Annotated in this window: 105 protein-coding genes, 3 tRNA genes, 5 pseudogenes and 1 riboswitch (1 of these 114 cut by a window edge); of the genes and pseudogenes, 67 read left to right on the plus strand and 46 right to left on the minus strand. The window is 61.5% G+C overall.

All coding sequences use genetic code 11. The annotated features are described in order from the left end of the window. A pseudogene (locus RLEG4DRAFT_RS47335) lies at nt 1-212 on the plus strand (IS110 family transposase); the annotation flags it as partial. A 309-nt stretch (nt 213-521) separates the two neighbouring features. Here RLEG4DRAFT_RS47335 and RLEG4DRAFT_RS35335 read toward each other — a convergent pair. Then, nucleotides 522-1,055: a GcrA family cell cycle regulator gene (locus tag RLEG4DRAFT_RS35335; RefSeq protein WP_003584044.1), complete on the minus strand. Its 534-nt coding sequence runs from the start codon at nt 1,053-1,055 to the stop codon at nt 522-524. 425 nt (nt 1,056-1,480) lie between these two features. Here RLEG4DRAFT_RS35335 and RLEG4DRAFT_RS35340 point away from each other — a divergent pair, with 425 nt between their 5' ends. The 3 genes from RLEG4DRAFT_RS35340 to RLEG4DRAFT_RS35350 all read left to right on the plus strand — a co-directional run bounded on the left by RLEG4DRAFT_RS35340 (nt 1,481) and on the right by RLEG4DRAFT_RS35350 (nt 4,715). Next, nucleotides 1,481-2,680 carry an aspartate aminotransferase family protein gene (locus tag RLEG4DRAFT_RS35340; protein WP_003584045.1) on the plus strand — a complete coding sequence of 400 codons (1,200 nt, stop codon included), beginning with the start codon at nt 1,481-1,483 and terminating at the stop codon, nt 2,678-2,680. Between the two features lie 38 nt (nt 2,681-2,718). Continuing rightward, nucleotides 2,719-3,633: an ornithine carbamoyltransferase gene (gene argF / locus RLEG4DRAFT_RS35345; RefSeq protein WP_003570603.1), complete on the plus strand. Its 915-nt coding sequence runs from the start codon at nt 2,719-2,721 to the stop codon at nt 3,631-3,633. 89 nt (nt 3,634-3,722) lie between these two features. Next, nucleotides 3,723-4,715 (plus strand): Hsp33 family molecular chaperone, encoded by a 993-nt coding sequence (locus RLEG4DRAFT_RS35350; protein WP_003584046.1) that lies wholly within the window; start codon nt 3,723-3,725, stop codon nt 4,713-4,715. Nucleotides 4,716-4,895: 180 nt separating this feature from the next. Here the strand turns inward: RLEG4DRAFT_RS35350 and apaG are convergent, their stop codons facing one another. Together apaG and RLEG4DRAFT_RS35360 are read right to left on the minus strand one after the other, a co-directional pair. Then, nucleotides 4,896-5,288 carry a Co2+/Mg2+ efflux protein ApaG gene (apaG, locus tag RLEG4DRAFT_RS35355; protein WP_003570600.1) on the minus strand — a complete coding sequence of 131 codons (393 nt, stop codon included), beginning with the start codon at nt 5,286-5,288 and terminating at the stop codon, nt 4,896-4,898. 224 nt (nt 5,289-5,512) lie between these two features. Beyond that, nucleotides 5,513-6,697: an O-succinylhomoserine sulfhydrylase gene (locus RLEG4DRAFT_RS35360; RefSeq protein ID WP_003584048.1), complete on the minus strand. Its 1,185-nt coding sequence runs from the start codon at nt 6,695-6,697 to the stop codon at nt 5,513-5,515. A 42-nt stretch (nt 6,698-6,739) separates the two neighbouring features. After that, nucleotides 6,740-6,818: riboswitch (SAM riboswitch) on the minus strand. Between the two features lie 74 nt (nt 6,819-6,892). Here RLEG4DRAFT_RS35360 and RLEG4DRAFT_RS35365 point away from each other — a divergent pair. After that, the gene (locus RLEG4DRAFT_RS35365; protein ID WP_003584050.1) at nt 6,893-7,987 is read left to right on the plus strand and encodes a 2'-deoxycytidine 5'-triphosphate deaminase; all 1,095 of its coding nucleotides are present in this window, start codon (nt 6,893-6,895) and stop codon (nt 7,985-7,987) included. Between the two features lie 59 nt (nt 7,988-8,046). Then, nucleotides 8,047-8,120, plus strand: a tRNA-Gly gene (locus RLEG4DRAFT_RS35370). Nucleotides 8,121-8,149: 29 nt separating this feature from the next. On the opposite strand, the gene RLEG4DRAFT_RS35375 is transcribed toward RLEG4DRAFT_RS35370, so the two are convergent. Further along, nucleotides 8,150-8,737 (minus strand): TetR/AcrR family transcriptional regulator, encoded by a 588-nt coding sequence (locus tag RLEG4DRAFT_RS35375; RefSeq protein WP_003584051.1) that lies wholly within the window; start codon nt 8,735-8,737, stop codon nt 8,150-8,152. Between the two features lie 98 nt (nt 8,738-8,835). On the opposite strand from RLEG4DRAFT_RS35375, the gene RLEG4DRAFT_RS35380 reads away from it, so the two are divergent. The 7 genes from RLEG4DRAFT_RS35380 to RLEG4DRAFT_RS35405 all read left to right on the plus strand — a co-directional run bounded on the left by RLEG4DRAFT_RS35380 (nt 8,836) and on the right by RLEG4DRAFT_RS35405 (nt 16,026). Continuing rightward, the gene (locus RLEG4DRAFT_RS35380; protein WP_003584053.1) at nt 8,836-9,951 is read left to right on the plus strand and encodes an efflux RND transporter periplasmic adaptor subunit; all 1,116 of its coding nucleotides are present in this window, start codon (nt 8,836-8,838) and stop codon (nt 9,949-9,951) included. Then, nucleotides 9,951-13,061, plus strand: coding sequence for an efflux RND transporter permease subunit (locus tag RLEG4DRAFT_RS35385; RefSeq protein ID WP_003584055.1), 3,111 nt, complete (start codon nt 9,951-9,953; stop codon nt 13,059-13,061). The genes RLEG4DRAFT_RS35380 and RLEG4DRAFT_RS35385 overlap by 1 nt, the downstream gene beginning before the upstream one ends. An 18-nt stretch (nt 13,062-13,079) precedes the next feature. Continuing rightward, nucleotides 13,080-13,358 (plus strand): TetR/AcrR family transcriptional regulator, encoded by a 279-nt coding sequence (locus RLEG4DRAFT_RS64525; protein WP_432416825.1) that lies wholly within the window; start codon nt 13,080-13,082, stop codon nt 13,356-13,358. Nucleotides 13,359-13,390: 32 nt separating this feature from the next. Then, entirely contained in the window at nt 13,391-13,723 is a 333-nt protein-coding gene (locus RLEG4DRAFT_RS64530; RefSeq protein ID WP_432416826.1) for a hypothetical protein, read from the plus strand. 71 nt (nt 13,724-13,794) lie between these two features. Beyond that, entirely contained in the window at nt 13,795-14,277 is a 483-nt protein-coding gene (locus tag RLEG4DRAFT_RS35395; RefSeq protein ID WP_003584059.1) for a MarR family winged helix-turn-helix transcriptional regulator, read from the plus strand. Then, nucleotides 14,274-15,017 (plus strand): NADPH-dependent F420 reductase, encoded by a 744-nt coding sequence (locus RLEG4DRAFT_RS35400; protein WP_003584061.1) that lies wholly within the window; start codon nt 14,274-14,276, stop codon nt 15,015-15,017. Before RLEG4DRAFT_RS35395 ends, RLEG4DRAFT_RS35400 begins: the two co-directional genes overlap by 4 nt. 187 nt (nt 15,018-15,204) lie before the next feature. Beyond that, a complete protein-coding gene (locus tag RLEG4DRAFT_RS35405) occupies nt 15,205-16,026 on the plus strand; it encodes an oxidoreductase (protein ID WP_003584063.1) in 822 nt (273 codons plus the stop codon). Between the two features lie 114 nt (nt 16,027-16,140). Here RLEG4DRAFT_RS35405 and RLEG4DRAFT_RS35410 read toward each other — a convergent pair whose 3' ends face one another. Next, complete coding sequence (locus tag RLEG4DRAFT_RS35410) at nt 16,141-16,419, minus strand: hypothetical protein (protein ID WP_003584065.1); 279 nt, start codon at nt 16,417-16,419, stop codon at nt 16,141-16,143. A 358-nt stretch (nt 16,420-16,777) separates the two neighbouring features. Here RLEG4DRAFT_RS35410 and RLEG4DRAFT_RS35415 point away from each other — a divergent pair. Continuing rightward, nucleotides 16,778-17,156, plus strand: a pseudogene (locus RLEG4DRAFT_RS35415) (VOC family protein). A gap of 237 nt (nt 17,157-17,393) precedes the next feature. On the opposite strand, the gene RLEG4DRAFT_RS35420 reads toward RLEG4DRAFT_RS35415, so the two are convergent. Then, the gene (locus RLEG4DRAFT_RS35420) at nt 17,394-19,388 is read right to left on the minus strand and encodes a methyl-accepting chemotaxis protein (RefSeq protein ID WP_003584068.1); all 1,995 of its coding nucleotides are present in this window, start codon (nt 19,386-19,388) and stop codon (nt 17,394-17,396) included. 609 nt (nt 19,389-19,997) lie between these two features. Here RLEG4DRAFT_RS35420 and RLEG4DRAFT_RS35425 point away from each other — a divergent pair. Then, nucleotides 19,998-20,873 carry a transporter substrate-binding domain-containing protein gene (locus tag RLEG4DRAFT_RS35425; protein WP_037095021.1) on the plus strand — a complete coding sequence of 292 codons (876 nt, stop codon included), beginning with the start codon at nt 19,998-20,000 and terminating at the stop codon, nt 20,871-20,873. A 67-nt stretch (nt 20,874-20,940) separates the two neighbouring features. Here the strand turns inward: RLEG4DRAFT_RS35425 and RLEG4DRAFT_RS35430 are convergent, their stop codons facing one another. The 5 genes from RLEG4DRAFT_RS35430 to RLEG4DRAFT_RS35450 form a co-directional block, all read right to left on the minus strand. Further along, nucleotides 20,941-21,354 (minus strand): tellurite resistance TerB family protein, encoded by a 414-nt coding sequence (locus RLEG4DRAFT_RS35430; protein ID WP_003570543.1) that lies wholly within the window; start codon nt 21,352-21,354, stop codon nt 20,941-20,943. A gap of 82 nt (nt 21,355-21,436) precedes the next feature. Further along, a complete protein-coding gene (locus RLEG4DRAFT_RS35435; protein WP_003584071.1) occupies nt 21,437-22,144 on the minus strand; it encodes a thermonuclease family protein in 708 nt (235 codons plus the stop codon). 11 nt (nt 22,145-22,155) lie between these two features. Continuing rightward, nucleotides 22,156-22,830 carry a S24 family peptidase gene (locus RLEG4DRAFT_RS35440; protein WP_003584073.1) on the minus strand — a complete coding sequence of 225 codons (675 nt, stop codon included), beginning with the start codon at nt 22,828-22,830 and terminating at the stop codon, nt 22,156-22,158. Nucleotides 22,831-22,932: 102 nt separating this feature from the next. Next, nucleotides 22,933-23,580 (minus strand): response regulator, encoded by a 648-nt coding sequence (locus tag RLEG4DRAFT_RS35445; RefSeq protein ID WP_003584075.1) that lies wholly within the window; start codon nt 23,578-23,580, stop codon nt 22,933-22,935. 90 nt (nt 23,581-23,670) lie between these two features. Beyond that, the gene (locus RLEG4DRAFT_RS35450) at nt 23,671-24,069 is read right to left on the minus strand and encodes a hypothetical protein (protein ID WP_037095023.1); all 399 of its coding nucleotides are present in this window, start codon (nt 24,067-24,069) and stop codon (nt 23,671-23,673) included. Between the two features lie 118 nt (nt 24,070-24,187). Between RLEG4DRAFT_RS35450 and RLEG4DRAFT_RS35455 the strand changes: the two genes are divergently transcribed. Together RLEG4DRAFT_RS35455 and RLEG4DRAFT_RS35460 are read left to right on the plus strand one after the other, a co-directional pair. Beyond that, nucleotides 24,188-24,541, plus strand: a complete 354-nt coding sequence (locus RLEG4DRAFT_RS35455) for a DUF952 domain-containing protein (protein WP_003584078.1) — start codon at nt 24,188-24,190, stop codon at nt 24,539-24,541. Then, entirely contained in the window at nt 24,538-25,626 is a 1,089-nt protein-coding gene (locus RLEG4DRAFT_RS35460) for a quinone-dependent dihydroorotate dehydrogenase (RefSeq protein WP_003584080.1), read from the plus strand. The genes RLEG4DRAFT_RS35455 and RLEG4DRAFT_RS35460 overlap by 4 nt, the downstream gene beginning before the upstream one ends. Here the strand turns inward: RLEG4DRAFT_RS35460 and RLEG4DRAFT_RS35465 are convergent. The 3 genes from RLEG4DRAFT_RS35465 to RLEG4DRAFT_RS35475 all read right to left on the minus strand — a co-directional run bounded on the left by RLEG4DRAFT_RS35465 (nt 25,602) and on the right by RLEG4DRAFT_RS35475 (nt 27,796). Further along, on the minus strand, nt 25,602-26,948 hold the full coding sequence (locus RLEG4DRAFT_RS35465; RefSeq protein ID WP_003584081.1) for an MATE family efflux transporter: 1,347 nt from the start codon (nt 26,946-26,948) through the stop codon (nt 25,602-25,604). The two genes, RLEG4DRAFT_RS35460 and RLEG4DRAFT_RS35465, sit on opposite strands and share 25 nt — an antisense overlap. Nucleotides 26,949-27,030: 82 nt before the next feature. After that, nucleotides 27,031-27,528: a CAP domain-containing protein gene (locus tag RLEG4DRAFT_RS35470; RefSeq protein WP_003584083.1), complete on the minus strand. Its 498-nt coding sequence runs from the start codon at nt 27,526-27,528 to the stop codon at nt 27,031-27,033. 1 nt (nt 27,529) lies between these two features. Then, nucleotides 27,530-27,796, minus strand: coding sequence for a DUF6460 domain-containing protein (locus RLEG4DRAFT_RS35475; protein ID WP_003584085.1), 267 nt, complete (start codon nt 27,794-27,796; stop codon nt 27,530-27,532). A 175-nt stretch (nt 27,797-27,971) separates the two neighbouring features. Here RLEG4DRAFT_RS35475 and RLEG4DRAFT_RS35480 point away from each other — a divergent pair, with 175 nt between their 5' ends. From RLEG4DRAFT_RS35480 to RLEG4DRAFT_RS41075, 3 genes are all read left to right on the plus strand, one after another. Continuing rightward, nucleotides 27,972-28,904 carry a class I SAM-dependent DNA methyltransferase gene (locus RLEG4DRAFT_RS35480; RefSeq protein WP_003584087.1) on the plus strand — a complete coding sequence of 311 codons (933 nt, stop codon included), beginning with the start codon at nt 27,972-27,974 and terminating at the stop codon, nt 28,902-28,904. Nucleotides 28,905-29,110: 206 nt separating this feature from the next. Beyond that, nucleotides 29,111-29,746 carry a YitT family protein gene (locus RLEG4DRAFT_RS35485; protein WP_003584089.1) on the plus strand — a complete coding sequence of 212 codons (636 nt, stop codon included), beginning with the start codon at nt 29,111-29,113 and terminating at the stop codon, nt 29,744-29,746. 98 nt (nt 29,747-29,844) lie between these two features. Beyond that, the gene (locus tag RLEG4DRAFT_RS41075) at nt 29,845-30,006 is read left to right on the plus strand and encodes a hypothetical protein (RefSeq protein ID WP_171898209.1); all 162 of its coding nucleotides are present in this window, start codon (nt 29,845-29,847) and stop codon (nt 30,004-30,006) included. A 68-nt stretch (nt 30,007-30,074) separates the two neighbouring features. On the opposite strand, the gene RLEG4DRAFT_RS35490 is transcribed toward RLEG4DRAFT_RS41075, so the two are convergent. Further along, a complete protein-coding gene (locus RLEG4DRAFT_RS35490; protein WP_003584093.1) occupies nt 30,075-30,536 on the minus strand; it encodes a carboxymuconolactone decarboxylase family protein in 462 nt (153 codons plus the stop codon). A 22-nt stretch (nt 30,537-30,558) separates the two neighbouring features. Next, complete coding sequence (locus RLEG4DRAFT_RS35495) at nt 30,559-31,059, minus strand: RrF2 family transcriptional regulator (protein WP_003584095.1); 501 nt, start codon at nt 31,057-31,059, stop codon at nt 30,559-30,561. A gap of 132 nt (nt 31,060-31,191) precedes the next feature. Here RLEG4DRAFT_RS35495 and RLEG4DRAFT_RS35500 point away from each other — a divergent pair, with 132 nt between their 5' ends. The 3 genes from RLEG4DRAFT_RS35500 to pdeM are packed head-to-tail and all read left to right on the plus strand — an operon-like array spanning nt 31,192 to nt 35,148. Beyond that, nucleotides 31,192-31,824, plus strand: coding sequence for a YitT family protein (locus RLEG4DRAFT_RS35500; protein ID WP_003584096.1), 633 nt, complete (start codon nt 31,192-31,194; stop codon nt 31,822-31,824). A gap of 47 nt (nt 31,825-31,871) precedes the next feature. Then, on the plus strand, nt 31,872-34,397 hold the full coding sequence (locus RLEG4DRAFT_RS35505; protein WP_003584099.1) for a ligase-associated DNA damage response DEXH box helicase: 2,526 nt from the start codon (nt 31,872-31,874) through the stop codon (nt 34,395-34,397). A gap of 25 nt (nt 34,398-34,422) precedes the next feature. After that, nucleotides 34,423-35,148 carry a ligase-associated DNA damage response endonuclease PdeM gene (gene pdeM / locus RLEG4DRAFT_RS35510; RefSeq protein ID WP_003584102.1) on the plus strand — a complete coding sequence of 242 codons (726 nt, stop codon included), beginning with the start codon at nt 34,423-34,425 and terminating at the stop codon, nt 35,146-35,148. A 42-nt stretch (nt 35,149-35,190) separates the two neighbouring features. On the opposite strand, the gene RLEG4DRAFT_RS35515 is transcribed toward pdeM, so the two are convergent. The 9 genes and pseudogenes from RLEG4DRAFT_RS35515 to RLEG4DRAFT_RS35555 form a co-directional block, all read right to left on the minus strand. After that, on the minus strand, nt 35,191-35,772 hold the full coding sequence (locus tag RLEG4DRAFT_RS35515; protein ID WP_003584104.1) for a transglycosylase SLT domain-containing protein: 582 nt from the start codon (nt 35,770-35,772) through the stop codon (nt 35,191-35,193). 28 nt (nt 35,773-35,800) lie between these two features. Continuing rightward, the gene (locus RLEG4DRAFT_RS35520; protein ID WP_003584105.1) at nt 35,801-36,787 is read right to left on the minus strand and encodes an alpha/beta hydrolase family protein; all 987 of its coding nucleotides are present in this window, start codon (nt 36,785-36,787) and stop codon (nt 35,801-35,803) included. A gap of 106 nt (nt 36,788-36,893) precedes the next feature. Continuing rightward, nucleotides 36,894-37,452: pseudogene (locus RLEG4DRAFT_RS35525) on the minus strand (dihydrofolate reductase family protein). A gap of 181 nt (nt 37,453-37,633) precedes the next feature. After that, a complete protein-coding gene (locus tag RLEG4DRAFT_RS35530) occupies nt 37,634-38,434 on the minus strand; it encodes a TIGR02186 family protein (protein ID WP_003584107.1) in 801 nt (266 codons plus the stop codon). Continuing rightward, nucleotides 38,434-39,357, minus strand: coding sequence for a sulfite exporter TauE/SafE family protein (locus RLEG4DRAFT_RS35535; protein WP_003584108.1), 924 nt, complete (start codon nt 39,355-39,357; stop codon nt 38,434-38,436). The genes RLEG4DRAFT_RS35530 and RLEG4DRAFT_RS35535 overlap by 1 nt, the downstream gene beginning before the upstream one ends. A 247-nt stretch (nt 39,358-39,604) precedes the next feature. Further along, on the minus strand, nt 39,605-43,375 hold the full coding sequence (locus RLEG4DRAFT_RS35540; protein WP_003584109.1) for a peptidoglycan-binding protein: 3,771 nt from the start codon (nt 43,373-43,375) through the stop codon (nt 39,605-39,607). 329 nt (nt 43,376-43,704) lie between these two features. Next, a complete protein-coding gene (locus tag RLEG4DRAFT_RS35545; protein ID WP_003584110.1) occupies nt 43,705-44,070 on the minus strand; it encodes a VOC family protein in 366 nt (121 codons plus the stop codon). A gap of 85 nt (nt 44,071-44,155) precedes the next feature. Beyond that, nucleotides 44,156-44,857, minus strand: a complete 702-nt coding sequence (locus RLEG4DRAFT_RS35550; RefSeq protein ID WP_003584111.1) for an SDR family NAD(P)-dependent oxidoreductase — start codon at nt 44,855-44,857, stop codon at nt 44,156-44,158. Nucleotides 44,858-44,928: 71 nt separating this feature from the next. Then, entirely contained in the window at nt 44,929-45,612 is a 684-nt protein-coding gene (locus RLEG4DRAFT_RS35555; RefSeq protein WP_003584112.1) for a DNA-3-methyladenine glycosylase I, read from the minus strand. Nucleotides 45,613-45,850: 238 nt separating this feature from the next. Between RLEG4DRAFT_RS35555 and RLEG4DRAFT_RS35560 the strand changes: the two genes are divergently transcribed. From RLEG4DRAFT_RS35560 to RLEG4DRAFT_RS35580, 5 genes are all read left to right on the plus strand, one after another. After that, entirely contained in the window at nt 45,851-47,647 is a 1,797-nt protein-coding gene (locus tag RLEG4DRAFT_RS35560; RefSeq protein ID WP_003584113.1) for an acyl-CoA dehydrogenase C-terminal domain-containing protein, read from the plus strand. A 98-nt stretch (nt 47,648-47,745) separates the two neighbouring features. Continuing rightward, nucleotides 47,746-48,954 carry an acetyl-CoA C-acetyltransferase gene (locus RLEG4DRAFT_RS35565; RefSeq protein WP_003584114.1) on the plus strand — a complete coding sequence of 403 codons (1,209 nt, stop codon included), beginning with the start codon at nt 47,746-47,748 and terminating at the stop codon, nt 48,952-48,954. 2 nt (nt 48,955-48,956) lie between these two features. Further along, nucleotides 48,957-49,340 carry a cupin domain-containing protein gene (locus RLEG4DRAFT_RS35570; RefSeq protein ID WP_003584115.1) on the plus strand — a complete coding sequence of 128 codons (384 nt, stop codon included), beginning with the start codon at nt 48,957-48,959 and terminating at the stop codon, nt 49,338-49,340. A gap of 15 nt (nt 49,341-49,355) precedes the next feature. Next, the gene (locus RLEG4DRAFT_RS35575; RefSeq protein ID WP_003584116.1) at nt 49,356-51,569 is read left to right on the plus strand and encodes a 3-hydroxyacyl-CoA dehydrogenase NAD-binding domain-containing protein; all 2,214 of its coding nucleotides are present in this window, start codon (nt 49,356-49,358) and stop codon (nt 51,567-51,569) included. 322 nt (nt 51,570-51,891) lie between these two features. Further along, nucleotides 51,892-52,101 (plus strand): cold-shock protein, encoded by a 210-nt coding sequence (locus RLEG4DRAFT_RS35580; protein WP_003545273.1) that lies wholly within the window; start codon nt 51,892-51,894, stop codon nt 52,099-52,101. A gap of 169 nt (nt 52,102-52,270) precedes the next feature. Here the strand turns inward: RLEG4DRAFT_RS35580 and RLEG4DRAFT_RS35585 are convergent, their stop codons facing one another. Then, nucleotides 52,271-52,714 (minus strand): MarR family winged helix-turn-helix transcriptional regulator, encoded by a 444-nt coding sequence (locus tag RLEG4DRAFT_RS35585; RefSeq protein ID WP_003584119.1) that lies wholly within the window; start codon nt 52,712-52,714, stop codon nt 52,271-52,273. 115 nt (nt 52,715-52,829) lie between these two features. Between RLEG4DRAFT_RS35585 and RLEG4DRAFT_RS35590 the strand changes: the two genes are divergently transcribed. Together RLEG4DRAFT_RS35590 and RLEG4DRAFT_RS35595 are read left to right on the plus strand one after the other, a co-directional pair. Further along, the gene (locus RLEG4DRAFT_RS35590; protein ID WP_003584120.1) at nt 52,830-53,234 is read left to right on the plus strand and encodes a GFA family protein; all 405 of its coding nucleotides are present in this window, start codon (nt 52,830-52,832) and stop codon (nt 53,232-53,234) included. 118 nt (nt 53,235-53,352) lie between these two features. Continuing rightward, complete coding sequence (locus RLEG4DRAFT_RS35595) at nt 53,353-53,796, plus strand: YybH family protein (RefSeq protein WP_003584121.1); 444 nt, start codon at nt 53,353-53,355, stop codon at nt 53,794-53,796. A 15-nt stretch (nt 53,797-53,811) separates the two neighbouring features. Here RLEG4DRAFT_RS35595 and RLEG4DRAFT_RS35600 read toward each other — a convergent pair whose 3' ends face one another. Next, nucleotides 53,812-55,014: an MFS transporter gene (locus RLEG4DRAFT_RS35600; RefSeq protein WP_003584122.1), complete on the minus strand. Its 1,203-nt coding sequence runs from the start codon at nt 55,012-55,014 to the stop codon at nt 53,812-53,814. A 131-nt stretch (nt 55,015-55,145) separates the two neighbouring features. Between RLEG4DRAFT_RS35600 and RLEG4DRAFT_RS35605 the strand changes: the two genes are divergently transcribed. Further along, nucleotides 55,146-55,703, plus strand: a complete 558-nt coding sequence (locus tag RLEG4DRAFT_RS35605; protein WP_003584123.1) for a TetR/AcrR family transcriptional regulator — start codon at nt 55,146-55,148, stop codon at nt 55,701-55,703. A 9-nt stretch (nt 55,704-55,712) separates the two neighbouring features. Here RLEG4DRAFT_RS35605 and RLEG4DRAFT_RS35610 read toward each other — a convergent pair whose 3' ends face one another. Then, nucleotides 55,713-59,216 (minus strand): PAS domain-containing hybrid sensor histidine kinase/response regulator, encoded by a 3,504-nt coding sequence (locus tag RLEG4DRAFT_RS35610; RefSeq protein ID WP_003584125.1) that lies wholly within the window; start codon nt 59,214-59,216, stop codon nt 55,713-55,715. Between the two features lie 320 nt (nt 59,217-59,536). On the opposite strand from RLEG4DRAFT_RS35610, the gene mscL reads away from it, so the two are divergent. From mscL to RLEG4DRAFT_RS35635, 5 genes are all read left to right on the plus strand, one after another. Further along, entirely contained in the window at nt 59,537-59,974 is a 438-nt protein-coding gene (mscL, locus tag RLEG4DRAFT_RS35615; RefSeq protein ID WP_003584126.1) for a large conductance mechanosensitive channel protein MscL, read from the plus strand. A 121-nt stretch (nt 59,975-60,095) separates the two neighbouring features. Next, complete coding sequence (locus RLEG4DRAFT_RS35620) at nt 60,096-61,262, plus strand: pyridoxal phosphate-dependent aminotransferase (RefSeq protein WP_003584128.1); 1,167 nt, start codon at nt 60,096-60,098, stop codon at nt 61,260-61,262. Between the two features lie 192 nt (nt 61,263-61,454). Then, the gene (galE, locus tag RLEG4DRAFT_RS35625) at nt 61,455-62,489 is read left to right on the plus strand and encodes a UDP-glucose 4-epimerase GalE (RefSeq protein ID WP_003584130.1); all 1,035 of its coding nucleotides are present in this window, start codon (nt 61,455-61,457) and stop codon (nt 62,487-62,489) included. 109 nt (nt 62,490-62,598) lie between these two features. After that, on the plus strand, nt 62,599-64,560 hold the full coding sequence (locus tag RLEG4DRAFT_RS35630) for a putative bifunctional diguanylate cyclase/phosphodiesterase (RefSeq protein WP_003584133.1): 1,962 nt from the start codon (nt 62,599-62,601) through the stop codon (nt 64,558-64,560). Nucleotides 64,561-64,638: 78 nt separating this feature from the next. After that, nucleotides 64,639-65,682, plus strand: coding sequence for an enoyl-CoA hydratase/isomerase family protein (locus tag RLEG4DRAFT_RS35635; protein WP_003584134.1), 1,044 nt, complete (start codon nt 64,639-64,641; stop codon nt 65,680-65,682). Nucleotides 65,683-65,792: 110 nt separating this feature from the next. Here RLEG4DRAFT_RS35635 and RLEG4DRAFT_RS35640 read toward each other — a convergent pair whose 3' ends face one another. Both RLEG4DRAFT_RS35640 and RLEG4DRAFT_RS35645 read right to left on the minus strand, forming a co-directional pair. Further along, complete coding sequence (locus RLEG4DRAFT_RS35640; protein ID WP_003584135.1) at nt 65,793-67,853, minus strand: ATP-dependent helicase; 2,061 nt, start codon at nt 67,851-67,853, stop codon at nt 65,793-65,795. A gap of 204 nt (nt 67,854-68,057) precedes the next feature. Next, the gene (locus RLEG4DRAFT_RS35645; protein ID WP_003584136.1) at nt 68,058-68,339 is read right to left on the minus strand and encodes a hypothetical protein; all 282 of its coding nucleotides are present in this window, start codon (nt 68,337-68,339) and stop codon (nt 68,058-68,060) included. A gap of 120 nt (nt 68,340-68,459) precedes the next feature. On the opposite strand from RLEG4DRAFT_RS35645, the gene RLEG4DRAFT_RS35650 reads away from it, so the two are divergent. Together RLEG4DRAFT_RS35650 and RLEG4DRAFT_RS35655 are read left to right on the plus strand one after the other, a co-directional pair. Then, nucleotides 68,460-68,720: a BON domain-containing protein gene (locus tag RLEG4DRAFT_RS35650; RefSeq protein WP_003584138.1), complete on the plus strand. Its 261-nt coding sequence runs from the start codon at nt 68,460-68,462 to the stop codon at nt 68,718-68,720. Nucleotides 68,721-68,777: 57 nt separating this feature from the next. Beyond that, nucleotides 68,778-69,038 carry a hypothetical protein gene (locus RLEG4DRAFT_RS35655; RefSeq protein WP_003584139.1) on the plus strand — a complete coding sequence of 87 codons (261 nt, stop codon included), beginning with the start codon at nt 68,778-68,780 and terminating at the stop codon, nt 69,036-69,038. Between the two features lie 266 nt (nt 69,039-69,304). On the opposite strand, the gene RLEG4DRAFT_RS35660 is transcribed toward RLEG4DRAFT_RS35655, so the two are convergent. Continuing rightward, on the minus strand, nt 69,305-69,547 hold the full coding sequence (locus RLEG4DRAFT_RS35660) for a DUF982 domain-containing protein (protein ID WP_003584141.1): 243 nt from the start codon (nt 69,545-69,547) through the stop codon (nt 69,305-69,307). Between the two features lie 898 nt (nt 69,548-70,445). After that, nucleotides 70,446-70,520: transfer RNA gene (locus RLEG4DRAFT_RS35665), tRNA-Thr, on the minus strand. 153 nt (nt 70,521-70,673) lie between these two features. Between RLEG4DRAFT_RS35665 and RLEG4DRAFT_RS35670 the strand changes: the two genes are divergently transcribed. The 11 genes from RLEG4DRAFT_RS35670 to RLEG4DRAFT_RS35720 all read left to right on the plus strand — a co-directional run bounded on the left by RLEG4DRAFT_RS35670 (nt 70,674) and on the right by RLEG4DRAFT_RS35720 (nt 77,594). Beyond that, a complete protein-coding gene (locus RLEG4DRAFT_RS35670) occupies nt 70,674-70,868 on the plus strand; it encodes a hypothetical protein (RefSeq protein ID WP_010069185.1) in 195 nt (64 codons plus the stop codon). 92 nt (nt 70,869-70,960) lie between these two features. Then, nucleotides 70,961-72,253: a UDP-N-acetylglucosamine 1-carboxyvinyltransferase gene (gene murA, locus RLEG4DRAFT_RS35675; protein ID WP_003570461.1), complete on the plus strand. Its 1,293-nt coding sequence runs from the start codon at nt 70,961-70,963 to the stop codon at nt 72,251-72,253. A 97-nt stretch (nt 72,254-72,350) separates the two neighbouring features. Next, complete coding sequence (locus RLEG4DRAFT_RS35680) at nt 72,351-72,782, plus strand: DUF2948 family protein (protein ID WP_003584146.1); 432 nt, start codon at nt 72,351-72,353, stop codon at nt 72,780-72,782. Between the two features lie 52 nt (nt 72,783-72,834). Further along, a complete protein-coding gene (gene hisD, locus RLEG4DRAFT_RS35685; protein WP_003584148.1) occupies nt 72,835-74,133 on the plus strand; it encodes a histidinol dehydrogenase in 1,299 nt (432 codons plus the stop codon). A gap of 4 nt (nt 74,134-74,137) precedes the next feature. After that, complete coding sequence (locus tag RLEG4DRAFT_RS35690) at nt 74,138-74,611, plus strand: UPF0262 family protein (RefSeq protein WP_003584149.1); 474 nt, start codon at nt 74,138-74,140, stop codon at nt 74,609-74,611. Beyond that, the gene (locus RLEG4DRAFT_RS35695) at nt 74,608-75,093 is read left to right on the plus strand and encodes a low molecular weight phosphatase family protein (RefSeq protein ID WP_171898261.1); all 486 of its coding nucleotides are present in this window, start codon (nt 74,608-74,610) and stop codon (nt 75,091-75,093) included. Before RLEG4DRAFT_RS35690 ends, RLEG4DRAFT_RS35695 begins: the two co-directional genes overlap by 4 nt. A gap of 123 nt (nt 75,094-75,216) precedes the next feature. Then, a complete protein-coding gene (gene infA, locus RLEG4DRAFT_RS35700) occupies nt 75,217-75,435 on the plus strand; it encodes a translation initiation factor IF-1 (RefSeq protein WP_003545338.1) in 219 nt (72 codons plus the stop codon). Between the two features lie 58 nt (nt 75,436-75,493). Continuing rightward, nucleotides 75,494-76,114 carry a Maf-like protein gene (locus RLEG4DRAFT_RS35705; protein ID WP_003570453.1) on the plus strand — a complete coding sequence of 207 codons (621 nt, stop codon included), beginning with the start codon at nt 75,494-75,496 and terminating at the stop codon, nt 76,112-76,114. An 85-nt stretch (nt 76,115-76,199) separates the two neighbouring features. Next, the gene (gene yacG, locus RLEG4DRAFT_RS35710; RefSeq protein ID WP_003584153.1) at nt 76,200-76,409 is read left to right on the plus strand and encodes a DNA gyrase inhibitor YacG; all 210 of its coding nucleotides are present in this window, start codon (nt 76,200-76,202) and stop codon (nt 76,407-76,409) included. 237 nt (nt 76,410-76,646) lie between these two features. Beyond that, a tRNA-Phe gene (locus RLEG4DRAFT_RS35715) sits at nt 76,647-76,722 on the plus strand. Between the two features lie 623 nt (nt 76,723-77,345). After that, on the plus strand, nt 77,346-77,594 hold the full coding sequence (locus tag RLEG4DRAFT_RS35720) for a hypothetical protein (protein WP_003584154.1): 249 nt from the start codon (nt 77,346-77,348) through the stop codon (nt 77,592-77,594). 608 nt (nt 77,595-78,202) lie between these two features. On the opposite strand, the gene RLEG4DRAFT_RS35725 is transcribed toward RLEG4DRAFT_RS35720, so the two are convergent. Next, nucleotides 78,203-78,409 (minus strand): hypothetical protein, encoded by a 207-nt coding sequence (locus RLEG4DRAFT_RS35725; RefSeq protein ID WP_037094541.1) that lies wholly within the window; start codon nt 78,407-78,409, stop codon nt 78,203-78,205. A 249-nt stretch (nt 78,410-78,658) separates the two neighbouring features. Here RLEG4DRAFT_RS35725 and RLEG4DRAFT_RS35730 point away from each other — a divergent pair, with 249 nt between their 5' ends. Next, nucleotides 78,659-79,765, plus strand: coding sequence for a restriction endonuclease (locus RLEG4DRAFT_RS35730; protein WP_003584156.1), 1,107 nt, complete (start codon nt 78,659-78,661; stop codon nt 79,763-79,765). Between the two features lie 340 nt (nt 79,766-80,105). Here RLEG4DRAFT_RS35730 and RLEG4DRAFT_RS35735 read toward each other — a convergent pair whose 3' ends face one another. The 5 genes from RLEG4DRAFT_RS35735 to RLEG4DRAFT_RS35755 form a co-directional block, all read right to left on the minus strand. Continuing rightward, the gene (locus tag RLEG4DRAFT_RS35735) at nt 80,106-81,368 is read right to left on the minus strand and encodes an MgtC/SapB family protein (protein WP_037094545.1); all 1,263 of its coding nucleotides are present in this window, start codon (nt 81,366-81,368) and stop codon (nt 80,106-80,108) included. 219 nt (nt 81,369-81,587) lie between these two features. Beyond that, nucleotides 81,588-81,884 (minus strand): transposase, encoded by a 297-nt coding sequence (locus RLEG4DRAFT_RS35740; RefSeq protein WP_125869677.1) that lies wholly within the window; start codon nt 81,882-81,884, stop codon nt 81,588-81,590. Next, entirely contained in the window at nt 81,874-83,313 is a 1,440-nt protein-coding gene (locus RLEG4DRAFT_RS35745; RefSeq protein ID WP_003584160.1) for an HlyD family type I secretion periplasmic adaptor subunit, read from the minus strand. The genes RLEG4DRAFT_RS35740 and RLEG4DRAFT_RS35745 overlap by 11 nt, the downstream gene beginning before the upstream one ends. 14 nt (nt 83,314-83,327) lie before the next feature. Then, nucleotides 83,328-85,043 (minus strand): type I secretion system permease/ATPase, encoded by a 1,716-nt coding sequence (locus tag RLEG4DRAFT_RS35750; RefSeq protein ID WP_003584162.1) that lies wholly within the window; start codon nt 85,041-85,043, stop codon nt 83,328-83,330. A gap of 90 nt (nt 85,044-85,133) precedes the next feature. Continuing rightward, on the minus strand, nt 85,134-85,709 hold the full coding sequence (locus RLEG4DRAFT_RS35755; RefSeq protein ID WP_003584165.1) for a hypothetical protein: 576 nt from the start codon (nt 85,707-85,709) through the stop codon (nt 85,134-85,136). Between the two features lie 475 nt (nt 85,710-86,184). Here RLEG4DRAFT_RS35755 and RLEG4DRAFT_RS35760 point away from each other — a divergent pair, with 475 nt between their 5' ends. The 3 genes from RLEG4DRAFT_RS35760 (at nt 86,185) to RLEG4DRAFT_RS35770 (ending at nt 89,147) form a co-directional block, all read left to right on the plus strand. Next, nucleotides 86,185-87,273 carry a hypothetical protein gene (locus RLEG4DRAFT_RS35760; RefSeq protein ID WP_003584166.1) on the plus strand — a complete coding sequence of 363 codons (1,089 nt, stop codon included), beginning with the start codon at nt 86,185-86,187 and terminating at the stop codon, nt 87,271-87,273. 720 nt (nt 87,274-87,993) lie between these two features. Continuing rightward, a complete protein-coding gene (locus RLEG4DRAFT_RS35765; RefSeq protein WP_037095026.1) occupies nt 87,994-88,767 on the plus strand; it encodes a response regulator transcription factor in 774 nt (257 codons plus the stop codon). A gap of 158 nt (nt 88,768-88,925) precedes the next feature. Further along, a complete protein-coding gene (locus RLEG4DRAFT_RS35770) occupies nt 88,926-89,147 on the plus strand; it encodes a hypothetical protein (protein ID WP_003584170.1) in 222 nt (73 codons plus the stop codon). A 47-nt stretch (nt 89,148-89,194) separates the two neighbouring features. On the opposite strand, the gene RLEG4DRAFT_RS35775 is transcribed toward RLEG4DRAFT_RS35770, so the two are convergent. From RLEG4DRAFT_RS35775 to RLEG4DRAFT_RS35800, 6 genes are all read right to left on the minus strand, one after another. Further along, nucleotides 89,195-89,920 (minus strand): SDR family oxidoreductase, encoded by a 726-nt coding sequence (locus RLEG4DRAFT_RS35775; RefSeq protein ID WP_003584171.1) that lies wholly within the window; start codon nt 89,918-89,920, stop codon nt 89,195-89,197. Between the two features lie 11 nt (nt 89,921-89,931). Beyond that, nucleotides 89,932-90,993: an ABC transporter ATP-binding protein gene (locus RLEG4DRAFT_RS35780; protein ID WP_003584174.1), complete on the minus strand. Its 1,062-nt coding sequence runs from the start codon at nt 90,991-90,993 to the stop codon at nt 89,932-89,934. Nucleotides 90,994-91,047: 54 nt separating this feature from the next. Next, nucleotides 91,048-91,254: a DUF2160 family membrane protein gene (locus tag RLEG4DRAFT_RS35785; RefSeq protein WP_003584176.1), complete on the minus strand. Its 207-nt coding sequence runs from the start codon at nt 91,252-91,254 to the stop codon at nt 91,048-91,050. A gap of 4 nt (nt 91,255-91,258) precedes the next feature. Next, the gene (locus RLEG4DRAFT_RS35790; RefSeq protein ID WP_003584177.1) at nt 91,259-92,095 is read right to left on the minus strand and encodes a carbohydrate ABC transporter permease; all 837 of its coding nucleotides are present in this window, start codon (nt 92,093-92,095) and stop codon (nt 91,259-91,261) included. 4 nt (nt 92,096-92,099) lie between these two features. Continuing rightward, nucleotides 92,100-92,975: a carbohydrate ABC transporter permease gene (locus RLEG4DRAFT_RS35795; RefSeq protein WP_003584178.1), complete on the minus strand. Its 876-nt coding sequence runs from the start codon at nt 92,973-92,975 to the stop codon at nt 92,100-92,102. Between the two features lie 95 nt (nt 92,976-93,070). Beyond that, the gene (locus RLEG4DRAFT_RS35800) at nt 93,071-94,504 is read right to left on the minus strand and encodes an extracellular solute-binding protein (RefSeq protein ID WP_003584179.1); all 1,434 of its coding nucleotides are present in this window, start codon (nt 94,502-94,504) and stop codon (nt 93,071-93,073) included. Nucleotides 94,505-94,801: 297 nt separating this feature from the next. Here RLEG4DRAFT_RS35800 and RLEG4DRAFT_RS35805 point away from each other — a divergent pair, with 297 nt between their 5' ends. The 12 genes and pseudogenes from RLEG4DRAFT_RS35805 to RLEG4DRAFT_RS35855 all read left to right on the plus strand — a co-directional run bounded on the left by RLEG4DRAFT_RS35805 (nt 94,802) and on the right by RLEG4DRAFT_RS35855 (nt 106,006). Beyond that, complete coding sequence (locus tag RLEG4DRAFT_RS35805) at nt 94,802-95,686, plus strand: sugar phosphate isomerase/epimerase family protein (RefSeq protein WP_003584180.1); 885 nt, start codon at nt 94,802-94,804, stop codon at nt 95,684-95,686. Nucleotides 95,687-95,747: 61 nt separating this feature from the next. After that, a complete protein-coding gene (locus RLEG4DRAFT_RS35810; RefSeq protein ID WP_003584181.1) occupies nt 95,748-96,962 on the plus strand; it encodes an ROK family transcriptional regulator in 1,215 nt (404 codons plus the stop codon). 30 nt (nt 96,963-96,992) lie between these two features. Continuing rightward, a complete protein-coding gene (locus tag RLEG4DRAFT_RS35815) occupies nt 96,993-97,970 on the plus strand; it encodes a tagatose kinase (RefSeq protein WP_003584182.1) in 978 nt (325 codons plus the stop codon). Beyond that, on the plus strand, nt 97,970-99,265 hold the full coding sequence (locus RLEG4DRAFT_RS35820) for a D-tagatose-bisphosphate aldolase, class II, non-catalytic subunit (RefSeq protein WP_003584183.1): 1,296 nt from the start codon (nt 97,970-97,972) through the stop codon (nt 99,263-99,265). Before RLEG4DRAFT_RS35815 ends, RLEG4DRAFT_RS35820 begins: the two co-directional genes overlap by 1 nt. A gap of 12 nt (nt 99,266-99,277) precedes the next feature. Then, nucleotides 99,278-100,003 carry an SDR family oxidoreductase gene (locus RLEG4DRAFT_RS35825; protein ID WP_003584184.1) on the plus strand — a complete coding sequence of 242 codons (726 nt, stop codon included), beginning with the start codon at nt 99,278-99,280 and terminating at the stop codon, nt 100,001-100,003. 11 nt (nt 100,004-100,014) lie between these two features. Then, on the plus strand, nt 100,015-100,788 hold the full coding sequence (locus RLEG4DRAFT_RS35830; RefSeq protein WP_003584185.1) for an SDR family NAD(P)-dependent oxidoreductase: 774 nt from the start codon (nt 100,015-100,017) through the stop codon (nt 100,786-100,788). 97 nt (nt 100,789-100,885) lie between these two features. Next, nucleotides 100,886-101,710 carry a class I fructose-bisphosphate aldolase gene (locus RLEG4DRAFT_RS35835; protein ID WP_003584186.1) on the plus strand — a complete coding sequence of 275 codons (825 nt, stop codon included), beginning with the start codon at nt 100,886-100,888 and terminating at the stop codon, nt 101,708-101,710. Between the two features lie 24 nt (nt 101,711-101,734). Then, on the plus strand, nt 101,735-102,889 hold the full coding sequence (locus tag RLEG4DRAFT_RS35840; protein WP_003584187.1) for a Gfo/Idh/MocA family protein: 1,155 nt from the start codon (nt 101,735-101,737) through the stop codon (nt 102,887-102,889). Next, nucleotides 102,889-102,969, plus strand: a pseudogene (locus RLEG4DRAFT_RS47345) (D-lyxose/D-mannose family sugar isomerase); the annotation flags it as partial. The gene RLEG4DRAFT_RS35840 and the pseudogene RLEG4DRAFT_RS47345, both read left to right, overlap by 1 nt. Beyond that, on the plus strand, nt 102,969-104,033 hold the full coding sequence (locus RLEG4DRAFT_RS35845; protein ID WP_003584188.1) for a carbohydrate kinase family protein: 1,065 nt from the start codon (nt 102,969-102,971) through the stop codon (nt 104,031-104,033). The pseudogene RLEG4DRAFT_RS47345 and the gene RLEG4DRAFT_RS35845, both read left to right, overlap by 1 nt. A 67-nt stretch (nt 104,034-104,100) precedes the next feature. Next, nucleotides 104,101-104,889 (plus strand): L-iditol 2-dehydrogenase, encoded by a 789-nt coding sequence (locus tag RLEG4DRAFT_RS35850; RefSeq protein ID WP_003584189.1) that lies wholly within the window; start codon nt 104,101-104,103, stop codon nt 104,887-104,889. A 106-nt stretch (nt 104,890-104,995) separates the two neighbouring features. Further along, the gene (locus RLEG4DRAFT_RS35855) at nt 104,996-106,006 is read left to right on the plus strand and encodes a zinc-dependent alcohol dehydrogenase family protein (protein ID WP_003584191.1); all 1,011 of its coding nucleotides are present in this window, start codon (nt 104,996-104,998) and stop codon (nt 106,004-106,006) included. Between the two features lie 40 nt (nt 106,007-106,046). Here the strand turns inward: RLEG4DRAFT_RS35855 and RLEG4DRAFT_RS35860 are convergent, their stop codons facing one another. Next, the gene (locus RLEG4DRAFT_RS35860) at nt 106,047-107,066 is read right to left on the minus strand and encodes a LacI family DNA-binding transcriptional regulator (protein ID WP_003584192.1); all 1,020 of its coding nucleotides are present in this window, start codon (nt 107,064-107,066) and stop codon (nt 106,047-106,049) included. Nucleotides 107,067-107,203: 137 nt separating this feature from the next. Here RLEG4DRAFT_RS35860 and RLEG4DRAFT_RS35865 point away from each other — a divergent pair. Next, nucleotides 107,204-107,841: pseudogene (locus tag RLEG4DRAFT_RS35865) on the plus strand (esterase/lipase family protein). Nucleotides 107,842-107,917: 76 nt separating this feature from the next. On the opposite strand, the gene RLEG4DRAFT_RS35870 reads toward RLEG4DRAFT_RS35865, so the two are convergent. Continuing rightward, nucleotides 107,918-109,762 (minus strand): acyltransferase family protein, encoded by a 1,845-nt coding sequence (locus tag RLEG4DRAFT_RS35870; RefSeq protein WP_003584197.1) that lies wholly within the window; start codon nt 109,760-109,762, stop codon nt 107,918-107,920. Between the two features lie 536 nt (nt 109,763-110,298). On the opposite strand from RLEG4DRAFT_RS35870, the gene RLEG4DRAFT_RS35875 reads away from it, so the two are divergent. Next, nucleotides 110,299-110,770, plus strand: the 5' portion of a protein-coding gene (locus RLEG4DRAFT_RS35875; RefSeq protein ID WP_003584199.1) for a right-handed parallel beta-helix repeat-containing protein. Its footprint extends 674 nt past the window's final position; 472 of the gene's 1,146 nt are visible here — the first part of the coding sequence; its start codon is at nt 110,299-110,301; its stop codon lies off the right edge, out of view.

The following is a 110,770-nucleotide window of genomic DNA, read 5'->3' on the forward strand; positions in this document are numbered from 1 at the left end:
TTCGCGCCGGCAGGCCCGCACCCCGGCGTGCACTCTACATGGCCGCCTTGTCGGCTTGTCGCTACAATCCCGCTCTTGCTCGTTTCGCAGACACACTCAAAGCCACAGGAAAACCACCCAAGGTGATCCTAGTCGCCGTCATGCGCAAACTTCTCGTTCTCGCTAACTGCCTCTTAGCTCAGGACCGCCTCTGGACCCCAAATCCGCCTTGACAACCAACACAGATTCTCATCCGGCTGCCGCCACCTTCTCCCCGTAAACGGGGCGAAGGGGATATGCCGTAGCCTCTCCGTCCCCTCACACCCTTTTATATGGCGCGTCCCTTCCTGCTCGTGGGGCCGCCAGGGAGACGTACCCAAAGCAGCGTGGAGATGGACGAAGCCGGTGCGGCATGTCCCTTCGCCCCGCGTGCGGGGAGAAGGTGGCGGCAGCCGGATGAGGGGCCGGTCCCGACGATCTCTACCCACAAAAAAACGGGCCGCTCGGCCCGTTTTCGCATTTCCAGGGATGATGTCGCCCGCTCAGCTCGCCCGGGCTGCCGCCCGGCGGCGTTCATTGATCGGCTGGTAGGCAAGTTTCTGATGGTAGCCGCAATAGGGCGAATTGTCGGGGGATTCGCAGCCGCAGAAATGGAAGTCATCCTTCAGCGGATCGCCGACCGGCCACTTGCAGGTGCGTTCGGTCAGTTCCGTCAGCCCGAGGCGGCGCGAGATCGGCACGACCACGTTGCCCTTCGGCACGTATTCCATTTCCTCGACCGTTTCGATCTCGATCTCTTCCTTCAGCATCGTTGCGCCCTGCTGGCGGGTAACGGTGCGGGTGGTGATCCGCGAGGCGTAATTCGGTGCGCGCGGCGCCGATGTATTGCGTTTCGGCGTGCGCGCCGTGGCGGCGGTGCCGCCGGCCTTGGCGCGGCCCGGAAGGCTCAGCCTGTGTACTTTGCCGATAACAGCGTTTCTGCTGACACCGCCAAGTTGCGCCGCGATCTGGCTGGCGCTCAGTCCTTCGGCCCAAAGCTTCTTGAGTTTCTCGACCCGCTCGTCTGTCCAGTTCATGCCCTGTCTCCACCTTTTGCGTTGGTGATGGCAGAATCCCTCACCGTTGTCCCGGACGTGTCCGAAACAAGAAACGCTTGATCAATTTTGGTGACTAGTTCCGCCGCATGCAGTCTAGTAATTGAACTTTAACCTAGTGTGAGGCTGACTCCCTGACAAGAGTCGCGGGAATCCGGATGAATCGAATTCGTAGTTTTCCCCAACTTGCTGCCCCTGCGTGGCATTTCTGCAATATTGCCTGTTGAAGGTCTGAGATGCCGCTGTACAAGCTTGCTGCATCCGCTAAGGGCGCAGTTTTGTTGACATTGCAGCGCGAAAAGGAAATAGTACCGCTCGCCGCCGCAAGGCGGCATTTTTGATTTTTCGGGCCTGGTTTTCTTAGCCGGAGTCCTGAGCTTGAACAACGCTGACCGGGAGACCGCGCCATGGCCGAAGCCGCGCCGCTTTATGACACCTATTCTCGTGCCCCGCTGCGGTTCGAGCGAGGCGAGGGCGTGTGGCTGATCACCGAAGGCGGCGAGCGTTATCTCGATTTCGGCGCCGGCGTCGCCGTCACCTCCGTCGGCCATAGCAACCCACATGTGGTCGCAGCGCTGAAGGAGCAGGCCGACAAGGTCTGGCACCTCTCCAACATCTATGAGATCCCCGGCCAGGAGCGCCTGGCCAAGCGGCTCACGGACGCCACCTTCGCCGACAAGGTGTTCTTCACCAATTCAGGCGCCGAGGCGCTCGAATGCGCGATCAAGACGGCGCGCCGCTATCAGTTTTCCAAGGGCCATCCCGAGCGCTTCCATATCATCACCTTCGAAGGCGCCTTCCACGGACGGACGCTGGCGACGATCGCCGCCGGCGGCCAGGAAAAATATCTCGAAGGTTTCGGCCCCAAGGCGCCGGGTTTCGACCAGGTGGCGTTCGGCGATATCGACGCGGTCCGCGCCGCGATCACCGAGGCGACGGCTGCTATCCTCATCGAGCCGGTACAGGGCGAGGGCGGTGTGCGTCCTGCCACTCCCGAGTTCATGAAGGCGTTGCGCCAGCTCTGCGACGAACACGGCCTGCTGCTGATCCTCGACGAGGTCCAGACCGGGGTCGGGCGCACCGGCAGGCTCTTTGCCCATGAATGGTCGGGCGTCACCCCTGATATCATGGCGGTTGCCAAGGGCATAGGCGGCGGTTTCCCGCTCGGCGCCTGCCTTGCCACATCAGAGGCCGCCTCCGGCATGAAGGCCGGCACGCACGGTTCGACCTATGGCGGCAATCCGCTCGCCATGGCCGTCGGCAGCGCCGTGCTCGACATTATTCTCGCCGATGGCTTCCTCCAGCAGGTGCGCGACGTCGCACTCGTCTTCCGCCAGGGGCTGGCCTCGCTGAAGGATCGTTATCCCGATGTGATCGAGGATATCAGAGGCGAGGGGCTGCTGCTTGGCATCAAGGCGGCGGTTCCCTCTGCCGACCTGTTGCAGGCGATCCGCGCTGCGCATCTGCTCGGCGTGCCCGCCGGCGACAACGTCATCCGCCTTCTTCCGCCGCTCGTCGTCACCGCCGAGGAAGCCCGCGAGGGCCTTGCCCGCATCGAGCGCGCTGCCGAAAGCATCCGCGCCTCCAAGGTCAAGAAAACGGCTTGAAAGGATTGCCGCCTCCGGGCGGCACGACAGGTAAGAACATGGCTCCTAAACATTTCCTCGATCTCTCGGCGGTCACATCAGCCGATCTCAGAACCATCATGAACGATGCGCTCGCCCGCAAGCAGGCCTTCAAGGCCGGCAAGGGCGACAAGCCGCTCGCTGGCAAGATGCTGGCGATGATCTTCGAGAAGCCGTCGACGCGCACCCGCGTCTCCTTCGACGTCGGCATGCGCCAGCTCGGCGGCGAAACGCTGTTCCTGTCCGGCACCGAGATGCAGCTCGGCCGCGCCGAGACGATCGGCGACACCGCCAAGGTGCTGTCGCGTTATGTCGATGCGATCATGATCCGCACCACCGAGCATTCCAGGCTCAAGGAGCTTGCCGAGCATGCGACCGTGCCTGTGATCAATGCGCTGACCGATGACACCCATCCCTGCCAGATCATGGCCGATATCATGACCTTCGAGGAGCACCGCGGCCCGATCAAGGGCAAGACCATCGCCTGGACCGGCGACGGCAACAATGTGCTGCATTCGCTGGTCGAGGGGGCCGCCCGCTTCGGCTACCGCATGAACATGGCCGTCCCCCTTGGCTCGGAGCCCAAGGATCACTATCTGAACTGGGCCCGCAATGAGGGCGCCGAAATCATGCTCTGCCATGATGCCGACCGTGCGGTCGAAGGCGTCGATTGCGTGGTGACCGATACCTGGGTCTCCATGAATCAGGAACATCGGGCCCGGGGTCACAATGTCTTCCAGCCTTACCAGGTCAACGCGGCCTTGATGGCCAAGGCCGGCAGTGATGCATTGTTCATGCATTGCCTGCCCGCTCATCGCGGTGAGGAAGTGACGGATGAGGTGATCGACGGTCCGCAATCCGTGGTCTTCGATGAAGCGGAAAACCGTCTTCATGCGCAGAAGTCGATTCTTGCTTGGTGCCTGGGCGCGATCTGAACCATAATCGGATGCCGCGAGTCTTAGACCCGCGGCCGCGCGAGCGAAGGGCACGCTGACCCATCGCTCCGAAAACTAGGAGTAAAGCCATGGCAGAAGCTGCAGCCGCCCTCGGCCAGTTCGATTTCGCCGGCGATGACCATGTCGTCCCTTTTCAGGTGGAGGGTCTGGATGTGCGCGGCCGCGCCGTCCAGCTCGGCCCGATGCTCGATGCCATCCTCGAGCGCCATCATTATCCCGCCCCGGTCGCCCGGCTGCTGGCCGAAGTCGTCGTCCTGACGGTGCTGCTCGGCACCTCGCTGAAGTTCGACGGCAAGTTCACGGTGCAGACCAAGGGCGATGGCCCGGTCGATCTACTCGTCGCCGATTTCTCGACGCCGGAAAATGTCCGCGCCTATGCCCGTTTCGACCAGGCGCTGCTCAACAAGGCGGTTGCATCAGGCGAGACCGAGCCGGAGCAACTGCTCGGCCGGGGCGTGCTCGCTTTCACCATCGACCAGGGCAAGTTCGGCCAACCCTACCAGGGCATCGTCGAGCTCGACGGCACCACGCTCGAGGAGATCGCCGGCGTCTATTTCCGCCAGTCGGAGCAGATCCCGACGCGCGTGCGGCTGGCTGCGGCCGAACTCTTCGATCGTGACGATGCCGGCAAGCCGCGCCATCGCTGGCGGGCAGGCGGCCTCGTCGCCCAGTTCCTGCCGGAAGCGCCGGAGCGGATGCGCCGGCCCGATCTCCACGGCGGCGACGGCGACACCGGCAGCCGCCCGCATGGCGAGGACGATGCCTGGCTCGAAGCCCGTTCGCTGGTCGAGACCATCGACGCCGATGAACTCACCGACCCGCTTGTCGGCACCGAACGGCTGCTGTTTCGCCTGTTCCACGAGCGGGGCGTGCGCGTCTACGAACCGCGGGCGGTTTTCGACCGCTGCAGCTGTTCGCGCGACAAGATCAAGGGCGTGCTGAAAGGCTTCACCGCCGAGGAGATCGAAGCCAGCCAGGAGAATGGCGAGATATCAGTCACCTGCGAATTCTGCTCGACCACCTACCGCTTCGAGCCGGTCGAGCTTCAACCGGCCGAATAGCTCCCGGCGGCGCGCCGAAAACTGCCCCTCACCCTAACCCTCTCCCCGTAAAAACGGGGCGAGGGGACGTGCCAAACGCAATGTTTAGATGGAATAAGCCGGTGCGGCATATCCCCTTCGCCCCGCAAGCGGGGAGAAGGTGCCGGCAGGCGGATGAGGGGCAGGTATCGAGGCTACGCCTCAGTTCAACACCCGCAGCAGCCCCGGTGAATCCAGCGAGAAGGCCGGGATGTCGACATCGAACATCTCGCCTTCGTCCGTTTCCATCTGGTAATGGCCGAACATCAGCCCTGAGGGCGTGTCGAGCGGGCAGCCGGAGGAATATTCGTAGGTGTCGCCGGGGCTGAGCCGCGGCTGTTCGCCGACGACGCCCGGACCGGTCACCTCATCCACCTGGCCGTTCTGGTCGGTGATGTTCCAGTAGCGGTTGACCAGGCGAACGGCGACGCCGGAATTGTTGCTGATGACAATCCGGTAACCCCAGACATAGCGATCGTCTTCCGGATCGGATTGCTCCTCCAGATAAAACGGTTCGACGACGACTTCGATCTCTCTCGTGAGGGCGCGATACATGCCTTGCACCTTAGTCAAGATATGTTACCCGTATCTTATAAAGAGGCCCTGTCCGTCAAGAAACGGAACGTTGATCAGCGATGAAACAGCTATGATCGAAGGGTTTTCGATCGTTAAGCCTAATTGTCAGTGTTAATTTTACTTCGGAACGCCGGCGCGGGCGAACTTGTTCCCTGACCGGCAGTGGCCGAACCGCAAATGAGCCCGGCCACTATTCTCTGCTGTCAGGCCGAAACCTTGGCAAGCGCCTTGGCGAAATCCTCGATCAGGTCGTCGGTATCCTCGATGCCGGCCGAAAGGCGGACCGTGCCCGGCGAGATGCCGAGTTCGGCGCGCGCCTCGTCCGTCAGGTTTTTGTGCGTCGTCGTCGCCGGATGGGTGATCAGGCTCTTGCTGTCGCCGAGATTGTTGGAAATCTTGACGATATCGAGCGCGTTCTGCAGCGCAAAGGCCGCGTCCTTGCCTCCCTTCAGCTCGAAGGCGACCAGCGTCGAGCCGCCGGTCATCTGCTTGGCGACGATATCGGCCTGCGGATGGTCCTTGCGGCCGGGATAGATCACCTTGGCGACCTTGTTCTGTTCGGCCAGGAAGTCGGCGATCTTCGCCGCATTCTCGGTCTGCTGGCGCACACGCAGCGGCAGCGTCTCGATGCCCTTCAGCAGCGTCCAGGCATTGAACGGCGACATGGCCGGGCCGGTATGGCGGAAATAGTCGTGCAGGTTCTCGTCGATCCACTCCTTGTCGGCCAGCACGACGCCGCCGAGGCAGCGACCCTGGCCGTCAATGTGCTTGGTGGCGGAATAGACGACGATATGGGCGCCGAGTTCCAACGGCTTCTGGAAGAGCGGCGTGGCAAAGACGTTGTCGACGACGACCTTGGCGCCGACCTGGTTGGCGAGCTTGGCGACGCCTGCGATATCGACCACCTCGAGCGTCGGGTTGGTCGGGCTTTCCAGGAAGAACACCTTGGTGTTCGGCCGGATCGCCTTTTCCCAGTTGGCGAGATCGCGTCCGTCGACCAGCGTGCATTCGATGCCGTATTTCGGCGCCAGGGTTTCGACGACCCAGCGGCAGGAGCCGAAGAGGGCACGCGCAGCAACGATATGGTCGCCCGCCTTGACCTGGCAGAGGATCGCAGCAGAGACGGCCGCCATGCCGGAGGCGGTGGCGCGGGCGTCTTCCGCACCTTCAAGCATGCACATGCGTTTTTCGAACATGTCGTTGGTGGGGCTGCCGTAGCGGGCGTAGATGTAGCCGTCCGTCTCGCCCTTGAAGCGGGCTTCGGCCGCTTCCGACGTCTCGTAGACGAAGCCCTGCGTGAGATAGATTGCCTCGGACGTTTCGCCATACTGCGAACGCAAGGTTCCGCCGTGGACGAGTTGGGTTGCCGGGCGCCAGATCTTGCTCATGCCATCACCTTCACATAACAAAAAAACCGGCCGCAAAAGCAGACCGGTTTCAACCCGGTCTTTTTAGCCACTTGTTTAACGTGGCTGCAAGCCGACCGGCCAAATCACCACGGGATAATTCTGCAATACTGCTGTTAGCTGCTTGCGTCAATTCCCCGAGTTTGGTTTTGTCGGCGGCAAAATGATGGATGGGGCATGATGGCTCGTGAAACGGGAATTCTGGCGGACCGCGCGATCTCGGCGCTGTTTGAAACGGGGCGTCTGCTCTCCGAGCGGGAGCTGGACCGCGACCAGATCCAGCCGGCAAGCCTCGATCTCCGCCTGGGCGCCAAGGCCTTTCGCGTGCGTGCCAGCTTCATGCCGGGGCCTTCGCATCTGGTGTCGGATAAGCTCGACCGGCTGAGCCTGCATGTGATCGACCTCTCGGAAGGGGCGGTGCTCGAAACCGGCTGCGTCTATATCGTGCCGCTGATGGAGAGCTTGGCGCTGCCGGCCGACATGTCGGCCTCGGCCAACCCGAAGAGCTCGACCGGCCGGCTCGATATTTTCACCCGCGTCATCACCGATTACGCCCAGGAGTTCGACAAGATCCCATCCGGTTATTCCGGCCCGCTCTATCTCGAAATCAGCCCGCGCACCTTCCCGATCGTCGTGCGCCGCGGCTCGCGCCTGTCGCAGATCCGCTTCCGCACCGGCCATGCCCTGCTCAGTGAGCCGGAGCTGCTGAAGCTGCATGAAAGCGAGACGCTGGTGGCGAGCAAACTGCCGAACGTCTCCGGCGGCGGCATCGCGCTGTCGATCGATCTCGCCGGCGATGAAGACGGCCTGATCGGCTATCGCGGCAAACACCACACCGCCGTCGTCGATGTCGACAAGAAGGACCAGCACGACATCTTCGATTTCTGGGAACCGCTCTATAGCCGCGGCCGCAACGAGCTGATCCTCGATCCCGACGAATTCTATATTCTGGTCTCGCGCGAAGCTGTGCATGTGCCGCCGGATTATGCCGCCGAGATGACCCCGTTCGATCCGCTGGTCGGCGAGTTCCGCGTCCACTATGCCGGCTTCTTCGATCCGGGCTTCGGCCACGCCCCGGCCGGCGGCCGCGGCAGCCGCGCCGTGCTCGAAGTGCGCAGCCACGAAGTCCCCTTCATCCTCGAAGACGGCCAGATCGTCGGCCGCCTGGTCTACGAACACATGCAGGAAAAACCCGCCAGCCTCTACGGCTCCGGCCTCGGCTCCAACTACCAGGCCCAGGGCCTGAAACTCTCGAAGCACTTCCGTATCTGAGGCGCAGCGCACGGGGCGACTTGACAGCGCCCCCCATCTGTTGGAAATCTCAGCGCATCGCGGGTGTAGCTCAATGGTAGAGCAGCAGCTTCCCAAGCTGAATACGAGGGTTCGATTCCCTTCACCCGCTCCAGCTGCTTCACTCCCTTACAAACTGAGATCTCATTCCGCTTCGGTGGAGGTCGCAATGCGCTTGACCGCATCAGTCGCGGTTTCGAGCACGCGTTCCGACATGCCTTGGTCAGTCATGATGCGAGAGATGGTTACGGCGCCCACCATCAGCGACAGGATGACCATGGCTTTGTCATGGGGTTTCGAGCCATCCGGCGCTGGGATCAATTCGTCGAGAATCTGAAGATGAGCTTCGATGCCACTCTGGAATGGAGCGCGCACCTCTTCGCTCAGACGTGCCGCGTCGGACCCGAGCGCCGCCAAAGGGCAACCATCGCCTTTCTCCTCCCGGTGGCCCGGAGAAAGATAGAGGTCGACAACCGCTTCAAGCGGATCGGGACTTCCAGCGGCAACCCTTGACCATCGGCGGACCGCGCTCTCCATGGCTCGCCCGGATGCGAGCGCCACAAGATCGTCCTTCGATTCGAACTGCTTGTAGAACCCGCCTTGAGTGAGGCCGGCACCTTTCATCAGATCCTTCAGCCCGATGCCGTCGAAGCCATGCTCCCGGAAGAGGCGGCTTGCGACATTGATCACCGTTTCACGATTGGCCTCGGCTTGAGCGCGACTGACTCTCATAGCGATCTCCAATTAGATTTCATTTGACATCTATACGACAAATAGAGTTAGATCGCAATCTAAATAAATAGCTGCGCCCGTCAAGAAGGGTTACTGACATGAACCGCAAAATTCTCCTCGCCTCGTTCGGCCTTCTGGCGGCCGCCGGCGCCACGACGTTCGTCTTTGCCGCCAAGTCTTCGGACGCAAGCGCGCCGGCCGCCGATCCCCGATCAGCAACGCCCTTCGTCAAGTTGGTGGAAGCAAAGAGGCCGGAGAGCGCCGAACGCAGCTTCACCGGCACCATCGCCGCTCGGGTGCAAAGCAATCTTGGTTTTCGTGTGCCCGGCAAGATCGTGCAGCGCTATGTGGACGTCGGTGTGCAGGTCAAGGCCGGTCAGCCGCTGATGCGCATCGACGAGACCGATCTGCGCCTCGCACTGACGGCGAAACGAAACGCCGTCGCTGCGGCTGAGGCTGTGCTGACCCAGGCGCAAGCAGATGAGAGACGTTACGCCGCTTTGGTGAAAAACGGATTGGCCGCGACGCCGCAGCGCTACGAGCAAGCCAAGGCAGCGCTTGACACCGCGACTGCGCAGCTTGCCGCGGCGCAAGCGGACGCCAAGGTCGCGGAAAACGAGGCCGCCTATTCCGTCCTCGTTGCCGACACCGATGGAACGGTCGTCGAAACGCTCGGCGAGCCGGGGCAAGTGGTGACGGCGGGCCAAACCGTGGTCCGGCTCGCACAGGCGGGCCCGCGTGAAGCGCTGGTCTGGATGCCGGAATTCCTCAGGCCGCAGCTCGGCGAGACGGCCGATGCCAGCATCTACGGAAACGAAAGCCGGCAGGACAAGGCGCGGCTTCGGCAGATCTCCGACGCCGCCGATCCGCAAACCCGCACCTATGAGGCGCGCTGGGTGCTGGATGGCGCCGCAGCGTCGGCGCCGCTGGGGGCGACGGTGACGATCAGGATTTCCAGCAACAGCGGCCAATCGCATGCCGCGGTGCCAGTCGGCGCCGTATTGGACGATGGCAGCCGAACAGGCGTCTGGGTCTTCGACGAGAAATCTTCGACCGTCCACTTCCGGCAGGTGAAAATAGAGCAGCTGGGTGAGGAGGTCGCATTGGTTTCCAGCGTCAATGCAGGCGAGCCGGTCGTCGCTCTCGGCGCCCATCTGCTGCAGGACGGCGCCAGCGTGCGCACCAAGGCGGAACAGACAGAGGCGGCAAACTGATGAACTTCAATCTCTCCGCGCTCGCCGTTCGCGAGCGGGCCGTCACCCTGTTCTTCATCGTTCTGCTGGCCGCCGCCGGCGCCTATGCATTCGTCAAGCTTGGGCGCGCCGAGGACCCCTCCTTCACCATCAAGACCCTGACCGTGACATCCGTGTGGCCGGGCGCGACAGCGCGCGAAATGCAGGATCTGGTCGCCGAGCCGCTTGAAAAACGCCTCCAGGAACTCACCTGGTACGATCGTGTCGAAACGACAACGCGGCCAGGCTACGCCTTTTTGACCGTCACCTTGAAGGACAGTACGCCGGCAACGGCAGTCGAGGAGGAATTCTATCAGGCCCGGAAGAAGCTTGGAGACGAGGCCCGCAACCTGCCGCGGGGCGTGCTCGGTCCCTTTGTCAACGACGAGTATTCCGATGTCAGCTTCGGTCTTTATGCGCTGAAGGCCAAGGGCATGCCGATGCGCGAGCTGGTGCGCCAGGCGGAGGTGATCCGCCAGGATCTTCTGCATGTGCCTGGAGTCAAGAAGATCAACATCCTCGGAGAGCGGCCCGAACAAATCTTTGTCGAATTCTCCTATGTCAAGCTGGCCACCCTCGGCATTTCGGCACAGGACGTCGCGGCCGCCTTGCAGCGGCAAAACACCGTCACGCCGGCCGGATCGATCGATACGCGCGGCCCGCAGGTCTTCATTCGCTTCGATGGCGCCTATGACAGCCTCCAGGCGATCGCCGACACGCCGATCGCTGCGGCCGGGCGCACCTTGAAGCTCTCGGATTTTGCCGAAGTGCGGCGCGGTTATGAAGATCCGGCCACCTATCTCATTCGCCATGACGGCGAGCCCGCCATCATGCTTGCCGCGGTGATGCAACAGGGCTGGAACGGTCTGGACCTCGGCAAGGCGCTGGAAGAGAGATCCGCAGCGATCGCAAAGACCTTGCCGCTCGGCATGACGCTCGCCAAGGTCAGCGACCAGGCAGTCAACATCGAGGAAGCCGTCGGCGAGTTCATGCTGAAATTCGCCATGGCGCTCGGCGTCGTGTTGTTCGTCAGCCTCGTCAGCCTCGGTTGGCGCGTCGGCATCGTCGTGGCTCTGGCCGTTCCGCTCACACTTGCCGTCGTCTTCCTCATCATGCTGGAAACCGGCCGGTTCTTCGATCGCATCACGCTTGGTGCACTCATCCTGGCGCTCGGCCTTCTGGTCGACGACGCCATCATCGCCATCGAGGTGATGGTGGTGAAGATGGAAGAGGGCATGGATCGCATCAAGGCGGCCGCCTATGCCTGGAGCCATACCGCGGCCCCGATGCTGTCGGGCACACTCGTGACGATCATCGGTTTGATGCCGGTCGGCTTTGCCAGGTCAACCGCCGGCGAATATGCCGGCAACATCTTCTGGGTGGTGGGCTTTGCCCTGATCGTGTCCTGGATTGTCGCGGTGATCTTCACGCCCTATCTCGGGGTCAAGATGCTGCCGGCGATCAAGCCGGTCGAAGGTGGCCATCACGCCATCTACAACACCCCCAATTACCGGCGCCTGCGAGGGATTATCGAATTTACCGTGCGCCACAAGTTCGTCACATGTGCGGTGGTTGCCATCGCCATGGGGATCTCCGTGGTCGGCATGGGTGCGGTGAAAAAGCAGTTCTTCCCGACGTCGGACCGCCCCGAGGTCCTCGTCGAAGTTCGCATGCCCGAAGGCACGAGTATCGAGACGACGACGGCAACGGTCGAGAAGCTCGAAGGGTGGTTGCAGAAGCAGCCGGAGGCGAAGACCGTCACCAGCTATGTCGGTCAGGGCGCTCCCCGCTTCTTCTTTGCCATGGCGCCGGAATTGCCGGATCCGTCTTTCGCCAAGATCGTCGTGCTGACCCCTGACGCTCATACACGCGAGGACTTGAAGCTTCGGCTCCGCGCGGCCATTTCGGACGGCCTCACCCCTGAAGCCTATGTCCGCGTCACCCAGCTCGTCTTCGGTCCTTACACGCCGTTTCCGGTCGAGTTCCGGATCACCGGCCCGGATCCGGAGCAACTGTACCAGATTTCCGACAAAGCCCTCGCTATCATGAAGAGCGTGCCGGACGTGCGCCAGGCAAACCGTGATTGGGGCAACCGCACGCCCGTGCTGCGTTTCGTTCCCGACCAGGATCGGCTGAACCTGATCGGCCTGTCGCCGGCCGAGGCAGCCCAGCAGATGCAGTTGCTGCTGAGCGGAATTCCGAGTACCGAAGTTCGCGAAAATATCCGCAACGTGCCTGTCGTTGCACGCAGTGCCGGCGGCAACCGGCTTGATCCCTCACGATTGGCAGACTTCTCGCTGATGAGCCGGGATGGGCGGCAGGTCCCGCTCGATCAGATCGGCCACTCGGAAATCCGCTTTGAAGAACCGATCCTGAAACGCCGCGATCGAACGCCGGTCATTACGATCCGGTCCGATATCAACGAAGCGACACAGCCGCCGGAGGTCTCAGAGCAGGTCATGAAGGCGCTTCAGCCGCTGATTGCCTCGCTTCCCGTGGGATATCGGATTGAGATGGGCGGAAACATCGAGGAATCACTCAAGGCCAACAACGCCCTCGTCAAGATCTTCCCGGCGATGGTTGCCGCCATGCTGATCGTTATCGTGCTGCAGGTCCGTAGCCTGTCGACGATGACCATGGTCATGCTGACGGGGCCGCTCGGTCTTGCCGGGGCGGTTCCGGTCTTGCTGCTCTTCGACAAGCCTTTCGGCTTCAATGCCATTCTCGGATTGATCGGGCTGGCTGGAATCCTGATGCGCAACACCCTGATCCTGACGGAACAGATCAAGGAGAATAAGGCAGCCGGTCTCGACGATTATCACGCCGTCATCGAGGCGACGGTTCAGCGGACACGTCCGGTCATTCTGACCGCCCTTGCGGCCGTGCTTGCCTTCATACCTCTGACGCACTCGGTGTTCTGGGGGTCGATGGCCTACACGCTCATCGGTGGTACGGCAGTCGGCACAGTGATGATCCTGCTCTTCCTTCCCGCTCTCTACGCCACCTGGTTCCGCATCAAGCCGACGAAAAATGAAGATCATGAAAATCACCCGAAGGACGTGGAGTTACCGACGGCAATGGCTGCCGAGTGATGTTTTCCGGAGGCGGTCATGACTTTTGCGGATCCGATAGCAACTGACCTCGAGCAGTCGCGGACGCGGATACTCGAGGTGGCGGAAAGGTATTTTCGGCGGATCGGCTATCATAAGACGTCGGTCGCCGACATCGCCGCCGAACTCGGCATGAGCCGCGCCAATATCTATCGCTTCCCTCGAGGACGGCGATCAACAGCTCCGTCTGCGGGCTGGTGGTCAAAGAGGTTGCTGACATCGCTCTGGCGATCGCACGAACCGATGCGCCGACGAGCAAAAAGCTGGCGGATCTCTTGACCGCCATTCATGGGCACAGCGCGAGAAGGCTGGTGGAGGACAGACCCATGCACGAGTTGCTCGTCGCCGCCGCGGATGGAAGTTGGGCAACCATCAACGCCCATAATGAGCAGATCCTGGCAATCCTCAAAGCGCTTGTCCGCGAGGGTGTGCAGACAGGCGAGTTCAAGGTTGAAGACGCCGACGAAGCCGCGCGCGGCATCATCACCGCCTTCCTGCCGTTCTTCCATCCGGTTCTGGTCGAGCAGCGCGTTCAGGAGGGTGAGGCCACCGCAGTCAGCGTCCATGCCCAAATCCGCTTCATCCTGACAGCGCTCGGCACATCAGACCGCACGACGTCACCGAAAGAGATCAGCGTAATTTAGCGCTGCCGACCTTGCTCTTTCCGATAATGCCATTATCTAGCGCACTAGATAAAAGCACACTAGATGAAGCCATGTCGAACAACGAGATCACATCCCGCCGCGCGGTCGGCACCCAACTTTCGTTTGCGCTCTATGGCGCCGCCAATAGGATGGCGCGCCTTCACAAGCCATTTTTGCAGCCGCTCGGCCTGACTTTCCCGCAATACCTGGTGATGCTTGAACTTTATGGCGGTACGCCCCGCGCCGTTGGAGAGTTGGGTTTAAAGCTCGATATGGACACCGGAACGATCACGCCGCTGCTGAAGCGTCTGGAATCGGCCGGCATGGTGACCCGGACGCGCGATCGCCATGACGAGCGGCGGGTGCTCATCCATCTGACCAAAGCCGGTGAATCCCTGCGCGAGGAACTTTGGGCCGTCACCGACAAGATCAAAACCGCCTGCCAGCTCACGGACGAGGGGCTGGCCGATCTGCGCGACACGCTGCACGCATTCGCTCGCCCCGCCGCGATTGAGCCGGGCGTTCTTCCACATCAGAGAAAGGTCATTCCATGAAGATCGGGATCATCGGCGCTGGAAATATCGGCGCGACGCTGGCGAGAAAATTCGCCGCCAGCGGCCATGAGGTCAAGCTCGCCAACTCAAAGGGACCGGACACGATCCGCGAACTTGCCGGCGATATCGGAGCGGCCGCCGTTTCGAAGGAAGAAGCCGTCCGGGGCGTCGAGGTGGTGGTACTTTCAATCCCATTCGCAAGCTATCGCGACCTCGGTGGGCTCTTCAATGACGTGCCCAAAGAGGTCGTGGTGATCGATACGTCAAACTATTATCCGTTTCGCGACGGTGCGATCGCGGACCTCGATGGCGGGATTCCCGAAAGCGTTTGGGTGAGCGGGCAAATCGGCCGACCCGTCGTCAAGGCGTGGAATGCCGTCCTGGCGGCAACGCTCTCGGAGAAGGGGCGGCCTGACGGCACGGATGGACGCATCGCCATTCCGGTGGCCGGCGATGCTCCGGAAGCCAAGGCGATTGCCATGGCGCTGGTGGAAGTCACCGGTTTCGATGCGGTGGATGCTGGCGGGCTGTTGGAGTCTTGGCGCCAACAGCCCGGAACTCCCGCCTATTGCACGGAACTTGCAGCGACCGAGCTGAAGGAGGCGCTGCGATCGGCGGATCGATCCCAGGCAGCCAATAATCGCGACTCCCTGATCAAGGAGTTCATGGCAACAGGCGGAAGTCTGACCCATGGCGAGATGGTCGCTCGCAACCGTGCCCGGACTGCCATCACCCAATAGGCGCTCATACCTCGGGTCACTTCAGGCAGCTGGTTCGCGCGTATGCGATTTTCGGGCAAAAATCTCCGCAGAACAAAAACCGCTTGATTTTATATTTCGATTGACATCTAAGCTTGAATTAGATGTCAATCGTCATCTTACATGACGTCTGTGAAGATCAACGACTCGCCCAATCCGAGGAACATGCATGTCCAAAAATAAGGTTGTAGTGATCACCGGAGCCTCCTCCGGAATAGGCGAAGCTTCAGCGCGCCTCCTTGCACAAAATGGTTTTCAGGTCTTCGGCGGCGCCCGCGATCCGAAGCGTGCCAATCCGATTTCCGGCGTGCGCTTCGGCACTGTCGACGTCACCGATGACGCTTCGGTCTCGAACTTTGTCGAATGGGCTCTCGCCGAAGCGGGTAAAATCGATATCCTCATCAATAATGCCGGCGTTTCGCTGGTTGGCCCTGTCGAGAACACCTCGATTGCCGAAGCACACACGGTGTTCGATACGAACGTGTTCGGCCCATTGCGCATGATCCGTGCCGTTCTACCCTCCATGCGAGCCGCCCGCAGCGGCCTGATCATCAATGTCAGCTCGGTGCTGGGCTTTCTGCCGGCGCCATTCATGGGATTATATGCGAGCAGCAAACATGCGCTGGAAGGACTGTCCGAGTCTCTCGACCATGAGATTCGCGAATTCAACGTGCGCGTGGTGCTCCTTGAACCCACCTTCACGAACACGAAACTCGATGTAAACGCAGCGCAAACCGAGATCCCCCTGGGGGTCTATGCGACGCAGGCTGACGCGACCATCAAAGCGGTACAGGCTCAGATCAGAACCGCGCCGTCGCCGCAGGCAGTAGCAGAGAAAATCCTGGCGGCAATCAATGGTCCATACCGCATGCGTCAACCGGCCGGCGGCCAGGCGACGCTGCTGAGCCGGTTACGCAGGTTTATGCCGGCAAGCGCAGTCGATAGCAGTCTGCGCAAGACATTCGGCTTCGCAAAACGCCGCCCGTCCTAAGTTTGCCGAAGCTTCCAGACGTCGTCGGTTTCAACGGCATCGTTTCTGCGAACCTCGTGTCGGCGCACCGCAGAGCATCACCCGACGACGTCATCTGCCTCCGTCGAGCAAAGCCTAATCCCCAAAGAACCGGATCGGTTTATATCGGCGGTGCGCGATGATCAGGCTTCTGTCGGGCTGGATGATGTAGGTTTCCTCGACCTGCTGGCCGTACTGGTCGATGAAATCATGCGGGAAGCTGGAGCCGGGCGGGGATTTGGTGAGCTTGCTGCGCGGCTGGCCGTTATAGGTGATGCTGCCCGGGATCGGTTCGAGGCCCGGGCCCTCATAGGTGACGGTGGTACACCCGGTTAGAACCAGGGTGCCGATGAGGCCGATGACTGCAGGTTTCATACAAATCCCCTCCCGATGCGCCGAAGGATGTGATCTTACTCCCGACCGGGCGGTGCTCACCAGATCAAACGGCAGATCCGCCTTCAATCCTTCGGGAAGGGTCGGCTGGAGCGGCGTGATCGATTCAACCATCCATTGCCGAAACCGGCGCTGTTTGCTAGATCGGCGGGGTCGAAAAAGGCAGGATCGGTTGAGGTAAGCCCGGTCCCTTCCGTTGGAGCGTCAGCGCTCTCAAGAAGCTCTGCTCCGTGCCACGGCACGAGAACCCGCGACGTGATCCGCATGGAGATGCGGGATCCCGGCGGTGTGCGGAGACGGCAACAAGGCAGTCCCGGGATTTTTTTGAACGGAGACTGTCATGCGCCTGAACCATCTCGATTTTCACGTACCCGATATTGCTGCAACAGTGGATTTCTTCATCCGCCATTTCGGTCTGAGGCTGAAGGATATGCGCGGCAACAACGGCCTTGCGAATCGAGGACGATACCGGCCTCGAAATCGTCCTCAGCCACGCCATCGCAAAATTCGGCACCGCCGACCAGGTGGAGATTGGACGCCAGACCTATCATCTCGGCTTCATCCTGCCCGAGAGGGCGGATGTCGATCGGGTTTACGCCGAGCTTGCTGCCGTCGATGCGGCACTCTCCGGTCCGCCGGCCGCCATGCGCGGCGGCTGGCTGTTTTATTGCACGGCGCCCGGAAATATCCTCGTCGAGATTGGCTGGCGGCCGGGTTAGAGGGGGCGCAGGGGGAAAGCAACCTTCGGTTTGCGCCGGGTCGGACCGGTACCTGCCCCTCACCCTAACCCTCTCCCCGTAAAAACGGGGCGAGGGGACGTGCCACGCGGGAGGTTGGCGAGGGACGGAGAGGTCGCGGCCATCCCCCTTCGCCCCGCAAGCGGGGAGAAGGTGCCGGCAGGCGGATGAGGGGCAGGCGGCGAATGCTGGAGCGATATAAAGCTTGCCTCAATCGCCTCAGAATTCCGTCCAATCACCATCCTGGCTTTTCGGAGTGTTGCTGCCGGCGCCGAAGGCGTTGGCGATTTTTTGGCCGAGGGCGCGGGCTGGCGAAGCGGTCGGACGGGCAGCCCCTTCCTTGGCGACGCGGATCGGGGCTGCCCTGGCTGCCGGGCGCGCGGCGGCGCGCGGTGCGGCGGTCGCAATCGGGGCGCTGGCGGTGAAGCCGCCGGTGCCTGTCAGGCGGAACTGGCCGAGCAGGTTGTTCAGCGCTGCCGCTTCCATGGCGAGGCTGTGGCTGGCGGCTGTCGATTGCTCGACCATCGCCGCGTTCTGCTGGGTGCCCTGGTCCATGGTGTTGACGGCGGTGTTGATCTCCTGCAGCCCGATCGACTGTTCGCGCGAGGCTTCGGCGATGGCGTGGACGTGCTGGTTGATTTCCTGCACCTCCTGGACGATGGAATCGAGCGCCTTGCCGGTCTCGCCGACCAGCGAGACGCCGGTCTGCACATGCGTGCCGGAATTGGTGATCAGATCCTTGATTTCCTTTGCCGCCTTGGCGGAACGCTGGGCAAGCTCGCGCACTTCCTGGGCGACGACGGCAAAACCCTTGCCGGCTTCACCGGCGCGGGCGGCTTCGACGCCGGCATTCAGCGCCAGAAGGTTGGTCTGGAAGGCGATGTCGTCGATGACGCCGATGATGTTGGAGATCTCGCCCGAGGACTTTTCGATCTGCTGCATGGCGGACACCGCCTTGCGGACGATCTCGCCCGATTTTTCGGCGCCGAGGCGCGTGCGGGCGACGAGCTGGCTCGCCTCCTCGGCGCGCTTGGCGGCGTCGCGCACCGTCGTGGTAATTTCTTCGAGGGCTGCTGCCGTCTGTTCGACGGAGGCCGACTGCTGTTCCGTCCGCTGGGAAAGCTCGTCTGCGGAGGAACGGATCTCGTTGGCGCCGGCGCCGATTGCCCGGGCGTTGGCGCCGACCGTATGCAGGGTTTCGTTGAGCCTCTCGACCGAGTTGTTGAAATCCTTACGCAGCGCATCGAGATGGGCGACAAAAGGCTGGTCGATATGCGAGGCGAGATCGCCTGCAGCAAGGCGGCGCAGGCCGTCGCCGAGCGCCTGAACTGCGCCTTCGAGTTCGGATGCTTCGCGGGCCCTTTGCGCCTCGCGTTCGCGGCGCTCGCCGTCGTTGACATCGCGGTCGGCTTCGGCGCGCGCTTCGATCCGCGCACGCTCGATCGCGTTGTCGCGGAAGATCGAGACCGCCTTTGCCATCTGGCCGACTTCGTCGCCGCGGTCGAGCCCGCTGACATCGCTGTCGGTATCGCCTTCGGCAAGCCGCGTCATGCGCAGGTTGAGCCTCGCCATCGGGCCGGCAATGCCCATCTGCGCCACAACCACGCTGAAGCCGACGGCGAGCAGAACGGCGATGCCGATCAGCACCAGACAGGAGACGATGCGGCCGTTGACCGAAGCAGACAGCGCGTCGCCGCCGTCGTTGAGCATCGTCATCATCGCATCGTTGTTGGCAATCATCTTCGGCGTCAGCGCATCGAGCTTGGCATTGATGACGGCAACATTCGCCAGTGCGCCGGCGCTGTCCTTGGCCTTGCTCTGTTCGATGATCTTGTTCGCCAGGCTTTCGATCTCATCGATGCCGGCCTGGACGTCGTCGACTGCGGCCTTGCGGCTCGGCACCAGCACGAGCGCCTGCTTCATCCGGTCGCGGGCCTGCGGCAGCTTGCTCGGTATGGCGAGCGCCGTTTGGAATGCCGGCGTATCGGCCTTCATGTCGGCAAGCAGGGTGACCTGCAGCACCGAGGCCACCACCGATGCGCTGGCACGCGCGCTCAGCATCGAGGCCTGTGCTTCATGATCGATGAAGGCGCTGTAGGCGGCGTCGGCCCGGCGGAACTCGGTAATGACATAGACCAGCCCGGCCATCGTGATCAGCCCCAGCAGCGCCACGACCGATATGATTTTCGTGCGGATTTTCAGATGCTTCAACATGGAAATGTCACCCGGTTCTGTGAAATCAATTGTTGCAAACAGAGCGCTGCGTCAGTGTCGCAGCTCAGCGATTATGGGGGAGTGACGCATGCATCATGCAATCGGCCGGCGGGTCCGTGTCGTCGCAGCAAATAAAAGGCGATATTCTTTAATTCCGCGCTAACGGCGAGGCGCAGACACATCGATAATTTTGGGGATGCAGGAGGTTCAAGAGGGCCCATCGTGAGGTGACCCGTAAGGGGTGTCGGAGGGACGCAAGGAGCGATGCTGGAGCGTGTCCTTCGAGGCTCCGGCCTTTCGCCTACGCGCCTCAGGATGAGGGCTGTCGGAGGGTGCCGCAGCCGATAGCGAGCGTTGGAGGATGCGGCGACCGCCATAGCAGCTGTCGGCGGAGGTTGGCGCCAACGCTCAAGAGAGCCTCATCCTGAGGCGCCCCGTAAGGGGCCTCGAAGGACGGGGCGGGCGTGCCGGCGTTGATGGATGAGGGCGCGTTGAGTGCCCGGCTACAAGGGCGATGAGTTCGCAACCGCCCTCCGCTCCCAAACATATTCCCCGCCGGGCATGACTCTGTTACATCTCGCCGACACGGCAACCCGAGACCGGATCATGGTGATTGAATCCAAGCTGGCATCCCCGACTCTCAAGGGGTTTTTCGCGTTCGGGCTGTTTCTCCAAGCGCTGTTTTCCGCTTTTGCCGCATCCGCCCAGCAGGCAGCGCCCTCGCTGCCGCTGCTCTTCGATGCCCGCGAACGTCTGGCGAGACCCGATCTCTCTTCGCTGGTTCGCCTGCGTTTTCTGACCTCGGTCGATTTCCCGCCGTTCAATTTCACCGATCAGAACGGCAAGCTTTCCGGTTTTAACGTCGACCTCGCCCGCGAAATCTGCAGCGAGCTGGAGATCTCAGACAAGTGCCAGATCCAGGCGATGCCTTTCGCCGATTTGAAGGATGCGCTCGCCGCCTCGCAAGGTGACGCGGTCATCGCCGGTCTTGCCGTGACGCCGGAGCTGCGTCGGCAGTTCACATTTTCCCGACCGTATCTGATGCTGCCGGCCCGCTTCGCGCGCAATCTCACCGTTCCGCTCGACGGCAAAACGGCGGCCGCCCTTTCCGGCCACTCGGTCGGCGTTGTCAAAGGCACGGTGCATGAGGCGATGCTGGCCGCCTTCTTCCCCGCGATCAAGGCTCAGGCCTTCGACACCAAGGATGCCCTGCTTGCAGCGCTCAAGGAGCGCAAGGTCGATGCCGCCTTTGCCGATGCGCTGCAGCTGTCCTTCTGGGTGTCCTCGCCGGCCTCGGCCAAATGCTGCGCGCTGTTCGACGGCCCCTATCTCTCCGAGCAATTCCTCGGGGAGGGCATGACGATCATGCTGCGGCAGAAGGACAGCGTGCTGACATCGGCCATCGACCACGCGCTCGCCACCCTGTCGCGCAACGGCCGTCTCCAGGAAATCTATCTGCGCTATTTTCCCTACGGGCTTTATTGATGCATGTCGCCCAAAACTGTGCAGCGGTTTTGGGATAACGACATGCATAAAACAAAGAGTTTCAAGCTTATCCCTTGCGGAAACGGGCAATGGCGCTGCGCTCGATCGCCGCGCAGGTGAGCTTGTCGAGGCCGAGCCGGTCGCGCAGCAGGCTGAGCAGCCTGAGTTCCTCGGCCTTCACAGAGAGATCGGCGGAAGCGACTTCGACGGCCAGCGCATAGGCCGTGTCGTAGAGTTTTGCCGGCAGGGTGTCGCGCACGGTTTCGAGAACGACGTCGAGGCCTTCGGGCCCGGCCAGCAGCGAGGCGCAGTCGCGCGCCACCGAAATCAGCTTGTCGTCGTCGAAATCCCGGAAAACAGGCAGGAAGCCGATCAGTTGTCCGATCCTTTCCATCTCCCGGTCGTTCATCGTGCTGTCGACGGCGGAGGCCATCACCATCACGTAGATCAGCGCATCATGGGCGGAAAGCGGCTTGTTCATCTCTGATTCCTTTTTCGATCAGCCCAGAGTGGGAATTGGCAGTCGGCATTACAAGGGATCGGCTCCCTGTCAAGGCCGCCGCTTATCTCAGGCGCGGGTCGTCGCCATAAAGGCCTTTTCCAGCCTGCCTGGCCTTCTCGGCGGCCCATGCAAGCGGCGAACCCGCCGCTGCCTCAGCCCAGCCGTTTTCGACAAGCCACGCGCCGAGATCTTGCGTGCCGAGCCGGCAGGCGGTCGTCACCGTTTCCTTCCATTCGGCCGTCTCGAGATCGCAGGCGATGCTGCGGTTGCGCAACAGCTGGCGCAGCGCCGTCTTCGCCAGCATGCCGCAGGGCCATTGCCGGCCCGTCGGCCCGCATATCTTGTCGGCCGGCGTCGGCACGATACCGGCAAGCTGAAGCCTGCGCTCGCCGAAGGACAGCATGCCGGCATTTTCGACCGCCGGCCGCGCGAGCTCCATCGGCTTTTTCGCGGCCGGTTTTGCCGCTGAGTCGGCCGACGTCGCTTGCTGGGCAATATCGGCGGGTTTGGGCGCCGCGCTCTCGGTTGCCGCTGGGGAGGGCGGTGCCGCCGGCGCCGCCGAGCGGGCGATCATTTCGGCCCGGTCGTCCGAGATCGCCGCCGGTTCGCCGGCCTCCGGCGTGGCATCAGCCGTTCCGGGCGCGGTTGTCTCGGTGGAGACCGTCTCGTCGCCGGCCGCGCCGCCCCGCAGCCTTGTTTCGCCCGCCATCAGCAGGCTGGCCACCACCGCCATCCCTGTGAGACCTGTGAAGATGGCGGCAGGGCGCATGGAATATCTTCCTATTGACTGGCCCAGATGATACGGGCGATCCAATCGACATCGGAAAGTTCGAGGGTGCGGTTGGGATGTTCGGAATTGAGCGACATCAGCTCGATCGACCGCGGGCTTTGGCGCAGCAACACCTTGGCCATCACCTCGCCCTCGTTTGTGCGCACGACGACCCGGTCGTTGCGGCGCACCTGCGCCCCCGGCTCGACGATCAGCACGTCGCCGTCGCGGTAAAGCGGCATCATGCTCTCGCCCTGTACCTCCAGCGCATAGACGGCTGATGTCGACGGGGCCGCCGGAAAATCCACCACGTCCCAGCCCTGGCCGGCCGGAAAGCCGCCATCGTCGAAGAAGCCGCCGGCGCCGGCTTGGGCGAAGCCGAGTAGCGGAATCGAGCTGCCCTGCCGCGGAACCGCTGCTTCCTGCTGCTTGGTCCGCTGTTCTGAAAGCTCGGCGCCCGGCCGCAGGAAGGCAAGAAACTGTTCGATGCTCGCCCCGGTCGCGTCGAGCACCTTGGCGATCGATTCCGTCGAGGGCCAGCGCAGCCGCCCGTCGGCGGATAGGCGTTTCGACTTGTTGAAGGAGGTGGGGTCGAGCCCGGCGCGCCGCGCAAGACCGGATGGCGTCAGCGCGTGCCGTTCGGCAAGCCTGTCGATCGCTCCCCAGATCTGGTCGTGTGACAGCATAGGCGCCCGATTCCATGCGCGGCTCATCCGCGCGGAATATTAACCGACCGGGCCGCCCGAGTAAAGCTAAAGGAGGAATAAAATCCTGTTATCGCAGGCGTTTCAGGCGACCATCGCCATGTTGATCTTGCCGAGCTGGATGACTGCCTGCGTCCGGCTGTCGACATCCAGTTTCAACAGGATCGCCGAGACATGCGCCTTGATCGTCGCCTCGGAGACGCCGAGTTCGTAGGCGATCTGCTTGTTCAGCAGCCCTTCGCCGAGCATGGTCAGCACCCGGCTCTGCTGCGGCGTCAGCGTATGCAGGCGGTGGATCAGGTCGGCGACATCGGGATCCTGCTCCTGGCCGTCGCGGTAGTTTTCCGGCGTGGCGATATCGCCGGCAAGCACCGTCTGGATGCTGCGGCGAATGTCGTCGATGCCGGCGGATTTAGAAATGAAGCCGGAAGCGCCGAGTTCCAACGCCCGGCGGATTGTCGTCGCGTCATCGGTTGCCGAGACGATGATGATCGGCAGGCTGGCAAATTCGGAGCGCAGCGCCATCAGGCCGGAAAAACCGCTGACGCCGGGCATGGCGAGGTCGAGCAGCATCAGGTCGGCATCCGCATGGGCGCCGGCCGCCTTGCGTGCGGCCGCGAAATCGCCGGCCTCGACGATCGCCTGCCGGCCTTCCATGCCGATGACGGCCTGGCGCAGCGCGTCCCGAAACAGCGGATGATCGTCCGCAATGATGATGGTCTGTTCCCGCATCGAAAACTCCCTCCCAAGAGCTCGATCATCCCCGCATGTAACGCTATCCCACCGCGTTGCATGCCCGCTTTCTGAAATGACTATATCAGATCAGGTCTTCTGCGGAAGGCGATTGGCGTTTTCCTCGGCCTGGAACTCCTTCACCATCCCCATGAAACTCTTCATCATCTTCTCCATGATGCTGATCGAGCGGTCGACTTCGGCATCGCTCGGCAATGCGCGCTGGGCGAGCCCGCCCTGTTCCAGCTTCGTCACCCGCTCGGAAAGCCGGTCGAGTTCGTCCTCATAGGCTGCCCGCTCGTCGGCGGCCATCCGGCATACGAGGGCACCGTCCTTGTCCTGGCAGATCGACATCGCCCCGGTCTGCCGGTCGAGCCGGACGAAATGGTCGCCGCTCTTTTCCAGCTGGAACCGGCTCGCATCGGCCTCGGCTGCGGCGGCGCCAAGCGGCAGGAGTAGAACGCCAAGTGTGAGAACCAAAAACTTCATCATCTCATCCTCCGGAATTTGTTTCTGCCGATCCCGTTTTTAACTGCCGGGGCGTGGACATCGCCGCCTCTTTCCGGCAAAGCCCTGATGACCGAGGACCAGCAATCGCGAGCCCATGATGAGCGTGACACCGACCCTTTACAAGATCGTGACGGAAACGCTCTGGCAGCAAGCCAGACAAGCCGGTGTTTTTGATGGCGCCGGCATCGATCTCAAGGACGGCTTCATCCATTTTTCGACGGCAGACCAGGTGAAGCAGACCGCCGCCCTGCATTTTGCCGGCCAGTCCGGCCTGCTGCTGATTGCCGTTAATGGCAGCGGCTTCGGTGATAAGCTGATCTTCGAACCCTCGCGCGGCGGCGATCTCTTTCCGCATCTCTATGCCGATCTGCCGCTTGCCGCCGTGCTCTGGGAAGCGCCGCTGCCGCTCGACCAAGGCGGTGCCCATATCTTCCCGGAGCTGCAGCCATGATCGATCCTTTCAAGCGCATCGCCCGCAAGGGTCTCTTCCTGTTCGATCCGGAAACGGCGCACGGCATGTCGATCGCCGCGCTGAAATCCGGCCTCGTGCCTGCCTGCCAGATCACCCCGGATCCGCGCCTTCGCCAGACCGTCGCCGGCCTTATCTTCGAAAACCCGCTCGGCATGGCGGCGGGTTATGACAAGAATGCCGAGGTGCCGGAGGCGCTGCTGAAGCTCGGCTTCGGCTTTACCGAGATCGGCACGGTGACGCCGAAGCCGCAATCCGGCAATCCGCGCCCGCGCATCTTCCGCCTGGTCGAGGATGAAGGCGTCATCAATCGCCTCGGCTTCAACAATGAAGGCCATGACGCCGCTTATGTCAGACTTGCCGCGCTGACCGGCGGTGGCATGATCGGCGTCAATATCGGCGCCAACAAGGATAGCGAAGATCGCATCGCCGACTATGTCGCCGGTATCCGCCGTTTTTATTCCGTCGCACGCTATTTCACCGCCAATATTTCCTCGCCGAACACGCCCGGCCTGCGCGATCTGCAGGCGCGCGAAAGCCTTGCGGCGCTGCTTTCGGCCGTGCTGGCGGCGCGCGACGAGATGGCGGAGACATCCGGCCGCAGGGTCCCGGTTTTGCTGAAGATCGCCCCTGACCTGACCGAGGAAGGCATGGACGATATCGCCGCCGAGGCGCTGTCGCATGAGCTGGACGGTCTGATCGTCTCCAACACCACGCTGTCGCGCGAGGGGCTCAAGGATCAGCGCCAGGCCAAGGAGGCGGGCGGCCTCTCCGGCGTACCGCTGTTCGAAAAGTCGACGGCGGTGCTCGCCAGGATGCGCAAGCGCGTCGGCCCTGATTTGCCGATCATCGGCGTCGGCGGCGTCTCCTCGGCCGAAACCGCACTGGAGAAGATCAGGGCGGGCGCCGATCTCGTCCAGCTCTATTCCTGCATGGTCTATGAAGGCCCTGGTCTGGCCGGCGATATCGTCCGCGGCCTCTCCAAACTCTTGGACCGTGAAAAGGTCAGATCGATCCGCGAGCTGCGCGATAGCAGGCTCGATTACTGGGCGGCGCGAAAAGTCTGATCGGCCCGCGGCTTGACCAGCATCACCAGAAAGAAACCGCGAAACAGCAGGAAGGCATTCATCGCGAGCCACAGGCCGTGATTGCCGAAGAGCGGCACGAAGATGGCGAGCATCAAGAGATAGCCGGCAAAGGATATCAGCATCCGGTTGCGCATATCGACGGACCATGTCGCGCCGATGAAGACGCCATCCATCAGGAAGGCGAGCGCCCCGGTCAGTCCGGTCACCGCCGCCCAGGGAAGATAGGTTTCGGCCGCATGCTGCACCTCGGGCGACGTCGTCAGCACGGAGATCAGCCAGGGGCCGGCGAGAAAGAAGAAGGCCGAAGCGATTGCCGCCAGTCCGAATGACCACAAGGTCGTCAGCTTCAGCCCGCGGTCGAAGGCCGGCCGGTAATGCGCGCCGATCGCCCGGCCCGTGATCTGCTCTGCGGCATTGGCCAGCCCGTCGAGATAATAGCCTGACAGCAGGAAGAAATTCATCAGCACGGCATTGGCGGCCATCGTCACTGCACCGAAGCCGGTGCCGATCCGCGTCATGATGGTGAAGGCGCCAATCAGCACGAAGGTGCGGATCAGGATGTCGCGGTTGAGCGCGAAAAGCTCGGCCAGCCGGTGCCGGGAAAAGATCTCCGGCCATCCCGGCCGCTCGGCCTTGTGAAAGCCGCTGAGCACGATGAAAAGTCCGGCGATCGCCCCGACCGCCTCACCGGCCATGGTTGCCCATGCGACCCCGGCCACGCCCCAGCCGAGCGACAGGCCGAGATAGATGGAAAGCAGGATGTTGACGCCGTTGATCAATGCCTGCAGCAGCAATCCGACCTTGCCCTGTCCGCGCCCGAGCACAAAACCGAGGATGGCGTAATTCGCAAGTGCGGCCGGCGCCGCCAGCATGCGGATCGCGAAATAGGTGCCGGTCGCCTCGGCGATCGCCCCTTCCGCGCCCATCAGCTTCAATCCCGCCGTCATCAACAACGGCGAAAGACAGAGCAGCGCCAGCCCGCAGCCGAGCGCCGAAATCAAAGCCCGCCAGAAAACCGCCTGTTGCTCGTGCTGGTCCCGCCGGCCATAGGCCTGCGCCGTCAATCCTGTCGTCGAGGCACGCAGGAAGTTGAAGCTGCCGAGGATGAGGTCGAAGAGCATGGCGCCGATCGCCAGCCCCGCCAGCGCTTCCGCATCACCCATGCGGCCGACGACGGCGGTGCTCGTCAGCCCGAGCAGCGGCGTCGTCATGAAGCCGAGCGTCATCGGAATGGCGATCGACAGCACCAACCGGTGCGTCACGTCGAAAGCGAGCGTGTTGGGATTGGTACGCGTATCCATCGGGGCCTCGTCGCTACAGCGCCACGCGTCTTTCGGACACAGGGAGGACGCTGTCACACTTCATGCAGCCGGCCGAATCGCCTCAGCTGGAAAGCACCATGGCCCAATAGGGCAGGTTCCTGGAAGACGAATTGTGGGCGACGGCGACGCCGAGGCCGTCATAGCGCCCGAGCATGTTTTCCAGATGATGCGGCGAGTTGATCCAGGCCGTCACCACGGCATCGACGCTCTGCTGGCCGGACGCGATATTTTCGGCCGCCGGCAGCTGGACGCCGCTCGCCTTGACGCGGGCGCCGAAACTGTCGGTCATCCCCATCAAATGCGCCATCTTGCCGGCGCTTGCCATGCGTTTGGCCTGGAAGAGGGCGGCAGTCTGCGCCGCCGGATCGGGGCTGAGCGGCGGCAGGCCGTTTTTCGCTCTCAGTTGGTTGACGAGCGGCAGGACGCTCAATGTCTCATCCTCGCCGTTCGACGGTGTGCCGGCAATGTGCGGGGTGGTGGTGCATCCGGCAATGCCGGCGGCGAGCGCAAATCCGGAAAGGACGAGCAGGCCGCGCCTGGAAAGATCGATCGATATCATGTTACCGGCGATAGCTGAAAAGACGAAGGATGACGAAGAGCGGGATGACGATCGTCGCCCCGAGGATGAGATAGTCGCCGACGCGTCCGAGCGCCGAAAAGCCCCGATGCCAGATTTCCAGGATGAAGTCCCGGAACCCGTAGATGATGTTCCACGGCGTCAGGCCGAAGACGGTCATGACGAAACCGACGATCAGCGACACCACGATAAGCTTTATCAATGTGCGGGCGAAGGAATCGCCGAGGAACTTGTTCACCTGATCGGACATGCGCCATCTCCTGTTTGCCCTTGGAATAAGGTTGCGGCGCATTGCCCGCAAGCCCTTTCCGGAATTGGCCGCTTCGCCTCTGAAATAGGACTTGAGTTTTTTTGTGGCCGCCGCCAGATGCGGGCCAGTGCAAAACTGTGCAGCGCAACGACATGCCTAAAATAAAGAGCCGATGATGCAGCCCCACCAGCTTTCCTCAGGCGATGTCATCGCCGACCGCCGCGCCGATTATGCCCGGATGTTCGAAGAAGGCGGCGAGCCGGAAGCCGCCGCCGAGCTGATGGAACAGGCACTGGAACTCGTGCCCGCTTGGGCCGCCGGCTGGTATCGTCTTGCCACCTACCGCGAAAAGGCGGGCAGGGGTCAAGCCGCGATCGAAGCCTATCGCAAGACGCTCAGCCTCGATCCGGACGATATTTTCGGTGCGGCCCTCAAGCTCGCCCTACTCGGCGACGCTGCCACGCCCGACCGGCCGCCGAGCCGTTATGTCGAGCGCCTGTTCGATGATTACGCCGATCGCTTCGAATCGGCACTTGTGGAAAAACTCGACTACAGCGTGCCGCAGAAGCTTGCGGCGCTCGTTTCCTCCACCGGCAGGCATTATCCATGTGCCGTCGATCTCGGCTGCGGCACCGGCCTGCTCGGCCCGGAGATCCGCAGCCGCGTCGGCCGGCTCGAAGGCTTCGACCTCTCGCAGAACATGCTGTCCAAGGCCGCCGAGAAAAAGCTCTATGACAGCCTCGCCCAGGCAGATCTGTCGCTCGCGCCGGATCTTTCCGGCCTGTTTGCAGGTGCGGCCCGCCGGCGCGCCGACCTAGTGACGGCAGCCGACGTGCTGATGTATCTCGGCAATCTCGAGAGCGTCTTTGCGATCATCGAAGACCTCACGGCTTCAGGCGCCGATATCGCCTTTTCCGTCGAGGATGCCGGCGACAGCGGGAGCTTCCATCTCGCGCCGTCGCTGCGTTATGCCCATTCGGAAGCCTATGTCAGGCTGCTGCTTGCCCGTCACAGCTTCGAAATCCTCGAGATCGTCAAGACGGTCATTCGCAAAGATGGCGGCAAACCGGTTGCCGGCATTCTGTTCCTTACGCGCAAGCCGGCCTAAGCGAACATTTCTTGCGATTTTTTAATAGGTCAGCAAGCCTTACCTATTGCACTTGATCGAAACCAGAAAAGCCTGATATTGCAGAGGTATCGGCAGAGGGCGCAGCGAAAAACGGCGGGCGCTCCGGCTCATTCACATTGAAAATCTTTCGCGTCCGGCTCTTCCCCCGGCGTTCCCGAACTCGTCTGCTATTGGAGACCGGCGACATGACACAGCGCATCTATGCCCTTGGCTTCTGGAACACCAGCGCGACGCGCCATACCGCTGTTGAAGACGTCCAGGGCATCTTCTGCGGCAGCCTGGTTGCAGCACTCGGCCTCTATGTGCTCGCCAGCGCCGGGCTTCTTACAGGCAGCACGGCCGGCGTCGCCTTCCTGCTGCACTATGCCTTCGGCGTCAATTTCGGGCTCGCCTTCTTCCTGCTCAATCTGCCGTTCTTCTATCTCTCCTGGAAGCGTCTCGGCATGGCCTTCACGATCAAGACCTTCATCGCCATCGGCCTGACCTCGGTGCTATCAGACGTGCAGTCGCGTTTCTTTTCCATTTCGAGCATTCATCCGGCCTGGGCAGCCCTTCTCGGCGGCCTGTTGCTCGGCTTCGGCGTGCTGGCGCTCTATCGCCACCGCGCCAGCCTCGGCGGCGTCGGCATTCTCGGCATCTACCTGCAGGAGCGTTTCGGCATCCGCGCCGGCCTCGTCCAGCTCGCCATCGACATGTGCGTGCTTGCCGCCGCCTTTTTCGTCACCACCCCGCCCATCGTCTTCTACTCCGTCCTCGGCGCCGTCGTCCTCAACCTCTTCGTCGCCATCAACCACCGGTCGGACCGCTACATCGCGCTGTAACATTAAAAATCGGTAAGCTATTCTAAAAAAAACGTAACTTGCCTCAGGTCGACCGTGGCGCGACACTCCTCATCGCGCCGGATTTGATGAGGTGACCTATGTCAGATTTGGAAAAATTAGTGAGACGCCGCATGCAGGAAGAATATTCCAAGGGCGCTTCCGCAGAGGAAATCGCAAAGGTGGTCCGCGACTTGTTCAATAGCATCGACCTCTCTGAAGGCCTTGATGCCGTCGCCGTCCGCACAGCCGATCGCAGATGACGCAAGATTCAACCGACCCGAACGTTTCGGGTCGGTCGCCGGGATAATTCCCTGTCAGCCGATTTCGATCAGGCTGCCTTCGTGGCCGCATCGATCGGATGTTGCGAGCGGAATCCGACCGCAAGCCGGTTCCAGATGTTGATCGCGCCGATCGCTACGGTGATCTCAGTCATCTCCTTTTCGGAGAAATGCGCCTTCAGCGCCTCGTAGTCGGCATCCGGTGCGCCTGTATTGGCAAGGTTGGTCACTGCGTCGACCCAGCCGAGCAGGGCGCGCTCGCGGACGTCATAGATCGGCGATTCCCGCCAGACGCACATCAGGTTGATCCATTGCTCACTGAGCCCGTCGTGGCGGGCTTCCTTCACGTGCATGTCGACGCAATAGGCGCAGCCATTGATCTGCGAGGCGCGCAGCTTGATCAAGTGGATGAAGCGGCGCTCCAGCCCTGAGGTCTGGACATATTGCTCGAGTGCGACGACTGCCTTGTAGGCATCGGGGGCGGCTTTGGCGAAGTTGAAACGCGGTTGCATGGTCTTCTCCTTGGGTTAGGGCTCAGCGAGCCGTCTTGCGTTCATGGATTTCAAGGAAGGCGCAGCCTCTAGCTGCGATCGATCCGTCGTCGAGGGCATTCAATTCGATGCCGAGATCGGCAATGCTGGTCTTGGCAAGTTCGGCCCGATAGACTTTTTCGGCTCTGAGCATCGCCGCGCTGATGTTGCAGGGCTTGGCGAAGAAACGATCGCCAACCGGGTTCGGCCCGCGCTGGCGGATTTCGGCGCAGCGAAAAGCCGGCGCCGGGCCCTCGACGGCGAGCAGGATATCGAGCAGCGAAATCTCGTCCGGCGCCTTCGCCAGTCTATATCCGCCCCTCGGCCCCGGCACGGTATCGAGGAGGCCGGCACCCGACAGCGCCTGCAGATGTTTTAGCAGATAGCTCGTCGACACACCGTGGAATTCCGCCAGTGCGGCGGCGGAAAGCACGCCGCCTTCGGAGAGACTGGAAAGCATGGCGACGCTGTGAATGGCCTGCTCAACCCCTTCGCTCATCTTCATGCCGGCATCCCCTCGATTCGTAGATAAAAAATATCCATGATTATCCCGGCTGTCAAGAGCTGCTCTCGCTGCTTGCCGCTTGCCTTTATTCCGGTGCCGGATAGAAAGCGAAAAAGCCGACAGGGGAACATCATGGCATCCAACGCCTTCGCAGGCCTTTTGAATACCAGCGCCGATCGCCACTCGCGGTTCGACGACGCCCAGGGCATCATCGCCGGCAGCATGCTCGCCGTGCTCGGCGTCTCGCTTCTCTCCGGCGCCGGACTGCTTGCCGGCGGCACGGCGGGCCTTGCCTTCCTCGCCCATTATGCGACCGGCTTCAGCTTCGGCCTCTGCTTCTTTGCAGTGAACCTGCCCTTCTATTATCTCGCCTTCCGCCGATTGGGCCCCGCCTTCACCCTCAAGACCTTCGCCGCCATCGCGCTGACGTCCGTTCTGTCGGAATTCGTCCCTGGTTTCATCGGCATTGCGCATGTCAATCCTATCGCCGGTGCGCTGTTCGGCGGTCTCGTCATCGGCGCCGGCATGCTGGCGCTCTTCCGTCATCGCGCCAGCCTCGGCGGCATCGGCATCCTCGCCCTCTATATCCAGGATCGTCTCGGCTGGCGTGCCGGCCTCGTCCAGCTCGGCTTCGACTGTGTTATCCTGGCGCTATCCTTCTTCGTCGCCAGCCCCTTCATCATTGCCTGCTCCGTGCTCGGTGCGGTCGTGCTCAACCTGACGATTGCCATCAACCACCGCAAGGACCGCTATATCGCGATGTAAGGGAAGGACGCCCTTCTTTTTCGTCGGGTTTTCACTACGTTCACAACGTGGACCAGATCGATTCCGAAGCCCGCACGTTGCTGCCTGCCGCCTTTACCCGCTGGTTTGCGGAAAAGGGCTGGCGTCCGCGCGCCCATCAGTTGGAACTGCTTGCCCGGGCCGAGGCCGGTGAAAGCACGCTGTTGATTGCGCCCACAGGCGCGGGCAAGACGCTCGCCGGTTTTCTGCCGTCGCTCACCGATCTCACCCGCCGCGGCCGCATTCCGCCCGGCTCCGCCTTCACCGGCATCCATACGCTCTATGTCTCGCCGCTGAAGGCGCTGGCGATCGACATCGAGCGCAATCTGATGAAGCCGGTCGAGGAGATGGGCCTGCCCGTCACCATAGAAAACCGCACCGGCGATACGCCAAACGCCAAGCGCCAGCGCCAGAAGCTCAACCCGCCGGATATTCTGCTGACGACGCCGGAACAGGTCGCCTTGCTGCTGGCCAACCGCGAGGCCGAGCGCTTCTTCAAGGATCTGAAATATGTGGTCCTCGATGAGCTGCATTCGCTCGTCACCTCCAAGCGCGGCCATATGCTGTCGCTCGGCCTTGCCCGCCTGCGCCGCCTTGCCCCCGGCCTCCAAACCATCGGCCTGTCGGCGACCGTCGCCGAGCCGATGGATCTGCAGAAATGGCTGGTCGCCCAACAGGAAGGCGGGGGGCAAGAGGGCAGCGAACATCATGCCGGCCTGGTCGTCGTCGAAGGCGGCGCCAAACCCGATATTTCGATCCTGTCTACCGAAGAGCATATTCCCTGGGCCGGCCATGCCGCTCGATACGCCATTCCCGATGTCTACAAGCAGCTGCTCGAACACAAGACGACGCTGCTCTTCGTCAATACCCGCAGCCAGGCCGAAATGCTCTTCCAGGCGCTCTGGACGATCAATGACGACAACCTGCCGATCGCCCTTCATCACGGTTCGCTCGATGTCGGCCAGCGCCGCAAGGTCGAGGCGGCGATGGCCGAAAACCGGCTGCGCGCCGTCGTCGCCACCTCGACGCTCGATCTCGGCATCGACTGGGGCGATGTCGATCTGGTCATCCATGTCGGCGCGCCGAAGGGCGCCTCGCGTCTTGCCCAGCGCATCGGCCGCGCCAATCACCGCATGGACGAGCCCTCGAAGGCGATCCTCGTGCCCGCCAACCGTTTCGAGGTCATGGAGTGTCAGGCTGCCCTCGACGCCAATTATATCGGCGCCCAGGACACGCCGCCGGTCGGTCGCGGCGCGCTCGATGTGCTCGCCCAGCATGTGCTCGGCATGGCCTGCGCCGAACCTTTCGACATGCTGGAACTCTACGATGAAATCATCTGCGCCTCGCCCTATGCCGATCTCAGCTGGGAAACCTTCGAACGCATCGTCGATTTCGTCGCGACCGGCGGTTATGCGCTCCGAACCTATGAGCGTTACGCCCGCATCCGCAAGACCGCGGAAGGCCGCTGGCGCGTCTCCAATCCAGCCGTTGCCCAGCAATACCGCCTCAACCTCGGCACCATCGTCGAAAGCCCGATGCTGAACATTCGCATGGTCAAGCGCGGCGAGGGCGGCAGGATCGGCCGCGGCGGCGCCACGCTGGGTAAGGTCGAGGAATATTTCCTCGAGCAATTGTCGCCGGGCGATACGTTCGTCTTCTCCGGTAAGGTGCTGCGCTTCGAGGGCATCCGCGAAAATGAATGCCTGGCCTCGCAGGCCTTTTCGCTCGATCCGAAGATCCCCTCCTATAATGGCGGTAAGTTTCCGCTGTCGACCTACCTTGCCGAGCAGGTGCGCACGATGATCGCCGATCCCGACCGCTGGCGCCGCCTGCCGGACCAGGTGCGCGACTGGCTGTCGTTGCAGCAGGACAAGTCGATGCTGCCGAAGCGCGACGAGCTCCTGATCGAAACCTTCCCGCGCGGCAGCCGCGGCTATATGGTCGCTTATCCCTTCGAAGGCCGTCTCGCCCACCAGACGCTCGGCATGCTGCTCACCCGCCGGCTGGAGCGGGCGGGCGCCAAGCCGCTCGGCTTCGTCGCCACCGATTATTCGCTGGCCGTCTGGGGTCTCGAAGATATGGGGCTGCTGATCGGCAATGGCCGATTGAACCTCTCCGACCTCTTCGACGCGGATATGCTCGGTGACGATCTCGAAGCCTGGCTCGACGAATCCTTCCTGCTGAAGCGCACCTTCCGCAATTGCGCCGTGATTGCAGGCTTGATCGAGCGTCGCCATCCGGGCAAGGAAAAGAGCGGCCGCCAGATCACCGTCTCGGCCGATTTGATCTATGACGTGCTGCGCAGTCACGAGCCCGATCACATCCTACTGCAGGCGACGCGGCAGGATGCGGCAACCGGACTTTTGGATATAAGGCGTCTTGGCGATATGCTGATGCGAATCAGGGGCCACATCACCCATCGCCCGCTCGACCATATTTCCCCGCTCGCCGTGCCGGTGATGCTGGAGATTGGACGCGAGGCGGTGCCGGGCGAGGCTCATGACGCGCTGCTGGCCGAAGCGGCGGACGACCTGATCGCCGAGGCGCTGGCCTGAAACTTGTTTGGGAATAACGACCGTGATGAACCGCCTGGCGCTGGCGCGCAACATATCGGGACTTGCCGCGGTGCCGGGCATCGAGACATCGGTCCACGGCATTGCCACCATCTGCGATCCGCTCGGCGCCCTCTACCTGCCGGATGCCGGCCTGCTCGTCGTCTCCGACCTGCATCTGGAAAAAGGCGCCGCCTTCGCCCGCCGCGGCATGATGCTGCCGCCTTACGATACGCTGGCCACACTGACCGTGCTGGCCGCCGTCATCTCGCGTTATGATCCGAAGCTTGTCATCTCGCTCGGTGACAATTTCCACGATCGCATCGGCTCCGCACATCTGCCCGAGAATTTCCGGGCGCTGATCGTCGCGATGGCGCGCGGCCGCGAATGGATCTGGGTGAATGGCAACCATGATCCCGACGGCGTCGTCGATCTGCCCGGCGCTTGCGTCGACGAAATGCACTATGCCGGCCTGACCTTCCGCCACGAGCCGAAATACGGCCTGCAGAGCGGTGAAATCGCCGGCCACCTGCACCCGTCGGCGACCGTGCGCCGCCGTGAAAAATCCGTCCGCCGCCCCTGTTTTGCCACCGACGGCGCCCGCCTGCTGATGCCCGCCTTCGGCGTCATGAGCGGCGGCCTGGATCTCGGTCATCAGGCGATGAAAGGCCTGTTCGACAAAGCGTCACTGGTGGCGCATCTCTTGGGGCGTGATCGGATTTATTCGGTCAGATATGGGAATTTGCGGGGGTAGTGCCAGTTCTCGATGGGGGAACCACACGGCACACCTTCAAATTCAATCACACCCCTGCAACTGCTGCTGATAGGTCCCTGCCATCCGGGCGAACTTCTGCGCCGTCTGCTGCAATTGTCCGTTCGAGCGCCAGTCGCCGCGCTTGTAGCCCGTCGGGCCGGAGTAATAGGCGAGATAGAGATTATAGGCATCGTTCAGCGGAATGCCGGTCTCGGCACTGTTCTGGGCATGATACCAGCCGATGAAATCGATCGCGTCGGCGAAGTTCGCCCGCCGCGCCGTCCAGTTTCCGGTCTGCGACTGATAGTGATCCCACGTTCCGTCGAGCGCCTGCGAATAGCCGTAGGCGGTCGAAGGCCGGGTCCAGGGAATGAAGCCGAACAGCTTGGTGCGCGGCGGCCGTGCATAGGGCTGGAAGCCGGATTCGGTATACATCGTCGCCATCAGGATCGGCACCGGCACGCCGTATTTCTTCTCCGTCCGCTCGGCGGCACGCTGCCAGCTGGAGAAAAGCCCGTCGCGCTCGTCGAAGACGGCGCAGATGTTCCGCGTCTGCTTCGGCGCGGTCGCGCAGCCGGCCAGCAGCGCGAGACCGACGGCGGTCAGAACGATACGAGTACGCATAACAAAACCTCTCGTTTCCGAGAGATTGCTAACTCGTAAATGTTAAAAACCGGTTTTTAGTCGAATACGAACTTCTCTGGGGAGCTGCCTGCGCCGGCCAGGGATGGATGCCGTCGCGCAGCCAGAGGACGCTATCGCGCCAGAAGCCCTCGCAATGACGTGCATGGAACAGGCCGAAATGGCCGATCGCCGCGAAGCCGAGATCGGCGGGATGTAACAGCACTTCGTCGATCTCGGCGTTGCGGAAATAGGCAAGCGTGCGACGGATCGCCGGCACGGTTCCGAGTTCGTCGTCCGACATGGCGACAGCCAGGATAGGTGCGGTCACCGCAGCAAAACGCTTGAGCACCTCGTCCCGCTCCGCGGCCGGGTGGCTCATTTCCATGCGCGCCCGGCGAAAGCTCCATTCATGGGCGACGCCGGCCGGCAGATCCTCGAGCCAGCCGAGCCGTTTGCCGGGAAAATAGCCGAAGAGCGCCGTCAGCGCCGGCATGGTGACGTGCCATTTCATCAGCAGCCGTATCCGGCGCGCCGGCGCATAATCGCGCCAATAGGCGTATTGGGCGCCCATCGTCAGCATGCGGTCGATCCGGCCGGCATGTTTCGAGAGGCCCGGCAGAAAACCGCCGATGCTGTGGCCGACGATGTAAAGCGGCTGGTCCGCCCGTCCGTCGATGAACCGCAGCGCCGCGTCGAAGTCCTTTTCGCCCCACTCCCGCCAGCGATAACCGCAGCCGCGGAGCCGCGCCGGCCGCGAAAGCCCGATGCCGCGGTAGTCATAGGTCAGGACGTCGAAACCGTGAGCGGCGAGAAACTGGGCGTAACGGTGATAATAACGTGCTAACACGCCGGTCGCGGGATTGATGATGACGCTGGCGCGAGCCTGCGCCCCGCCGGGGGTCCAGAGGTGGCCGCCCAGCATCACGCCGTCGCTGCATCGGATCTCCACCGGTGTATCCACCGCCGGCCGTTCATCTTGGTCTTCCGCAAACGGCAGGTCAGCGCCTTCTGCCATGCTCCATCTCCCATGTACGGGGACGATGATAGTGGCGCCATTTCCGCAGGAAAAGCCGAATGCGGCCACAGATTGGGCCGCCGGCGTCATCAGATAGTCTAACACGCTACTGTTTCACGGGCTCGTAGCGCAGGATCACCGCGCCGCCTTGTGTCGTCGAGGATTCGATGAGCTTCAGCGGCACCTGGCCCTCCGAAGGCTTGAAGAGCGGGTTGCCGCCGCCGAGGATGACGGGCACCACGCAGACCCTGATTTCATCGATAAGACCCGCTTTCAGCAGGCTGTCGGCAAGCTCCGCGCTGCCGAAGATGAAGATCGTCTTGCCGTCCTCCTGCTTCAGTCGAGTCAATTCGGGGATCGGATCGCTGACGATGCGGGCATTGTTCCAGCCGGGCTCGGTCATTGTTCTCGACACGGCGATGTTGGCGATGCCGTTCATATAGGCCTTGATTGTGTCTTCGCTTTCGGCGGTCGGCCAGTAGGAGGCCATGCCCTCATAGGTCTTGCGGCCGAAGACCAAGAGATCGCCCTCTTCCCCGAACTGCTCGGCATAACGCTGCAGCTCCGGCCCCCCAGGCGAGATTGTGGAAGTCGATATCCCACGGCTTCGTGCCTTCGAAATAACCGTCGAGCGTCATCAGATTCCAAACGATAAGCTTTCTCATTTCCATCCTCCTTGGGGCCGCAGTTAACTGGTTGTCTTTCGCAACTGGTTAAAAAGTCAACCGGTGGCGAAATGCAAGCGGTTTTAACGAGCGACAAGTAGGGCCGGCGGCTCCGGGGGAGAACCGCGCCACCTTTTCGGGAGCTGCTGTGGAAATTGCCTGAGTCCAGTGCCGGCGCGGCTCAGTCTTTGCGGAAGATCAGGCTGGCGCCCCAGCCGGTGATGACGGCGAGCAGCACGGACGCAAAGCCGTAGGGGATCGGCTGGCCATGCGCCGCGTCGGTGATCGTCTGCTCGATGCCGGTCTTGATGACCCGCAGCGGCAGCGATTTCGAAGTCACCAGATTGCCGCTCTTGAAGAGATAGGCGCGCACGGTGTGGACGCCGTTCGGAATGTTGGCCGGCAGGCGCAGGCTGGCCTTGAAGAGGTTGGAGGAAACGAAGCGCACGCCGCTCGGGTTGCGGTCGTAGAACCCGCCGCCCTGTTGCAGCCGCCGAAAGGCATCGCGGAATTCGCCGAGATTGCTGCCATCGCCGACGAAGCCGACCGGCGTCAGCGGAATGTGATCGATGCCGATCCCCTGATCGGTCAGTTCCAGCGGCGTCGTCAGGTCGTCGATCATTCGCGAACTCGACATCGAATAGGAGTGCGGCACGGATTCGAAGGTCATTGAGCGCGTATTCACCCAGATGCCGAAGACACGCTCCTTCTTGCGCACTGTCGCATTCTGGCGCGGCCCCTCCAGCACCACAACCACGTCATATTGGCCGATGGCGAGCAGCAACTGGTCAGTATTCGACAGCGCCCCGAAGATCGTCAGATCGGCGCCGTGGAAATCCGAAGTAATAGCGATTTCGCTGGTCGACGTGCCGATTTCCAGGCCTTCGCGCACGGTTTCGGTCGGCTGCCCGGGCAGCCATTGCGCTCCGGCCACCGCCGGCAGCAGGCAGAGAAGCGCGATGGCGGCGGCAAGCAGGCGCATCACTTGCCGGCTCCCATCACCACCGAATAGACGTCCGCAGGCGTCACCACCAAGGCGATCGCCAGACGCAGGCCGACGGCAAGCACCAGCAAGCCGAGCAGAGCGCGCAGCTGCTCGCCGCGCAGCTTCTGGCCGACGCGCACGCCGTATTGCGCGCCGATGACGCCCGCCACCATCAGGATGAAGGCGAGCACGATATCGACGGAAAAATTCGTCGCCGCCTGCACGATCGTCGTATAGGCGGTGACGAAGATGATCTGGAACAGCGACGTGCCGACGACGACATTGGTCGGGATGCGCAACAGGTAGATCATCGCCGGCACCATGATGAAGCCGCCGCCGACACCCATGATCGAGGTCAGGATGCCGATCGCGAAGCCGAGCGCGACGATCGGAATGACGCTGAGAAAGATCTTCGACTTCTTGAACCGCACCTTGAGCGGGAGTCTGTGCACCCAGTGCTGGTGGCCGGGTTTGCGTGCCGCCGGCGGTTCGTTGCGCGCCGCCCGCCGCATGGCGTTGATGCTTTCGAGCAGCATCAGCCCGCCGACCGTGCCGAGGAAGATGACATACATCAGCGAGATGATCAGATCGAGCTGGCCGATGGAGCGCAGCAGCGAGAAGATCCAGATGCCGACCGTCGCCCCCGTGAGGCCGCCGATCAAAAGCACCGTGCCGAGCTTGACGTCGAGCGTGCCGCGCCGGAAATGGGTGATCGCCCCCGATATCGACGAGGCCACAACCTGGTTCGCGCCGGTCGCCACCGCAACGACCGGGGGAATATTGTAGAAGATCAGCAGCGGCGTAATCAGAAAGCCGCCGCCGACGCCGAACATTCCAGACAGGAATCCGACGGCCGCCCCCATGCCGAGAATGATGAAAATGTTCACCGACAATTCTGCGATGGGCAGATAGATTGTCACAACCGACCCCGAATGATGACCGCGCCTGCCGGGCGGTTTCCGTCACGTCCCCGTTCGAATGCGCACCATACTGTGAAATCGTTGCCAGAGGCTTTCGATCGGCCCTGATTGGCGATGGAGATCGATGGCAGGAGATTCGGCGATGCGCGGATCGATATCTCCCGCATATTCCGGCTTTTTTCAGGTTTTGTGACGAGCGGCAGAAAAATTGGGGAAAGCCTTGCGGCATAGTGCCGCCAAGCTGTTCCTAGATTGCCTTGGCGCCCTGCTTGTTGCGTTCGAGCAGCGCCTTGACAGTCGCATCAGTCACCTTGCCGTCCGGCTCCTGGCCGATCGACTTCTGGAAGCTTTTGATTGCGGTCACGGTCTTCGCGCCCATTTCGCCATCCGCTGTTCCGGCGTCGAAGCCGTTATTGTTGAGGATCGCCTGGATGTTGCGGATCGCCTTCTTCATGTCGACGGTGGCCGTCTTCAGGCCCGTTCCCGCCCATTCGTCCGGAATGTCGATGGTGTTGGTGCGGTGGTCGAGCGGCTCCGGCTTCCAGAGATCGGCCTTGGCGCGCGCCCGTTCGAGCTGGTCCGGCTTCATGGCATTGGCCACTTCGTCACGCTTCTGCGCTGCATCCTTGTCGCCGGCCTTGGCGGCAATCGCAAACCATTTGTAGGATTCTTCGAGATCCGCCGGAACCCCGTTGCCCCGCGCGCAGAGGATCGCCAGGTTGAACTGGCTGTCGGTGATGCCGAGGTTGGCGGCCTTGGTGAACCACGAGGCCGCCGTCGCATAATCCTGCTGGCCGAGCGCGCCGGAGGCGTAAAGCACGGCGAGATTGTGCATGGCGCTGGCATTGCCCTGGTTGGCCGCCTGTTCGTAGAAGCCCTTGGCCTTGGCGATGTCGCGTTCGACGCCGTTGCCCTTCTCGTACATGCTGCCGAGCCGGTATTCAGCCGGCGCAAAACCCTTGTCGGCCGAAAGCTGGTACCAGCTCGCCGCCTGCTTCTGATCGACCGTGATGCCGTTGCGGCCATCGGAATAGCGTGCGCCGATCTCAAACAGCGCCAGCGCATCGCCGCCCTGCGCCGCATCGGCAAGCGATTTCGGCTGGATGGTGTCGGGAATGGTAATAGCGGCCTGCGGTGCGGATGCCGCTGGCGTATTTGCAACGAAGCCCGATGTCTCCGGCGCTGCGCCGGTCGGGGCGGGGGCTAAGGTGGCGGCGCCTTCGCCGTCGAGCGGTGTCGCGTCGGTCAGATGATCGCCGGCAACCGGCGGGGCTGCTTCAGCCGGTGTCTGCTCGCCGGCGGGTGGCGTCGCCTCCGCTGTGGTAGCGGCCGTTTCTGCCGCATTGCCGTCCGGCTGGGCGGGCATCACTTCAGGCGAGGCCGGAGGCGGGGTTTCCGCCGCGCCGGTCAGTGCCGAGACCTCGGCTGGCGCCTGCGGTGCGCGCTCGCCGCTCGTCAGCGTTCTCGCAAGCGGAAAGGCCATGATGGCGAGCAGCACGGCGCCGACCGCCAGCAGGATCGGCCGCCGGTAGCGCGAAAAGGCGCTGGTCTTGCCTGTCTTGTCGGAAGGCTTGCCGGCCGCATCGGTCTTCGCGCCCTTCTTCTCGGCCTTGACGGCTGCCGGCTTCGGATTGGCGTCGACTTCCATCGCGGCTGCCTGCGCGGCGCGGCGGGCAGCGGCGATGTAATCGGCGCGATCGGTTTCGGCTGCAGGTTTGCCGCGTGCAGCACTCTGGCTGGCGCGGACACGCTCGAGGATCTTCTTGACGTCGGGGGTGCCCGAGCCCGGCTCGAGCAGCTCGTTTGCCGCATCCGTCGGCACCACGTCGGTCGGATCGATCGACGGCGCGGGGTCGATCATCGGGCGTTCGGTTGCGCGGGTTTCGGCTTTCTTGCCGGGCAGCAGCCGCTTGCCGAGGCTGGCGAGCAGGCTGACCTTTGCCGACGCCGCTGTCGCCGTCTCCGGCGTCCTGGTCGCGGCTTCAATGGCGATCGCGCTCGTTCCGCTCATGGCGATGGCTTGTGCCGGAGCGGCAGGTTCGGCCGCGACCTCTGCGGTGTGGATGACAGGAGAGGCCTTCGGCGCCGGGGCGGCCGCCGGCGCCTTGTTCATCTCGGCCTCGGCCACCATCAGCGCGTAGGGATCGACATCGAAATCGACGTCGGCCACCGGCATCTGGGCGCTAAGCCGCCCGCCGCGCTCTTCCATGCCGTCGAGGCGGTCGGCGATATGCACCAGCGTCTCGTGCAGCGCCTTGAAGGTCTTGTGCGTACGCTCCTCGCTGTCGCGGCTGATATCCTCGAGGTGGCGCAGATCCTCGGCCAGCGCCGTCAGCGCCGACAGGTCGGCGGCGGGCACGCCGCCCTGCGGGCCGCCATGGCGCGAATAGGCCTCGACGACGGCTTCCGCCGCCTGGCGTGCCGCCTCGATGATATATTCATCGCTGGTCGCCATATAATCTTCGATCGCGCCCATGCGCCTGTCGAGATCGGCGGGGATCGCAGCGCTTTCACGCGGCGCGCTCATCAGGGCCGAAAGATTAGCGATCTGGTCTTCGAGGTTCTTCAGTGCCTGCGGATCGGTCGGCGCTGCCGCCGTGCTCTCTTCCAGGCGGGCGGCAATGTCGCTCAGCCGTCCTTCGAGACGCTGGAAGGCGCCGTCATCGACGGCGGCGATTGGCGCCGGCGGCTGATAGGCCATCTCGTCGATGCGCCGGGCGAGATAGTCGAGCCGCTGCGCCAGCACGTCGTTGACCGCGCCGTTCTCGAGCGCGTCGATCTTGCGGGAAATGTCGGAAAGCGGTCCGGTGAGGTCGGGTTGCGCGGTCTTCTGCGTATGCTCCAGCAGATAGGACAGATGTTCCAGCCGCTCGTCGAGCCGCGACGTCGCTTCCGCCTTCGTCAGCTCCTCGACGCGAGATGTCAGCGCCTCCAGCCGCATCGCCAGCTCGTCGGCCGGGTTCACGCGGTTGGCCGCATCATGGCTCATCAGGTCGATCTGATCGGCGAGCGCCGCAAGCCGGCCTTCCAGCCGCTGCATCAGCGCCGGATCGTTGGTGGCGGCCGCACGTCCGCTGGCCGCGATCGCCCGGCTGATCTCGTCGAGCCGCATGTCCATGGCGGCAAACTGTTCGGACATGACCCGGTCGTGCGGCTGGATCATATTGCCGAACTGTTCCATCGCCGTGGCGATGGCAATGAGCTTGTCCTCCAGCGCCCGGACCGCCGGGCTTTCGCCCATGCCGCCGATATGGCGCTTGATGTCGTCGAGGCGGTAGGCGAGCGAAACCAGCTCTTCCTGCAGCCCCTCGGTATCGAGTGCGGCAAGCCGGTTCTCGAAGCCGTCCCAGCGGTTTTCCATGTGGCGCAGCGAATCTTCGCGCGCCAGCCCGTCCATCAGCGAGCGCAGCTCCTCGAAATCCTCGCGCAGGCCGGCGGCCTCCGGGCCGGCCGAGCGGCCGGTCAGCTGGGTGATGCTCTGGGCAAGGCGGCCCATATCGGCGCGCATGTCGTCGGCGAAACGGCCGTCGCCGGCATTGATCTTGATCTCGCGAAGTTCGCTGCGCAGCGCGTTCATCTCGCGGGTGACGCCCTCGGAAATGTCGCGCTTCAGGTCCTGGCGCAGGTTGACGAGCGCCTGGGCGATCTCCGTCATCGTGTCATCGCCGGCGCGAAAGGCGGGTGCCGCCTGCGGTGTGGCGGCGCGCGGTGCGGGTTCGCGCATCTGCGGGGCCGGCTCGCGAGTGTAGGGCCGCTCTCGGCCCGCTTCGAGGGCGCGCTGGCGCTGGCGGATTTCGGCGAGCGGGTCCGGCCGCTGTTCGAGCGGTGGCCTTGCGGGCCGCGGAGCGTTGGAGCCGGCATAGGGATCGCGCTCGGCCGTTGCCGGGCGCGGCCGCTGTTCGCGCCCGCTGCCCATCAGCCCTTCGATGCGCGCCTCCAGCCCCTCGATCGTGCGGTTCAGCGCATCGAGCGAGGTCCTGTCGGACTGTCGGGAAGGATTTGATCGCGATCCGTTCATCTTTTGCTCGCTTCGACTGCTCGACCTCTCGTCAGAGCTCGATCCTTGGCTTTTCCGTCTGTGGCCAGCGTCTTCACGCGGGCCGGAGCGCATCTTTCATCAGAAGTTAGTCAATTAGACTTTCCTCAAGCTGAACGATGTAGCGGCATCCCTGGGAAACGCGAGACTGGAAAAAGGAATGCGGATTGCTATTGCTCAATCCGCACCTTTCACGAAACGTGGTAAACAAGCCGTTAATATCGATGAGAATTTTTTAACGTTTGTGTCCCAAACGCCGTTTTCACAGGCAATTGCCGTACAATTCGTCGGATCGAAGGGCCGCGGCGCCCTCAGGCCGGCCTGGGATATTGCAGCTCGATCTTCACGCCTTCGGGGCCGTAAACGAAGACCTGGCCGAGATCGGTCTCGGGAATATCGTAATATTCGTAGCGATAGCCGCTCGCCTTGATGCGCTCCAGCGCCGGGCCGAATTCGTAAAGGCTGAAGGCGACGTGGTTGAAGATACCGGGCGGAAAATCGATGCTGCGCGATGTCAGGCTGAGATGGATGACCGGGCGTTGGTCGAGATAGAGCCAGTGGCCCGGCGAGGCAAAGGGTGGCCGATAGCCTTCCTCGACGCCGAGCACGGTCTTGAGGAAGCCGATCATGACGAGCGCATCGCGGGTATCGATCGTGACATGGTCCAGGCGCGGCATCGGTGTCCTCCCAGCCAGCGTTGACGGTAAAGTCTAGCCTGTATCAACCGGCCGCGAAAGTCGCCTTGTCAACCTGTCGCGGCGCTCAGAAATTCTCCGTCCAGGGCCGGACTTCGACCTCCAGCGACCATGCGCTGCGGTGCTGGCGTAGCACGTCGATATAGGTCTGGGCGATCGCATCCGGCGAGAGCGTGGCATCGGGCTTCTCTTCCCGATCCGGCCGGGTCTGCGAGCGCACCGCGCCGTCGATGACGAAATGGGCGATATGGATGCCCATTGGCCCGAGTTCGCGGGCCGCACTCTGGGCAAGGCCGCGCAGCGCAAACTTGCCCATGGCGAAGGGGGCCGATTGCGCAAAGCCCTTCACGCTGGCCGAGGCGCCGGTGATAAGGATGGCGCCACGGCCGCGCGGGATCATGCGCCGCGCCGCCTGCTGCACCACCAGAAAGCCGCCGACAGCGGTGGTCGCGATCGCGCGCTCCACCTCGGCGGGATCGAGTTCGGCGAGCGGCCCGCGCAGGCGGGCGCTGGCATTGAAGATCACCACCTCAGGCCCGCCGATCGCGGCAGCCGCCTCTTCGAACAATGCGGCGACGCTCGCCGGTTGCGAGACGTCGGCGCTAAAGGCGCTGGCGCCGGTCTCCTCGATGAGCGGCTGAAGTTTTTCGACATTGCGGGCGGCAAGCCCGACCTTGACGCCCAGCGCCGACAATTGCCGGGCGAGCGATGCGCTGATGCCGGCGCCGGCGCCGACGATCAGCGCGCTGCCATGGGGAAAGTCGGTCATATCAACTCCTCGACGGATCGTCCGGAAGACGTAGGAAGTCCGGAGAGATTTCGCTACCGCCCGGGCGAATTTCAGTGCTCTGCATCGATCGAATAGGCGCTGATGCGCGAGAGATGGATGAAGGAAAGCCCGGTCTCATCAGCCCAGCCATTGAAGGCCTGCTGGATCAGCGGCTGGTCTTTCTTCGCCGTGCCGGAAGCGGAGAGCGGCACGCCGGCCGATCTGAGGCAGGCCAGCACATCCATCGTCGCGACGAAGCTGTCGCGGCCGATGCCCCGCAGGAAATATTGTCCGGTCATGCCGCCGAGCCGGCTGCCGCCTTTGCTCAACAGGTCGAGAAGGCCGATCTGGTCTTCCCGCGGCCAGTCGGCCAAGAAGACGCCGGCGCTGCCGTGTTCCCGCGCAAGTTCCCTGACAAAGGCGGCATTGGCCCGAACAGACATGATCTTCGCGCCGTTGCGAATGATCCGTTCGTCCGAGGTCAGTTCGTGCCAATAATCGTCGGGTGCGATATTCAGCATTGCCGGATCGAAACCGGAAAACGCCGTCTCGAAACCCGGCCACTTCGCATCGATCACCTTCTGGACGAAGCCGCTGTAGAAGATCCGCCGGGTCATATCGGCGAGAATGCGATCGTCGGGCATGGCGCGCAGCCGGTCGTGATCCGGCCGATGTTTCTCAAGCAATGCCTGCAGCGCCGCCGCTCCGCCTTTTCGCTGCTCGGCCCGCTGCCTTATCACCTCGAAACTGATCATCCTGAAACATCCCGATCTGCGGTCTAAAGAGCCTTCCCGCTTATACGCCGTTCCACGATGGACAAGGAAGAAGAGATGACGTCTCGTCAGCCTTCAGCAACTGTAGATTCGCGCTGGCAATTTTTTTCGCAAAAAGGTGGTGAGGCTGCAGATTTTGACGTTTACGCAAACGTCAATATTTTGTAAGACAGTGCCAAGGCCGGCGCGACCCGGTAATCGAATGGGAGGAATTTGAGAGATGCCAGTCTACAAGGCCCCGGTGAACGATACGCTCTTCGTCCTGAACGACGTGCTGGGCCTCGAACGCTACAACAATCTTCCCGGTTTTGCCGACGCGACGCCCGATATGATCGAAGCGATCCTCGGCGAGGCGGCCAAGGTGGCCGAAGAAGTTCTGTTTCCCGTGAATTATTCCGGTGATCAGGAAGGCTGCACGCGCCGGGACGATGCCGTCGTCTCGACACCGAAGGGCTTCAAGGAGGCCTATAAATCCTATCGCGAAGGCGGCTGGATCGGCCTTGCGGTGCCGGAGGAATTCGGCGGGCAGGGGCTTCCCTACACGCTGCATGCCGCCGTCGGCGAATATACCTCGGCTGCCAACATGTCGCTGATGATGTATCCCGGCCTGACGCAGGGCGCGATCGCCGCGATCCTCGTCCATGGCACGCAGGAGCAGAAGGACACCTACCTGCCGAAGATGGTCGACGGCTCTTGGTCCGGCACCATGAACCTGACCGAACCCCATTGCGGCACCGATCTCGGCATGTTGCGCACCAAGGCGGTGCCTCAGGCTGACGGCAGCTACAAAATATCAGGCCAGAAGATCTTCATCTCCGCCGGCGAACATGACCTGACCGACAATATCGTCCACCTGGTGCTCGCCCGCATCGAAGGTGCGCCCGAGGGCACCAAGGGCATCTCGCTGTTCATCGTGCCGAAATTCCTGGTCGGCAAGGACGGTGCGCTTGACGCTCGCAACGCTGTCGCCTGCGGTGCGATCGAACATAAGATGGGCATCCATGGCAACGCCACCTGCGTCATGAATTACGACGAGGCGACGGGTTTCCTGATCGGCGCCGAAAACCGCGGCCTCGCCGCCATGTTCGTGATGATGAACGAGGCCCGCCTGATGGTCGGCTTGCAGGGCATCGCCGTTTCCGAGATTGCCTATCAGAACGCCGCCGCCTACGCCCGCGACCGCATCCAGGGCCGCTCGCTGTCCGGCATCAAAGCGCCGGATAAGAAGGCCGATCCGATCATCGTCCATCCCGATATCCGCCGTACGCTGATGACCATCCGCGCCTTCAACGAGGCCGGCCGCGCCTTCCTGCTCTGGACCGCGCTGAAGTCCGATATCGCTCACCGCGCCACCGACGAGAGGGAGCGCCAGACCGCCGACGACATTCTCGGCCTCGTCACCCCGATCCTCAAGGGCGTGATGACCGACAAGGGCTTCGATCATGCGGTCATGGCCCAGCAGGTCTTCGGCGGCCATGGCTATATCGAAGAACACGGCATGAGCCAGTATGTGCGCGATGCCCGCATCGCCATGATCTACGAAGGCGCCAACGGCATTCAGGCGCTCGATCTGGTCGGCCGCAAGCTCGCCTTGAACGGCGGCCGCGCCGCCATGGCCCTCTTCAAGGAGATCGGCGATTTCTGCGAGGAGAACCGCAGCGACGAAAAGCTCGCCTTCTTCACCAAGCACCTGAAGAAGGGCTTGAACGACGTCCAGGGCGCGACCATGTGGTTCATGCAGAACGCCATGGCCAAGCCCGACAATGCCGGCGCCGGCTCGACCGATTACATGCACCTCTTCGGCCTTGTCGTCCTCGGTTATATGTGGGCGAAGATGGCGAAGGCCGCCGAGGATGGCCTTGCGTCAGGCGATGCAGCCCGCGAGGATTACCTGAAGAACAAGCTGATTACGGCGAAGTTCTTCATGGAGCGCATCATGCCGGAAACCGCGCTTCGCAAGGCCCGCATCGAAGCCGGCGCCGACACGATGATGGAACTGGCCGCCGAAGCGTTCTGAGCCGGTTCTCCCTCCCCCTTGTGGGGAGGGTTGGGGAGGGGTCTTTTCTCCTCCTTCCAAGATTTGAGGCAATAGATTGCCGTCAGGGAGATGAGACAATGACCGAGGTTTTCATTTACGATCACGTCCGCACGCCGCGCGGCCGCGGCAAGAAGGACGGCGCCCTGCATGAGGTGCCTTCCGTGCGCCTTGCGGCCAAGACGCTGGAAGCGATCCGCGACCGCAACGGGCTCGACACCACGACGGTCGACGACATCATCATGGGCTGCGTCGATCCGGTGATGGATGCCGGCGCTGTCATCCCCAAGGCTGCCGCCTTCGAAGCCGGTTACTCCACCAAGGCGCCGGGCATGCAGATCTCCCGCTTTTGCGCCTCCGGCCTCGATGCCGTCAATTTCGGCGCCGGCAAGATCGCCCAAGGCGCCGACGACATCGTCATCGCAGGCGGCGTCGAAAGCATGTCGCGCGTCGGCTTGGGCATGTCGGGCGGCGCCTGGTTCATGGATCCTTCGGTGAATTTCCCGGCCTATTTCATGCCGCAGGGTGTGTCGGCCGATCTCATTGCCACCAAATACGGCTTCAGCAGAACCGATGTCGACGCTTACGCGATCGAGAGCCAGAAGCGGGCCGCCCATGCCTGGGAAAAAGGCTGGTTCGACAAGTCGGTTGTGCCGGTCAAGGACCAGAACGGCCTGACGATCCTGGCAACGGACGAACATATGCGCCCCGGCACCGACATGCAGGCGCTTGGTTCGCTCAATCCCTCCTTTCAGATGCCCGGCGAGATGGGCGGCTTCGAAGCCGTCGGCATCCAGGCCCATCCCGAGATCGAGCGCATCAACTATGTCCACCATGCCGGCAATTCCTCCGGCATCGTCGATGGTGCTGCCGCCGTGCTCCTGGGGTCTAAGGCTGGTGGCGAGAGCATGGGCTTGAAGCCCCGCGCCCGCATCAAGGCCTTCGCCAATATCGGTTCCGACCCGGCCCTGATGTTGACCGGACCGGTCGACGTCACCGAGAAGCTGTTGAAGCGGACCGGTATGAGCCTTGCCGACATCGACCTCTTCGAGCTTAACGAAGCCTTCGCCGCCGTGGTGCTGCGCTACATGCAGGCCTTCGACATCGACCACGACAAGATCAACGTCAATGGCGGGGCCATCGCCATGGGCCATCCGCTCGGCGCCACCGGCGCGATGATCCTCGGCACGGTGCTCGACGAGCTTGAACGCCGCGACCTCAACACCGCGCTGGTGACACTCTGCATCGGCGCCGGCATGGGCACGGCAACGGTTATCGAAAGGGTCTGACGATGGCTTTCAACACCGGCACGATCGAAACCGAATACACCGAGGTTACCGAGCATTGGTCACCCCGCGTCATTGCCGATCTCAACGGCCAGAGCGTCAAACTCGCCAAGGTCCAGGGTCAGCTCACCTGGCATTCCCATCGGGACGAGGATGAGCTCTTTCTCATCTGGAAGGGCGCGCTTACCATCGAATATCGCGACCGCCCGCATGTGCATCTGAAGGCCGGCGATTTTCATGTCGTGCCTAGGGGCGTCGAGCACAATCCGGTGGCTGAGAAAGAGTGCTGGATCGTGCTTTTCGAGCCGTCGCAAACCAAGCACACTGGCGACGTCGTCACCGAAAAGACAAAGACCGTAGACGCGCAGCGCAGCCATTTGCCGGCCTGATCGGGAGGAAATCCAATGACCTACACCAATTTCACGCTCGAAACCGACGCCGATGGCATCGCTCTCGTCACCTGGGACATGCCCGACAAGTCGATGAATGTTTTCACCGCCGAGGTGATGGCCGAACTCGACGCCCTCATCGACGCCACGACCGCTGACGCCGCCGTCAAGGGTGTCGTGATCACCTCCGGCAAATCCTCCTTCTCCGGCGGCGCCGATCTGTCGATGATCAAGTCGATGTTCAGCTCCTATCAGGAGGAAAAGGAAAAGAGCCCGCAAACGGCCGTTCAGAAGCTCTTTGGCCTTGTCGGCCGCATGAACGGGCTGTTCCGCAAGCTTGAAACATCGGGCAAGCCCTGGGTTTCCGCGATCAACGGCACCTGCATGGGTGGCGCTTTCGAAATGTCGCTCGCCTGCCACGGCCGCGTCGCCTCCAACGCCAAGAGCGTCAAGATCGCGCTGCCGGAAGTGAAGGTCGGGATCTTCCCCGGCGCCGGCGGCACCCAGCGCGTGCCGCGGCTGGCGAATGCCCAGGATGCGCTGCAGATGATGACGACCGGCCAGTCGCTGACCGGCTCACGCGCCAAGGCGATGAACCTGGTGCATCAGGTGGTCGAGCCGGATCAGCTCATTCCCGCCGCCAAGCAGATGATCAAGGACGGCCTGAAGCCGGTCGCTCCCTGGGACGAGAAGGGTTTTAAGGCGCCGGGTGGCGGCATTTGGACGCCGGCCTCCGCCCAGCTCTGGCCGGCAGCCCCGGCGATCCTGCGCCGGGAAACATCGGGCAACTATCCGGCTGCGCTTGCCATCCTGAAATGCGTCTATGAAGGCCTGCAGGTGCCGTTCGACACCGGCCTGAAGATCGAGCAGCGTTATTTCACCGAGGTGCTGCAGACCCGCGAAGCCTTCTCGATGATCCGCTCGCTGTTCATCTCGATGCAGGAACTCGGCAAGGGCGCTCGCCGTCCGGCCGGTCTGCCGAAGACCGAGCTGAAGCATGTCGGCGTCGTCGGCGCCGGCTTCATGGGCGCCTCGATCGCCTATGTCACCGCCGCCGCCGGCATTCCGGTGACGCTGATCGACCGCGACATGGAGGCGGCTGCCAAGGGCAAGAGCGTCTGCGAAGGTCTGGTCAAGGATTCCGTCGGTAAGGGACGATTTACGCAAGACGAGGCCGCAGCGCTGCTCTCCCGCATCACACCCACGGCCGATTATGCCGATCTCGCCAATGCGGATCTCGTCATCGAGGCGGTATTCGAGGATCGCGAAGTGAAGAAGTCGGTCATCGAGGCCGTTGAAGCCGTGCTGCCGGAAGGCGCGATCTTCGCCTCCAATACCTCGACCCTGCCGATCACGGGACTGGCGAAAAATTCCAGGCGCCCGGCCGATTTCATCGGCATCCACTTCTTCTCGCCCGTGGAGAAGATGATGCTGACCGAGGTCATCCTCGGGGCTGAGACCGGCGACAAGGCGCTTGCCGTCGCTCTCGATTATGTCGCAGCGATCAAGAAGACGCCGATCGTCGTCAACGACACCCGCGGCTTCTTCGTCAATCGCTGCGTGCTGCGATACATGTCGGAAAGCTACGACATGCTGATCGAGGGCGTGCCGCCTGCCATGATCGAGAATGCCGCCAAGATGGCCGGCATGCCGGTGGGTCCCTTGGCGCTGAACGACGAGGTCGCCATCGATCTGTCGCTGAAAATCCTCAAGGCGACGGTCGCCGATCTCGGCGAGAAGGCCATCGACCCCAGGCATATGGACCTCATCGCCCGCATGGTGGAAAAGGAGGGCCGCTTCGGCCGCAAGAATTCCAAGGGCTTTTATGACTATCCGCCGAAGCCGGCGAAGAAGTCCCTGTGGCCCGATCTCAAAAACTTCTACCCCCAGAAGAAGGCGGATGAGGTCGACGTCAATGTCCTCAAACAACGCTTCCTCGTCACCATCGCGCTGGAAGCCGCCCGCACCGTCGAGGAAGGCATCGTCACCGATCCGCGCGAAGCCGACGTCGGCTCGATCCTCGGCTTCGGCTTCGCGCCCTATACCGGCGGGGCGCTGAGCTATATCGACGGGATGGGTGTGAAGGCTTTTGTCGAACTGGCAGAAAAGCTGGCTGAGGCTTACGGATCTCATTTCAGGCCGACACCGCTGCTGAAGGATATGGCCGCCAAGGGCGAGACATTTTATGGGCGGTTTGATCCCTATGCGGGGGCGAAGGCGGCGGCGTAGGCTGCTTCGCGGGTTTGGTGTTGAGGGGACTATCTTTGGCATTGTGTTGCGATACCCCTCTGCCCGGCTGGGCAGAGGGGTGGGCACGCCACAACGCTAAGTTTGTTCGCTTTCGACCGGCTCACGGAATTCGACTTTTCCTTGCGCACGCCTTGCCGTAGACACAATTCCCGATTAAACGTTCTCGCATCGATCTTGCTAGATGAACTTTGAAACGGCGCTCGCGTCGTTCCTGGCGAACTTCCTCCAAAATCGGTTTTCATCGCCGCTCGGCATTGTCCGCGCGGCAATCTTCTATGAACGATTCGAAAAGGATATCGTCATGAGCACTGGTACCGTAAAGTGGTTCAACGCAACCAAGGGCTTCGGCTTCATTCAGCCGGATGACGGCGCAGCCGACGTTTTTGTCCACATCTCGGCCGTCGAACGCGCCGGCATGCGCGATCTCAAGGATGGCCAGAAGCTGTCTTACGAGCTCGTCCGCGACAACAAGTCCGGCAAGATGTCGGCAGACCGCCTCCAGGCGGCCTAAGCCATTAAGGCTTTGAATATCATCTCCGGATCGTGACCACGGATGTACTGGCACGGTTCGTTGAGATGGAAGGGAAGGTCGGGTTCACCCGGCCTTTTTTCGTATTTGGGTGGCTGCTGTGCCCATTTTCCAAGAAATGCGCCGCCCCACGACACGACCTTCGCGGCCTTCAGCCCCCAGCCGCGCCGTCACTCTCCAGCATCGCCATCACCCGCGCCATCACCGCCCGCGCCGCATCGAGCTCGGCCGACGTGAACGCAGCGCCGAGCTCATCCGCCCATCCGGCTTGCGCAATCTCGATAACCCCCAGCCGGGCGGCCCCTTCGTCGGTCAGCCGCACCAGCTTGGCGCGCTGGTGCTGCGGGTTGTCGGCATAGGCGATCAGCCTTTCAGCCGCGAGCACATCGGCGAGCCGCTGCACGCCCTGGCGGGCGAGGCCGAGTGCCCGGGCAATCTGCGCCACCGACATGTCGCCGCGCCTTGCCGCGGCCAGCACCTGCCAGCGGGCGCTCGTCTGTCCTGCGGGCTTTGCCAGCTGGTCGCCCGCCGCCGTTAGATGGCCGGCGAGGCGAAGGGTCGTAATTGCGAAAGCGGAAAAGGCATTCCCCTCCATCGTTCGCTCCGGTCGATTTCGTTTGACAACATGTTGTCTATTTTGTATCTCATCCATAGTGACAACATATTGTCATATCAGAATGATGAAGGCAACGCCGAAGGAGGAGGCCGCCATGAGGAAGACCTACAAGGGAAGCTGCCATTGCGGCAAAGTGCACTACGAAGTGGATATGGACCTCGATGAGGGCACCGGCCGCTGCAATTGCTCGATCTGCGCCAAGCGGCGTTATTGGGGCGCCAACGTCAAGCCGGAGAATTTCCGGCTGATGTGCGACGCGGCGGAAACAGCAGACTACCAGTTCAACACGATGAGCGGGCATCACCGCTTCTGCCGCACCTGCGGTGTGCCGGCCTTCGGCGACGGCTATGTCGAAGCGATTGGCGGCGCCTATGTCTCGATCAACATCGCCTGCCTCGACGATATTACCCCCGAGGAACTGGCGGCCTTGCCGGTCCGTTATTACGACGGCAGGCATGATGCCTGGTGGAACGAACCTGAAGTGACGAGTTATCTCTGAAGCAATTCCAGCAAATCCGCGCAGCGCTTTTGCTGAAATTGCGCAAACGGAAATGCATCCTTGTCGGATCGTCGTCCTCCCGTTCGTCCTCGGTCCATAGCGGATAAGGAGAACTGATGTGACAGACGAAGCGAATACCAGGCATGAAGAAGAGGCGGTTATCGCCATGCTGATGATGCGGGCCAAGGCGCTGGGGGAAAAGAACGCCGAGGAGGTGCTTTCTTATGAGGCCGAAGATTCCGTCGAGTTTTCCCTGGCGCCGCCGCTGGTCATAAACGGCAAGGACGAGGCGGGCCTGCGGGCCTGGTTCGACACCTGGCAAGGCCCGATCGGCGGTGAAGTGCGCGATGCCAAGCTGACCCTCGGCAGGGATGTCGCTTTCTGGAGCGGCCTCACCCGCATGACCGGGACAAAGACCGACGGCGCCGAGGTCGATCTCTGGTTCCGTCAGACCCTCGGCCTCGTCAAGCAGGAAGGCCGCTGGCTGGTCGCCCACCAGCACGCCTCGGTGCCTTTCGCCATGGATGGCAGCGGCCGCGCGCTGCTGGATCTGAAGCCGTGAACACTGCCTCCGGTGTCAGGCCGCATTCTCCGCCGTCTTCCCCCTGCCGGCGCGGACAGCCATGATCCCAACGCCCATCAACAGCAGGATTGCCGTCGCATAGATGTCCGTCGTCAGCGCGTAACCGGCCGATTTCGCCAGGAACCCGGCCAGGATCGCCGGCAGGCTAAAGGCGAGGTAGCTCTGGACGTAGAAGGCGGCAAGCAGCCCGGCTCGCTCATCCGCCGTGGCGAGCGGCATGATCGTGCCGATCGAGCCGAGGAAATTGGTGCCGAAACCGGCGCCGGTAAAGACGGTGCCGATCAGCAGCAGCGGCACATTGGCAAGATGCACGCCGGCAACGACCGTCAGAATGCCGAGCGTCTTGGCCGACACGCCGAAACCGAGATTGGCCGATGCCGTCTTGCTGCGCCTGAGATAGACGGCAATCGCGCCGCTCACCATCAGCGCCGTCACGACAGCACCGCCGGTCAGCGGCGCCCCGCTGCCGGTTGTGCTGGCGACCAGCGATGGGACGAGCGAAAGATAGAAACCGGCAAGCGTCCAGTTGGCGATGTTGATCGGCGTCACCAGCGACAGCGGCCGCTTCACCTGCGGCGGAATGGCGATCCGCGGCATCAGCGAGCCGAGCGCGCCCGGTCGCCTGCCGCCGGTCTCCTGCGTCCGCCAGATGGCGGCCGCCAGCAGCGTGAAGGCAAGCAGCAGCAGCGCATAGGTCAGATGCATCGGGAAAGGGCCGTATTGGATCAGTGCGCTGGTGCCGACCGCGCCGACCGCCATGCCGCAAAGCGGCGCAATCGAATTGACGATCTGCCCCTTTGCCCGGTCGACATCGACGAGAGCGGCGCCGAGCGAGGCGCCGGCAATGCCGGTCGCAATACCCTGGACGATCCGCGCCGCAATCAGCCAGTCCGGGCCGCTGGCTGCGACGAAGAGGCCCATGGCGATGATTTCCAGCACCAGGGCGGAAAAGATCACCGGCTTGCGGCCGAGATGATCCGAGAGCGAACCGGCGATCAGCAGTGCTGCCAGCAGCGCGAAGGCGTAGACGGCGAAGACCACCGTGATCAGCACCGGTGAGAGCGAGAAATTCTGCTGATAGATCCGGTAGAGCGGCGTCGGCGCGGCGGAAGCGCCGAAGAAGGTGGCGAGCGTCAGCGCGTGGAAACCGATCGAGGGGCGCTGCGCATTCTTTGTGGATTTGGCTGCGGCGACCATATATAAGCCCTCTTAAAGCTAAGCCGTTGCGTTAGCTCCATGTAGGGCGCCTACCTCGTAAAGGCAAATTATTTGCGTTTATGGTCCTGTCAAAGATTTTGAACCGTGGGGCGTCAAGGGATGAAAAGTGCATGACGGTAAAAGAGAATCTCCGCCCTGGCGGTAGAAGCGCCCGGGTTCAGGCATCGGTGCACAAGGCGGTCCGCGAACTGCTGGCCGAAATGAACCGTGCCGAGGTGACGATCCCGCTGATTGCCGCCAGGGCGGGTGTGACGCCGTCGACCATCTATCGCCGCTGGGGCGACCTGCAGGAGCTTCTCGCCGATGTTGCCGTCGAGCGGCTGCGGCCGGATATGCAGCCGATCGATGCCGGCAGCGGCAAGGCCGATCTTCAGGCCTGGGCCGAGCAATATGCCGAGGAAATGTCCTCCGGGCCGGGCCGCGAGATGGTCCGCGACGTGCTGGCTGCGCAGGCAGGCGTTAATGCCTGCAAATGCTGCGAATATACCCGCCAGCAGATCGTCGTCATTGCCGAAAGGGCAAAGGCCCGCGGCGAGCTCTTTCCGGAAGTGGATCGCGTCATGGACCAGCTCGTCGCGCCGATCATGTACCGCATCCTGTTCGGCGACGTGCCGGATACCGGGCGAGTGCGCGATCTCGTCTCGCGCATCATGACGACGACGGATTGAGCCTGCCTCTTACTCTGCAGCCGCGCGCTTGAGGCCGGAAATCTGGGTGATATAGGCGCGCAGTGCTGCCGGCCGCACCGGCTTGTGCTGAACGGCGATGCCGTATCGTTCGGCCTCGCTGCGCACTTCAGGCGTGCGGTCGGCGGTGATCAGCAAAGCCGGGATATCGGCGCCGAACTGCCGGCGCAGATGCAGGATCGCGGCAATGCCGGTGCCGTCGTCGAGATGATAGTCGGCGATGGCGAGATCCGGCGGCCCGTCACGGCCGTCGCCGGATATCACGTCGGCGAGGCCGTCGAGCTCTTTGACCTCGCAGCCCCAGCCGCTAAGCAGCAGCCGCATGCCTTCGAGGATCTTCGGCTCGTTGTCGATGCAGAGGATCTTCAGCCCCTTGAGCGGCTGGCCTGGCCGGTCGGCGGGCGTGACGGCCGCCGCGGCCTCGGCTGGGCGCGAGATGTCGAGCGGCATGGCGATGCGGAATTCCGTACCCCTGCCATGTGTCGACTGCAGCTCGACCGGATGGTTGAGCACCCGGGCGATGCGGTCGACGATCGACAGGCCGAGCCCGAGGCCGGAGGCGGTTTTTGCGCCTTCGTCCAGCCGGGCGAATTCCTTGAACACCGTGCGGAATTTCGACGGCGGAATGCCGATGCCGGAATCGATCACCTGGATGATCACCTGGTTGCCGCGCCGCCGCGCGCCGACAAGCACCTTGCCGGTGATCGTGTATTTGATGGCGTTGGAAACGAGGTTCTGCACCAGCCGGCGCAGAAGGTTGGGGTCCGAGCGGACCCTGAGCGATGTCGGCATGACCACCAGCTTCAGCTGTTTTTCGCGGGCGATCGGCGCGAAATCGGTCTCGATCCGCTCCAAGAGCTCGGAGAGCTTGACGGCGGCAAGCCGCGGCCGCATGGCGCCGGTATCAAGCCTGGATATATCGAGCACGGCGCCGAGAATGGTTTCGACCGATTCCAGCGCCGAATCGATGTTGCGCACGATCGGGCTGTTGTCGGATTGCGCCATGCGCTCGACCAGTGCGGAGGAATAGAGCCGGGCGGCATTCAGCGGCTGCAGGATGTCGTGGCCGGCTGCGGCGAAAAAGCGGGTCTTGCCGATATTCGCCTCGTCGGCGGCGGCGCGCGCCTCGGCGAGCTCGTGGTTGACCCGGGTCAGCTCGGCCGTTCGTTCGGCGACGCGCTGCTCCAGCGTTTCGTTCGCCTGTTTCAACGCCTGGTCGGCGCTGACGCGCTGGGTGATATCGGTGAAGGTGGCGACGATGCCCTTGTCGGGCATGGCGTTGGAGCGCACCTCGATAATCCGCTCGCCGCCGCTGAGCACCAGTGCGAAGGGTTTGTCGAGCGTCAGGAAATGCCGCACCGTTTGATTGAGATCGCCGGGCGCGATGTCGCCGCGCTGGCTGAGCGTGGTGACGATGTCGGCCAGGGGAAAACCGACCTGGCCGGCACTTTCCGGCAGATCCAGCAATTGCCGGAAGCGCCGGTTCCAGATCGTCAGCCGGTTGGAACTGTCGAACACCGCAATGCCCTGGTCCATCTGCGAAAGCGCGGTCTGCAGCATGTCCTGGTTATATTGCAGCGCCTCGCTCGCCTGGTCGAGCAGCCAGGCGGTGTCGGAGGAGGCATCTTCGATCTTCTGCAAGATCAGGGACAGCACCAGCCTTGCGGAGGACGAGCCGATGGCGCTGCCGAGCAGCTGTTCGCTGAAATGGATCAGCGCCATGTCGGCCGGCTGTTCGTCCTCCAGCTTGCGGCCGGAGCTTTGTTCGTAGGTCGTCAACGAGCGCTGCATGCGCTCTTCGCCGAGATAACGCGAGATCGCGGCCTTGAGATCGCCGACGCTGATGCGGGTCTTCCAGCCGCGCGTCGCAAATTGGGAGCGCGAATGCCGCTTGACGAAGATGCCGGCCTGGATGCGCTCCAGCGGCCTGGCATTGCGGGTAAGCGAGCCGACGATGAAGAAGGCGGTGTTGACCAGCAGGCTCATGACGGTCGCATTGACCAGCGGATCGGCGTCGGGCGCGGCAAACAGCGTCGTGCCCGGAAAGATGAAACCGAGCACGGCGCTCGCCACATAGGAATAATCGGGGCCGCCGAGCGAGGGCAGGAACAGCAGGTAGATCCAGATGACGAAGCCGGAGGTCAGCCCGAGAATCGCGCCGCGCGCATTCGCCCGCCGCCAGATCAGCCCGCCGAACAGCGCCGGGGCGATCTGCGCGATGGCGGCAAAGGAGAGAAGGCCGATCGAGGCAAGGCCGGCGGTGCTGTCGGTCGAGCGGTAATAGGCATAGCCGAACAGCAGCACGGCAAAAATGGCGCTGCGGCGGATGTTGAGCAGCGTCTTGGCGAAATTGTCGCGCTGGCCGGCGCGGCCGGCGAGTTTGCGCCTCAGGAAAATAGGCATGATGATGTCGTTCGACACCATGATCGACAGCGCCACGGAATCGACGATGACCATCGCCGTGGCGGCGGAGAAACCGCCGATGAAGGTGATCAGCGATACCACGGGCATCTCACCGGCAAGCGGCAGCGACAGCATGTAGAAATCGGCATTGCCGGCGCCGCCGAAGGTCAGCAGCCCGCCGATCGCCACCGGCAGCACGAAGAGATTGATTGATATGAGGTAGGTGGGAAACAGGAAGCCTGCGAGTTTCAGCTGTTTCGGTGTCCGGTTTTCGACGACCGTTACGTGGAATTGCCGCGGCAGCAGGATGATCGCGAAGGCCGACAACAGGATCAGCGTCATCCAGCGGCTGATCGGTGTGTGGTAACTCAGCGCCGACATGACCAGCTCGTTGTCGACCGTCTTCTGCCAGAGATCGGTCGGGCCATCGAAGAGAAACCAGATAACGCAAACCCCGGCCGTCAGGAAGGCGACGAGCTTGACCACCGATTCCATCGAGACGGCGAGGATCAGCCCGTCCTGGTGTTCGGTCGCATCGGTATGCCGGGTGCCGAACATGATGGCGAAGCAGGCAAGCACCAGCGTTGCGATGAGCGGCAGGTCGAGGAAGTAGAGATTGCCGCTGCCGATGCCGTAATCGGACGGGTTGACCATGGCGCTGACGGTGCTGGAGATCGCCTTCAGCTGCAGCGCGATATAGGGAATGGTGCCGATCAACGAAATCAGCGCGACGATGGTGGCGACCGTCGGGTTCTTGCCGTAGCGCGCGGCGACGAAATCGGCAACCGAGGTGAGCTTCTCGGCCTTGGCGAGCTCGATGATCCGGCGAAGCAGCGGCATGCCGAGCGTGAAGACCAGGATGGGGCCGATATAGATGCCGGCAAATTCCAGGCCGCGCTGGGCGGCAAGCCCGACGCTGCCGAAATAGGTCCATGAGGTGCAGTAGATCGCCAGGCTCAGTGCGTAGACCACCGGCCATCCGCCTTCCAGTGCGCCCGGGCTGCGCTTCTTGCGGTCGCCATAGCTTGCCACGGCGAAAAGCAGCAGCAGATAGCCGAAGGCAGACGCGAATATGACCCAGCCTGGAAGCATTGACCCTCCGCCGGCGGAAAACCGCCGGGACCTCCCGCAACGTGGGCCAGCTTAAGTCATTTCAGCCGCTTTGAAAATTCCTCGCCGTCTAGGTCTTAAGTCAAAGGTCGCGGCGCGTACTGCCAAATATTTGCGATTGCCGATTGATGAATTGCAATGACGACGTAGCTACTGCATAATTCCCTCAAATCGGCATCCATTTAAGAATAAAACATACGGTAATTCAAGCTGTTGCAGTGGCCTTTGGCCGTCTGAAAGATGCGCGGCGCTGTAACAAAATAATGCATATCCGTGAAATGCATCGAAGGGAGACGCAACCGATGCTCAACGACTTCAAGGCCTTTATCGCCCGCGGCAATGTCATGGATTTGGCAGTCGGCGTCATCATCGGCGGCGCCTTCGGCGGCATCGTCAAATCCTTGGTCGACGACCTGATCATGCCGATTGTCGGCGCCATTTTCGGCGGCTTCGATTTTTCGAATTACTTCCTGCCGTTATCGTCGGCGGTCAACGCCCCGACGCTTGCCGCCGCCCGCGCACAAGGGGCGGTGTTTGCCTATGGCAGCTTCCTCACCGTTCTCATCAACTTCCTCATCCTCGCCTGGATCATCTTCCTGATGGTCAGGGGCGTGAACTATCTGCGCCTGCAAGTCGAGCGTCAGGAAAAGGTCGCACCGGAGGAGCTGCCCGCGCCACCCGCCGACGTCCAGCTCCTGACCGAGATCCGCGACCTGCTGGCAAGCCGCGCGGCCGTCTGACGGGCTTTTGGCCTTGCCGTTGGGCAAGGCCATATTCATCACCAAAATCGATATGCCATCACTGGATATCATGGGATTTGCCGGCGCAAATCCTCTATGAAGGTGGAAACCGGAGATGTGCATGTCGATCGTGAAGAGCCTCAGCCCGCGCGCCATGGCGGCGCCAGAAAGCGGGATCGTCGAAGTCGTCAATTATGCCCGCGGCCGTGAAGGCCTGCTGCCGCTTTGGGTGGGTGAAGGCGACTTGCCGACCCCTGATTTCATCAGCAGGGCGGCGATGGACGCGCTTGCTTCAGGCGAGACCTTCTATACCTGGCAGCGCGGCATTCCCGAGCTTCGCCAGGCGCTCTCGGATTATTACGTCAGACATTTCAGCGCCCGGCTTCCGGTCGAGCATTTCTATGTCACCGGCTCCGGCATGCAGGCGATCCAGATCGCCGTGCAGGCGCTGACTTCGCCGGGTGACGAATTCGTCTATCTCACTCCCGCCTGGCCGAATATCGCCGCCGCGCTCGAGATCGCGGGGGCGCGCTCCGTCGGCGTCGAGTTGCAGTTCGAAGGCGGTAAATGGACAGTCGATCTCAACCGCCTGGAAGTCGCCATCACCCCGAAGACCAGGGGCATTTTCGTCAACACGCCGTCGAACCCGACGGGCTGGACAGCGACGAAGAAGGATCTGGGCGATCTTCTGGCGCTGGCCCGTAAACACGATCTCTGGATCATGGCCGATGAGATCTACGCGCTCTATTATTACCCGGGCGGTCGTGCTCCTTCCTTCCTCGACGTCATGGAGCCGGACGATAAGATCATCTTCGTCAATTCCTTCTCGAAGAACTGGTCGATGACCGGCTGGCGGGTCGGCTGGATCGTCGCGCCGCCTGAGATGGGCCAGGTGCTCGAAAACCTCATCCAATATTCGACATCGGGTGTGGCGCAGTTCATGCAGAAAGGCGCCGTCGCAGCCCTCGATCAGGGCGACGATTTCGTGCGCGCCAATATCGCCAAGGCGGCTCGCTCCCGCGATATTCTCTGCGATGCGCTTGTCGCCACCAACCGCGTCGAGACGCTGAAGCCGGACGGCGCGCTCTATGCATTCCTGAAGATCGACGGCGTCACCGATAGCCGCAGCGCTGCGATCGATATCGTCGACAAGACGGCCGTCGGTCTTGCCCCGGGGGCCGCTTTCGGCGCCGGCGGCGAACTCTTCCTGCGCGCCTGTTTTCTGCGCGACCCCGCCCAGGTGGCGATCGCCGCGGAGCGCCTTTGCGACTATATCCTCAAGCGCTAAGAAGTGGCTCTGCCGGTCGTTTTTGTGCCGGAATCGCCCGATCGATAAAACTGGAGCAAAGCCTGAAATCGGCCTCTAACCACAAGTCCAAACTTACCGGTTCAAAGGCCCCCGAACGGCCATTCGATAAGAAAATTGGAAAGAAAAACCGGGCCTGATGCCCCTGCTATAAAACAAAGCAGGGACGGGGACATGGCGGTTTTGGTGACGGGCGGCGCCGGATATATCGGCAGTCACATGGTTTGGGCGCTGCTCGATGCAGGCGAGGATGTGGTCGTGCTCGATCGGCTTTCCACCGGCTTTCGCTGGGCCGTGGCGCCGGCGGCGCGTTTCTATCTCGGCGACGTCGCCGATCCCGACATATTGAAGAAGATCTTCATCGAAAACGACATCGAGGCGATCATCCATTTTGCCGGCTCCGCCGTCGTCCCGGTCTCGGTCGCCGATCCGCTCTCCTATTACGACAACAACTCAGGCAAGACCCGGGCGCTGCTGTCGGCTTCGGTCAAGGCCGGGATCCGCAACTTCGTCTTCTCCTCGACGGCGGCCGTCTACGGTCAGCAAAAGACCGACCTGCCGGTCAAGGAGACCGCCTCTCTCAATCCGGAAAATCCTTACGGCCAGTCGAAGCTGATGACCGAATTCATGCTGCGCGATGCCGCCGCCGCCTATGATTTCAACTATGTCGCGCTTCGTTATTTCAACGTCGCCGGCGCCGATCCTGATCACCGTGCCGGCCAGTCGACCTCGGGCGCCACCCACCTCATCAAGGTTGCCTGCGAGGCCGCACTCGGCAGGCGCGACAGCGTCAGTGTCTATGGCATCGATTATCCCACCCACGACGGCACCGGCGTGCGCGACTACATCCATGTCAGCGATCTTGTCGACGCCCATCTTAAAGCGCTGCAGCACTTGCGCAGGGGCAAGGGCTCGCTCGTTGCCAATTGCGGTTATGGCAGCGGCTATTCCGTGCTCGACGTCTTGAACATGGTCACCCGCCTGCACGGACATTCCTTCAAGATCCATATGGCGCCGCGCCGTCCCGGCGATTCGGCAAGCGTCGTCGCCGACGCTTCGCTCGCCCGGCAGGTGCTCGACTGGAAGCCGCGGCACGATTCGCTCGAAACCATCGTCCAGAGTTCGCTCGATTGGGAACTGTTCCTGTCGAACAGAAACGTCGAGGACCTGCACGGCATCCACCGGGCGCTCGCCGCCGCTTCGTTCTGAACGCAACCGACTGTTGACCTCCCTGCGCCGGCGGGGCCCCGCATGCCATTATGTGAATAAGGAAAATCAAGCTTTCTCTGGCGGGCTCTGGGCCGAGGGAAAAGAGAAGATGAAGAACTTTCTGGCCTCATTGCGCCTGCAAAAAGACAATCCGACGTTTCTGATGGCGCAGTTCCGGGCCCTGTCGTCGCAGATCCCCATTCTCTATGTCCTGCTCGTCATCAACGCCCTGGCGGTGGCGATCACCCACGTGGAATCCGCACCGCTCTGGCTCTCGCTTTACATCCCTGTGGCCTTGAGCGTCGTCTGTATCTTCCGTCTCTGCTGGTGGGAAATCAGGGGCAAGGAAAACATAACAGCCGAGCGGGCCTACAGGCTGATGAAGGTCACCATCGTCGGCGCTTGTGTCCTCTCCGCCGCGTTCGGCGGCTGGGCGATCGCACTCTACCAATATGGCGATGCTTACCAGCAAGGCCAGATTGCCTATTTCCTCGTGGTCACAGGGATTTCCTGCATCTTCTGCCTGATGCATCTGCCGATGGCGGCGGCGATCACCACGCTCATCACCTTCTCGGCCATGGTCGCGACCTTCATGTTCTCGGGCAATCCGGTTTTTGTCGCCACCGCCGTCAGCGGCCTCTTCCTAATCCTGCCCTTCCTCAGGGTGATCGACAGCTATTTCCAGAATTTCGTCGGCCTCGTGCAGTTGACCGAGGAGTTGAAGCAGAAGCGGGCGGAGGCCGAGGAACTCAACCTCGTCAACAGCCGCAACGCGCTGCATGACCAGCTGACAGGCCTCGCCAACCGCCGCAGCTTCTTTCTCTCGCTGGAACAACGGCTGCAGAGGCATCCGTCCTCGCCGCCCGTCCTCGGCATTCTCGATCTCGATGGTTTCAAGCCCGTCAACGATGTCTTCGGCCATGCCGCCGGCGATCTCGTGCTCAAGGAGACGGCCCGCCGCTTCACCGCGCTGGTCGGCGAAGAGGGCATCGTCTCCCGCCTCGGCGGCGATGAGTTCGGCATCATCTTCCCCTGTTCGATGACACGCCAGGCGATCGCCGATCTCGGCCAGGCGCTCTGCGCTGCCGTCCGCGATCCCTACGAAATCCCCGACGGCTCGGTCCGTGTTTTCGGTTCCTGCGGCATCGTCTATCCCGAGATCGGCCAATACACCGCCGAGGATCTCTACGAGAAAGCGGATTTCGCCCTCTACCAGGTCAAGAGCAAGCGCAGCAGCGGCGTCGAATTCTTCTCGGCCGAGCACGAGAAGATCCTGTCGCAGCGCCACCTGATCGAACTCGAGCTGCAGGCGAATGACTTCGCCAGTGAATTGAAACTCGAATATCAGCCGATCGTCGAATTGAAGAGCGGCCGCGTCGTCGGTTACGAGGCGCTCGCCCGCTGGGATAGCGCCCGCTTTGGCCGCATCAGTCCCGATGCCTTCATTCCCGCTGCCGAGCGCACCGCCGTCATCGGCCGGATGACGCGCATCCTTTTTGCCAAGGCGCTCGAAGCGCTGGCGATCATTCCGCGCCATCTCAAGCTCTCCTTCAATCTCTCGGCGCGCGATATCTGCGATCATGAGACATCGATGGCGCTGCTCGCCATGATCACCCGCTCCGGCATCGATCCCAGGCGCATCGAATTCGAGATCACCGAGACGGCGCTGCTTTCCGATTTCGACACCGCCGATCGGGTCATCACCATGCTGCGCGCCGCCGGCATATCGATCGCGCTTGACGATTTCGGCACCGGCTTTTCGAGCCTCAGCCATATTCATCGTCTTGCCTTCGACAAGCTGAAGATCGACAAGGCCTTCGTGATGAATTTCGATCGCGATGCCCGCTGCATGAACATCACCCGCTCGGTCGCCAATCTCTGCCAGAATCTCGGCATTGCCTCCGTCGCCGAAGGCGTCGAAAGCGAAGAGATCGCCGAGGGGTTGAAGGCGATGGGCGTTCGCCTGGCGCAGGGCTATTATTTCTCGCGGCCGCTGCCGCTGGAGCTTGCCATCGATTATGCCGCACGGTGCGAGAGCACAGCGTCCGCCCGCAATTCGCTATCGGCCTGAACGCGATCAATCCTCGCTAATTCGACTGGAGCCACCATGCGTCGTCGTCTATGCATGGTTCAACAGCGGAGGTGAACCATGCAGGACGGCGAAATCATCATTGAACGGCAAGGCACTACCGGCGTCATTCGGCTCAACCGGCCGCGGGCGCTGAACAGCCTGACGCTGCCGATGATCCGGACGATCACCGAGGCGCTTCATGGCTTTGCCTCTGATGCCGAGGTTGCGGCCGTTGTGATGACGGGGGAGGGCGACCGCGGCTTCTGCGCCGGCGGCGATATCCGCGCTTTGCATGAGAGCGCCCGCACCGGAGATGGCCTGGCGGCAACCTTTTGGCGCGAGGAGTTCCGCCTCAACCATCAGATCGCCTCCTACCCCAAACCCTATGTGGCGCTGATGGACGGCATTACCATGGGCGGAGGCGTTGGCCTGTCGTCGCACGGCCGCCACCGCATCGTCACCGAGCGCACGCGGCTCGCCATGCCCGAAACCGGCATCGGCTACGTCCCCGATGTCGGCGCCACCTGGCTGCTGCCGCAGGCACCGGGCGAGTCCGGAACATGGCTCGGCCTGACCGGCCTCGATATCGGCGCGGCCGACGCGATCCATGCCGGGCTTGCCGACCGTCAGATCGCTTCGTCGCGGCTTGGGGAGGTGATCGATGTTTTGTCGGCCCTGCCGCGGGGCAGCACCTCCGGCGATGTCGATGCGGTGCTGCAGGCGCTTTCCGAGCCTGCGGGAGAAAGCCGGCTCAGCCAGAATGCGGCGATGATCGATCGCACCTTTGGTTTCGACAGTGTCGAGGAAATCCTGGCAGCGCTTGCCGGGGAGGAGGGCGACTTCGCCGCCGAGACCCGCCGGGTGATGCTGACCCGCTCGCCGACCAGCCTGAAGCTCGCTTTGACGCTGCTCCGAGCCGGCCGCCGCAGCGCTTCGCTTGCCGAATGCCTCAGCCGTGAACTCGGCGCCTGCCTGCAGATGCTGGATAATCCCGACTTCTTCGAAGGCATCCGCGCCGCCGTTATCGACAAGGACCGCAATCCGAAATGGTCGCCGGCGTCAGTCGAGGCGGCCACCGTCGAGCGCTTCCTGAAACCGGCCGAGCCGCCGCTTTCGCTCTAGAGCGTTTCAGCTTTTCACGGAAGCGCAGAACCGCTCGAACCTTTTGTTTTGACGCAATTCCGGACGGAAAACCGCTTCGCACTTTTCCTGGATTTGCTCTAAACCATTGCCTATCGCCACATGCCGCGCATGCGGGCGCCGACATCGATTCGCACCTGCCGCGCCTGGGCTTGTGCGGCGGACTGCGATTTCACCTGCGGCCAGCTGCAGGCCTCGAAGAACTGCAGCAGGGTTGCCGGAATGAAGCGGCTCCGTGAGGCATAGACGTGCCGGTCGCCCTGCGCATTCTGCCCATAGGTGAAGAAGCGTTGCGGCACGACGAGGTCGAGACCGTCCCGCGCACGCGTCATCGCCACGTAGAGCAGCCGGCGTTCCTCCTCGATTTCGGCGGTGGCGCCGACGGCGAGATCGCTCGGAATGCAGCCGTCGACGACGTTCAGCATGAAGACCTTCGTCCATTCCTGGCCCTTGGCGGAATGAATGGTGGAAAGGATGAGATAGTCCTCGTCGAGCAGCGGCACGCCCGCCTGGTCGCTGGTCGCATCCGGCGGATCGAGGGTGAGTTCGGTGAGAAAACGCTCCCGCGAGGCATAACCGCCGGCAATCTGCTCGAGCTGCAGCAGATCGGCCTGCCGGGTCGCCGCGTCCTCATGCAGCCGTTCCAGATGCGGCGCGTACCATTGCCGCGCCAGTTCGATTTCCGCCGGCCAGCCGGCCTTGCCGGATTTCAGCTCCTGCAGCATCGATACGAACGCTGTCCAGTCGTCGCCGGAGCGTGGCGGCGCCGGCATTTCGGCCAGAGCCGATATCGGGCTTGCATCCTCGGCCATCAGGTCGAGCGCCTTCTGCGCCGTCGACGGCCCGACACCCGGCAGGATCTGCATCAGCCGGAAGCCCGCCACCCGGTCGCGCGGGTTCTGCGCGAAACGAAGGGCGGCCAGCATGTCCTTGACATGGGCGCTGTCGAGAAATTTCAGCCCGCCGAACTTGACGAAGGGAATGTTGCGCCGGGTCAACTCGACCTCCAGCGGCCCGCTGTGATGCGAAGCGCGGAACAGCACGGCCTGCTGCTTGAGCGTCAGGCCTTCCTCGCGGTTGTCGAGCACCATGTCGGCGACATAACGCGCCTGGTCGGCCTCGTCGCGCACCGTGACGAGTCGCGGCCGCTCGGCCGATTGCCGCTCGGTCCACAGGTTCTTGGTGAAGCGCTCCGAGGCGAGATCGATGACGGCGTTGGCCGCCGCCAGGATCGGCTGCGTCGAGCGGTAGTTGCGGTCGAGCGTGACGATATTGGCAGCCGGGCTGAAGGCGGCGGGAAAATCGAGGATATTGCGCACCGTCGCCGCCCGGAAGGAATAGATCGACTGGGCATCGTCGCCGACGACGGTCAGCCCCTGGCCGCCCGGCTTCAGCGCCATCAGGATCGAGGCCTGCAGCCGGTTGGTGTCCTGATATTCGTCGACCAGCACATGGTCGAAACGGCTGCCGATATCCTCGGCGATCACGCTCTCGCCGACCATCTGCGCCCAGTAGAGCAGCAGGTCGTCATAATCGAGCACGTTCTGGCTCTGCTTCGCCTCGACATAACAGGCGAAAAACTCGCGCAGCTGTTTCTCCCAGGACGCGCACCAGGGAAAGGCATCGCGCAGCACCTGGTCGAGCGCGGTCTCCGAATTCACCGCCCGGGAATAGATCGCAAGGCAGGTGCCTTTGGCCGGAAACCGGCTTTCCGTTTTGGAGAAACCGAGATCGTGCCGGATGAGGTTCATCAGGTCGGCGCTGTCTTCGCGGTCATGGATGGTGAAATCGGCGTCGAGGCCGATTTGCTGGGCATAATCGCGCAACAGCCGCGCGCCGATGCCGTGGAAGGTGCCGGACCAGGCAAGCGCATCGGTCATGACGCCGGCATTCGAACCGAGCACATCGCGGCAGATGCGCTCGACGCGCCGCGCCATCTCGGCTGCGGCCCGGCGCGAGAAGGTCATCAGCAGGATGCGGCGGGGATCGGCGCCCTTGACGATAAGATGGGCGACCCGATGCGCCAGCGTATTCGTCTTGCCCGAACCGGCACCGGCAATGACCAGCAGCGGCCCGGCAATATGGCTGCCGTCGGTGAGCGTGCCGTGCTCGACGGCCATGCGCTGCTGTGGATTGAGCTTTTCGAGGTACATCCAGCCGTCCGGTCGGGCTTCCGCAGAATCACTGGGGAAAGATTAGATGTTCCTTGAATGTTCGCGATTTCAGCCGCTGTCAAGTCTAGAGCATGTCGCGCAAAACTGTGCAGCGATTTTGCGACAACGACATGCGTAAAAACAAAGACTGAAAGCACATCACACGATTCAAATTTGACGCGACGTGCTTTAGCGCGGCAAGCCTCAATCGGGGAAATCCGGCCCGACCACGCGCCGCACCAGTTTGAGGCTGCGATCCGGCTGCAGAATATAGGTTTCCTCCACCCGCTGGCCGGTCTCGTTGTAGAACTGATTGTAGACGGCGCTGCCGACCGGCGATTTGGTGAGCTTCGTTCGCGGCTGGCCGCCATAGGTGATGCTGCCGGGGATCGGTTCCAGCGCCGGCCCCTCGGCCGAGGAGCAGCCGGAAAGCAAAACCCCGGCAAACAATGCCCCGGAGAATAGGGCGGGCAGAACCGCTTTCATCGTCGTCATCCCTCTTTCGACTGCAGCCAAATATGGAAATCGCAGCCCCTTTCGCCAAGGGCCGCAACGAAATGCCTCGCTGCGGCGTTAACCCGGATCAACCAACAGGAGACGGTGAAGGTGCTTGGGGTTCCGGCATTCATGGCGCATGAAGATTCCGGCGGCGAGGGTCACGGCGACGCGGCGACCCGCGCCTCGGTCGAGGGCGCCCTTCATGCGGCCGCCGATCTCGACGCCGATGAAATCATCGTCAGCACATCGGGCGCCTATGTCATTCTCGAAGGTTTCGTGCACCAGCGCGGCGATGTCGAGCGCGCCATCGAGATCGCCGAGAGCATCGTCGGCCGCGGTTATGTGCGCAGTCGCCTGCTGCGGCGCTGAGGGAACCAAGTGACTTCCCGCGTGTTGAAATGCCGGATCGAAACGCGGGAGACCATCATGCAGTTGCTTCTTCGCCTCTGGGCAACGACCTTGATTAGTTGCGGTGTCTTTGCCGGCTCCGCCTATGCTTCGCTTGAAACCGGCGCGAACTATTCGGCGCTGCCGAAAGACCAGATCGCCCTCAACGAATATACCGAGACGACTGTCTGCCAGCCGGCGGAGCCGCACTACCTGCCGTCCTTCATCCGCGCAGTGGATGGCACGATCATCGGCGTCGGTTATATCGAGGTGGAGAATGAGGCCGGCGCGGCCTGCTGAGCCATTCGGCTTGCTCAGACGAGGCTCGCCTGCGTCGCCGCAGAGGTGACGAGCCTCTGACCATCATCATGATGGCTGGGCTTCTTCTATGAATACAGCGATACCCAGCGCAACGCCCGCTGCACCAAAACCCGGCACGGCTTCGAGGCAGGGTTAAAGAAATTAAAGCGTTGCACCGTTCCGGCACGCTCCGTTTACGGAAATGCCGACCAAGGACCAGTTCAACGTGGCGGAGCGTGTTTTACGCGTCCCGCCCGACGGGCACGCTAATGCAGCTTCAGCTTCGCCTCTTCGGCCGCCGCCAGGAACTCGGCTCTCGCCTCTTCCACGCTCTTGCGCCCATCAAGTGCCGCCCGGCAGGTGCTGCGGGCCTTGATATAACGCAGCCCGCGCACGTTCGGCCAGAAATCCGCCAGGCATTTCAGCGCATCGAACGGCCCGTTGACCGTTCGCGCGTCGGCTCCTTCGAAATCAACCTTGACCGGGCTGTCCCATCTTTCAGTTGCCATCAATGCTCCTCCACGATTGTTGACAGAAACAAAGTTGCAGCGCTTCCGCATTCCTCCATGGAGGCGCCGCCATAAGAGGCATTCTAGCGTGATTTTTGCGGTCAACAATGGTGAATCGTTTGTTGCCGATGAGGCGAAATGTCAGCTTGTGTGAGAGGGATCTTGGGTACGCGCAGGCCAGAAGGAATGTTGGGTAGTCGCAAATAAGTTGTATGGCGCCGGCCCGCTACCATCGTTACCATGCTCGGAAGGCTGAGGGCTCGACTTGGGTTTAGATCGAAAATTGATCCAGGCTGCTTTTCTCTGCGGAGCGCTGGTTATGCCAGCGCTCGCCGCAGGCGCGGAGATATCGGCTGGGGACGCTTTCTTCTCGCGTCTTTCCATTGACGTAATTCCAAGACTGCAGCGAGCATATTTGCGGGTGACCCTGAGTCGCCACGGTGAAGGGACGGCGATAGATCTCGCTTCCCTTTTCATGGCAGAGAATGCTCCTCGCTGGTATATTGAAGGCATTGATGATGGAGTTTCCCCGCGACCCCACGCCCCGATTCCAGGCGAAGACCCGGTGATAACCGGAGAGCAGTACGAACTGTGGCAGTTATCCCCGTTCCTACCTTATTATCTCGACGTAACTGAAATTCCCGATTGCACTGCATGGCAGTCCGGTTGGTGCGGATGGCTGCGCCTCACCCTAACCGACCGGGGTCGAGCCACGGGTCTCGACCCGTCCTCCGGACCCCCGTAAACGGGGCGAGGGGACGTGCCCTGCGAGAGGTTGGCGAGGGACGGAGAGGGCGCGGCATATCCCCTTCGCCCCGCAAGCGGGGAGAAGGTGGCGGCAGCCGGATGAGGGGCAAGCCGAGCGTCCGAGAAATAATGTCTGATACCTGAGAAAAACTGGTGCTGCCGAGTGGGATTGAACCACCGACCTCACCCTTACCAAGGGTGTGCTCTACCACTGAGCTACGGCAGCAGGACCAGACCGCGGAGCCGGGCGGCTCAATCGCGGGAACGGGGCGGCTATTGCCACAGCTTGACGGCAAGCGCAAGCAGCAAATTCCAACTTCGTGTGGATTGGCGTGTGAGGGCCTTTTGGATCGGCGCGAATTCGGCTAATCCTGTTTGCATGAACGACAAGACCGAAACCGGCCAGCAGAGCCGAAAAGAGGCGATCGAGGCACAGGCGAAGCTGCGCCGCGAGCGCGCCGCCGACAAGCTCAGAGAAAATCTTTCAAGACGTAAACAGCAGGTACGCGCACGCCGTTCCGGCCAGGCCGACGAAACAAATGGCCTGCCCGCCGCAAAAATGGACGAATCGTAATGTTCCGTCCCTCGCCAATTGAAGCGTTTTGATAAATCCCCTAAACACCTCACTCCTTCTTTCAAGGCAGAACTTTCAGGAAGTAAGCCCACATGGATCGTATCAGAATCGTCGGCGGTAATGAGCTGAATGGCATCATTCCGATTTCCGGCGCCAAGAATGCCGCACTCCCGCTGATGATCGCCTCGCTTCTGACCAGCGATACGCTGACGCTGGAAAACGTGCCGCATCTGGCCGATGTCGAACTCCTGATGCGCATCCTCGGCAATCACGGAGTCGATGTCGCCGTCAACGGCCGCCGCGAGCGCCAGGAAGATTCCTACGCCCGCACGATCCATTTCACCTGCCGCACCATCGTCGATACCACCGCTTCCTATGAGCTGGTCTCGAAGATGCGCGCTTCCTTCTGGGTGATCGGGCCGCTCTTGGCGCGCGAAGGCTATTGCCGCGTGTCGCTGCCGGGCGGCTGTGCCATCGGCACGCGCCCCGTCGATCTCTTCATCGAGGGCCTGACGGCGCTCGGCGCGACCATGGAGATCGATGCCGGTTATATCAACGCCAAGGCGCCGAATGGCGGCCTGATCGGCGCGCGTTACACCTTCCCGAAGGTCTCGGTCGGCGCCACCCATGTGATGATGATGGCGGCAACGCTTGCCCGCGGCACGACCGTCATCGGCAATGCCGCCCGCGAGCCCGAGGTCGTCGATCTCGCCAACTGCCTGAACGCCATGGGCGCCAAGATCTCCGGCGCCGGTACCGCGACCATCACCATCGAAGGCGTCACCTCGCTCTCCGGCGCCCGCCACCGCGTGTTGCCGGATCGCATCGAGACCGGCACCTATGCCATGGCCGTTGCCATGGCCGGTGGTGACGTCGTGCTCGAAAATACCGATGTGGCGCTGCTCGACACCGCGCTGGAAACCCTGCGCCGCGCCGGCGCCGACATCTCGTCGACCAACAACGGCATGCGCATCCGGCGCAACGGCGCCGGCATCAAGCCGGTCGATATCGTCACCGATCCCTTCCCGGGCTTCCCCACCGACCTGCAGGCGCAGTTCATGGCGCTGATGACCCGCTCTACCGGCATCTCGCATGTCACCGAGACCATCTTCGAAAACCGCTTCATGCATGTGCAGGAGCTTGCCCGCCTCGGCGCCAGGATCACGCTGTCCGGCCAGACGGCGAAGATCGAGGGTGTGCAACGCCTGCGCGGCGCGCCCGTCATGGCGACCGATCTGCGCGCCTCCGTTTCGCTCGTCATCGCCGGCCTTGCCGCCGAGGGCGAAACCACCGTCTCCCGCGTCTATCACCTCGACCGCGGGTTCGAGCGGCTCGAGGAAAAGCTGACCCGCTGCGGCGCCGTGGTCGAGCGCATCAGCGAGTAAGCGCTCTTCATCCCGGTTGCGTAATTGATCGCAGCATCTTATTTCCCTTGTCTGACGCATCGCCATTTCGGCGGTGCATGCTGGGGATTGAGGCTGAATGACCGACCTGAAGCTTGTCGCGCTCGATGACGAAGACCTTGCGGTCATTTCCGCGCATATGCAGGACAGCGTCTTCAAGGTCGGAGACATCGACTGGTCGCCGCGCGAGGCGCAGTTCGCCCTTGCCGTCAATCGTTTCGTCTGGGAAGGTGCCGAGCGCAAGCGCAAGGGTTTCGAGCGCCGCCGGGCTGCTTTGGTCTTCAAGCGGGTGCTGGCTGTCCGCTCGCTCGGCATCGATCGCGGCAAACGGGACGAGGTGCTGTCGCTGCTGGCGCTGCGCTTCGACAAGAAGGGCGATGGACCGGAGGGCACGCTCGAGCTGTCGCTGTCCGGCACCGCCTCGATCGCGCTCGATGTCGAATGCATCGAGGTCCAGATGGCCGATATCGGCGGTGCCTGGCAGGCCTCCTCCAAGCCTCGCCACCTCTGACGCGGCTGGACGTTTGAACATAGCGGTTTCGAGTTGAGAAGGAATATCGGCCTTGGCAATCTGGCTGGATCAGGCATCGGAAGGTTTCGAGCAGAAATTCGCCGCCTTCCTGACGACGAAGCGTGAAGTCTCCGAGGATGTGAACACCGTCGTTCGCGCCATCATCGATGACGTGCGTGCGCGTGGCGACGTGGCGCTGGCCGAATATTCGCTGAAGTTCGACGGCATCAATTTCGCCACCGTGCCGATGCGCGTCACGCCTGAGGAGATCGACGCTGCCGTCGAGGCGGTGCCTTCGGAGGTGCTGGGCGCGCTGAAGCTCGCAGCATTGCGCATCGAATCCCATCACCGCCGGCAACTGCCGAAGGACGATATCTACGAGGACGATCTCGGCGTCGGTCTCGGCTCGCGCTGGACGGCGATCGAGGCGGTCGGGCTCTATGTTCCGGGCGGCACGGCGAGTTATCCGAGCTCGGTGTTGATGAATGCCGTGCCGGCCAAGGTCGCCGGCGTCGATCGCATCGTCATCGCCGTTCCCGCTACCGGCGGCGCTGTCAATCCGGCGGTGCTTGCCGCCGCCAAGCTGGTCGGCGTTACCGAGATTTACCGTGTCGGCGGCGCTCAGGCGATCGCGGCTCTTGCCTATGGCACCGAGACGATCGCCCCGGTCGCCAAGATCACCGGCCCCGGCAATGCCTATGTCGCCGCCGCCAAGCGCCATGTCTTCGGCACCGTCGGCATCGACATGATCGCCGGCCCCTCCGAGGTGCTTGTCATCGCCGACAAGGACAACAATCCCGATTGGATCGCCGCCGATCTGCTGGCGCAGGCCGAACATGATGTCAGCGCCCAGGCGATCCTGATCACCGACAATGCCGAATTCGGCAAGGCGGTGGAGCAGGCGGTCGAACGCCAGCTGAAGACGCTGAACCGTGCCGAGACCGCCGCGGCAAGCTGGCGCGATTTCGGCGCGGTCATCCTCGTTGCCGATCTGAAGCAGGCCATTCCGCTCGCCAACCGCATCGCTGCCGAACATCTGGAGCTGGCCATGGCCGATCCGGACCGCCTGCTCGACGGCATCCGCAATGCCGGCGCGATCTTCATCGGCGCCCATACGCCCGAGGTGATCGGCGATTATGTCGGCGGGTCGAACCATGTGCTGCCGACGGCGCGTTCGGCGCGCTTCTCCTCCGGACTTTCGGTGCTCGATTTCGTCAAGCGCACCTCGATCCTGCGGCTCGGCCCGCAGCAATTGCGCACCCTCGGCCCGGCGGCGATCGCGTTGGCCGTCTCCGAAGGCCTCGATGCCCATGCGCGATCGGTTGCGATCCGCCTCAACCTCGAAAGGTGAGGGGATGGCGGCGGGCGAATTCCGGCTTTGCGACGTCGTCCTCGACGATACGATCGGCCGTTCGACGCCCGATGTCGAACATGAACGCGCCGTCGCCATCTTCGATCTGATCGAGGAGAACAGTTTTGCGCCGCTCGGCCATGCCGGCGGGCCTTACCGGCTGAACATCTCGCTGGTCGACTCCAAGCTGGTCTTTGCCATCACCACGGAAGAAGGCGGCAACGTCGCCACCCATATCCTGTCGCTCACCCCCTTCCGGCGGATCGTCAAGGATTACTTCATGATCTGCGAGAGCTATTACGAAGCGATCCGGTCGTCGACGCCGAGCCGCATCGAGGCGATCGACATGGGCCGGCGCGGCATCCACAATGAAGGTTCGCAGACGCTGAAGGACAGGCTGGCCGGCAAGATAGAGGTCGATTTCGACACCGCCCGGCGGCTGTTCACCCTGGTCTGCGTGCTCTACTGGCGCGGATGACGGCCATGGATCGCGCCGCCGACATCGAGGTGGGAAAAAGGCCGGGCGCCATCCTCTTCATGTGCGGGATGAATGCCATCCGCTCGCCGATGGCCGAAGCGATCGCCCGTAGTCTTCTGCCGGCCAATACTTATATCAGGTCGGCCGGCGTGCGCGCCGGCGAGCGGGATCCTTTCGTCGATGTCGTGCTCGAGGAGATCGGGCTGTCCCTCGGGCGCCGCCTGCCGCAGACGCTTGAGGAACTCGAGGACGATTATTTCGATCTGATCATCACGCTGTCGCCGCCTGCCCACCATGCCGCACTCGAGCTGACGCGGTCGAATGCGATCGATGTCGTCTACTGGCCGACGATGGATCCGACGGTTGTCAGCGGCACGCGCGAACAGATTCTGGACAGCTATCGCGAGGTCCGCGATCACCTGGCCGGCCTCATCGAAAGCCGGCTACTCAAACGAAATGGCATTGCCGCGCAATCGGCTTGAAAACAAATGACGGAAAGCCCGATCAACAAGGTTCACAAACCTCTGTTGATTGTGTAGTTTCCGCCCAAATTTTAAAGGCGCGCGCTGCGCTGCCTATTCAACCCACAGGAAGAAAACACTTATATGCCGAAAGAAGAAGTCCTCGAATTCCCGGGTATCGTCACCGAACTTCTGCCGAATGCGACGTTCCGCGTGAAGCTCGAAAACGAACACGAGATCATCGCCCATACCGCCGGCCGCATGCGCAAGAACCGCATCCGCGTTCTCGCCGGCGACAAGGTGCTGGTGGAAATGACACCCTACGACCTGACCAAGGGCCGCATCACCTACCGTTTCAAGTAAGCTTGCTCGAAGGTCCTGCGAAGGGTTTTCGCTCCCGTCTGCCGATGGTCGAGGTTCCATGGCGCTGAAATACAAGCTCATTCTCGCCTCGGGCTCGCCCCGTCGCGTCGACCTGCTCAACCAGGCAGGCATCGAACCGTCGCGCCTGATGCCGATGGATATCGACGAGACGCCGAAGAAGTCGGAGCATCCGCGCTCGCTCGCCCGTAGGCTTTCGGCCGAGAAGGCGGAAGCAGCGCTTGCCGCCATCAAGAGCGATATCACCTGGAAGGGCAGCTATATCCTCTCGGCCGATACGGTGGTCGCCGTCGGTCGGCGCATTCTCGGCAAGGCCGAGTTTGCCGACGAGGCGTTGAGCTCGCTGCATCTGTTGTCGGGACGCAACCATCTCGTCTATACCGGCGTTTGCCTGGTGACACCGGATCGCAAGATCCGCCAGAAGATCGTCGAGACCAAGGTGCGCTTCAAGCGCCTCTCCGGCTTCGAGATCGAAAACTACCTGGCCTCCGGCCAGTGGCGCGGCAAGGCAGGCGCCTACGGCATTCAGGGCCTGGCCGGCACCTTCGTGCAGAAGATGGTCGGCTCCTACACCAATGTCGTCGGCCTGCCGCTTTATGAAACCATTGTGCTTTTGACCGGCGAAGGCTTCGATGTGCATAGCCGGTGGCCCGAGGGCTGAGCCCCGAAGGCCGATATTTTCTCGCATGTCGTTATCGCAAAACCGCTGCACACTTTTGCGCGACATGCTTTAGGACGGACCGATCATGCTCGAAGAAAAGAAAGCCGCCAAGGTCGAACCGCTGCGCAAGGCGCGCCCTTGCCCCGAATGCGGCAAACCCTCACACCGCGAACATTACCCCTTCTGCTCCAACCGCTGCCGCGAGGTCGATCTCTCCCGCTGGCTGACCGGCGCCTATGCCATTCCCGTTGCCGACGACGAGACGAAGGCCGAATATCCGGATGAGGAAAACTGATGCTGGTCATCCGGAAGTGTGCAGCGGTTCCGGGATAACGACATGCATAAACAAAAAGCTGAAGCGCCAGCGAAGCTCTTATTTTTCCTCATGAATCGGCAAAACCGGCAAGACCGTCAAAAAAGAGTCATTTGACGCTTGCCATGGCCGAACAAGATGCTATAACCCCGCTCGCTTCCGGGGCGAACCAAGGCCCCGCGGTTCTTTTTCTGAAAGAGAACCATCGGAGGCAGGTTAGCCCAGGTAGCTCAGTTGGTAGAGCAGCGGATTGAAAATCCGCGTGTCACTGGTTCGATTCCGGTCCTGGGCACCACTTTTAAATTCTTGATCTGATTCAAATTTTATCTCCTTTCGCTAGTTGGCGATCTAGCTCGTGCCGACACCATATTCGCGTTTTCAAGACGTCTTTTCGTTCGGCCTCAAACTCATTGACCGTCTGGGCATGAGACGTGGACGATTTTCGATCGACGAACCGGCAACGTAGCGGAGCGGTCTGGCCTCATAATGACTCGTCTGAACCGTAATGTCGTGTTGGGGGCTTATTCAGTTCCCTGAGCAGATCGAGGATGCGCCGAGGCGCGTCCGCTGATCGTTCCTGGCAGCCGTAACCGCGGGTAACCTACTAGTGCAAACATGTGGATTAAACGCCGCTCATGCGCACGGCATCAACGATTTGCGTCATAGTGCGACCTGCAGTCAAGGAAACGACCGCTCTGACAAAGCGAACTGGTCGCTCCGAGACTGCTGGCGCTACGCCCGCGTCGGGAGAGGATGGTTGCAGCCGTCCTCTCCCTTCGGTTTTTCTACCGTGCAATATGTACGGCGGTTGCGCAACATGCAACGTTTCAAACGTCTCGGTCGTCAACAGATTGGTGAATCGTCAATCGGCTGTTGATTTGGCCGAAGCCTGTATTCATCACGTGCTGGGGGCACAAAATGATCTTCACTCACATCGCCAGGGTTATAACTTTCTTAGCCGTGATTTTCGGCGCGCTCCAGCTCGCCATTGGCTTCGGCATTGCAACCGAATTCTTCGGGCCATACGCCGCCGCTCTAGCGAGGTACGCACCAGGTGCGGCAAACTCGGGAGAGGTGATAAATCGCGGCACTTACGCTCTCCTTTTGGCGGTAGCTCTAGGCACGTTGGTCGAAATCAGCTTCAACATCCGTCGCGGGCAGAAATAGGTGGGCTAATGGCCAATGCCAAAGATGCTCAGCGTTTAAGCGGCCGAGGAAGTCGCCATCCAAATCCCCCTCACTAGTGAAAGCCTCTCGTTTGAGGGCCGAAAGCCTGTCGTGCGATTGGGCCGCTTTCGAAATCAACTGTAAATGAAACGATATTTCCGACTTCTCCGTTGCCGCTACTGTGGCATGCCCCGGGGCGAGGGCGGCCAAATTGCGAATTTTGCGGATGAGAAAGTTTGCTTATCGCGCCGGTTCGGTTTTGGGGACTGAGCGATGCCCGGCACCCCTTCACTCAACCCGCGCGACCGCACTGTGACTGGCAAAGGCTGGCCGCTCTCCAACTGAGTGGCGCCCCAACCACCAGATCCAATAAGTGGTCAGAAATTTACAAAAAACTGGATTTGAAACGCAAGTATATAGGAGATCCCCAAAACTTGAGGATCGGCCGATGACCCTTTTGCAGATTGCCTACTTGATGATTGCCGTGAGCTACGCCGTTGCTGTCGTCGCCCTGTTCGCCGGCCACTGAACGGGGAGCAAAAAACCTAACGTTTTCTCACGCGCACACCTGGGCGCACACGCGCGAGCTTGCAAACGAAGTCGATTAGTCATTTGGGAAAGTCGGCAAGCGCTGGCGGGTCGATTTTCAGCTCAGCAGGGATTTCCGCCGGAAGATTGCCCGGTTGGAGTAATTTGGCGTGCGCAATGATCTTGGATGCGTCATTCACAGCTCGTAGGTGGCGATCATTACCTTCTAAGAACGTTGTGAGGTCGTTGAAAATCAATTCTTCCAGTTCGTTGATGCCGGTACCCAATCTTGAAAATCCATAGCAAATAGCCCCCGTAGTGGGGAAAGGTTATACGAAGACGTCAGCCGAATAAACGGCATGCACTCCGGTGTGTGGTCCTCAGAGGAATTCCTGTGTCAGCGTTAGCGGAGCGGGGCTGCACGGGTCCGCGTGGCGGTGGCGAGGAGGATCTGGGCTCCCTGGTCCCCAGCGAGTACCATCATCTGCCTGCGCCCATGTATACTGAGAATCACGTTAGCAACCCTGGGAATGCGTGTGTCCAAGGCCGGCTATACTCGAACCATAAATCCGCTTCAGTTCAGCGCTCTTGAGCCTAAGCGCTTCGAAGATCTGGTGAGACAACTGCTATATGATTTCAGAAATTGGCGGCAACTTGAGGCGACGGGCCGGTCTGGTTCAGACGATGGTTTCGATGCGCGTGGATGGGAAGTTCAATTCCCAAATGCTGCTTTGGAGGATGAGGAAGAGACTGAGCAGGATCGGATATGGCTGATCCAATGCAAGCGTGAACGGCAAATTGGGCCGGCAAAGCTAGCCAAATATCTTGGCGAAATTCCCGAAGAGGAGAGGCGACACCTCCACGGGGTAATTTTCTGCGCAGCGGCGGATTTTTCAAAGGTCTGCCGTGACAGATTTCGATCATGGTGCAGCGAAAATGGGATTTCCGAATGCTATCTTTGGGGTAAGGCCGAACTCGAGGATGCATTGTTTCAACCTAAAAACGACCATTTGTTATTCGCCTACTTTGGCCTTTCTCTCCAAATCCGCCGACGTTCTGACCAGGCTAGGCTGAGGGCGAGGACGACGATAAAGCGAAAACTAAAGCGAGCGTTCGAAAAATCTTTCAATGTTCTCATCCGAGCAGCCGACGACACCGACTATCCCTATACGATGGGAAAGGAGGAATTCCGGTGGTGGGTTTTCTCGGAACCGCGTCTCACGCACCGGGGGTTGGAACTTAACTGGCGAAGACACTACGCATTTTTAGAGGACGACAGGTGGGATTGCGCCAATGCGGTTAACATCGATAGATCATCGCCAATCAGCGACCCTTGGCGAGGCTCTCACGATCGCAGCCAAGAGCTCGACGCCGTGTCGGGCATATGGGGCGCGCTGCCAGACGAGAGGAAAGGGTATGTTAGCGTAACCGGAATAATCTCTTTCGATGACATCTTGGAAGTCGATGAGGTTGGGGACGACATTACAGATCTGCCTCACATATTTATTCGTCTTGATAGCAATAATGTGCACCCGTTCACCGACTGCGTGGTTGACGCCACCCCCGACAACGACCTCCTCCCAGATGCCAGATGTGAATATTTTCCAAGACAGTACACCAAGCCGGTTACCTCAGATGGGTAGCATGGCCGCCGCCTTGCCGGCTCACGCCGCATCCATCTCAGGATCAACGACGTAAGCCTGCCCCGATTTTCAATGACCATCCTGCAGGCTTTGTTCGGTCGACGATGCCGGCAAAGCGCGGGATGTTGCCAGGGCGCGCCGGCGCAGGCACCCAAGGACGCGAGCAAGATACGAATCTTCCGTGACGGCTGAGCATCAGGTCCACCTGGCGGCCTATGAGATCATCAGCATCGGAAAGGTCGTGTAGGCTTTCTCCGATATGAACTGTCACCCGTCTCTCGGGAAGGACATCCTAAAAACTTGCCTCACCTTCGCCTGTCATCATTGAGCTTCAGGCCGTTCACGTCAGCAACAAGCCGGCGGCGCCGGCAAGCGTCGCTATGCCGGTTGTGATTGCCAGCCGAACCGAATAGCCGAGGCTTCCTGCACTTGCCGCAAGGCCGGTTTTGGCCAGAAGATTGGCGAAGGCGGCGACCGCTATCGCCTGGGCGGCCGCATCCGCAGGCACGGTCGGCGACGACAGCTTGGTGATCGAGAGAGTTATCGCATCGAGATCGCCCAGTCCCGTGATGAAGGCGACAGCGAGCAGCGACTGCATTCCAAAGGCTGCCAACGTCGCCCGCGTCACGATGGTCACGGCGGCAAGCAGAAGCGCAAAACGGAACACGACCATTACCTCAAGCGGATTTTGCGGTGAAAAATCGGAACCGCCCTCGGACCGCCGCCGCAATCCGAGGAGGCCGCCGCCCGCGGCAAGGATCGCGGCAGCCGGGCCGAGTGATGGTGCAAGCTCGATCAGCACATCAGGCGCCAGCACGCCGCAGATCAAAAGCACACGGGTGAGCGATACGGCCCCGGCCAGCATCGCTCCGGCCGAAAGCAGCGTTGAGAGAGCCGGCATCTCAATCGACTGGCGGGCAAAGGAAAGTGTCAGCGCCGTTGAGGACACGATGCCGCCGCAAGCGCCGGTCAGCAATATTCCGGCCGTGGCGTCGCTGAGCCTGATCATCACGTAACCGGCAAATGAGACGGCTGCCACCAGGATGGTCAGCATCCAGAGTTCGAAGGGATTGATCATCTCCCAGGGATCGACCGTCTCATTGGGAAGAATGGGAAGAATGACCACCGTCATCGTCAGCAGGATCAGCGCCGCCCGCAACTCGAGCCAAGTCAATTTCCGGAGAAATCCATGCAGCGGCTCCCGCGCCGCCAGCAGCGCCGTCACCGCCACGGCGCTCGCTGCCGTCGCCGTCATGTCCGCAACGACGGCGCCGAAGCCGAGCGCGAACACCACTATCGCGGCAATTGCGGCTGTCGCGCTGTAATCTTTCTCCTGCACGGCCTGTATGCGGCTGAAGCTGAGGATCATGATGCAGAAAAACGCAAAGATCGCCGCCGGCAGGATCGGCCCGGTGATCGGCTGCAGGAAACCGCAAAAGCCGCCGAGGAAGCTCGACAGTCCATAGGTGCGGATGCCCGCCACTCTCTTGCCCGGCGCCGCCTCGCGTTCCTGCCATCCACGCTCGATGCCGACGAGGATGCCGATCGCGAGCGCGAGACTGAGACGTTGGAATGCGTCCGTCATAACCAATGAAGTCATCATCGAATCTTCGCAAACATTCGGCGCGGGCGCTTAAATCCCCGACCCTCGAACTGCCGGGCGCCGTGGCCCGCCCATGGCGAGGGCATCGGCATCCGGCACGTCAGTTCCGGTGCAGTATAGCCGATGTTGCGCCCGGGCCAATCGACCAGGACGCGACGTCAGTGGCGCGCTGGTCGCCGCGCTAATGGTGGTAGCGCAGGCCAGAAGGCGGCCGAGAGATTAGTTTCGCCCCTTCGACGTCTTCGCCAGCATCTCGCTCAGAGTTGCCGCCGAAAGCATGGATTCGGCCAAAAGCTTCTTGAGCTTCTGGTTCTCCTCCTCCAGGGCTCTCACCCTTCTGGCATGGAGACCGACATTTCCGAACTGCAGCGATTGCCACCGATAGAAGGTCGGCTCGCTGATGCCGTATCTGTGGCAAACATCGGCCACCGTCACTCCGGCCTGATGCTCCTTCAGAATGCCCGTAATCTGGTCGTCGTCAAATTTTCGCTTGCCCATCACCGCTTCAGTCCTCACGAAATGCTCTGTTGAAACTGTCGAGAAGCGGTCTGACAGCGTAGAGCGCCACGCTGCTTTTACCGGTTTCGATCAGTGTCTGTGCGGGCATGCCCGCGACCAGTTCGACATCACGCATTTTCGCCAGCCGCTCGTCCGTTACGCGGATTGTCGCGGCAAAATAAGGCTGGCCGCTCTGCGTATCGGTGAGGCGGTCGGCCGACACATACTCGACCCGACCTTTCAGCAGTGGAACGCGCCGCTGATTGTATGGAAGAAGGTGCACCTGTGCCTCGAGCCCCGCATGGACAAGATTGATGTCCTCCGGTCTGACATGGGCAGAGACGATCAGGCGATCGGAGCGTGGCAGTAGATCGACGAGCGGTTCGCCCGCGCCGACCACCCCGCCTGATGTGTGGATGCGCAGGTTCATGATTGTTCCATCTTCAGGAGCCCGGATATCGGTCCTTGCAAGCTGGTCATCGATCGCCCGCAAGCGCTCGCGCAATTGCATAATCCGGCTTTCCGTATCGCGCATGCCTTGGGCGACTTCGCTCAAGCGGTCGCTCTCAAGCTTTGCGAGATCGGCCTGTGCCTCGCTGATCACCTGGTAGGCGCGAGCGATCTGTGCCCCAACTTGGCCCTGCTGGCCGTCAAGGTCTGCTTTTTCGCGCTCGAGGTTGAGAAGCCTGCTCCTTCTTTCCAGTCCCTTGGCAGTGAGAACCGTAACCTGATCCAGTTCTTCCTGCGAGATTGCGGCTCTGTCGGCCAGTGCTGCCTTCTGAGCACCAAGTCCGACGATTTCCTGCCGCACCTGCGCGATTTTTTCATTGGCGATCTGAATTTCCGCCTGCATGACCCGGCGGCGGGCTTCGAAGATTTTCTGTTGCCCGATCAGAACCGCGCTGACCGAAGGATATCTGTCCATGGCTGCCCTGAGATCCTCAGGATAGGCGACATGGTCGCCGCCCGTCTGCTCCGCAAGCAGGCGGGCGCGGCTGCCTTCGGCGTCCCAAAGCTGCCCTTGAATGCTGTCGCGCTCCGAGCGGGACTTCGTGTCGTCGAGCTCGATCACGATTTGCCCGGCCATCACCCTATCGCCGTTCCGGACGAGGATCCGTCGCACAATGCCGCCTTCCAGGTGCTGAATGGTCTTGCGGCTGGTCTCCGGTTCGATAACGCCCGATGCGACCGCAGCGCTTTGCAGCGGTGCCAGAGCCGACCAGATTCCCAATCCGAACACAAAGACCAGAATCAGCAGGTTGCCCGTCCAGACGACCCCTCTGAGCACCGGCATGGGCGAAGGGGCCGCGGGTCCGCGCTGCTTTTGTTCGATCACCGGCAGATAGGCCGTCTGTTGTCTGGCTGTCGATCGTTGAGCAAACCGCTGGCCCAACCTTGACGAATTTGAAATTTTCGCCGGCGTAGCGTCCAGTGGAACAAGGGTCATGGCAGCGTCCTTCCCTATGTTCCCGTTCGAGCCGGTGGTTGAAGATAGGTTTCATAAATCCGCTCGCTGTCGCCGAAGGCAGCCACCGTCCCGTTGCGCATAATGGCAATCTTGTTGGTGACCGGCAGGATCCCCATCCGGTGCGTTATGATAACCACGGTCATCCCCCTGGATCTCATGCGCTCGATTGCCGTAAACAGCATGCGTTCGCCGTCATAATCCAGGCTCGAATTCGGATCGTCGAGAACGATAAGAGACGGGTTTCCATAAGCCGCCCGTGCCAGTCCCAACTGTTGGCGCTGAGCCCGAAGGAGCAGGTTTCCACCTTCACCGATGTCGGTCTCGTAGCCCTGCGGCAGCCGCATGATCGCGTCGTGCAATCCAACCAGCTTTGCGGCGTCGATCGCCTTGCCGGGATCTCCTCCATCCAGCCGGCCGATCACATCCTTGATTGCTCCGCCGAAGAGTTCGATATCCTGCGGCAGGTATCCGACGTGGCAGGTCCCTCCGCAAAGGCGCAGCGCCGAGATATCGACCCCGCCGAGAAGAGCATATCCGCTCGTTGCCGGCACAACGCCTGCCATGATGCGGCCCAATGTCGATTTTCCCGATCCCGACGGACCGATGAGCGCGATGCAATCGCCAGGTGCCAGGCGCAATGTGATATCGGTCAATATCGGCCGATCGGCGAATGGCTTGATATAGGTGACATTGTCGAGAACGAGGCCGTTGGGTTCCGGCAGCGGCACCATTCGGGCATCGCATTCCGATGCAACGGTTATCAGCATTCTGTTCAAGCGATTGAAGGCATTGCGCGCAAACATAAAGGAGCGCCATGCTCCTATTGCGCCCTCGATCGGCGCGAGCCCGCGCCCGAGCAGCAGGCTCGCAACGAAGATAATTCCGGGACTGCCGCTGTTGATGAGCACCAGCCATGTCGCCGATCCCATCATCAGGATCTGCGCAAGTGTGCGGATCGATTTGGAGAAACCAAGAATGATCTCCGTGCGATGCATCGCGATGTCCTGGGCCCTTCTTGCCATTTCGGCATCGCGATAGACGATCAGCGCGGCGCCGTCCTGCATGCCCATGGCCCGGATCACCTCGATGTTTTTCAGCGCGGTCGCAAATCGCATATAGCTCCTCGAAAGGGCCAGATTGGCGTGAGCAAGCGGCGCTCGCGTCGCCAGTTCCGTCACCAACGCAAACAGCAGCAGCGCAACTGCGCACAGAAGACCGATGGTTCCAAGCAGCGGGTGAACAAGAAAGAGCAGAAGCAGGAATACCGGCGCCCACGGAACGTCAAATAAGAGCGAGCTGGCCGGTGAATCGAGGAACTGGCGTAATGCGGCGAGATCCCTGTAGCATTCCGTGGCGGCTCCAGTATCGGCGCGAGCGGCATATTCGAACGATGCGGTGAGCACCATCGGCCGCAGCCTGTGGTCCAGCCAGCTGCCGATGCGCGAAAGAGCTGCCCTGCGCACGATGTCCAGCGTCGACCCGACCAACACGGCGATGGCGATGATCATCGTCAGCATCAGCAGCGTGTCGGTACTCCGGCTCGACAGGACCCTGTCATAGATCTGCAGGAGATAGATGGAAGGCGTGAGAAGAAAGAGATTGTAGCCGCAGCTGTAAAGGAAGACCAACCCGAAGGCTCCGGCACAAGCCCGGAGTGCAACAACGAGCTGTGTCGGCGGGTGCGGTGGCTTTATGGAAATCGTTGTCATTATCAGATCTCGCTGCACTTGATACTGACAAGAAGAGGCTGCTTACCTTGAGGGCCGCCGGCCGAAACCAGCGGCCCTTGATGTCTGAGTTCAGGAGCCGAGATGGTCGACGTCGATGTGGCCGAAGGCGTTTATGAAGTGATCGAGAGAATTGGTCACCGTCGTCGTTTCGGGATCCGTGTGAACCAATGCCGACGAGATATCGCCGCCGTGAGCCATGTTTCCGTTGCCGCCGTTGCCGCCGACACCGGCGAGGATGGTGGCATGCTGATCGGCCATAAGCTGCGTATATTGTGTCGCGGTCGTCGCCGCAGCCACCGCAGCCGTGTCGCCGCCGCTTGTGTTTCCTTGACTGCCGTTGGAGTTGGAATCTCCGCCCGCGCCGCCGGCGCCGCTATGCGCGATTGCCGCCAGGAAGTTGTTCTGGGCCTGGCTAAAGCCACCGTTTCCGCCATGGCCGGCGTCCCAATCTGCCGTCTGCCAAACGTGATCGCCGTTGTGCACATCGGTCGTTGCCCCGTAGACCTTTTGTGTGGGGTCGACATAGGCGACCGGGTTGTAGTTGATGTTCCCATCGTTGTGGCCATCACCACCGTTGCCGGCATTCGCGTCACCCGCATCCGGATGGTTGAGATGAATCGTGTCGGATATTTGTGGAATAGGCATTGATGTCACTCCTTCTACTTGGTTGCGTGCTTGTTTGTTGTTACGGCGTCCCCCTGCGGCCTGCGTTCCAGCATGTCACCGCAGCCAATACGACCGCAGACGAATATTGCTCGCGATTTAAACTTCGAACCACCCGGATTTTCGGGGACATTCCTTAGGATGTATACTTGATGTTCCCTGGCGTTATTTGGATCGGTGTTTGGTGTTTTGGCGCAGGGCCGCACGGTCATGATCATGTCTTCGACCGCGCCGAAGCGACGCAGGGCGTCTAATGCAAAGGCGGATTCGGTGCTCGCAGACACGCACAACTAGCGTTGCGGCCATGACAGCCAAATGGCTACAGAACTAGCCGACTGGATGTAGACGAATTGCAGGCTCTGCTTTTCCGAGGTTCAGATGCACAATGCCTGATCAATTCAGGCTGCACGGCGCCGCATGCCCGGTGGACGCGCGGTCAACGCGAATGGAGACGGTAATGGCGGAACCTCGGCCCTTATTGGAAGACCTGCCCAAGTCGGGCACCGATCAAAACCTCGCCCCCAATGTGGCTGCGGGGCACCTGGCATTGATGCCGACCTGGCTTCCATTGGATGTTGCTTCCGGCTCTAGTCATAATTCAGCCGGCAGCGGTGGTGACGGGATCAGCGAAGGCGTGATCAGCAGCAACGCATTGGCCGTCTTCACGCCGTCCAATGCGGCGATCGCGGGGCCTCATTCGAGTGCCGACGCTTTCCAGGGCAACGATGCGCTCATCAATCAGCATCCCACCGAAATGGCTGGGATCGGCGGGAATGGCGGAAGCGGCAATGTTGCCATCGGCGGCGGCGAGGGCGCCAGTCATGCCGGCACCGGCGGCAATGGGATCTTCTACGGTGGGATGGTCAGCACCGAAGTCGCGCTGTTTGCGCCCGTGAATACTGCTGTGGCTGCAGGTCCTGGTGCCGAAGCTCACGCCGAGCAATCGAACAACGCAATGTTCCTGCAGGGCGCAACCCAGATGGGCGGCATAGGCGGCTCGGGCGGAGACCATAATGTCGCGACCCATGGCTCGTCGATGAGCCCGGGAACTGCGCTGACATTGACCGGCGACTATTATGCGGGCCACGGCGGCGATGGATATTTCGTCGGCAGCATGGTCGACGTAAGCATCGCCATCTTCTCGCCGATCAACATCGCCATCGGCGCCGCAGGCGGCTTGGCGGAGGCGCATCAGACAAACAATGTGATTTTCGATCAGGGCACTGTGCAGATCGCAGGCATGGGCGGCAATGGCGGTGGCTTCAACCTGTCGTCGGATACGATTTTCACCGGCAACCATGCCGGTGGCGGTGGCGGCGACGGATCCTCGACCGGCAGCATGGTCGACGTCAATTTCGGCTATTTCCATCCCATCAACATTGCCGTTCCCGCCGGCGGGACGGCGGACGCGCAACAGGTCGATCATGTTCTCTATGATCAGCACGCGCTTCAGCTGGCCGGTATCGCAGGCCACGGCGGAGAAGGGAACCTGACGGACGCCCATTCGGCTCTCGTGGACGACATTCTGAGTTTCATGCATAGCTGAGCATGATGCCGAAAAGTGTGAGCGGTTTTCGGCATCCTGTTCAAGAGGATAAACTCCTCGCTTGTATTGCGCGGGCTCAACGGCACGAGATTGTCTCCGGTGCCATTTTTCAAGCCATACTTTAAATCGCTTCCTCCCCGGTTTTCGTCTCTTTGGCGGGCATGGCCCGCAACGGCCGGTTTACTGAGAGACCAACCTTTCCACCCTGAGCTATCTGCATTGTCGGCGCCTGCGCGGTGCTGCCCGGGTGAAAAACGATGCTGACTGGTATTAATGCGTCATTTGAACGCGATTTTCAGTAATCATAACGGGTAGTCGGCGATCTCACGCTTTTGTTGCTTTTCGCGTTTGTCGTTTTGTTGTCGGTCTCTGCGGCTGTTTTGAATTGATATAGGCAAACAAAGCCGAGACGATCGATGATTGGTTAAATCCAACAGCTTTTTGCTGAATATGTCTGTAGCAGATCGGTTGGATTTTCAGTGGCTTTGGAAGATTTGTTGACCCACTTGCTGTACGTGAATTCGGAGAAGACTCAAAAATATTCGGCAGCAAGTCGAGATAGAAGATAAAGACGCAACACTATCTTGAATGTGCTCTGTGAACCACAGTTATCTATCGATGATATCTTATAGACTATAAGAATTATCATGAGAGATCAGGCCGTTGATGTCGATAATACGCTCGCTTTTTATCATGACATACAACGAGAACTGGAATAGGATGAATAACTGTTGGGTTGCACATATTCTGGGGAGCACGCAAGTGTCCGACAGTGCTGGAACAAAGCGCCGGCGCAATGCACCAACTGTGATCATTATTGAGCATTCGACACTGGCGCGCACGACCGTGGTGAAGCTTCTTGAGCGTGAACTCGCCGGGTGGAACCTTATCGATTTGATCTCGACTGAGAGTCTCGATCGGGCGCTTGGAGCCGAGGTACGTTTGATTGCATTGGATCTGGCCGGCAGAAGCGTTGAGAGCATCAGCCTGCGGGATGATCTCGCCGCGATTGCTGCACGTTTTCCTGAGGTTCCTATCACGTTGCTCTCAAGTACGGATGACGCCATTATCGCTCGTCAGGCGCTCAAGATGGGCATCCGCGGCTTTTTCTCGACGTCACTTCCGATCGACATTGCCCTTGCCGGTCTTCGTCTGGTTCTGGCGGGAGGAACATTTTTCCCGCAGCTTTTGGGGGCCGTGGCAAACGCCTCAAACGAGCATAGCCCGGTCAGAAATGAGGCCGAGAAAAGCCTGGATGAGAGGACGCAGTATTTGGCGCTTGCCGAGTTCACGCCCCGGGAGGCGGATGTCCTCGCGGAGTTGCAATCCGGCTGTTCAAATAAGGTCATTGCAGGAAAACTCAATTTGTCAGGGCATACGGTGAAGATGCATCTGCAGCACATAATGCGAAAGCTGCAGGCGCAGAACCGGACCGAAGTGGTTGCCCGCTTGATTCAAAGAGCCGCCGGCGGGCCTGACGCCTCGCCGAGTTAGGCCGTCCGCGCGGCCGCCGGCGGTATATCGACCGGAGCCTTCGTGTCAGCTGGTTTTATATCGTGAATCCCTGATGGGAACCGCGAGTCCGGCTGTCCGTTAACCTAGAGTTTTCCGGGTTTGATCTAACCCGGGCTCTAGCGAACGGAGGAGATGACATGCGCAAGAAGAAGGCCATTGTCGAGGCGGCGCTCGAGTCCGAGTATGAGCGCCAGCCGCTCGGGATCATGAATACCGAGCAAGCTCTGAAGCTTGAGGATTCCGACGGTCTTGTTTTCAGTCATCCGGATAAAGAGGCCGGCGTGACGGATGATTTTGTTGATCAGGAACAGCTGCGCCGATTGGTGCAGAAGCCAAGATCGCGGCCCGTGTCCCTTTGATCCTTTGCACCTTTGCGCGTCGACAAAGACGCGCGGCGCTTGCCGCCTCAGGCGATCATATAGCCGCCGTCCACCGGCATCGATATCCCGTTGACCATCGCCGCCTCATCCGAGAGCAGGAACAGAACAACCTCTGCAACGTCGGTCGGCTCGGCGAAGCGCCCAACGGGAATGCGCTGCATCATTCCGGCGGCCTTCTCCGGATCGCTCCATGCCTTGACCGCCATTGGCGTCAGCGTCACCGTCGGGTGCACGCCGTTTGCGCGGATGCCGTGCGGCCCAAGCTCTTTTGCCATGACCCGCGTCAAACCATCCAATCCACCCTTCGACGCGCAATAGGCAGCGTGGTCGGGAATACCGACAAACGAGGCGACCGACGAGACATTGACGATGGCGCCCTTGCGGCCCTCCTTGATCAGGAAACGGGCATATTCCTGCGCCACGATCATCGGCGCACGCGTGTTGACCGCGACAAGGCGGTCGAATGCTTCGACAGTCGTATCCAGGAACGGCTGGAGTTCGGTCGTGCCGGCGCAGTTGATAAGGAAATCCGCGGGCAGGGCGGCAACTGCCGCCTTCCTCGTCGCATCGGCGTCTGCGAGATCGACCTGGATTCCGCGGCAGCCGGGTTCCTCTCGCAATGCGTCAACGTCGGCGGCACTGCGGGTGAGGGCAACGACATCAGCACCCCGTTCGACGAGCATCCTCGCAATCTCGCGTCCGATGCCTTTGCCGGCACCGGTTACGATGACCGTCTTTCCTTTGAAGTTCATGGTCGTCTCCCTTACAGTCTCTGGCCCGTTTCCCGATCGAAGATATGCACACGGCGGGGATCGATGTGGAAGTACATCGTTCGTCCGGGATCGACCTCGATGCGCTCGCGGATCAGCGCGTCGATCGGCACGCCTCCGACGCGGCCGAAGATCAATGTCTCCGAACCGGTGGGCTCGAACACCGATACCTCCACAGGAACGCCGTCGTCGCCGATGGTGATGTGCTCCGGTCGGATGCCATAGGTAACGGCTCGTCCTTCCTCCGCATCCGTATGTCCGAGGGGCAGGGTGACGCCCTGGTCGGTGACGACGACCTTGCTGCCGTCGCGGGTGGTTATGCGGCCCTGAAGGAAGTTCATCGACGGGCTGCCGAGGAAGCCGGCGACGAAGAGGTTGACCGGGAAGTCGTAAAGGTCGAGCGGCTTGCCGATCTGCTCGACCCTGCCGTCGCGCATGACCACGATCTTGTTGGCCATCGTCATGGCCTCGATCTGATCGTGCGTGACATAGACGGTGGTGGTCTTCAGCCGCTGATGAAGCTCCTTGATTTCGACGCGCATGGTGACGCGAAGTTTGGCGTCGAGGTTGGACAGCGGTTCATCGAACAGGAAGACCTGCGGATCGCGGACAATGGCGCGGCCCATCGCCACGCGTTGACGCTGCCCGCCCGACAGTTGCTTCGGATAGCGGTCGAGATAACGCGTCAGGTCGAGGATCTCGGCCGCCCTGCCGACCTTCTCGTCGATCTCCGCCTTGGGGCGCTTGGCCATCTTCAGCGGAAAGCCCATGTTCTCCGCCACCGTCTTGTGGGGATAGAGCGCGTAGCTCTGGAAGACCATGGCGATGTCGCGCTCCTTCGGCGGAGCGTTGGTGACGACCCGGCCGCCGATCCGGATGTCGCCGCCGCTGACGGTCTCGAGGCCGGCGATCATGCGCAGCAGCGTGGACTTGCCGCAGCCGGAGGGGCCGACCAGCACGACGAATTCGCCATCCTCGATGTCGACGCTGACGCCGTGCATGACCTGAAGCGCGCCATACCTCTTGGTGACGTCGCTAACCTGTACGTTTGCCAATGTCGTTCCTCCAAAAAGCCGCTAGGCTCGTATTCATGATGTCATTCATCTGGCTCATCCCTTCCAGACGATATAGGCGCCGAGGACGGCAGAGATTACTGCTGCGAACCAGACCGAAAGCCCGGCCGGCTCGATGAATCGCATCCAGAACAGAGAGAGCGCGACCCAGATCACCACCGAGATGAAGAGCCGGTCGAACCAGTTCGTTTCGATCGGCAGAAATCCCGGCTTGCTTTCGTTATTTCCTGATTGAGACGTCATGGTTTCACCCTTTCACCGCACCGAAGGTCAGGCCGGCAACGATGTGACGTTGCACCACCGAGAAGACGATGAGTGCGGGAACCAAGGTCAGCATCGAGATCGCCGCCATGATGCCCCAGGCCGTCCCCGTGGTCGTCACATATTCCGACAAGCCGGTGGTCAGCGTCCGCGCGTTGAAGTTGGTGAGTGTCGCCGCCAGCAGATATTCGTTCCACGCAAACACCCAGGTGAGGATCAGCGTCACCGCAAGTCCGGGCCGCGCCAAGGGAAAGACGATGTCATAGAGGACAGTCCATGGGCTGGCGCCATCCATATAGGCCGCCTCGTCCAGCTCCTTCGGAATGCCTTCCACCGTCGGGCGCAACGTCCAGATGGCGAAGGGAAGATTGAAGGAGCAGTAGACCAGGATCATGCCCAGCCGGGAATCGGCGAGCGAAAAGTCGCCGATCCTGTAAACCTGCGTCAGCAGCAGGAAAATCGGCAGCAGGAAGACCGCCGGCGGCGCCATGCGGTTGGTGATCGTCCAGAAGAAGATGCTTTCCTTGCCGGCGAGGTCGAAGCGCGTCAGCGCATAGCAGGCAAAAAAGCCGAGTGTCGTGACCAGCAGCGCGTTGCCCGACGATATGATCATCGAGTTGAGCATGTATCCGCGCAAGGTCGGATTGGTGAGTACGTCCTGGTAGTTCTTCCAGAAGAAGCTCCGGAGAAGGACATCGGGCGTCGAGAACAGGTCGAAGGGCTGTTTTACCGATATGACGAAGAGCCAGTAGATCGGGAAAAGCGTCGCCAGGCTGATCAAGGTCCACAGCACGATCGGAAGCCAAGGGGTGTGGGTCTTCATCGCTTCAGCCTCTCTTCACGCGGGGGGAAATCAAGCCGACATAGAGCAGCCAGCAGACGACGATTGTCAGGTAGAGGACGATGACGGAGATGGCCGAACCGTAGCCATAATTCGTCTTGGGGAAAACTTCCTTGAAGATATGGACGCCGATGTAGCGCGTCGATGACCCCGGGCCGCCGCCGGTCAGCATCAGCACTTCGTCGACGGTGCGCAGCGCGTCCATCAACCGGATGAACACCGTGGCGAGCAAAGCCGGGCGGATCAAGGGAAGCGTTATGTGCCAGAAGATCTGGCTCTTGCCGGCGCCGTCAATCTGCGCCTGTTCGAACGGGTCTGACGGCAGCGAGACGAGGGCAGCGATCAACGACAGGGTGACGAGCGGCGTCCAGTGCCAGATGTCCATGATTACCGTGACCGTGAAGGCTGCGGCAGCACTCTGGCCGATATTCAGGTCGTAGCCGAACCAGCTCCTCAGAAGATACGGGATGATGCCGATCGACGGTGTGGTCATCAGCTTCCAGACGGAGCCGACGATGATCGGCGCCATGATCAGCGGCAGGGTGTGGATGGTGCGAAACACTGCTTTTCCAGGAAAGTCCTTCAGCAGCGCCTGGGCAAGAATATAGCCAAGCACCAGCTCCGACACGACCGCGAAGAAGACGAATGCCAGGGTTATGCCGAGCGATGCCAGGAATTGGGCGTCGAAGACGAGCCGCCGATAATTGTCGGCCCAGTTGAAGACCATGCCCGGATTGGCCGCGAACGGGTTCCATGCGTGGAACGAGACCCAGAGCACGTAGATGAACGGAAAGATCCCGAACAGCCCGAGGATCACTATGGTCGGTGACAGCAATAGCCACCCGAGCTTCTGCGAATGCATCGCCTACCCCCATTGAACGTTATGTGGACGTCCGCTCCAGTCAGGAGCGAAAGATGCCGGGTCGTCGGAACGACCCGGCAGTTGGGGAGGAGATCTTATTTGCGATAACCGAGCGAGGTGAGTTCTTCTTCGGCCTTGGCCGCCATCTGGTCGAGGCCTTCATCGGGGGCGATCTTGCCGGTCAGGATGTCGTAGAAGATCGGCGCGGTCGCTTCACGCACCTGAGCATGGAAGGGGTAGGGAGGAGCGCCGGCGAAGAGTTTGCCCTCATCCTTCAGCATCGTGTAGAAGCCGCCGAGCTTGGTATCCATCTCCTTCACCTTCGGATCGTCGAACGTCGCCTTGTTGGTGATGCGCGGTGCGGCGATGGCCCAATCCGGCTGCACCTCGTTCTGGCCGATGAATTCGAGGAACAGCAGCGATGCTTCCTTGTTCTTCGAGGTGACCGGCACGCCGAAGGCGCCGCCGTCGTAGTAGCCGATGTAGCCCTTTCCGGCTTTCGCATCGTCCAGCACGCCCGGCTCGAGCGGCGGCAGAGCGAACCCGACTTTTCCCACAACCTTCGACTGCGCCGGATCGCTTGCGATCCACGCGGCATTCTCACCATAGATCAGCCCCTGGGCGACACGGCCGGCGGCAAAGGTCGTTGCGGTTTCCGTCCAGGTCGACTGCGTCGATTCCGGCGGTGCGATGTCGCGCAGGTGCAGCCAATACTTCAACGCGGCCTTCGCCTTGTCGCCGTTCATCGTGCCGCCGTGTTCAACCGTCGCCGCATAATTATTCTTGGCGTCGATGCCCCAATTGTAGACGCCGAAGGTCGGCACGATGGACTCGAAGAATTCATACCAGGACGCCGGATGGCCCGTATGGGCCTGAGCCGTCGTGCCCCAGAGCTCCATGCCGTTGTCCTTGCCGTATTTCGTGAAGAATTCGGCGATCTGGGTATATTCCTCGTGGGTGGTCGCCGGCTTCAGGTCCTTGCCGGTTTCCTTCTTGAAGGCCTCCTTGATCTTCGGATCGTCGAAGAGGTCCTTGCGATAGAGATAGGTCTTCAGGAAGGCTTCCATCGGCGTGCCGAACAGATCGCCGTTGGCGTCCTTGAAGTAGTCGGCGAAGCTGGTGAAGTTCGAATCGTCGTAAGTCGGCGCTTTCAGATCCGGCTGGTCTTTCAGCGTCTTGGTGATGTCGACGAGGAAATCCCTCGCCAGATAGGAATAGATGATGTCCTGCTCGATGTAGACCATGTCATAGATGCCGGTCTTGGCTTCCATGTCCTTGATGGCCTTGTCATACATCTGATCCCAGGACGTCGTCTCGATCTCGACCTTGATGCCGGTCTTCTTTTCGAATTCGGGCGCGAGTACGTTCTTGATGTAGTTCGATGGCGGCGTGCTTTCGGTGACGCCGTGCAGTGTCACGCCCTTGAATTTAGCCCCGGCGTCAGACCAGAAGTCAGCCCAGGCCGGCGAGGCGGCAGTAGCGAGGCCGAGCGTCAGCGCAAGCGCGCTAGCCTTCAAAGCATAGTTCATTGTCAATCCTCCCAGAGTGCAGCGAGATTATTCGCCGGTGCTTTGTGTAGGCCAAAAAAACCGACGGCGCAACATTTGTTGTCTAAACATGCAAATTATGGATCTATCCCATTGATATTTGCGGAACTAATTTCCATTTGAAGGACCTGATCCCATGTCGATTGGTATAAAATGTTGCATTGCAAAGATTTTTTTGCGCAGCAGCAAAGAGAGTGTGTCATAAATTATTTGTTGTTTTACCAAACTAAATGGCATAGCACTGGGCGCATTAAGCGGCATATCGCGGAGGAAAAGCCTATGCGTCGATTGGGTATCCATTCATTTGTATGGACAGGCGGCCAAACCCAGGAAGGGCTGGAGATGGCCCTTAACAAGACGGCCGAGCACGGCTATCGCACCATCGAATTTGCTTATCTGCGCCCCGAGAAATTCAATCTCGATCGGCTGGCAAAGCTAGCGCAGTCTCTCGATGTGGAAATCGGCGTCACCATGGGTCTGCCGCTCGACAAGGACGTATCGAGCGAGGACGCTTCTGCGGTCTCCGCCGGCAGGCAGACGCTGGCCGACGCCGTGCGTGCGGTGCGCGATATCGGCGGCAACAAGCTCGGCGGGATTCTCTATTCCGCCCACACCAAATACAATCGCCAGCCGACCACGAAGGGTTGGGACAACAGCGTCGCGGCGATCGCCGCGACCGGCGAAGTCGCCAGGCAGGCGAACGTCGATCTGGTGCTGGAGGTGGTCAACCGGTTCGAGACCAACCTGCTGAATACAACGGCGCAGGGGCTCAAATTCATCTCCGAGACGGGATCGGAGCATATTCGTCTCCATCTCGACACCTTCCACATGAACATCGAAGAAGCCAATCCGGCCGCCGCGATCCGTCTGGCCGGCGACAAGATCGGCTACTTCCATATCGGCGAAAGCAATCGCGGCTATCTCGGCGACGGCGTCATCAATTTCGATCTGATCTTCGACGCTCTGCTCGACATCGGCTACACCAGGGACGTCGTGTTCGAGAGCTTCTCGACGACGGTCGTGGATGAGGGCCTGTCGCTCGCCTGTGCGATCTGGCGCGATACCTGGGAGGATAATGATCTGCTTGCGGCGCACGCCAAGCGCTACATCGAGCTGAAATATGACGAGGCCAAGCGTCGCCGCGCCACAACCGCGCGGCCCTGATTATCCTTCTGACAGCCTGTTCCAGTCGTGTAAGGGTGGGCGGCTTGAAGGGAATGGAAATATGAACGACACCGTCTCCATCGGAAGTTCGCCGCGCAGGATCCGGCAGAACAATATCGTCGCCGCCTTGCAGACGATCTACACCCACCGAAGCCTCAGCCGGGCCGATCTGGCCCGCAAGCTCGGCATGAATCGCTCCTCCTCGGGAGAGATCGTCGCCGCACTGACGGAGGGCGGGTTCGTTCAGGAGTCGGACGAGAGCGGCAAGCAGCGCCTCGAGCATTCCCGGGCCGGTCGTCCCGGCATTATGCTCGAACTGGTGCCCGATGCTGCATTCTTCGTCGGAATCGAAATTGGCGTCGAACATATATCGGCCGCAGTGATCGATCTCTCCGCCGAAGTTCGGGCATGTCGGAAAATGGCCTTCGACACACCGTCTTCGACGGTGGAGGAGGCCGTCGCGCAGGGCGTCGAGCTGATTGTCGGCGCGATGACGAAAGCGATGATCGGAAGATGTAAAGGCTTGGGCATATCGACGCCGGCCCACATCCGGCCGGATGGATTTGTCACCCTGGCGCCGATCATTGGCTGGCGAGACGTGCCGTTGAAGGAGATTGGCCGATCGGCCTTTCCGGCCGCCGTCCCGATCGCGGTCGAAAACGATGCCAACGCCTTTGCGATCGGCGACAGCTACCGTCACGGCGCCGCAGGCGTGACCCTGTTTCTGCTGATGGAAACGGGCGTCGGCGGCGGCATCATGATCGATGGCAAACTGTTCCGTGGCGGCCACGGTCTGGCGGGAGAAATCGGCCACACATTGGTGCCGGGAAGCGGTGGCCAGAAGTTCGAGCAACTGATCGGCCGCGAGGTGCTGATCAGCCAGTACCGAGAGGCTGTCGGACGCGAGGATGCGGATCTGCAGGAATTCCTCGGCGACGTTCGTGATCGTGTCCCGGCTGCGGTCAATATCGCCGAAACCTGGTCGCGCCATCTCGCCTATGCCTTGCTGCAGGCCTGTCGCCTGCTCGACCCGGACAGGATCGTGCTGGGCGGCTCCGTCGCATCCCTCTACCCGATGGTGGCTGCCCGCGTCGCGGTCCACATGTCGGAAGGCCAGAGCATCGCTTTCCCCATGCCGGAGATCGTCGTCGACGGTGATGCGGAGTTCGGCTCCGCCTTCGGGGCGGCATGCATGCTCCACCAGCGCTTTCTGTCGCTGGAAAACGAGGAGTTCGGCAGCGAGGACGGTGCGCCGGTCCAATCGGCGCTGAGTTAAAGACAACAGGGATCGAAAGCGGGATTGCACATGGCTTCAACACTGGCTCCTGACGCGCTTGGTCCAACGGTTTGCGTCGGCGAGATCCTCGTCGAGATCGTCGCAACGACGGTTGGAGACGGGTTCCTCGAAGCCCAGCCGCTCGTCGGTCCGTTTGCGAGCGGCGCGCCGGCGATCTTCATCTCGCAGTGCGGCCGCCTGGGCGGACAGGCCGCCATGGTGGGCGCCGTCGGCGATGACGATTTCGGCCGGGTCAATACCGATCGCCTCAAACGCGACGGCGTCGATATCTCGGCGATCTCGGTCGATCCGGCCTATCCGACGGGAAGCGCTTTCGTTCGCTACCGCAAGGATGGCTCCAGAGATTTCGTCTACAACATCGCCACCTCGGCAGCGGCGCGTTTCGGCTGGTCTCAACTGGTCGGCGATCTCATCGATCGGACCGGGCATCTTCACGTGATGGGCTCCGCTCTGTCGGTTCCGAGTGCCCGCGCGGTGATCGACAGAGCAGTCGACATCGTCAAGGCGCGCGGCGGAACGCTCTCGGTCGACCCGAACATCCGCAAGGAATTGAAGCTGGACGAGGAGACCGAGCGCCGGTTTGCCAAGCTCGTCGCCGCCGCCGATCTGCTTCTGCCGTCCGGAGAGGAACTCGAGCGTGCCGCAGGTGTCGAAGGCGAGGCTGAAGCGATCCGCCGTTTGTTCGAGATCGGCGTCAAGGAGATCGTGTTGAAGCGTGGCGCCGGCGGCGCGAGCTATTTCAGCAGCCAGGGAGACCAAATCGACGCTCCGGCATTCGTCGTTCAGGAGGTCGACCCGACGGGCGCCGGCGACTGCTTCGGCGGCGCCTATCTCACCTGCCGGCGGCTCGGCATGTCGCCGCAGCAGGCTCTGACCTATGCCTCGGCCGCCGGCGCCCGCAATGTGACGGTGCTGGGGCCGATGGAAGGCGCCGGCAGCCGCCGGGAACTCGATGCGTTTATCGCGTCAACGGAAAGGCGCCCATAATGCAGGTGCATCTCGACGAACTGGCGAGGCTCAGGATCGACGGCCACCCCAGAGGTGTCGTCTCCATATGCTCCGCCCATCCGATCGTACTTCGCGCCGCCCTCCGGCACGGGCGGCAACAGGAAAGCAGCGTGCTGATCGAAGCGACCTGTAACCAGGTCAATCACCTCGGCGGCTACACCGGCATGACGCCGGACGACTTCGCGTCGCTGGTGATGAAGATCGCGGCCGAGGAGGGGTGTCCCGAAAAATGCATCGTCCTCGGCGGCGACCACCTCGGCCCCAATCCCTGGCGCGACCGCCCGGCGGAAGAGGCCATGGCCGAAGCGGAAAAGATGGTTGCCGCCTATGTCGACGCCGGATTCCGCAAGATTCACCTCGACGCCTCAATGGGCTGCAAGGGCGAGCCATTGGCGCTCGACGACGAAACCACCGCCCATCGCGCCGCCCGGCTTGCCGCGGTCGCCGAGGCCTCGGCCAGGAAGACCGGCGGCGCAATGCCGGTTTACGTCATCGGCACGGAAGTGCCGCCGCCGGGCGGTGCCGATCATGCTTTGACCACGATCGAACCGACGGCTGCCGCAGCGGCGCTGAAGACGATCGACGTCCACCGCCGGGTCTTTGCCAAAGCAGGACTTGAGGAGGCATTTGCCAGGGCGATCGGGCTTGTCGTTCAGCCGGGCGTCGAGTTCGGCAATCACAACGTCATCTTTTACGACAGCAGCAAGATCGAGGCGCTGCAATCGGTGCTGACCGAAGAGCCGCAGTTCGTCTTCGAGGCGCACTCGACGGATTATCAGGGCACCGGATCGTTGACTTCGCTGGTGAAGGACGGGTTTCCCATTCTGAAAGTCGGTCCCGAGCTGACCTTCGTCCTGCGCGAGGCGCTTTATGCGCTGGATGCGATCGCTTCGGACCTGCTACCCGATTATGGCCAGCGTCCGCTCTATCAGGTGATGGAAGCGCTGATGCTTGGTCAGTCGGGCGATTGGCGCCGCCACTACCACGGGACCGAGGCCGAGATGCGTTGGCTGCGGCACTATTCGCTGTCTGACCGCATCCGCTATTATTGGGCGTCGGCTGAAGCACAAGGTGCCGTCCGGCGCCTGTGCGAGGCCCTTCGGGGGCAATCCGTACCGCTGCCATTGCTTTGGCAGCATATGCCGGCCGCGCAGGATTTCGCAGATACGCCGCTCGATCCGGATGAGGTTCTGATCTGGAGAGTGACGAACAGTCTCGCGGACTATCACGCCGCCTGCGGCGTCGGGAAGAATGAGCAATTAGGATCGAGATAGGAGGAGAAATCGATGAATGACTTGAATGGGAAGATCGCGGCGGTCACGGGTGCGGCATCCGGCATAGGATTGGCCTCGACCGAGGCAATGCTCGCCGCAGGCGCGACGGTCGTGCTGGTGGACCGGGATGAGAAGGCCCTTGAGGCGGTTTGCAGCCGGCTTGGCGAGCGCGCAATTCCGCTCGTGATCAATCTGCTCAATCCGAACGAGTGCGCGGGGCTGCTGGAGGGCGTGCTGTCGAAGACGGGCAAACTCGACATCATGCATGCCAATGCCGGCACCTATATCGGCGGCGACCTGATGGAAACCGACCTCGACACCATAGACCGGATGCTCAATCTCAACGTCAACGTCGTCATCAAGAACGTTCACAATGTCATTCCTCACATGATCGAACGCGGCACCGGCGACATTGTCGTCACCAGCTCGGTTGCCGGACATTCGGCTATCCCGTGGGAACCGGTCTATTCCTCGTCGAAATGGGCGATGACCTGCTTCGTCCAGACGATGCGGCGGCAGCTTCTGAAAAACGGCATTCGGGTGGGATCGGTGTCTCCAGGGCCGGTGATCAGCGCTCTGCTCGCGGACTGGCCGGAGGAAAACCTTCGCAAGGCCAAGGAGGCCGGCGCTTTGATAGAGCCCAAGGAAGTCGCCGACGCGATCATCTTCATGCTGACCCGGCCGCGCAACGTCACCATCCGCGATATCGTGGTGCTTCCCAGCGCATTCGACATTTGAAGGAGCCTGATATGAGCTACCAGCAGAAATTTCGCCTGGACGGCGAACGCGCGGTGGTCACCGGCGGAGGGCGTGCGATCGGATTGTGCTGCACCGAGGCGCTGGCGGAGGCCGGTGCTGCGGTCGTCGTCATCGAACGCAGCGAGGCCGATGCCCAGCAAGCGCTTGCGCTGCGCGACAAGGGCTACGACGTCGAGGTCCGGGTGGGAGACGTCACCGACGCCGGCCGGATGGACGAGATCGCGGCCGAACTTGCCGACGGTGGGCGGCCGGCGACCATCCTGGTCAACAATGCCGGGATCGGCCAGAACGGCATCTCGGCAGAGGATGTTACCGACGCCGATTGGCTGCGGATGATGGACGTCAATCTCAACGGCGTCTTCTGGTGCTCGCGCGCCTTCGGCCGTCACATGATCCCGATGAAGCGAGGCGCCATCGTCAATCTCGGTTCGATGTCGGGGCACATCTGCAACCGACCTCAGCCTCAGACAGCCTATAACGTCTCCAAGGCGGCCGTCCATCACCTGACGCGCTCGCTGGCCGCCGAGTGGGCGCAGCACGGCATCAGGATAAACGCCGTTGCACCGACCTATATCGAGACGCCGATGGTGGTCGCCGTCGAAGCCAATCGCGAGCGGATCCCGATCTGGCTCGCCGACACGCCGATGGGGCGGATGGGAACGCCAGAGGAGGTCGCAAGCGCCGTCCTTTTCCTGGCGTCGGGCGCCGCCAGCCTGATGACCGGAGCCATCGTCAACGTCGACGCAGGGTTCACCTGCTGGTAGCCTGAGCGAATGTGGAAACGTTACCACATTTTCTTGACTCGCAATTCTGGTCTGTCTATTTCGATGTGGAAACGGTGCCATATCAGGGAGGAACTTGATGAAGTCCGCGCGATTGAACCGACTTTTCGGCGTGTCCGGAAACTGTTTTGATGTTGCCATCGATCACGGCATGTTCAATGAACGGACCTTCCTCGCCGGCATCGAGAACATGAAGACGGCCATCGAGGTGATCGCGCAAGCCGCACCCGATGCCATTCAGCTTCCGCCGGGCACCGCCCCCCTTCTGCAGGCGATCCCCGGCAAACACCGGCCGGCACTGGTGCTGCGCACCGATATCGCCAACATCTACGGCAATCCGCTGCCGTCCCAGTTGTTCTCCGAAATGATCGACAGGGCGGTGGAGCAGGGCGTTGCGTTGGATGCCGCCTGTGTCGTCGTCAATCTGTTGATGCTGCCGGACCAGCCGGAAGTCTATCGTGCCTGCGTGCGCAACGTGAACAGCCTGAAGCGCGAATGTGAGATCTACGGCATGCCGCTGATGGTCGAGCCGCTCGTCATGCAGGACAATTCCAAGGGCGCCTATATGGTCGATGGCGGGATCGACAAGATCCTGCCGCTGGTGCGCCAGGCAGCCGAGCTCGGCGCCGATATCATCAAGGCCGACCCCTGCGACAATGTCGAGGAATATCACCGCGTGGTCGAGATCGCCCAGGGCCTGCCGGTGCTGGTGCGCGGCGGCGGCCGCGTTTCGGATCAGGAAATCCTGATCCGCACCAAGCAGTTGATGGAGCAGGGCGCCCGTGGCATCGTCTATGGCCGCAATGTCATTCAGCATCACAATCCCGGCGGCATGACGCGGGCCTTGATGGCGATCGTCCATGACAAGGCTTCCGTCGAGCAAGCCTCGTTGCATATTGGCTGACGCGCCTCTGGGAGGGGACATGTCATGACGAAAATATTCCGCTTCGGCGTCATCGGCTGCGGTCTGATGGGGCGCGAATTCGCGAGTGCCGCGGCGCGCTGGCTGCATCTGACCGATGTGAAGGCGCGGCCGGAAATCGTCGCCGTCTGCGATACCAACGCGACGCTGCTCGACTGGTTCAGGGATCATGTGCCGACGGTTCGCCAGTTCGCCGACGACTATAAGGCGCTTCTGGCCAATCCCGACGTCGATGCGGTCTATTGCGCAGTCCCGCATGTGCTGCACCAGCAATTTTATATCGACGTCGTGAAGGCCGGAAAACATCTTCTCGGCGAAAAGCCCTTCGGCATGGACGCGGCTCAGAACCGGGAAATCACAGCGGTTCTTTCCGAGCATCCCGAACTGCTGGTCCGCTGCTCGTCGGAAATGCCTTTCTTCCCCGGCGCCCAGAAGGTCATCGCACTCGCAAAAAGCGGCGAGATGGGGGATATCCTCGAGGTCGAGGCAGGGTTTCTGCACTCTTCGGATATCGACCGGCAAAAGCCGATCAATTGGAAGCGCATGGCCGATATCAATGGCGACTATGGCTGCATGGGCGATCTCGGCATGCATGTGCTGCACGTGCCGCTGCGTCTTGGCTGGCGCCCGACGACCCTGCATGCGCAACTGGTCAAGAAGGTCAACGAACGTCCTGACGGCAAAGGCGGCATGCTGCCCTGCACCACCTGGGACAATGCCACGATCAGCAGCCGCGTGCGCAACGGGGATCAGGATTTCCCGATGGTGCTGAAAACCTGGCGCATCGCGCCCGGCGAATCCAACACCTGGTACATCCGTATTCTCGGCATGAAGAAAAGCGCATTCTTCAGCACCAAGTCGCCGCGTCAGTGGCAGTGGATGGATTATAATGGCGGTGCCCAGGCTTGGAGCACCGAAGACCTCGGTTATGCCTCGCTGTTTCCCGCCATCACCGGCAAGATCTTCGAATTCGGTTTTGCGGACGCCATCCAGCAGATGTGGGCGGCCTTCGTCGATGAGCTTGCCGGCGGCAATGCGAACGGTTTCGGCTGCGCGACGCCGGCCGAGGCGCAGGCCCATCATGCCGTCCTGACAGCGGCCCTCAAATCCGGCCGCGAGGACATCGTGGTGCCGGTCGACTATGACGGGGCGTCCGTCTGATGGACCCGATCGCACGCTTTGCCGCGCTCGAGGAAGACGAGCCGCCGCTCAGACCCTTGTGGAACGAAGGAGGCCGCTGATGCGAACCGGGGAGGAGGTTCACCATCGCGACAGCCGGAAAGACGGCGGGATTGTTTGCGCCGGAAATTTCATCGTCGATCGCGTCCACACCCTGTCCTATTGGCCCGAACAGGGCAATCTCGCCCATATCCTGCATCAGGATCTGGGCGTCGGCGGCGGGGCTGCCAATGTCGTCACCGATCTGGCCTCGCTTGGCTTTCCCGGAAAGCTGGCGGCGGCGGGATGCATCGGCGCTGATCAGGACGGCGAGATCGTCAAGGCCCGGCTCGCGGTTGCCGGCGTCGATGTTGCGGGGCTGACCGCGCTTGCCGATCGGGTGACAGCGCATACGCATGTCATGAATGTGCCCGGTCAGAACCGGACCTTCTTCTATCATGGCGGCGCCAACGATGCCGTCACCGATAAGCTCATCTCACCCGCGAATTTCGCCAAGGGCGGATATCGGCTGTTCTATCTCGGTTATCTCATGCTGTTGCCGGGGCTCGACGAAATCGGCCCCGACGGCCTTTCCGGAGCGTCGCGCCTGCTCGAAGCCGCGCGCCGCGCGGGATTGACGACCTGCGTGGATTTCGTCTCGAGCGAAGATCCGGAATTTGCCGCCAAGGTCGGCGTCGCTCTGCCCTTCTGCGATTTTGTGATCATCAACGAGATGGAGGCGGGCCGGGCAACCGGTGTCATCGTTCGCGATGCGAAGGGAGATTTGATCGAGGCCGGGCTTTTGCAGGCCGGCGAGCGCCTGCTTGCCGCAGGCGTTAGCAAGGGCGCAATCATCCACGCGCCGGAAATCTGCTTCTGGTTTGCATCAGGCGCTTCGCCGATCATGACGCGTTCACAACCCGTCGATGCCGATGATATCGTCAGCACCGTCGGCGCAGGAGACGCCTTCTGCGCCGCCGTGCTCTACGGCCTGCATGAGAACTGGCCCGTCGAGCAAATCTGCGCCGTCGCCCATGCTGCGGCTGCGTATTGCCTGACGGGTGCGACGGCCACCGACGGTATCCCCGACATGTCGATCCTCCTTCGCGAGGCGAAGCAGACAGTCGAAAGGGAGGAGCAGCTATGAAGCTATTCTTTATGGCAGCCGCGCCCGGTGCCTTTGCCGGTTTGATAGCGAGCGGGGAGGCAGGGCGATGACCCATACGGAAACGGCGCGGCTCCTCGGCAAGGTGGCATTGGTCACTGGAGGTGCGAGCGGCATCGGCAAAGCGGTATGCCAACGCTTCGCCGCCGAAGGCGCCAAGGTTGTCGTCGCCGACCTCGACGGTGAACGATGTGCGCGGGTGGCGGAGGCGATCGGCGCTCATGCCTTTGGTGTCGCGCTCGATGTGACCAGCCAGGACAGCATCGATGAAACTGTACGTTTTGCCATCGCCGCCGCCGGTCAGATCGACATCCTGGTCAATGCCGCAGGCATTTACGAGGTCGAGTCGATCCTGGAGATATCCCGGGAGCGGACGGCCAAAGTATTTCAGGTCAATATCGAAGGCCTGATTTTCATGACGCAGGCCGTTGCCCGGCACATGGTGGAGCGAGGGGAGGGTGGGCGCATCATCAACTTTTCGTCCCAGGCCGGGCGTCGGGGCGAAGGACCTGCTGTGGCTTACTGCGCGTCCAAGGCTGCCGTCATCAGCATCACGCAGAGCTGTGCCCTGGAGCTGATCCGCTACGGGATCAACGTCAACGCCATTGCTCCCGGCGTCGTCGATACGCCGATGTGGGACGTCGTCGATGCAAAACTCGGCAGCCGGGAAGGTGTGAAACCTGGAAAGGTGAAGGCCCGCGTAGCCGCTGCCGTCCCGGCCGGGCGATTTGGCGCCGCCGAGGAACAGGCTGCGATGGCCGCCTTCCTGGCCGGCCCCGATGCAGCATACATCGTGGCGCAGTGTTACAATGTCGATGGCGGCAATGTCATGAGCTGAGCGCTTGAGTCACACCGGGGAGGGATGCCGCATGGCGGGCAGGTCATCTCCAAGGTGATTTCGTCAGCACGAAGAGGCAATCGAACCTGAGGTCTGGAGGAGTGGCATGAGGGCTGTACGCTTGGAGTCGATCGGGTCTTTGACCATGCGCAGCGTCGAGAAGCCGGTTGCCGGGCCTGGCGAGCTGCTTGTCCGGGTCCTGGCGGCAGGCATCTGCGGTTCCGACCGCCACATGTACAAGGGCGAATATCCGACTGCCATCCCCGTCACCCTGGGCCATGAATTTTGCGGCATCGTGGAAGCGATCGGCGATGGCGTCTCCCGGTTTACCGGCGGTGAACTGGTGACCGTGGATCCGAATATCTCCTGCGGCACCTGTCCGGCTTGCGCGCAGGCGCGGCCGAACCTGTGCGAGAGCTTGACCGCCATTGGCGTAACGCGGGATGGCGGCTTTGCGGAATATGTGGCGGTGCCGCAGGCGCAGGCATTCCTGTTGCCGGCCGACCTCGATCCCGTTCACGGCGCCTTCTGTGAACCGCTGGCCTGCTGCATCCACGCTATCGACAAGGCCAGGATTCGTCCGGGCGACGGCGTCGCGATCCTCGGCGGCGGCGTGATCGGCCTGCTGATGGTGCAACTGGCCCGCCTGGCTGGGGCAGGCAAGATCATTCTGGTGACGCGCCAGCAATCGAGACGCCAAACCGCGCTGCGCCTGGGGGCCACACACGCCTTCGACCCGATCTCTTCGGACACGGTCGCCTCGGTCCGGGAGGTCACCAAAGGCGGCGCCGACGTGGTGATCGAATGCGCTGGCGTCAGTGAAACGCTTCAAAGCGGGCTGAAGATGGCGCGGCGCGGTGGCACCTTCGTGCTTTTCGGCGTTACGCCCGCAGGTGTCGAGGTGCCCGTTCTGCCCTTCGATCTGCTGATAAACGAAATCGACATCAGGCCGGCCTACCTCAACCCTTTCACCCATTCGCGCGCCGCGGCAATGGTGGCAGACGGGGCACTGGAACTGGACGCATTGGTCACCAAAACCATAGGCCTCGAACAGGTCGCCGACGTGGTGGGCAATGCGCCATTGCCAGGCGAGATCAAGGTCATCGTCCGGCCTTAGAACAGGATGATCAAGGTGCGGAGACCCACCTGCCATCTGCTCAATTGCGGACCGGGCCGGTCGAATCGCGCGCGATCAGCGTGACCGGCACCTTGACGATCGCACCCTGCCCGGATCCGTCCCCCGTTTGCTGTGCCTCGATCAGCGCTTCCAGCAGCCGTGCTGCCTGCTGCCCGACATTGCGGATCGGCTGTGCGACCGTTGTCAGCCGTGGGGAGACGTAGGCTGCCTCCGGCAGGTCGTCGAAGCCGACGACCGAATAATCCTTCGGCACCGAAAATCCGCGATCCTGGATGGCATGGATCGCGGCAATCGCCGAAACGTCGGTGGTGCCGATGATCGCGGTGATCTCGGGCCGAGACGCCAGCAATTCTCGCGCCAGCCGGTAGGTCTCGGCAAAGCTGTGCTCTTCCGCCATCGCCACGACGGCAGGCTTGATGCCGTCTTTGGTCATTTCCGCCGTGATGCCCTGCAGGCGAAGCTGGATCGGTTGGCTATGTGCGGGCGCCCCGACGATGGCGATCGCCCGGTGGCCGAGGCCGATCAGATGGCGCGCCATCAGCCGTCCGCCGTCCTCGTGATCGGCCATCACAGCGTCGTCGGCGATGCCGTTCAACTCGCGGTCGATGGCGATGATCGGAATGCTGGCGTCCCGCAGCACCCCGAAATGTTCGATGCTGCCGAAAGCGCTTGCGACGATGACGCCATCGACGCGCTGGGCGAGCAGCATCGAGATATAGCGCGCCTCGTGATCCATATTTTCCGCCGTGCTGCAGATCAGCGTCTGATAGCCGTGCTGAAACAATTCCTGCTCGATGGCATGGGCAAGGATGCCGAAGAACGGCACGTCGATCGACGGCAGCATCAATCCGATCATCCGGCTTGGCGCACCGCGCAGCATGCGGGCACCCTTGCTGGGTGTGTAGTTCAGCGTTCGGATCGCTGCCTCTACGCGGTCCCTGAGCTCAGGCGAGGCGTAACCGCTGTTGTTGAGCACACGCGAGACCGAAGAGACCGACGTTCCCGCAAGTTTGGCGATATGTCTGATGCTGGTCGTCACGGGCCCGCATTTCTCTCTTTCTGTAGCGCCAGACGAAGGACGCCGTCGCACTTTGAATGCTGCACAACTTATCCTTAAATTGATTCCGATCTAAGCACTTCCTGCGCCATAACGATGCCATCCGACATGGACACCAGATGAACGACACAGTCCTCCTTTTTCACGGCATTGCCCGGACGAAGAAAAGCATGGAGAAGCTCGCGGTCTTCCTGTCCGGCAACGGTTATCGGGTTGTCAATGTCGGTTACCCCTCCACCCGGTTTTCGATCGGCGACCTCGTCGACATCGTTCGGCCGCAGATCGATGCGGCCGCGAAGGAGGCGGGCGACGGCCGTCTGCACTTTGTCGGTTACTCGATGGGTGGGCTGCTTATCCGCGCTTTTCTCAGGAACCATCGCCCGCCGAACCTGGGAAGAGTGGTCATGGTCGGAACGCCGAACAATGGCAGCCAGATCGCCGAGTTCCTCAAGACCTGGCCGCTCTACAGGAAGTTCTATGGACCGGCCGGGCAGCAGCTCATTACCGATCATACTGCCATGACCGAGCTGTTCGGCACGGTCGATTACGAGCTTGGCATCATCGCGGGGAACAGAACCATCGACCCGGTCTCTTCCCTGATCATCGGCCTCAGGGTGCCGAATGATGGAAAGGTGTCGGTGGAGAGCACCCGTCGGCGCATATCGTCATTCCCGCCAACCACACTTTCCTGCCGGTCAACAAGACCATGTGGAGGCAGACCCTGTCGTTTCTGCAGGATGGGCGGTTTCTGGCCTAAAACACGGATGGCAGCGACCGGCGCCGATACGCCGTCCAATCACCAGATGAGAATAAACGCGCAACAGGGGCGGACCTCACCGTTGAACGGTGAGGTCTTGCTTAACCTTTGAAATCAGAAGGCGGGAGCCGTCAGCGGTGAAGTGCCCGTAGTCGAATTGCACCGGGTCCCCGTTTTGTGTCCACACGACACAGTCCGGGTTGCACATGGTCTTATAGGTGGAGATGTATGTTGCTCCGCTTCCGGCCAATGCGTCCCGAATGTCCATACCGATGTGCTGCCGAGGCGCCAGATGATCGGCGGCCTTAAATGGCTGCCTGTCGTAGAGAGAGTGAGCGAGCAGCCGCGGCAAGGAAGATTTATACTCTGCCACTGGTCCGAAGACGACGATCTTTTTGGCAAAGGGTGAGAGGTAGTCCACCGTCTTTCTGATGAGTTTGACGTCGTCTGCCGTCCAGCGTCCAGCCAACACGAGAATATCCACCTTGTGGCTCGGCAAAAACTCTTTGAATACGTAGTTCATCAGTTCCACGCACCGATCTTCGCCCTCGGCATCAAGAGTAGGACGGCACCCTGATGCGTTGGCTTGAATGATGTTGGCTCCCGGCAGCGTCTTCAATCCAGGATATAGGTGAGCGGCGTGACTATCACCGACGAGCGCTATGTTTTGCTGATTATTTGAGAGAGCCAAGCAGCCGTCGCGATCGTATTTTTCGATACCGTCGTTTGACGTCAGGAAACATTTTCCACTGCGGAAGGCTGTCGAGGGGTCGTAATCGGCAAATTCCGCCACCCGCTCAACGAGCTTGTTGTCATCCTTCATTTGATTGGCGGCGAGTTGCCCGACGAATGCCAGCATTGCTACGGACGCAATTGAGGCAGCCCCGGCGGCGACGGATGCCATAGGCCGGTATCGCATCGTTCGGAAGGGCGTTTCGATGAATCGCCACGAAACATATGCGACGGCAAAACTCAAAGCGACCGGCACCAATTGCCAGCCATGCTCCCACGCCCCGTATTGGTTCGAAAACACCCAGATCGGCCAATGCCACAGATAGAGGGAATACGAGATCAAGCCTATGGCGGTGGCGACCCTCAACGATAGAAGCTTGCTGACGAGCGTGCCTGGACCCGCCCAGATGATCAGGGCCGTGCCTGCCGTCGCGGGCAAGGCCATCAACCCGGGAAACTCAGAGGTTTTTGACAACAGCAATGCGCTGAGGCAGATCGCCAGGGCGCCGATTGCCGAAAGCGCACTGTTGATCCGCATATCGGTGAATTTCGTCAATGCCGGTGCTGCGATGAGGGAGCCGACTAGCAGTTCCCACGCGCGGTATTGCACAAGATAGAAAGCTGCCGAGCGATTGATTGGAACAGTGATGATCGAAGCAATGATGCTGACTGCGAAAAGTCCCGCTATGGCGATCCCCGTTGCCCTGCGCCCTTGCCGGCTCGCTACCATGATGATCAGTGGAAAAATGACGTAGAACTGCTCTTCGACCGACAACGACCATGTGTGCAGGACCGGATTGAATTCCGCGGAATCATCGAAATATCCAGTGGTCAGATAGAAGTAGACATTGGAAGCAAAGAGCGCAGAAGAGGTAACAGACTTAAAGACCCGCAGGCTTTCATCAGGCAGCATCGTAAAATACGAAACCGCCATCACAACAGCATACATGGCCACGACAGCCGGAAGAATTCGTTTGGCTCGACGGCTATAGAAGTTGCCGATCGAAAACCGGCCATCGCTCGCTTCAGCGAGAATTATTTTCGTAATCAGGTATCCCGATATTACGAAAAAAATGTCCACGCCGATAAATCCGCCGGGAAGAAAGCGATCAAATCCACAGTGATAAAGAATCACAAAAATGACGGCTACGGCTCGAAGGCCGTCGATATCTTGACGATGCGTAATCATTTTCGGCCTCGGTTTTGGCCTCCCGGAATTTCGTAACGTGAGACCGTTCAATATGCAACCAGGGTCAGGGTAAAATGAAAACTACTCGCCTTAGAAGCGTTTCGACCCACAGATAAAAGGCCCATCGAACGGGCGCCGGGCGGCCGCAAGGTCATCTAGGTTTTCGAGATAGTGTTTATTTTACCATTGGTCCAATGACGCCGACTAGGAGAAGGATGGCGTCCATCAGCTCAACAGTGATTGACCAAACAGCTGCCTTTCAACGGTCCCCGACTCAGGCCACGGAAGAAGACTGACGGGCGATTAAAATGAGCTGCTGAAACACAGCGGCGGCGTTGCCACGACGCCATGCAGGAAAAATCGGGCGAACGTGTGACGAGCCAGGTTCGGTGGGCCGATCTTGGGCCCGAGATGCGATGCGGCTTCAACTCGCTGGGGATAGCGGCCGTTCAGGTTAAGATAATTTTCAGATATTCAAACATCCGCCACACCACAGCTCACTATTGTGAGCGACAAGCATATCGAAGGAAGATCTGATGCCCGCCATCTTGCGAAAGAAAATTCATGGAGCATCCACACGTGGGCAGGTCATCGACGGTGCTGAGGATATCGGCGTCGCCTATCAGGTGTTTTCCGATACGGTAGTCGAAGACGTGGTGGTCAAGAATTCTCCCCGCGGCTTCAAATTTCACAATGGCAAGAACCTTGTCGTAAGGCGCTGCGAAACCGAAAATGTGAACGGCGACGGCATTTACCTGACCATGACGTCGGATGTGTTGCTGGAGAACAACCGGGTCGGCGCGGCGCCCGGCCAGGGGGCGGATTGTTGCCAATTCGCCTACGAAAACCGTGACGCCAACATAAGTTCCAATGTGGTGGTCCGGGGCAACCTTTTTCTACAGAGGCCAAGCAGTACCTCGAACAAGGGGGCGCTGGTTTGCGGCAGGACCCGCAACTACCGGGTTGAATATAATTTCATCGGCGGGAAGAATTTTTCTTTTTCATCGA

It is taken from the genome of Rhizobium leguminosarum bv. trifolii WSM2297 (genome assembly GCF_000271845.1).

Bases quoted from the DNA above. Each gene is read 5' to 3' on its own strand.
- RLEG4DRAFT_RS35500 (WP_003584096.1), top strand. From the start codon at position 31,192: ATGGCATCCAACGCCTTCGCAGGCCTTTTGAATACCAGCGCCGATCGC.
- RLEG4DRAFT_RS35485 (WP_003584089.1), top strand. From the start codon at position 29,111: ATGACACAGCGCATCTATGCCCTTGGCTTCTGGAACACCAGCGCGACG.
- RLEG4DRAFT_RS35760 (WP_003584166.1), top strand. From the start codon at position 86,185: ATGGCGGAACCTCGGCCCTTATTGGAAGACCTGCCCAAGTCGGGCACC.
- RLEG4DRAFT_RS35445 (WP_003584075.1), bottom strand. From the start codon at position 23,580: ATGCGGGAACAGACCATCATCATTGCGGACGATCATCCGCTGTTTCGG.
- RLEG4DRAFT_RS35575 (WP_003584116.1), top strand. From the start codon at position 49,356: ATGACCTACACCAATTTCACGCTCGAAACCGACGCCGATGGCATCGCT.
- RLEG4DRAFT_RS35455 (WP_003584078.1), top strand. From the start codon at position 24,188: ATGAGCGTGACACCGACCCTTTACAAGATCGTGACGGAAACGCTCTGG.
- RLEG4DRAFT_RS35400 (WP_003584061.1), top strand. From the start codon at position 14,274: ATGAAGATCGGGATCATCGGCGCTGGAAATATCGGCGCGACGCTGGCG.
- RLEG4DRAFT_RS35610 (WP_003584125.1), bottom strand. From the start codon at position 59,216: ATGCTTCCAGGCTGGGTCATATTCGCGTCTGCCTTCGGCTATCTGCTG.
- RLEG4DRAFT_RS35805 (WP_003584180.1), top strand. From the start codon at position 94,802: ATGCGTCGATTGGGTATCCATTCATTTGTATGGACAGGCGGCCAAACC.
- RLEG4DRAFT_RS35420 (WP_003584068.1), bottom strand. From the start codon at position 19,388: ATGTTGAAGCATCTGAAAATCCGCACGAAAATCATATCGGTCGTGGCG.
- RLEG4DRAFT_RS35635 (WP_003584134.1), top strand. From the start codon at position 64,639: ATGCAGGACGGCGAAATCATCATTGAACGGCAAGGCACTACCGGCGTC.
- RLEG4DRAFT_RS35560 (WP_003584113.1), top strand. From the start codon at position 45,851: ATGCCAGTCTACAAGGCCCCGGTGAACGATACGCTCTTCGTCCTGAAC.
- murA (WP_003570461.1), top strand. From the start codon at position 70,961: ATGGATCGTATCAGAATCGTCGGCGGTAATGAGCTGAATGGCATCATT.
- RLEG4DRAFT_RS35605 (WP_003584123.1), top strand. From the start codon at position 55,146: ATGACGGTAAAAGAGAATCTCCGCCCTGGCGGTAGAAGCGCCCGGGTT.
- infA (WP_003545338.1), top strand. From the start codon at position 75,217: ATGCCGAAAGAAGAAGTCCTCGAATTCCCGGGTATCGTCACCGAACTT.
- RLEG4DRAFT_RS35720 (WP_003584154.1), top strand. From the start codon at position 77,346: ATGATCTTCACTCACATCGCCAGGGTTATAACTTTCTTAGCCGTGATT.
- RLEG4DRAFT_RS35870 (WP_003584197.1), bottom strand. From the start codon at position 109,762: ATGATTACGCATCGTCAAGATATCGACGGCCTTCGAGCCGTAGCCGTC.
- RLEG4DRAFT_RS35835 (WP_003584186.1), top strand. From the start codon at position 100,886: ATGAAGTCCGCGCGATTGAACCGACTTTTCGGCGTGTCCGGAAACTGT.
- RLEG4DRAFT_RS35385 (WP_003584055.1), top strand. From the start codon at position 9,951: ATGAACTTCAATCTCTCCGCGCTCGCCGTTCGCGAGCGGGCCGTCACC.
- RLEG4DRAFT_RS35840 (WP_003584187.1), top strand. From the start codon at position 101,735: ATGACGAAAATATTCCGCTTCGGCGTCATCGGCTGCGGTCTGATGGGG.
- RLEG4DRAFT_RS35360 (WP_003584048.1), bottom strand. From the start codon at position 6,697: ATGAGCAAGATCTGGCGCCCGGCAACCCAACTCGTCCACGGCGGAACC.
- RLEG4DRAFT_RS35655 (WP_003584139.1), top strand. From the start codon at position 68,778: ATGCAGTTGCTTCTTCGCCTCTGGGCAACGACCTTGATTAGTTGCGGT.
- RLEG4DRAFT_RS35475 (WP_003584085.1), bottom strand. From the start codon at position 27,796: ATGTCCGATCAGGTGAACAAGTTCCTCGGCGATTCCTTCGCCCGCACA.
- RLEG4DRAFT_RS35450 (WP_037095023.1), bottom strand. From the start codon at position 24,069: ATGAAGTTTTTGGTTCTCACACTTGGCGTTCTACTCCTGCCGCTTGGC.
- RLEG4DRAFT_RS35550 (WP_003584111.1), bottom strand. From the start codon at position 44,857: ATGACCGACTTTCCCCATGGCAGCGCGCTGATCGTCGGCGCCGGCGCC.
- RLEG4DRAFT_RS35850 (WP_003584189.1), top strand. From the start codon at position 104,101: ATGACCCATACGGAAACGGCGCGGCTCCTCGGCAAGGTGGCATTGGTC.
- RLEG4DRAFT_RS41075 (WP_171898209.1), top strand. From the start codon at position 29,845: ATGTCAGATTTGGAAAAATTAGTGAGACGCCGCATGCAGGAAGAATAT.
- RLEG4DRAFT_RS35440 (WP_003584073.1), bottom strand. From the start codon at position 22,830: ATGCTGTCACACGACCAGATCTGGGGAGCGATCGACAGGCTTGCCGAA.
- RLEG4DRAFT_RS35365 (WP_003584050.1), top strand. From the start codon at position 6,893: ATGATGGCTCGTGAAACGGGAATTCTGGCGGACCGCGCGATCTCGGCG.
- RLEG4DRAFT_RS35460 (WP_003584080.1), top strand. From the start codon at position 24,538: ATGATCGATCCTTTCAAGCGCATCGCCCGCAAGGGTCTCTTCCTGTTC.
- RLEG4DRAFT_RS35640 (WP_003584135.1), bottom strand. From the start codon at position 67,853: ATGTACCTCGAAAAGCTCAATCCACAGCAGCGCATGGCCGTCGAGCAC.
- RLEG4DRAFT_RS35600 (WP_003584122.1), bottom strand. From the start codon at position 55,014: ATGGTCGCCGCAGCCAAATCCACAAAGAATGCGCAGCGCCCCTCGATC.
- mscL (WP_003584126.1), top strand. From the start codon at position 59,537: ATGCTCAACGACTTCAAGGCCTTTATCGCCCGCGGCAATGTCATGGAT.
- RLEG4DRAFT_RS35335 (WP_003584044.1), bottom strand. From the start codon at position 1,055: ATGAACTGGACAGACGAGCGGGTCGAGAAACTCAAGAAGCTTTGGGCC.
- RLEG4DRAFT_RS35340 (WP_003584045.1), top strand. From the start codon at position 1,481: ATGGCCGAAGCCGCGCCGCTTTATGACACCTATTCTCGTGCCCCGCTG.
- RLEG4DRAFT_RS35465 (WP_003584081.1), bottom strand. From the start codon at position 26,948: ATGGATACGCGTACCAATCCCAACACGCTCGCTTTCGACGTGACGCAC.
- RLEG4DRAFT_RS35695 (WP_171898261.1), top strand. From the start codon at position 74,608: ATGACGGCCATGGATCGCGCCGCCGACATCGAGGTGGGAAAAAGGCCG.
- RLEG4DRAFT_RS35855 (WP_003584191.1), top strand. From the start codon at position 104,996: ATGAGGGCTGTACGCTTGGAGTCGATCGGGTCTTTGACCATGCGCAGC.
- RLEG4DRAFT_RS35540 (WP_003584109.1), bottom strand. From the start codon at position 43,375: ATGAACGGATCGCGATCAAATCCTTCCCGACAGTCCGACAGGACCTCG.
- RLEG4DRAFT_RS35680 (WP_003584146.1), top strand. From the start codon at position 72,351: ATGACCGACCTGAAGCTTGTCGCGCTCGATGACGAAGACCTTGCGGTC.
- RLEG4DRAFT_RS35845 (WP_003584188.1), top strand. From the start codon at position 102,969: ATGCGAACCGGGGAGGAGGTTCACCATCGCGACAGCCGGAAAGACGGC.
- RLEG4DRAFT_RS35785 (WP_003584176.1), bottom strand. From the start codon at position 91,254: ATGACGTCTCAATCAGGAAATAACGAAAGCAAGCCGGGATTTCTGCCG.
- RLEG4DRAFT_RS35410 (WP_003584065.1), bottom strand. From the start codon at position 16,419: ATGAAACCTGCAGTCATCGGCCTCATCGGCACCCTGGTTCTAACCGGG.
- RLEG4DRAFT_RS35825 (WP_003584184.1), top strand. From the start codon at position 99,278: ATGAATGACTTGAATGGGAAGATCGCGGCGGTCACGGGTGCGGCATCC.
- RLEG4DRAFT_RS35470 (WP_003584083.1), bottom strand. From the start codon at position 27,528: ATGATATCGATCGATCTTTCCAGGCGCGGCCTGCTCGTCCTTTCCGGA.
- pdeM (WP_003584102.1), top strand. From the start codon at position 34,423: ATGAACCGCCTGGCGCTGGCGCGCAACATATCGGGACTTGCCGCGGTG.
- RLEG4DRAFT_RS64525 (WP_432416825.1), top strand. From the start codon at position 13,080: ATGACTTTTGCGGATCCGATAGCAACTGACCTCGAGCAGTCGCGGACG.
- RLEG4DRAFT_RS35545 (WP_003584110.1), bottom strand. From the start codon at position 44,070: ATGCCGCGCCTGGACCATGTCACGATCGATACCCGCGATGCGCTCGTC.
- RLEG4DRAFT_RS35755 (WP_003584165.1), bottom strand. From the start codon at position 85,709: ATGCCTATTCCACAAATATCCGACACGATTCATCTCAACCATCCGGAT.
- RLEG4DRAFT_RS35765 (WP_037095026.1), top strand. From the start codon at position 87,994: ATGAATAACTGTTGGGTTGCACATATTCTGGGGAGCACGCAAGTGTCC.
- RLEG4DRAFT_RS35565 (WP_003584114.1), top strand. From the start codon at position 47,746: ATGACCGAGGTTTTCATTTACGATCACGTCCGCACGCCGCGCGGCCGC.
- RLEG4DRAFT_RS35750 (WP_003584162.1), bottom strand. From the start codon at position 85,043: ATGACAACGATTTCCATAAAGCCACCGCACCCGCCGACACAGCTCGTT.
- RLEG4DRAFT_RS35585 (WP_003584119.1), bottom strand. From the start codon at position 52,714: ATGGAGGGGAATGCCTTTTCCGCTTTCGCAATTACGACCCTTCGCCTC.
- RLEG4DRAFT_RS35350 (WP_003584046.1), top strand. From the start codon at position 3,723: ATGGCAGAAGCTGCAGCCGCCCTCGGCCAGTTCGATTTCGCCGGCGAT.
- RLEG4DRAFT_RS35645 (WP_003584136.1), bottom strand. From the start codon at position 68,339: ATGAAAGCGGTTCTGCCCGCCCTATTCTCCGGGGCATTGTTTGCCGGG.
- RLEG4DRAFT_RS35435 (WP_003584071.1), bottom strand. From the start codon at position 22,144: ATGCGCCCTGCCGCCATCTTCACAGGTCTCACAGGGATGGCGGTGGTG.
- RLEG4DRAFT_RS35670 (WP_010069185.1), top strand. From the start codon at position 70,674: ATGAACGACAAGACCGAAACCGGCCAGCAGAGCCGAAAAGAGGCGATC.
- RLEG4DRAFT_RS35690 (WP_003584149.1), top strand. From the start codon at position 74,138: ATGGCGGCGGGCGAATTCCGGCTTTGCGACGTCGTCCTCGACGATACG.
- RLEG4DRAFT_RS35630 (WP_003584133.1), top strand. From the start codon at position 62,599: ATGAAGAACTTTCTGGCCTCATTGCGCCTGCAAAAAGACAATCCGACG.
- RLEG4DRAFT_RS35480 (WP_003584087.1), top strand. From the start codon at position 27,972: ATGCAGCCCCACCAGCTTTCCTCAGGCGATGTCATCGCCGACCGCCGC.
- RLEG4DRAFT_RS35810 (WP_003584181.1), top strand. From the start codon at position 95,748: ATGAACGACACCGTCTCCATCGGAAGTTCGCCGCGCAGGATCCGGCAG.
- yacG (WP_003584153.1), top strand. From the start codon at position 76,200: ATGCTCGAAGAAAAGAAAGCCGCCAAGGTCGAACCGCTGCGCAAGGCG.
- RLEG4DRAFT_RS35570 (WP_003584115.1), top strand. From the start codon at position 48,957: ATGGCTTTCAACACCGGCACGATCGAAACCGAATACACCGAGGTTACC.
- RLEG4DRAFT_RS35405 (WP_003584063.1), top strand. From the start codon at position 15,205: ATGTCCAAAAATAAGGTTGTAGTGATCACCGGAGCCTCCTCCGGAATA.
- RLEG4DRAFT_RS35705 (WP_003570453.1), top strand. From the start codon at position 75,494: ATGGCGCTGAAATACAAGCTCATTCTCGCCTCGGGCTCGCCCCGTCGC.
- RLEG4DRAFT_RS35745 (WP_003584160.1), bottom strand. From the start codon at position 83,313: ATGACCCTTGTTCCACTGGACGCTACGCCGGCGAAAATTTCAAATTCG.
- RLEG4DRAFT_RS35515 (WP_003584104.1), bottom strand. From the start codon at position 35,772: ATGCGTACTCGTATCGTTCTGACCGCCGTCGGTCTCGCGCTGCTGGCC.
- RLEG4DRAFT_RS35495 (WP_003584095.1), bottom strand. From the start codon at position 31,059: ATGAAGATGAGCGAAGGGGTTGAGCAGGCCATTCACAGCGTCGCCATG.
- RLEG4DRAFT_RS35375 (WP_003584051.1), bottom strand. From the start codon at position 8,737: ATGAGAGTCAGTCGCGCTCAAGCCGAGGCCAATCGTGAAACGGTGATC.
- galE (WP_003584130.1), top strand. From the start codon at position 61,455: ATGGCGGTTTTGGTGACGGGCGGCGCCGGATATATCGGCAGTCACATG.
- RLEG4DRAFT_RS35830 (WP_003584185.1), top strand. From the start codon at position 100,015: ATGAGCTACCAGCAGAAATTTCGCCTGGACGGCGAACGCGCGGTGGTC.
- RLEG4DRAFT_RS35520 (WP_003584105.1), bottom strand. From the start codon at position 36,787: ATGGCAGAAGGCGCTGACCTGCCGTTTGCGGAAGACCAAGATGAACGG.
- RLEG4DRAFT_RS35775 (WP_003584171.1), bottom strand. From the start codon at position 89,920: ATGAACTTCAAAGGAAAGACGGTCATCGTAACCGGTGCCGGCAAAGGC.
- RLEG4DRAFT_RS35660 (WP_003584141.1), bottom strand. From the start codon at position 69,547: ATGGCAACTGAAAGATGGGACAGCCCGGTCAAGGTTGATTTCGAAGGA.
- RLEG4DRAFT_RS35800 (WP_003584179.1), bottom strand. From the start codon at position 94,504: ATGAACTATGCTTTGAAGGCTAGCGCGCTTGCGCTGACGCTCGGCCTC.
- RLEG4DRAFT_RS35380 (WP_003584053.1), top strand. From the start codon at position 8,836: ATGAACCGCAAAATTCTCCTCGCCTCGTTCGGCCTTCTGGCGGCCGCC.
- RLEG4DRAFT_RS35815 (WP_003584182.1), top strand. From the start codon at position 96,993: ATGGCTTCAACACTGGCTCCTGACGCGCTTGGTCCAACGGTTTGCGTC.
- RLEG4DRAFT_RS35820 (WP_003584183.1), top strand. From the start codon at position 97,970: ATGCAGGTGCATCTCGACGAACTGGCGAGGCTCAGGATCGACGGCCAC.
- RLEG4DRAFT_RS35620 (WP_003584128.1), top strand. From the start codon at position 60,096: ATGTCGATCGTGAAGAGCCTCAGCCCGCGCGCCATGGCGGCGCCAGAA.
- RLEG4DRAFT_RS35580 (WP_003545273.1), top strand. From the start codon at position 51,892: ATGAGCACTGGTACCGTAAAGTGGTTCAACGCAACCAAGGGCTTCGGC.
- argF (WP_003570603.1), top strand. From the start codon at position 2,719: ATGGCTCCTAAACATTTCCTCGATCTCTCGGCGGTCACATCAGCCGAT.
- apaG (WP_003570600.1), bottom strand. From the start codon at position 5,288: ATGTATCGCGCCCTCACGAGAGAGATCGAAGTCGTCGTCGAACCGTTT.
- RLEG4DRAFT_RS35490 (WP_003584093.1), bottom strand. From the start codon at position 30,536: ATGCAACCGCGTTTCAACTTCGCCAAAGCCGCCCCCGATGCCTACAAG.
- RLEG4DRAFT_RS35395 (WP_003584059.1), top strand. From the start codon at position 13,795: ATGTCGAACAACGAGATCACATCCCGCCGCGCGGTCGGCACCCAACTT.
- RLEG4DRAFT_RS35790 (WP_003584177.1), bottom strand. From the start codon at position 92,095: ATGAAGACCCACACCCCTTGGCTTCCGATCGTGCTGTGGACCTTGATC.
- RLEG4DRAFT_RS35735 (WP_037094545.1), bottom strand. From the start codon at position 81,368: ATGATGACTTCATTGGTTATGACGGACGCATTCCAACGTCTCAGTCTC.
- RLEG4DRAFT_RS35530 (WP_003584107.1), bottom strand. From the start codon at position 38,434: ATGCGCCTGCTTGCCGCCGCCATCGCGCTTCTCTGCCTGCTGCCGGCG.
- RLEG4DRAFT_RS35430 (WP_003570543.1), bottom strand. From the start codon at position 21,354: ATGAACAAGCCGCTTTCCGCCCATGATGCGCTGATCTACGTGATGGTG.
- RLEG4DRAFT_RS35555 (WP_003584112.1), bottom strand. From the start codon at position 45,612: ATGATCAGTTTCGAGGTGATAAGGCAGCGGGCCGAGCAGCGAAAAGGC.
- RLEG4DRAFT_RS35770 (WP_003584170.1), top strand. From the start codon at position 88,926: ATGCGCAAGAAGAAGGCCATTGTCGAGGCGGCGCTCGAGTCCGAGTAT.
- RLEG4DRAFT_RS35795 (WP_003584178.1), bottom strand. From the start codon at position 92,975: ATGCATTCGCAGAAGCTCGGGTGGCTATTGCTGTCACCGACCATAGTG.
- RLEG4DRAFT_RS35590 (WP_003584120.1), top strand. From the start codon at position 52,830: ATGAGGAAGACCTACAAGGGAAGCTGCCATTGCGGCAAAGTGCACTAC.